At 69.7% G+C, this 110,870-nt stretch carries 106 protein-coding genes and 2 tRNA genes (2 of these 108 only partly in view); 50 read left to right on the forward strand and 58 right to left on the reverse strand.

Going from position 1 to position 110,870, the window contains the following annotated elements:
* The 7 genes in view from purF to RAMLITH_RS14845 are tightly spaced (at most 28 nt apart) and all read right to left on the reverse strand, a layout consistent with a single transcriptional unit that may run on beyond the window.
* Positions 1-422 carry the 5' portion of an amidophosphoribosyltransferase gene (purF, locus tag RAMLITH_RS14815; RefSeq protein ID WP_168108211.1) on the reverse strand. Its footprint begins 1,087 nt before the window's first position, so the window shows 422 of its 1,509 coding nt (coding positions 1-422); its start codon is at positions 420-422; its stop codon lies beyond the left edge, outside the window.
* Between the two features lie 28 nt (positions 423-450).
* A complete protein-coding gene (locus tag RAMLITH_RS14820) occupies positions 451-957 on the reverse strand; it encodes a CvpA family protein (protein ID WP_168108212.1) in 507 nt (168 codons plus the stop codon).
* A gap of 8 nt (positions 958-965) precedes the next feature.
* Positions 966-1,709 (reverse strand): SPOR domain-containing protein, encoded by a 744-nt coding sequence (locus RAMLITH_RS14825; RefSeq protein ID WP_168108213.1) that lies wholly within the window; start codon positions 1,707-1,709, stop codon positions 966-968.
* Between the two features lie 22 nt (positions 1,710-1,731).
* A complete protein-coding gene (folC, locus tag RAMLITH_RS14830) occupies positions 1,732-3,021 on the reverse strand; it encodes a bifunctional tetrahydrofolate synthase/dihydrofolate synthase (RefSeq protein WP_168108214.1) in 1,290 nt (429 codons plus the stop codon).
* A gap of 28 nt (positions 3,022-3,049) precedes the next feature.
* The gene (locus RAMLITH_RS14835) at positions 3,050-3,601 is read right to left on the reverse strand and encodes a hypothetical protein (RefSeq protein ID WP_168108215.1); all 552 of its coding nucleotides are present in this window, start codon (positions 3,599-3,601) and stop codon (positions 3,050-3,052) included.
* Between the two features lie 4 nt (positions 3,602-3,605).
* Positions 3,606-4,580: a flotillin-like protein FloA gene (gene floA, locus RAMLITH_RS14840; protein ID WP_168108216.1), complete on the reverse strand. Its 975-nt coding sequence runs from the start codon at positions 4,578-4,580 to the stop codon at positions 3,606-3,608.
* Positions 4,577-5,947: an NfeD family protein gene (locus RAMLITH_RS14845; protein WP_168108217.1), complete on the reverse strand. Its 1,371-nt coding sequence runs from the start codon at positions 5,945-5,947 to the stop codon at positions 4,577-4,579. The genes floA and RAMLITH_RS14845 overlap by 4 nt, the downstream gene beginning before the upstream one ends.
* Before the next feature lie 49 nt (positions 5,948-5,996).
* Between RAMLITH_RS14845 and RAMLITH_RS14850 the strand changes: the two genes are divergently transcribed.
* Both RAMLITH_RS14850 and RAMLITH_RS14855 read left to right on the forward strand, forming a co-directional pair.
* Positions 5,997-6,353, forward strand: a complete 357-nt coding sequence (locus RAMLITH_RS14850; protein ID WP_238344211.1) for an arsenate reductase — start codon at positions 5,997-5,999, stop codon at positions 6,351-6,353.
* 95 nt (positions 6,354-6,448) lie between these two features.
* Positions 6,449-7,174 (forward strand): glycine zipper 2TM domain-containing protein, encoded by a 726-nt coding sequence (locus tag RAMLITH_RS14855; RefSeq protein ID WP_168108219.1) that lies wholly within the window; start codon positions 6,449-6,451, stop codon positions 7,172-7,174.
* A gap of 18 nt (positions 7,175-7,192) precedes the next feature.
* Here RAMLITH_RS14855 and RAMLITH_RS14860 read toward each other — a convergent pair whose 3' ends face one another.
* Both RAMLITH_RS14860 and RAMLITH_RS14865 read right to left on the reverse strand, forming a co-directional pair.
* Positions 7,193-7,675, reverse strand: coding sequence for a hypothetical protein (locus RAMLITH_RS14860; RefSeq protein ID WP_168108220.1), 483 nt, complete (start codon positions 7,673-7,675; stop codon positions 7,193-7,195).
* On the reverse strand, positions 7,675-8,259 hold the full coding sequence (locus RAMLITH_RS14865) for a hypothetical protein (protein ID WP_168108221.1): 585 nt from the start codon (positions 8,257-8,259) through the stop codon (positions 7,675-7,677). The genes RAMLITH_RS14860 and RAMLITH_RS14865 overlap by 1 nt, the downstream gene beginning before the upstream one ends.
* A gap of 233 nt (positions 8,260-8,492) precedes the next feature.
* Here RAMLITH_RS14865 and ppnP point away from each other — a divergent pair, with 233 nt between their 5' ends.
* The 3 genes from ppnP to RAMLITH_RS14880 all read left to right on the forward strand — a co-directional run bounded on the left by ppnP (position 8,493) and on the right by RAMLITH_RS14880 (position 10,647).
* On the forward strand, positions 8,493-8,810 hold the full coding sequence (gene ppnP, locus RAMLITH_RS14870; protein ID WP_168108222.1) for a pyrimidine/purine nucleoside phosphorylase: 318 nt from the start codon (positions 8,493-8,495) through the stop codon (positions 8,808-8,810).
* 31 nt (positions 8,811-8,841) lie between these two features.
* Entirely contained in the window at positions 8,842-10,179 is a 1,338-nt protein-coding gene (argG, locus tag RAMLITH_RS14875; protein ID WP_168108223.1) for an argininosuccinate synthase, read from the forward strand.
* Positions 10,180-10,284: 105 nt separating this feature from the next.
* Positions 10,285-10,647: an SPW repeat protein gene (locus RAMLITH_RS14880; protein ID WP_168108224.1), complete on the forward strand. Its 363-nt coding sequence runs from the start codon at positions 10,285-10,287 to the stop codon at positions 10,645-10,647.
* Positions 10,648-10,677: 30 nt separating this feature from the next.
* Here the strand turns inward: RAMLITH_RS14880 and RAMLITH_RS14885 are convergent, their stop codons facing one another.
* The 3 genes from RAMLITH_RS14885 to murB form a co-directional block, all read right to left on the reverse strand.
* The gene (locus tag RAMLITH_RS14885; RefSeq protein WP_238344212.1) at positions 10,678-14,439 is read right to left on the reverse strand and encodes a translocation/assembly module TamB domain-containing protein; all 3,762 of its coding nucleotides are present in this window, start codon (positions 14,437-14,439) and stop codon (positions 10,678-10,680) included.
* Complete coding sequence (locus RAMLITH_RS14890; RefSeq protein WP_337786160.1) at positions 14,436-16,238, reverse strand: autotransporter assembly complex protein TamA; 1,803 nt, start codon at positions 16,236-16,238, stop codon at positions 14,436-14,438. Before RAMLITH_RS14890 ends, RAMLITH_RS14885 begins: the two co-directional genes overlap by 4 nt.
* A 180-nt stretch (positions 16,239-16,418) precedes the next feature.
* Positions 16,419-17,459 (reverse strand): UDP-N-acetylmuramate dehydrogenase, encoded by a 1,041-nt coding sequence (gene murB, locus RAMLITH_RS14895; RefSeq protein WP_168108226.1) that lies wholly within the window; start codon positions 17,457-17,459, stop codon positions 16,419-16,421.
* A gap of 46 nt (positions 17,460-17,505) precedes the next feature.
* Here murB and RAMLITH_RS14900 point away from each other — a divergent pair, with 46 nt between their 5' ends.
* The 7 genes from RAMLITH_RS14900 to RAMLITH_RS14930 all read left to right on the forward strand — a co-directional run bounded on the left by RAMLITH_RS14900 (position 17,506) and on the right by RAMLITH_RS14930 (position 23,820).
* The gene (locus RAMLITH_RS14900; RefSeq protein ID WP_168108227.1) at positions 17,506-17,991 is read left to right on the forward strand and encodes a YajQ family cyclic di-GMP-binding protein; all 486 of its coding nucleotides are present in this window, start codon (positions 17,506-17,508) and stop codon (positions 17,989-17,991) included.
* A 6-nt stretch (positions 17,992-17,997) separates the two neighbouring features.
* Positions 17,998-18,648 (forward strand): retropepsin-like aspartic protease family protein, encoded by a 651-nt coding sequence (locus RAMLITH_RS14905; protein ID WP_238344213.1) that lies wholly within the window; start codon positions 17,998-18,000, stop codon positions 18,646-18,648.
* Complete coding sequence (locus RAMLITH_RS14910) at positions 18,648-20,249, forward strand: MFS transporter (protein WP_168108228.1); 1,602 nt, start codon at positions 18,648-18,650, stop codon at positions 20,247-20,249. Before RAMLITH_RS14905 ends, RAMLITH_RS14910 begins: the two co-directional genes overlap by 1 nt.
* Before the next feature lie 117 nt (positions 20,250-20,366).
* Entirely contained in the window at positions 20,367-21,131 is a 765-nt protein-coding gene (locus RAMLITH_RS14915) for a metallophosphoesterase (protein WP_168108229.1), read from the forward strand.
* 83 nt (positions 21,132-21,214) lie between these two features.
* Positions 21,215-21,943, forward strand: coding sequence for an RNA polymerase sigma factor (locus tag RAMLITH_RS14920; protein WP_168108230.1), 729 nt, complete (start codon positions 21,215-21,217; stop codon positions 21,941-21,943).
* 33 nt (positions 21,944-21,976) lie between these two features.
* Positions 21,977-22,561, forward strand: coding sequence for a ferritin-like domain-containing protein (locus RAMLITH_RS14925; protein ID WP_168108231.1), 585 nt, complete (start codon positions 21,977-21,979; stop codon positions 22,559-22,561).
* Positions 22,562-22,581: 20 nt separating this feature from the next.
* Positions 22,582-23,820 carry a c-type cytochrome gene (locus RAMLITH_RS14930; protein WP_168108232.1) on the forward strand — a complete coding sequence of 413 codons (1,239 nt, stop codon included), beginning with the start codon at positions 22,582-22,584 and terminating at the stop codon, positions 23,818-23,820.
* A gap of 91 nt (positions 23,821-23,911) precedes the next feature.
* Here the strand turns inward: RAMLITH_RS14930 and plsY are convergent, their stop codons facing one another.
* From plsY to RAMLITH_RS14945, 3 genes are read right to left on the reverse strand one after another with little or no spacing between them, the layout of a single operon-like run.
* Positions 23,912-24,586, reverse strand: coding sequence for a glycerol-3-phosphate 1-O-acyltransferase PlsY (gene plsY / locus RAMLITH_RS14935; RefSeq protein WP_238344214.1), 675 nt, complete (start codon positions 24,584-24,586; stop codon positions 23,912-23,914).
* A 55-nt stretch (positions 24,587-24,641) separates the two neighbouring features.
* Entirely contained in the window at positions 24,642-25,133 is a 492-nt protein-coding gene (locus RAMLITH_RS14940; protein WP_168108234.1) for an aminoacyl-tRNA deacylase, read from the reverse strand.
* A 49-nt stretch (positions 25,134-25,182) separates the two neighbouring features.
* Positions 25,183-26,241, reverse strand: coding sequence for an aldo/keto reductase (locus RAMLITH_RS14945; RefSeq protein WP_168108235.1), 1,059 nt, complete (start codon positions 26,239-26,241; stop codon positions 25,183-25,185).
* A gap of 70 nt (positions 26,242-26,311) precedes the next feature.
* On the opposite strand from RAMLITH_RS14945, the gene RAMLITH_RS14950 reads away from it, so the two are divergent.
* Complete coding sequence (locus RAMLITH_RS14950; RefSeq protein WP_168108236.1) at positions 26,312-27,046, forward strand: DNA-formamidopyrimidine glycosylase family protein; 735 nt, start codon at positions 26,312-26,314, stop codon at positions 27,044-27,046.
* Here the strand turns inward: RAMLITH_RS14950 and RAMLITH_RS25795 are convergent.
* A complete protein-coding gene (locus RAMLITH_RS25795) occupies positions 27,040-29,022 on the reverse strand; it encodes an acetate--CoA ligase (RefSeq protein WP_238344215.1) in 1,983 nt (660 codons plus the stop codon). The genes RAMLITH_RS14950 and RAMLITH_RS25795 overlap by 7 nt on opposite strands.
* A 25-nt stretch (positions 29,023-29,047) precedes the next feature.
* Here RAMLITH_RS25795 and RAMLITH_RS14965 point away from each other — a divergent pair, with 25 nt between their 5' ends.
* The 5 genes from RAMLITH_RS14965 (at position 29,048) to RAMLITH_RS14985 (ending at position 36,020) form a co-directional block, all read left to right on the forward strand.
* Complete coding sequence (locus RAMLITH_RS14965) at positions 29,048-29,953, forward strand: alpha/beta fold hydrolase (RefSeq protein WP_168108237.1); 906 nt, start codon at positions 29,048-29,050, stop codon at positions 29,951-29,953.
* 122 nt (positions 29,954-30,075) lie between these two features.
* On the forward strand, positions 30,076-30,993 hold the full coding sequence (locus RAMLITH_RS14970) for a DUF2927 domain-containing protein (protein ID WP_168108238.1): 918 nt from the start codon (positions 30,076-30,078) through the stop codon (positions 30,991-30,993).
* A 60-nt stretch (positions 30,994-31,053) separates the two neighbouring features.
* A protein-coding gene (prfB, locus tag RAMLITH_RS14975; RefSeq protein ID WP_168108239.1) for a peptide chain release factor 2 occupies positions 31,054-32,158 on the forward strand; the annotation gives its coding sequence in 2 pieces (ribosomal slippage) (positions 31,054-31,134 and positions 31,136-32,158; 1,104 coding nt in all).
* Positions 32,159-32,292: 134 nt separating this feature from the next.
* Positions 32,293-34,950 (forward strand): aminopeptidase N, encoded by a 2,658-nt coding sequence (pepN, locus tag RAMLITH_RS14980; protein ID WP_181017785.1) that lies wholly within the window; start codon positions 32,293-32,295, stop codon positions 34,948-34,950.
* Between the two features lie 62 nt (positions 34,951-35,012).
* On the forward strand, positions 35,013-36,020 hold the full coding sequence (locus RAMLITH_RS14985; protein ID WP_168108240.1) for a class 1 fructose-bisphosphatase: 1,008 nt from the start codon (positions 35,013-35,015) through the stop codon (positions 36,018-36,020).
* Between the two features lie 30 nt (positions 36,021-36,050).
* Here RAMLITH_RS14985 and RAMLITH_RS14990 read toward each other — a convergent pair whose 3' ends face one another.
* From RAMLITH_RS14990 to RAMLITH_RS15010, 5 genes are read right to left on the reverse strand one after another with little or no spacing between them, the layout of a single operon-like run.
* Complete coding sequence (locus RAMLITH_RS14990; protein WP_168108241.1) at positions 36,051-37,823, reverse strand: DUF885 domain-containing protein; 1,773 nt, start codon at positions 37,821-37,823, stop codon at positions 36,051-36,053.
* Positions 37,820-39,643, reverse strand: coding sequence for a S8 family serine peptidase (locus RAMLITH_RS14995; RefSeq protein ID WP_168108242.1), 1,824 nt, complete (start codon positions 39,641-39,643; stop codon positions 37,820-37,822). Before RAMLITH_RS14995 ends, RAMLITH_RS14990 begins: the two co-directional genes overlap by 4 nt.
* Entirely contained in the window at positions 39,640-41,334 is a 1,695-nt protein-coding gene (locus RAMLITH_RS15000) for an ABC transporter ATP-binding protein (RefSeq protein WP_168108243.1), read from the reverse strand. Before RAMLITH_RS15000 ends, RAMLITH_RS14995 begins: the two co-directional genes overlap by 4 nt.
* Positions 41,335-41,345: 11 nt before the next feature.
* Entirely contained in the window at positions 41,346-42,413 is a 1,068-nt protein-coding gene (locus RAMLITH_RS15005) for an ABC transporter permease (RefSeq protein ID WP_168108444.1), read from the reverse strand.
* Positions 42,414-42,451: 38 nt separating this feature from the next.
* Positions 42,452-43,390 (reverse strand): ABC transporter permease, encoded by a 939-nt coding sequence (locus RAMLITH_RS15010; protein WP_168108244.1) that lies wholly within the window; start codon positions 43,388-43,390, stop codon positions 42,452-42,454.
* Positions 43,391-43,511: 121 nt separating this feature from the next.
* Between RAMLITH_RS15010 and RAMLITH_RS15015 the strand changes: the two genes are divergently transcribed.
* The 6 genes from RAMLITH_RS15015 (at position 43,512) to RAMLITH_RS15040 (ending at position 50,850) form a co-directional block, all read left to right on the forward strand.
* The gene (locus RAMLITH_RS15015; RefSeq protein ID WP_168108245.1) at positions 43,512-45,326 is read left to right on the forward strand and encodes an ABC transporter substrate-binding protein; all 1,815 of its coding nucleotides are present in this window, start codon (positions 43,512-43,514) and stop codon (positions 45,324-45,326) included.
* A gap of 23 nt (positions 45,327-45,349) precedes the next feature.
* Entirely contained in the window at positions 45,350-46,963 is a 1,614-nt protein-coding gene (locus RAMLITH_RS15020; RefSeq protein WP_168108246.1) for a peptide ABC transporter substrate-binding protein, read from the forward strand.
* A 71-nt stretch (positions 46,964-47,034) separates the two neighbouring features.
* Entirely contained in the window at positions 47,035-47,958 is a 924-nt protein-coding gene (gene oppB, locus RAMLITH_RS15025) for an oligopeptide ABC transporter permease OppB (protein ID WP_168108247.1), read from the forward strand.
* Positions 47,958-48,872, forward strand: coding sequence for an ABC transporter permease (locus tag RAMLITH_RS15030; protein WP_202883277.1), 915 nt, complete (start codon positions 47,958-47,960; stop codon positions 48,870-48,872). Before oppB ends, RAMLITH_RS15030 begins: the two co-directional genes overlap by 1 nt.
* Complete coding sequence (locus tag RAMLITH_RS15035; RefSeq protein ID WP_168108249.1) at positions 48,869-49,876, forward strand: ABC transporter ATP-binding protein; 1,008 nt, start codon at positions 48,869-48,871, stop codon at positions 49,874-49,876. Before RAMLITH_RS15030 ends, RAMLITH_RS15035 begins: the two co-directional genes overlap by 4 nt.
* Complete coding sequence (locus tag RAMLITH_RS15040) at positions 49,873-50,850, forward strand: ABC transporter ATP-binding protein (RefSeq protein ID WP_168108250.1); 978 nt, start codon at positions 49,873-49,875, stop codon at positions 50,848-50,850. Before RAMLITH_RS15035 ends, RAMLITH_RS15040 begins: the two co-directional genes overlap by 4 nt.
* Positions 50,851-50,900: 50 nt before the next feature.
* Here RAMLITH_RS15040 and RAMLITH_RS15045 read toward each other — a convergent pair whose 3' ends face one another.
* Complete coding sequence (locus RAMLITH_RS15045; RefSeq protein ID WP_168108251.1) at positions 50,901-52,016, reverse strand: sensor histidine kinase; 1,116 nt, start codon at positions 52,014-52,016, stop codon at positions 50,901-50,903.
* Positions 52,017-52,071: 55 nt separating this feature from the next.
* On the opposite strand from RAMLITH_RS15045, the gene RAMLITH_RS15050 reads away from it, so the two are divergent.
* Complete coding sequence (locus tag RAMLITH_RS15050) at positions 52,072-52,440, forward strand: response regulator (RefSeq protein ID WP_168108252.1); 369 nt, start codon at positions 52,072-52,074, stop codon at positions 52,438-52,440.
* 88 nt (positions 52,441-52,528) lie between these two features.
* Here RAMLITH_RS15050 and RAMLITH_RS15055 read toward each other — a convergent pair whose 3' ends face one another.
* The 5 genes from RAMLITH_RS15055 to RAMLITH_RS15075 all read right to left on the reverse strand — a co-directional run bounded on the left by RAMLITH_RS15055 (position 52,529) and on the right by RAMLITH_RS15075 (position 58,126).
* Positions 52,529-55,408 carry a TonB-dependent receptor plug domain-containing protein gene (locus tag RAMLITH_RS15055; protein WP_168108253.1) on the reverse strand — a complete coding sequence of 960 codons (2,880 nt, stop codon included), beginning with the start codon at positions 55,406-55,408 and terminating at the stop codon, positions 52,529-52,531.
* A 272-nt stretch (positions 55,409-55,680) separates the two neighbouring features.
* Entirely contained in the window at positions 55,681-56,352 is a 672-nt protein-coding gene (locus tag RAMLITH_RS15060) for an energy transducer TonB (RefSeq protein ID WP_168108254.1), read from the reverse strand.
* On the reverse strand, positions 56,349-56,774 hold the full coding sequence (locus tag RAMLITH_RS15065; RefSeq protein WP_168108255.1) for an ExbD/TolR family protein: 426 nt from the start codon (positions 56,772-56,774) through the stop codon (positions 56,349-56,351). Before RAMLITH_RS15065 ends, RAMLITH_RS15060 begins: the two co-directional genes overlap by 4 nt.
* Positions 56,775-56,813: 39 nt before the next feature.
* The gene (locus tag RAMLITH_RS15070; RefSeq protein ID WP_168108256.1) at positions 56,814-57,245 is read right to left on the reverse strand and encodes an ExbD/TolR family protein; all 432 of its coding nucleotides are present in this window, start codon (positions 57,243-57,245) and stop codon (positions 56,814-56,816) included.
* A 20-nt stretch (positions 57,246-57,265) separates the two neighbouring features.
* Complete coding sequence (locus RAMLITH_RS15075) at positions 57,266-58,126, reverse strand: MotA/TolQ/ExbB proton channel family protein (protein ID WP_238344216.1); 861 nt, start codon at positions 58,124-58,126, stop codon at positions 57,266-57,268.
* 288 nt (positions 58,127-58,414) lie between these two features.
* Here RAMLITH_RS15075 and RAMLITH_RS15080 point away from each other — a divergent pair.
* A tRNA-Thr gene (locus RAMLITH_RS15080) sits at positions 58,415-58,490 on the forward strand.
* 125 nt (positions 58,491-58,615) lie between these two features.
* On the opposite strand, the gene RAMLITH_RS15085 is transcribed toward RAMLITH_RS15080, so the two are convergent.
* The 3 genes from RAMLITH_RS15085 to RAMLITH_RS15095 form a co-directional block, all read right to left on the reverse strand.
* Entirely contained in the window at positions 58,616-59,563 is a 948-nt protein-coding gene (locus RAMLITH_RS15085) for a S1 family peptidase (protein WP_168108257.1), read from the reverse strand.
* 14 nt (positions 59,564-59,577) lie between these two features.
* Complete coding sequence (locus RAMLITH_RS15090; RefSeq protein ID WP_168108258.1) at positions 59,578-59,901, reverse strand: tyrosine-type recombinase/integrase; 324 nt, start codon at positions 59,899-59,901, stop codon at positions 59,578-59,580.
* A gap of 192 nt (positions 59,902-60,093) precedes the next feature.
* Positions 60,094-60,534 carry a MarR family transcriptional regulator gene (locus tag RAMLITH_RS15095; RefSeq protein WP_168108259.1) on the reverse strand — a complete coding sequence of 147 codons (441 nt, stop codon included), beginning with the start codon at positions 60,532-60,534 and terminating at the stop codon, positions 60,094-60,096.
* A gap of 142 nt (positions 60,535-60,676) precedes the next feature.
* Here RAMLITH_RS15095 and RAMLITH_RS15100 point away from each other — a divergent pair, with 142 nt between their 5' ends.
* The 4 genes from RAMLITH_RS15100 (at position 60,677) to RAMLITH_RS15115 (ending at position 63,871) form a co-directional block, all read left to right on the forward strand.
* Positions 60,677-61,219 (forward strand): VOC family protein, encoded by a 543-nt coding sequence (locus RAMLITH_RS15100; RefSeq protein ID WP_168108260.1) that lies wholly within the window; start codon positions 60,677-60,679, stop codon positions 61,217-61,219.
* A 7-nt stretch (positions 61,220-61,226) separates the two neighbouring features.
* Positions 61,227-62,846, forward strand: coding sequence for an FAD-dependent oxidoreductase (locus RAMLITH_RS15105; protein WP_181017786.1), 1,620 nt, complete (start codon positions 61,227-61,229; stop codon positions 62,844-62,846).
* Positions 62,843-63,049, forward strand: coding sequence for a DUF2783 domain-containing protein (locus tag RAMLITH_RS15110; protein WP_168108261.1), 207 nt, complete (start codon positions 62,843-62,845; stop codon positions 63,047-63,049). Before RAMLITH_RS15105 ends, RAMLITH_RS15110 begins: the two co-directional genes overlap by 4 nt.
* Positions 63,050-63,307: 258 nt before the next feature.
* Positions 63,308-63,871, forward strand: coding sequence for a P-loop NTPase family protein (locus RAMLITH_RS15115; RefSeq protein ID WP_181017787.1), 564 nt, complete (start codon positions 63,308-63,310; stop codon positions 63,869-63,871).
* A 1-nt stretch (position 63,872) separates the two neighbouring features.
* Here RAMLITH_RS15115 and fahA read toward each other — a convergent pair whose 3' ends face one another.
* From fahA to RAMLITH_RS15130, 3 genes are read right to left on the reverse strand one after another with little or no spacing between them, the layout of a single operon-like run.
* Complete coding sequence (fahA, locus tag RAMLITH_RS15120) at positions 63,873-65,210, reverse strand: fumarylacetoacetase (RefSeq protein ID WP_168108262.1); 1,338 nt, start codon at positions 65,208-65,210, stop codon at positions 63,873-63,875.
* Between the two features lie 16 nt (positions 65,211-65,226).
* The gene (locus tag RAMLITH_RS15125) at positions 65,227-66,204 is read right to left on the reverse strand and encodes a Bug family tripartite tricarboxylate transporter substrate binding protein (protein ID WP_168108263.1); all 978 of its coding nucleotides are present in this window, start codon (positions 66,202-66,204) and stop codon (positions 65,227-65,229) included.
* A 57-nt stretch (positions 66,205-66,261) separates the two neighbouring features.
* On the reverse strand, positions 66,262-67,218 hold the full coding sequence (locus RAMLITH_RS15130) for an MBL fold metallo-hydrolase (protein ID WP_168108264.1): 957 nt from the start codon (positions 67,216-67,218) through the stop codon (positions 66,262-66,264).
* A 150-nt stretch (positions 67,219-67,368) separates the two neighbouring features.
* Here RAMLITH_RS15130 and RAMLITH_RS15135 point away from each other — a divergent pair, with 150 nt between their 5' ends.
* Positions 67,369-68,187, forward strand: a complete 819-nt coding sequence (locus RAMLITH_RS15135; protein WP_168108265.1) for an IclR family transcriptional regulator — start codon at positions 67,369-67,371, stop codon at positions 68,185-68,187.
* A gap of 23 nt (positions 68,188-68,210) precedes the next feature.
* On the opposite strand, the gene RAMLITH_RS15140 is transcribed toward RAMLITH_RS15135, so the two are convergent.
* Complete coding sequence (locus RAMLITH_RS15140; RefSeq protein WP_168108266.1) at positions 68,211-69,089, reverse strand: metallophosphoesterase family protein; 879 nt, start codon at positions 69,087-69,089, stop codon at positions 68,211-68,213.
* A 196-nt stretch (positions 69,090-69,285) separates the two neighbouring features.
* On the opposite strand from RAMLITH_RS15140, the gene RAMLITH_RS15145 reads away from it, so the two are divergent.
* Entirely contained in the window at positions 69,286-70,149 is an 864-nt protein-coding gene (locus RAMLITH_RS15145; protein ID WP_168108267.1) for a nucleotidyltransferase, read from the forward strand.
* Here RAMLITH_RS15145 and RAMLITH_RS15150 read toward each other — a convergent pair.
* Positions 70,146-70,649, reverse strand: coding sequence for a P-loop nucleotide/nucleoside kinase family protein (locus RAMLITH_RS15150; protein ID WP_168108268.1), 504 nt, complete (start codon positions 70,647-70,649; stop codon positions 70,146-70,148). The genes RAMLITH_RS15145 and RAMLITH_RS15150 overlap by 4 nt on opposite strands.
* Positions 70,650-70,748: 99 nt before the next feature.
* Between RAMLITH_RS15150 and RAMLITH_RS15155 the strand changes: the two genes are divergently transcribed.
* Positions 70,749-71,636, forward strand: a complete 888-nt coding sequence (locus tag RAMLITH_RS15155; protein WP_168108269.1) for a peptidylprolyl isomerase — start codon at positions 70,749-70,751, stop codon at positions 71,634-71,636.
* A gap of 15 nt (positions 71,637-71,651) precedes the next feature.
* On the opposite strand, the gene RAMLITH_RS15160 is transcribed toward RAMLITH_RS15155, so the two are convergent.
* From RAMLITH_RS15160 to RAMLITH_RS15170, 3 genes are all read right to left on the reverse strand, one after another.
* On the reverse strand, positions 71,652-72,062 hold the full coding sequence (locus RAMLITH_RS15160; protein WP_168108270.1) for a rhodanese-like domain-containing protein: 411 nt from the start codon (positions 72,060-72,062) through the stop codon (positions 71,652-71,654).
* 98 nt (positions 72,063-72,160) lie between these two features.
* Positions 72,161-72,721 (reverse strand): hypothetical protein, encoded by a 561-nt coding sequence (locus RAMLITH_RS15165; RefSeq protein WP_168108271.1) that lies wholly within the window; start codon positions 72,719-72,721, stop codon positions 72,161-72,163.
* 21 nt (positions 72,722-72,742) lie between these two features.
* Positions 72,743-73,138, reverse strand: a complete 396-nt coding sequence (locus tag RAMLITH_RS15170) for a response regulator transcription factor (RefSeq protein WP_168108272.1) — start codon at positions 73,136-73,138, stop codon at positions 72,743-72,745.
* A gap of 225 nt (positions 73,139-73,363) precedes the next feature.
* Here RAMLITH_RS15170 and RAMLITH_RS15175 point away from each other — a divergent pair, with 225 nt between their 5' ends.
* Complete coding sequence (locus RAMLITH_RS15175; RefSeq protein WP_168108273.1) at positions 73,364-73,717, forward strand: hypothetical protein; 354 nt, start codon at positions 73,364-73,366, stop codon at positions 73,715-73,717.
* On the opposite strand, the gene RAMLITH_RS15180 is transcribed toward RAMLITH_RS15175, so the two are convergent.
* The gene (locus tag RAMLITH_RS15180) at positions 73,708-75,024 is read right to left on the reverse strand and encodes a hemolysin family protein (protein ID WP_168108274.1); all 1,317 of its coding nucleotides are present in this window, start codon (positions 75,022-75,024) and stop codon (positions 73,708-73,710) included. The two genes, RAMLITH_RS15175 and RAMLITH_RS15180, sit on opposite strands and share 10 nt — an antisense overlap.
* 24 nt (positions 75,025-75,048) lie before the next feature.
* On the opposite strand from RAMLITH_RS15180, the gene RAMLITH_RS15185 reads away from it, so the two are divergent.
* Complete coding sequence (locus RAMLITH_RS15185; protein WP_168108275.1) at positions 75,049-75,882, forward strand: symmetrical bis(5'-nucleosyl)-tetraphosphatase; 834 nt, start codon at positions 75,049-75,051, stop codon at positions 75,880-75,882.
* Between the two features lie 48 nt (positions 75,883-75,930).
* On the opposite strand, the gene RAMLITH_RS15190 is transcribed toward RAMLITH_RS15185, so the two are convergent.
* Together RAMLITH_RS15190 and ypfJ are read right to left on the reverse strand one after the other, a co-directional pair.
* Positions 75,931-77,358 (reverse strand): DEAD/DEAH box helicase, encoded by a 1,428-nt coding sequence (locus tag RAMLITH_RS15190; RefSeq protein ID WP_168108276.1) that lies wholly within the window; start codon positions 77,356-77,358, stop codon positions 75,931-75,933.
* A gap of 102 nt (positions 77,359-77,460) precedes the next feature.
* Entirely contained in the window at positions 77,461-78,336 is an 876-nt protein-coding gene (gene ypfJ / locus RAMLITH_RS15195) for a KPN_02809 family neutral zinc metallopeptidase (protein ID WP_168108277.1), read from the reverse strand.
* Between the two features lie 183 nt (positions 78,337-78,519).
* Here ypfJ and RAMLITH_RS15200 point away from each other — a divergent pair, with 183 nt between their 5' ends.
* From RAMLITH_RS15200 to RAMLITH_RS15225, 6 genes are all read left to right on the forward strand, one after another.
* Positions 78,520-79,371, forward strand: coding sequence for a 3',5'-nucleoside bisphosphate phosphatase (locus RAMLITH_RS15200; protein WP_168108278.1), 852 nt, complete (start codon positions 78,520-78,522; stop codon positions 79,369-79,371).
* On the forward strand, positions 79,368-80,261 hold the full coding sequence (locus RAMLITH_RS15205) for a DMT family transporter (RefSeq protein WP_337786161.1): 894 nt from the start codon (positions 79,368-79,370) through the stop codon (positions 80,259-80,261). The genes RAMLITH_RS15200 and RAMLITH_RS15205 overlap by 4 nt, the downstream gene beginning before the upstream one ends.
* A 58-nt stretch (positions 80,262-80,319) precedes the next feature.
* Positions 80,320-80,955 carry an L-threonylcarbamoyladenylate synthase gene (locus RAMLITH_RS15210; RefSeq protein ID WP_168108280.1) on the forward strand — a complete coding sequence of 212 codons (636 nt, stop codon included), beginning with the start codon at positions 80,320-80,322 and terminating at the stop codon, positions 80,953-80,955.
* 58 nt (positions 80,956-81,013) lie between these two features.
* Entirely contained in the window at positions 81,014-81,682 is a 669-nt protein-coding gene (locus tag RAMLITH_RS15215; RefSeq protein ID WP_168108281.1) for a zinc metalloprotease, read from the forward strand.
* The gene (locus RAMLITH_RS15220) at positions 81,682-82,968 is read left to right on the forward strand and encodes a tryptophan--tRNA ligase (protein WP_168108282.1); all 1,287 of its coding nucleotides are present in this window, start codon (positions 81,682-81,684) and stop codon (positions 82,966-82,968) included. Before RAMLITH_RS15215 ends, RAMLITH_RS15220 begins: the two co-directional genes overlap by 1 nt.
* Before the next feature lie 85 nt (positions 82,969-83,053).
* The gene (locus RAMLITH_RS15225; RefSeq protein WP_168108283.1) at positions 83,054-83,647 is read left to right on the forward strand and encodes a response regulator transcription factor; all 594 of its coding nucleotides are present in this window, start codon (positions 83,054-83,056) and stop codon (positions 83,645-83,647) included.
* Here RAMLITH_RS15225 and RAMLITH_RS15230 read toward each other — a convergent pair.
* From RAMLITH_RS15230 to rpoN, 3 genes are read right to left on the reverse strand one after another with little or no spacing between them, the layout of a single operon-like run.
* Positions 83,626-85,041: a sensor histidine kinase gene (locus tag RAMLITH_RS15230; protein WP_168108284.1), complete on the reverse strand. Its 1,416-nt coding sequence runs from the start codon at positions 85,039-85,041 to the stop codon at positions 83,626-83,628. The genes RAMLITH_RS15225 and RAMLITH_RS15230 overlap by 22 nt on opposite strands.
* Positions 85,042-85,087: 46 nt before the next feature.
* On the reverse strand, positions 85,088-85,369 hold the full coding sequence (locus RAMLITH_RS15235; RefSeq protein ID WP_168108285.1) for a hypothetical protein: 282 nt from the start codon (positions 85,367-85,369) through the stop codon (positions 85,088-85,090).
* Complete coding sequence (gene rpoN / locus RAMLITH_RS15240; protein ID WP_168108286.1) at positions 85,359-86,780, reverse strand: RNA polymerase factor sigma-54; 1,422 nt, start codon at positions 86,778-86,780, stop codon at positions 85,359-85,361. The genes RAMLITH_RS15235 and rpoN overlap by 11 nt, the downstream gene beginning before the upstream one ends.
* A 332-nt stretch (positions 86,781-87,112) precedes the next feature.
* On the opposite strand from rpoN, the gene RAMLITH_RS15245 reads away from it, so the two are divergent.
* The 7 genes from RAMLITH_RS15245 (at position 87,113) to RAMLITH_RS15275 (ending at position 95,600) form a co-directional block, all read left to right on the forward strand.
* Positions 87,113-90,055 carry a hybrid sensor histidine kinase/response regulator gene (locus RAMLITH_RS15245; RefSeq protein ID WP_168108287.1) on the forward strand — a complete coding sequence of 981 codons (2,943 nt, stop codon included), beginning with the start codon at positions 87,113-87,115 and terminating at the stop codon, positions 90,053-90,055.
* A 103-nt stretch (positions 90,056-90,158) separates the two neighbouring features.
* Complete coding sequence (locus RAMLITH_RS15250) at positions 90,159-91,505, forward strand: sigma-54-dependent transcriptional regulator (protein WP_168108288.1); 1,347 nt, start codon at positions 90,159-90,161, stop codon at positions 91,503-91,505.
* A 211-nt stretch (positions 91,506-91,716) separates the two neighbouring features.
* Positions 91,717-91,944, forward strand: a complete 228-nt coding sequence (locus RAMLITH_RS15255; RefSeq protein ID WP_168108289.1) for a KGG domain-containing protein — start codon at positions 91,717-91,719, stop codon at positions 91,942-91,944.
* Positions 91,945-92,065: 121 nt separating this feature from the next.
* The gene (locus tag RAMLITH_RS15260) at positions 92,066-92,407 is read left to right on the forward strand and encodes a hypothetical protein (RefSeq protein ID WP_168108290.1); all 342 of its coding nucleotides are present in this window, start codon (positions 92,066-92,068) and stop codon (positions 92,405-92,407) included.
* Positions 92,408-92,505: 98 nt separating this feature from the next.
* On the forward strand, positions 92,506-93,036 hold the full coding sequence (lysM, locus tag RAMLITH_RS15265) for a peptidoglycan-binding protein LysM (RefSeq protein ID WP_168108291.1): 531 nt from the start codon (positions 92,506-92,508) through the stop codon (positions 93,034-93,036).
* A 9-nt stretch (positions 93,037-93,045) separates the two neighbouring features.
* Positions 93,046-93,537, forward strand: coding sequence for a hypothetical protein (locus RAMLITH_RS15270; protein WP_168108292.1), 492 nt, complete (start codon positions 93,046-93,048; stop codon positions 93,535-93,537).
* A gap of 170 nt (positions 93,538-93,707) precedes the next feature.
* Entirely contained in the window at positions 93,708-95,600 is a 1,893-nt protein-coding gene (locus RAMLITH_RS15275; protein WP_168108293.1) for a PAS domain-containing hybrid sensor histidine kinase/response regulator, read from the forward strand.
* Between the two features lie 398 nt (positions 95,601-95,998).
* On the opposite strand, the gene RAMLITH_RS15280 is transcribed toward RAMLITH_RS15275, so the two are convergent.
* The 5 genes from RAMLITH_RS15280 to RAMLITH_RS15300 form a co-directional block, all read right to left on the reverse strand.
* Positions 95,999-96,088 (reverse strand) — tRNA-Ser (locus RAMLITH_RS15280).
* A 36-nt stretch (positions 96,089-96,124) separates the two neighbouring features.
* On the reverse strand, positions 96,125-97,432 hold the full coding sequence (gene serS / locus RAMLITH_RS15285) for a serine--tRNA ligase (RefSeq protein WP_168108294.1): 1,308 nt from the start codon (positions 97,430-97,432) through the stop codon (positions 96,125-96,127).
* 35 nt (positions 97,433-97,467) lie between these two features.
* Entirely contained in the window at positions 97,468-98,406 is a 939-nt protein-coding gene (locus RAMLITH_RS15290; protein ID WP_168108295.1) for a serine/threonine dehydratase, read from the reverse strand.
* Positions 98,403-99,347 (reverse strand): 4-hydroxy-3-methylbut-2-enyl diphosphate reductase, encoded by a 945-nt coding sequence (ispH, locus tag RAMLITH_RS15295; RefSeq protein ID WP_168108296.1) that lies wholly within the window; start codon positions 99,345-99,347, stop codon positions 98,403-98,405. Before ispH ends, RAMLITH_RS15290 begins: the two co-directional genes overlap by 4 nt.
* Complete coding sequence (locus RAMLITH_RS15300; RefSeq protein ID WP_168108297.1) at positions 99,344-99,805, reverse strand: FKBP-type peptidyl-prolyl cis-trans isomerase; 462 nt, start codon at positions 99,803-99,805, stop codon at positions 99,344-99,346. The genes ispH and RAMLITH_RS15300 overlap by 4 nt, the downstream gene beginning before the upstream one ends.
* A 103-nt stretch (positions 99,806-99,908) precedes the next feature.
* Between RAMLITH_RS15300 and radC the strand changes: the two genes are divergently transcribed.
* Entirely contained in the window at positions 99,909-100,622 is a 714-nt protein-coding gene (gene radC / locus RAMLITH_RS15305; protein ID WP_168108298.1) for a RadC family protein, read from the forward strand.
* Between the two features lie 8 nt (positions 100,623-100,630).
* On the forward strand, positions 100,631-101,287 hold the full coding sequence (locus RAMLITH_RS15310) for a Smr/MutS family protein (protein WP_168108299.1): 657 nt from the start codon (positions 100,631-100,633) through the stop codon (positions 101,285-101,287).
* A 157-nt stretch (positions 101,288-101,444) separates the two neighbouring features.
* On the opposite strand, the gene frdD is transcribed toward RAMLITH_RS15310, so the two are convergent.
* From frdD to RAMLITH_RS15355, 9 genes are all read right to left on the reverse strand, one after another.
* The gene (gene frdD, locus RAMLITH_RS15315; protein ID WP_168108300.1) at positions 101,445-101,813 is read right to left on the reverse strand and encodes a fumarate reductase subunit FrdD; all 369 of its coding nucleotides are present in this window, start codon (positions 101,811-101,813) and stop codon (positions 101,445-101,447) included.
* Positions 101,810-102,220 (reverse strand): fumarate reductase subunit C, encoded by a 411-nt coding sequence (locus RAMLITH_RS15320; RefSeq protein ID WP_168108301.1) that lies wholly within the window; start codon positions 102,218-102,220, stop codon positions 101,810-101,812. Before RAMLITH_RS15320 ends, frdD begins: the two co-directional genes overlap by 4 nt.
* Entirely contained in the window at positions 102,217-102,969 is a 753-nt protein-coding gene (locus RAMLITH_RS15325) for a succinate dehydrogenase/fumarate reductase iron-sulfur subunit (protein ID WP_168108302.1), read from the reverse strand. The genes RAMLITH_RS15320 and RAMLITH_RS15325 overlap by 4 nt, the downstream gene beginning before the upstream one ends.
* A complete protein-coding gene (gene frdA / locus RAMLITH_RS15330; RefSeq protein WP_168108303.1) occupies positions 102,962-104,761 on the reverse strand; it encodes a fumarate reductase (quinol) flavoprotein subunit in 1,800 nt (599 codons plus the stop codon). The genes RAMLITH_RS15325 and frdA overlap by 8 nt, the downstream gene beginning before the upstream one ends.
* Before the next feature lie 8 nt (positions 104,762-104,769).
* Positions 104,770-105,438 (reverse strand): rhodoquinone biosynthesis methyltransferase RquA, encoded by a 669-nt coding sequence (rquA, locus tag RAMLITH_RS15335; RefSeq protein ID WP_238344217.1) that lies wholly within the window; start codon positions 105,436-105,438, stop codon positions 104,770-104,772.
* A 94-nt stretch (positions 105,439-105,532) separates the two neighbouring features.
* A complete protein-coding gene (locus RAMLITH_RS15340; protein ID WP_168108305.1) occupies positions 105,533-105,859 on the reverse strand; it encodes a c-type cytochrome in 327 nt (108 codons plus the stop codon).
* 246 nt (positions 105,860-106,105) lie between these two features.
* Positions 106,106-108,322 carry an MtrB/PioB family decaheme-associated outer membrane protein gene (locus RAMLITH_RS15345; protein ID WP_168108306.1) on the reverse strand — a complete coding sequence of 739 codons (2,217 nt, stop codon included), beginning with the start codon at positions 108,320-108,322 and terminating at the stop codon, positions 106,106-106,108.
* An 8-nt stretch (positions 108,323-108,330) separates the two neighbouring features.
* Positions 108,331-109,305, reverse strand: a complete 975-nt coding sequence (locus RAMLITH_RS15350; protein WP_168108307.1) for a DmsE family decaheme c-type cytochrome — start codon at positions 109,303-109,305, stop codon at positions 108,331-108,333.
* 79 nt (positions 109,306-109,384) lie between these two features.
* On the reverse strand, positions 109,385-110,870 hold the 3' portion of the coding sequence (locus RAMLITH_RS15355) for an OmcA/MtrC family decaheme c-type cytochrome (protein WP_168108308.1). Its footprint extends 1,118 nt past the window's final position; 1,486 of the gene's 2,604 nt are visible here — the last part of the coding sequence; the start codon falls outside the window, past its right edge; the stop codon is at positions 109,385-109,387.

The following is a 110,870-nucleotide window of genomic DNA, read 5'->3' on the forward strand; positions in this document are numbered from 1 at the left end:
TCGAGTTCATGCGCGAAGACGTTCAGCAGCACCTCGGAGTCGCTCTCGGTGTTGATGTGCCGGTGGTCGGTCGAGAACAGCTCCGCGCGCAGCGCCTGCGCGTTGGTCAGGTTGCCGTTGTGCACCAGCACGATGCCGAACGGCGCGTTGACGTAGAACGGCTGGGCCTCCTCCTCGCTGTAGGCGTTGCCGGCGGTCGGATAGCGCACCTGGCCCAGGCCGACGTTGCCTGGCAGCGCGCGCATGTTGCGCGTGCGGAACACGTCCCGCACCATGCCCTTGTCCTTGTGCATGAAGAACTTGCGGCCACGCTGCGTGACGATGCCGGCCGCATCCTGGCCGCGATGCTGCAGCAGCAGCAAGGCGTCGTAGATCAGCTGGTTGACGGGGGCGCTGCTGACAACGCCGACGATTCCACACATTTGATGCTCTCGTTGGCAGCGGCGGCCTTCAGCCGTCCCGCTCGCCCGGAAGGTAACGCCCGAACTGCTCGGGCAACATGGGTTTCAAGCCCTTCAGCACCGCCAGCGACCACTGGGCGCCGGTCGCCTCGGTCCACCAGCCGGCCCTGCGCGCCGGCGACATGTTGATCACGATCGCCACCACCAGCAGCAGCACGGCGCCGCGCAGCAGCCCGAACAGCGCGCCCAGCCCGCGATCGATCGGCCGCAGGCCCACCGAGTCGACCAGCTTCTTGGTGAGCCACGCCAGCAGCCCGCCGGCGAACACCACCACGATGAACACCGCCACAAAGCCTACCGCATACCGGCCCGCCTCGGGTGCGCGCTCGACGGGCAGCAGGGCTGCCGCATCCGGTGCCAGCCACTGCGCCACGACGAACGCCGCGATCCAGCTCAGCACCGACAGCACCTCGTAGACCAGCCCCCGCCACGCCCCCACCAGGAAGGAGACGGCGAGCACGGCGACGAACACCCAGTCGAGCGGCGCGAGGTCCAAGGCGCGCCTTACAGCGTGAGGATGGCGGCCGGCATGTCCAGGCCCTTGATCTTGCTGGCCGCCTTGTCCGCGTCGGCCCGGCTCGGAAACGGCCCGACCCGCACGCGGATGCGCTTGCCGGCCTTGGTCTCGGCCACGTTGGTGTAGGTCTTGAGGCCGGCGCGCTCCAGGCGCGCCCTCGCCTCGCGGGCCTTGTCGGGGTCGGCGAAGGCGCCTACCTGCACCACGAAGCGGCCATCCGCCGCGGCTTCCGCGGCCGCCTTGCCTTCCAGCAACGCCTTGGCGCGGGTCGCATCGGCCGGCGGCTCGGCCTTCGCCGCGGCCGGCCTGGGCTCGGGCTTGGGCTCCGGCTTGGGCGTCGCCACCGCTTCCGGCTTCGGAGCGGCAGGGGCGGGCGCTTCCGCCTTCGGCGCGGGCGCTGGCGCAACGGGCACCGGCGCCACGCCCGCCGTGCCGGCGACGCCGGCCGCCGGGCTGACCTTGCCGCTGGCAACGGGGGCCGACGGCGCGGGCCGTGCCGGGACCGGCAGCGGCGCCGCCTTGTTGCGATCCGGGATCTCGATCGGGATGTCCACCGGGATCGGGCGCGGCTGCGTGTCGAACAGCAACGGAAAGCCGACCACGCCGGCCAGCACCAGCACCGTGGCGCCGATCAGGCGATGGCGCGCGCGCCGCCGCATCGCTTCGATGCTTTCCGGCTGGCGCGCCGCCGACGTGGCTTCCCCTGCGGTGCGGAACTTGAAGAAAGCCATGAAACCCTTGGCCTGGCGGCGCTTAGCTCGCAAGATGTTTGGCTTGAAGGCGGGGCACGCCGTCCCGCAGGACGCCGCCCACCGTGTGGAACGATCCGAAGACGATGATTCTATCAGTGGGGTTCGCGGCGGCCACCGCGGCGGCGAACGCCTCCATGGGGCTCGCGTGGATGCTCACCGGCACCTTGGAAGCGGGCTGCTGCGCCTGCCAGCGGGCGGCCAGTCCCTGCGCCGTTTCGGCCCGCGCGATCGGCAGGTCGGTGAAATACCAGCGGTCCACCAGCAGGCCGATCTTGCGGAACATCGCCTCCAGGTCCTTGTCCGCCATCGCGCCGAACACCGCATGCGTGGCCGGATAGAAGCCTTGTGCGTCCAGGTTGGCCGTGAGCGCCGCCACCGAGTGCGGGTTGTGCGCGACGTCCAGCACCAGGACCGGCTGCCCCGGCACCACCTGGAAGCGCCCGGGCAGTTCCACCATCGCCAGGCCGTTGCGGACCGCCTGCGCCGTCACGGGAATGCGCGAGCGCAGCGACTCCAGCGCCGCCAGCGCGCCCGACGCGTTGATCAACTGGTTGGCGCCGCGCAGCGCCGGGTACGCCAGGCCGGCATACCGGCGGCCGCGCCCGGCCCAGGCCCACTGCTGCTGGTCGCCGGAGAAGTTGAAGTCGTGCCCCAGCCGCCAGAGGTCCGCGTCGATCTCCTTGGCCCGGTCGATCACGCTTTGCGGCGGGACCGGGTCGCTGACGATGGCGGGCCGGCCGGTGCGCAGGATGCCCGCCTTCTCGGCACCGATCGTCTCGCGGTCCGGCCCCAGGTGGTCCATGTGGTCGAGGTCCACGCTGGTGATGACGGCGCAGTCGGGATCGATGACGTTCACGGCGTCCAGCCGCCCGCCGAGCCCCACTTCCAGGATCGCCAGGTCCAGCGGCGCGGCGGCCATCAGGCTCAGGATCGCCAGCGTCGTGAACTCGAAGTAGGTCAGCGCGACGTCCTGGCGCGCCGCTTCCACCCGCTCGAAGTGCGGCACGAGGGCGGCGGCCTCGACGATCTCGCCGTGGATGCGGCAACGTTCCTCGAAGTGCACCAGGTGCGGCGACGTGTACACCCCCGTGCGGTACCCCGCCTGCAGCGCGATCGCTTCCAGCATGGCGCAGGTGGAGCCCTTGCCGTTGGTGCCGGCCACCGTGATCACCGGGCAGGTGAAGGCGAGCTGCAGGCGCTGCGCGACGGCGCGGACGCGGTCCAGGCCCAGTTCGATGGTCTTCGGGTGCAGGCGCTCGCAGTGCGCGAGCCAGTCGGCGAGGGTGTCCATCCCCCGATTGTCTCCCGGGCAGCGCCCGCTATCGCCCTTCGCCGCGCGCCCCGGGTGGCCGGTTCGCGCCGCCCGGCTGCTGCTGCGGCCACTGCGCGCCATAGGGCTCCAGGGCCCGGCACGGCCCCAGCACGGTGAGTGCGATCACGGCCTGCCGCATACCGGCGGCGGAGCGGAACCGGTCGGCCTTGCGGGCGGTAGTGGCGGCGGCCGTCCGGATGTTGGAGGCTGCCGTCGGCGCGCCCGCCACCGTCGGGCGCGGGGCCCGGGTCGCCACCGGCGGCGTCCACGGCGGCAACGCAGCCGCTTCCGGACGCGCGGGCGCCTCGCGCCAGTCCGGCGGAATTTCCGGCGGCGGCACCGCCACGGCCGGCCCGCGGCCCCATGAAGTGTCAGGCACCGGGCCGGCTTGCACCGGCACCGGGGTGGCGAGCGGCTCGACCTCCACCGGCACGGACATCGCCTTCATGCGTTCTTCACGGCGGCGCCGGTCGCGCTGCTGCCGCCAGGCCGTGAACGCGAACATCGCGCCGAAGACCAGCAGGAACCACAGGAACTCCGACAGCCCGGTGAAGTTCACGGCGTCAACCCCGGGGCGGCTTGGCCGGGCCGCCGTCGGTGGCGGCGATGCCGGTGCGCATGTCGGTGTCGGCCTGCAGGTTCTTCATGCGGTAGTAGTCCATGATGCCGAGGTTGCCCTCGCGGAACGCCTCGGCCATCGCGCGCGGCACCTCAGCCTCGGCCTCCACGACACGCGCCCGCATCTCCTGTTCGAGCGCGACCGCCATGGCGCGCCGTTCCTCGGCCTTCGCCTGGGCGATCTGCTTGTCGGCGTCGGCCTGGTCGATCTGCAGCTTGGCGCCGATGTTGGCGCCGACGTCGACGTCGGCGATGTCGATGGACAGGATCTCGTACGCCGTACCCGCGTCCAGCCCGCGGCTGAGGATGTTCTTCGAGATGTGGTCCGGATTCTCCAGCACGCTCTTGTGGTTGGCCGCCGAGCCGATGGTGCTGACCATGCCTTCGCCCACGCGGGCGATGATGGTTTCCTCGCCGGCACCGCCGACCAGGCGGTCGATGTTGGTACGCACCGTGATGCGCGAGACCACGATCAGCTGGATGCCGTCCTTGGCGACGGCCGCGATGCGCGGCGTCTCGATCACCTTGGGCAGCACCGACATCTGCACCGCCTCCAGCACGTCGCGGCCGGCCAGGTCGATCGCCGCGGCCCGCTTGAACGGCAGCGGGATGCTGGCCTTGTCGGCCGAAATCATCGCGTTGACCACCCGCACCACGTTGCCGCCGGCCAGGAAGTGTGCCTCCAGGTCGTTGAGCGGTATGTCGATGCCCGCCTTCACGGCACTGATGCGGGCAGTGACGATGGTGTGCGGCGGCACCCGGCGCAGCCGCATCGCGATCAGCGTGAACAGCCCCACGTAGGCGCCCGAGGCCCAGGCGGCGATCCACAGCGGCACCGGCACCAGATACAGCAGCAGCGCCAGGAAGGCAATCACCACCACCAGCAGCCCGAAGCCGCCGACCAGACCGGTCTCGATCATGTTCCACTCCTGCCAGGCGCTTGCGCGCGTTTCACGACGATGCGATTGCCGTCCACCCGCGTCACCAGGACCGGTGTTCCCGCCTCGATGAGTTCCCCGTCCGACACCACGTCGACCCGCCGGCCCTCGATCTCGGCGATGCCGGCCGGGTGCAACATGGACCAGGCGGTGCCCGACTTGCCGAGCCAGTGCGCGTCGTCCTGCGGCGGCGAGGCGTAGCCCTGGCCCGCGGCCAGTTCCGTCTCCAGCACCAGCTTGCGCCCGAGGGGCGACTTCGCCATGAATCGCAGCAGGAACAGGCTGGCGAGCAGCGCGACGAGCAGCGAGAACACGACCCGCCCGGCCACCACCATCAGCATCTGGGCGCTGTTGCCCGAGCCAAGCATGCTCAAGGCGATACCGGTCACCAGCGCCGCGATGCCCAGCGCCCCGGCGATGCCGAACCCGGGGATCACGAAGAGCTCCAGCACCAGCAGCACCAGCCCCGCGACGACCAGCAGCATTTCCTCCCAGCCGGCCAGCTGCACGATCCAGTGGCCCCACAGGAACAGCGCGAGGCTGGCGAGGCCCAGCACGCCGGCGGCGCCGAAGCCGGGTGTACGCAGTTCGAGCACGATGCCCAGCATGGCCACGGTGACGAGCAGCGAGCTGACGAGCGGGTGCGTCAGCAGCCGCACGACGCCTTCGGCCCAGTTGGGCGCCGTGCGCCGCACCTGCGCGCCCGCCAGCCCGGCTTGCCGCAGCACCTCCTCGAGCGTTTCCGCGCGGCCGTCCGCCAGCTTGTGCGCGATCGCCTCGTCGGTCGTCAGCGTCAGCAGCTTGCCCTTGTCGACCAGGCCCGGGATGACGACGTCGGCGTCGACCATCGCCTCGGCCAGCAGCGGCGGCCGCCGCCGGCTCTCCGCCGTCGCGCGGAACTCCTTGCGCACGTAGGAGACGGTCTTCTCCTCCACCGGCAGCATCCCGCCGCCGCCTTGCCCGATCTGCACCGGCGTGGCCGCGCCTATCGTGCCGCCGCCGCTCATGACAATGCGCTCGGCCGCCAGCGCGATGAGGGCGCCAGCGGAGATCGCCCGCTTGTTGACGAAGGCAATGGTCGGCACGGAAGTCGTGAGCAGCGCATCGCGGATCTGCACGGCGGCGTCCACCCGGCCGCCGAAGGTGTTGATCTCCAGCACCACGGCCGCAGCCCTGGCCGCCGCCGCTTCGCGCAGCACCCGCTGCACGTACGGCGCCAGCCCGAGGTCGATCACCCCTTCGATCTGCGCCACGTACACCACGCGCCGCGGCTCCTGCGCCTGCAGCGCCGCGAGCAACGCCAGCAGCAGCAGCGAAAGCAGCAACCTGGAGCGCCGGAGGAGGCTCATGCGGCGGAGTGTAGGGCCTGGCCGGGGGCGGCGCTCTATGATTCCGCGCATGACGACGACCCTGTACGGAATCTCCAACTGCGACACGGTGAAGAAGGCGCGGGCCTGGCTGGCCAGCCACGGCGTCGAGCACCAGTTCCACGATTTCCGCAAGGAAGGCGTGCCGCAGCCGCAGCTCGACGAATGGCTGCGGGACTTCGGCTGGGAGAAAGTGGTGAATCGCCAGGGCACCACCTGGCGCAAGCTCGACGCCGCGCAGCAGGCGGGCGTCAGGGACGACGCCAGCGCGCGCCGCTTCGTGCTGGCGCATCCCAGCGCCATCAAGCGGCCGGTGGTCGAGTGGGCCGGTGGGCACCGCACCATCGGCTTCGATCCGGCGGCGTGGGCGTTGGCCGCCGGGCAATGAACCCGGCACTTTTACCGCCGCTTTACCCGAAAGCGACGGGGCGGGCCCCCCGCCTGCCTAGAATTTCCAGGAACGGGATCAACGAAGGAGCGGCGATGAAAAAATCTGTTCTGTTTTCCGCCGCCGGCATGGTGCTTGCCGGCGCAACGGCCGCGCAGGCGCAGGAAGTCGGCCGGGTCATCTCCTCGACGCCGGTGATCCAGCAGGTCGCGGTGCCGCGCCAGGTCTGCGCACCGCAGCCGGTCGTGGTCCAGCAGCAGCCGGCCACCGGCGGTGGCGGCGCCGTGATCGGCGCCGTCGTGGGAGGCCTCGCCGGCAACCAGATCGGCGGCGGCAGCGGCCGGGCCGCGGCCACGGCGCTGGGCGTGATCGGCGGCGCGCTGCTGGGCAACAGCATCGAGGGCAGCCAGGCGCAGGCGGCACAGGTGCAGAACGTGCAGCAGTGCACGACCCAGACGGTCTACGAGAACCGCACTACCGGCTACCACGTGCGCTACGAGTTCAACGGCAAGGAATACAACGTGCAGCTGCCGTACGACCCGGGCCCGACGATCCGGCTGCAGGTCACGCCCATGAGCTCGGTCGAACCGGCGTTCGATTCGGCCACGGCCGCGGAAGGCACCGCTGTCGGAACCATCGTCGGTGCCGGCGCGCCGGTGGTGACGACGAGCGCCCCGGTCGTCGTTGCGCCGGCGCCCGTATACCCGATCTACCCCGCCTACGCGTACCGGCCGTACTACGCCTATCCGCCGGTGGCGTTCTCCTTCAGCCTCGGCTACGTCGGCGGCCACGGGCACCGCCACCACAGACGCTGGCGCTGAGCGGCCGCCAGGGGCCGCTCACAGGGAAAGCAGCCGCTGGAAGAACGAACGGTAGCGCCGCAGCGCGACCCGCATCAGCTCGGTGTCGCCCTGGTCCATCTGGCTTTCCACGTTCGCGCGCTCGTCGGCAAAGGTCTCGGCCAGGTTCTTCATGACCTGGGCCACCAGTTCGTCCGCCCGGCGCACGGCCTGCGTCGGATCGTCGACGAATCCGATCTGCACCTCGTCCCACTGGTCCTTGAACTTCTGCGCGATCTGCGGCAGGAAGAGCGGAGCCAGCCGCTCGTCCTGATGCTGCAGGTGTGCGTCGGGCTGCGGCCCGGCAAACTCGTCGGTGCGCCCGCGCGTTTCCACCTGCGTCGGCGGACCGCCGTCGGCCTGCGGCGGAAGCATCTGGTCGCCCCTGGCAAGACGATCCTGCTCGGGCGCGCGCTCGCGCTGGTCGGCGGCCGCGGCAAAGTCCGCGGTGCTGAGCTTCTGGTCGTGGGTCGTCGTGTTCATCAGTGATGCACCTCCATGGTTTGCGCTGCGCGCTGGTCGTCGCGACGCGGTGGCTCGCCCACTTCCAGCAGTTCGCCGAAGAGGGCGCGGTAGTGGACGACTGCCTGGCGCAGGTCCTCGGTATCGGCTTCGCCGCGGTGGTCGCGCCGGGCGATCGCGTGGGCAGCGCGGTAGTGCTCGACCACCGCCGGGTGGTGGACCGAGATGTCGGCCGCGCGGTGCTCGAAATCACCCATCGGGTAGCCGCGGCGCAGCATCAGCTCGCGCACCAGCTGGTCGGCATCGGCCAGCGTGCCTTTCGGGTTGTCGATGAAGCGCGCCTGCAGCCCGCGCCAGGCCTGGCTGAAGTGGGCGGCGTCGGCGGGGGAAAGCGGCACGATGTGCAGCTTCTCGACCCGCTTTTCCCGCGACCGCAGCTCGGCCTCGGCCTTGGCCACGTCGCCATGCCGGTGCAAGGCGCGCTCGTATTCGGGCCCGAAGCGTTGTTCGAGCCGTTTGCTCTGCTGCTTGCGGCTCCACAACCAGGCGCCGACGGCGACCAGTGCCAGCAGCACGACCACCGCGACCATCAAGGTGTTGTCCATTTGACTCTCTCCTTCAAAATGCGATGCGGGAATTGGGGCACACGCGCGAACCCTGCGGTGTCGGACCTCAGGCCGGCCGGGCCCCGGCGCCGCTGATCAGCGGGTAGGACTCGTCGGGCCAGCGGTGGCCCCTTGGTGCGCCGGCGCACGCAAGGTCCGCGGCGAGCGCAGCGGTAAAATCGCCTGCTTTGCCGGCGCGCGCCTCGCCACCGGCGCCACAACGCCGAACCCGCATGACCACCACCACGCTCGACGCTGCCCGCGTCACGACCCAGGCCAACGTGTACTTCGACGGCAAGTGCGTCAGCCATGCCGTCACCCTTGCCGACGGCACGAAGAAGTCGGTGGGCGTGGTCCTGCCGTCGCAGCTCACCTTCAACACCGGCGCGCCGGAGATCATGGAATGCGTCGCCGGCTCCTGCGAGTACAAGCTGGCGGGCACCAGCGAATGGAAGCAGTCCCGGCCCGGCGACCGGTTCTCCATTCCGGCCAACAGCAGTTTCGACATCCGCGTCACCGAGCCGTACCACTACATCTGCCACTTCGGCTGATCCCTCACGCATCAGTCCCCGGGCCCTCCGCATGACCACCATCCTCGAACACCTGCCCGCCGGCCAGAAAGTCGGCATCGCTTTTTCCGGCGGCCTGGACACCAGCGCCGCGCTGCACTGGATGCGCAAGAAGGGCGCGATCCCTTACGCCTACACCGCGAACCTGGGCCAGCCCGACGAGCCCGATTACGACGACATTCCGCGCAAGGCGATGCAGTACGGCGCCGAACAGGCGCGACTCGTCGACTGCCGGGTGCAGCTCGCCCACGAAGGCATCGCGGCCCTGCAGGCCGGCGCGTTCCACATCTCCACCGCGGGCGTGACCTACTTCAACACCACGCCGCTGGGACGGGCGGTCACCGGCACCATGCTGGTGGCGGCCATGAAGGAGGACGACGTCCACATCTGGGGCGACGGCAGCACCTTCAAGGGCAACGACATCGAGCGCTTCTACCGCTACGGCCTGCTCACCAACCCGAGCCTGCGCATCTACAAGCCGTGGCTGGACCAGGCGTTCATCGACGAGCTGGGCGGCCGCGCCGAGATGTCGGCGTTCATGACGGCGGCCGGCTTCGGCTACAAGATGTCGGCGGAGAAAGCGTACTCGACCGACTCCAACATGCTGGGCGCGACGCACGAGGCCAAGGACCTCGAGCACCTGAACAGCGGCATCCGCATCGTGAACCCGATCATGGGCGTCGCGTTCTGGCGCGACGACGTCGCCGTGAAGGCCGAGGAAGTGACGGTGCGCTTCGAGGACGGGCAGCCGGTGGCGCTGAACGGCCGCACCTTCGACGACCCGGTCGGGCTGATCCTGGAAGCCAACCGCATCGGCGGCCGCCACGGACTGGGCATGAGCGACCAGATCGAGAACCGCATCATCGAAGCCAAGAGCCGCGGCATCTACGAGGCCCCCGGCCTCGCGCTGCTGTTCATCGCCTACGAGCGGCTGGTCACGGGCATCCACAACGAAGACACGATCGAGCAGTACCGCGACAACGGCCGCAAGCTGGGCCGGCTGCTCTACCAGGGCCGCTGGTTCGACCCGCAGGCGATCATGCTGCGCGAGGCGGCGCAGCGCTGGGTGGCGCGGGCGGTCACCGGCGAGGTCACGCTGGAGCTGCGCCGCGGCAACGACTACTCGATCCTGAACACCGAGTCGCCCAACCTCACCTACGCGCCGGAGCGGCTGTCGATGGAAAAGGTCGAGAACGCACCGTTCTCGCCCAAGGACCGCATCGGCCAGCTGACCATGCGCAACCTCGACATCGTCGATACCCGCGAGAAGCTGAGCATCTACAGCAAGACCGGGCTGCTCTCGGCCGAAGGGACGGGGCTGCCGAGCCTGGGCCACCGCAAGGACGATTGAAACGCATCCCCGCGCGGCCTATCCTGCGGTAGAGGCGAACCGAATCCTCCGGTGACGCCTCTAACGATCTGCCGCCGCACCTGCGTGACGGCAAGGAGGCAAACCATGAAGCAGTTGAAGCACTGGCAGGATCCGGTGAACGCGGTCCTGGGCGCATGGTTGATTCTCTCGCCCTGGGCGCTGGGTTTTTCCGGCGAGACGATGGCGATGTGGAACTTCGTCGCCGTGGGCGTATTGTTGCTGGCCGCCGCCATGGGCGCCATCTTCCTGCCGCGCGCCTGGGAAGAATGGACCGAAAGCGCGCTGGGCCTGTGGCTGGTCGTGTCGCCCTGGATCCTGGGCTTCGCGGCCGTCGAAGCCGCCAAGGTGGATGCGGTGCTCTCGGGCCTGGTCGTCGTCACGCTGTCGCTGTGGGCGCTGCAGGACGAAGGCGGCTGGCTGACGTCCGACAAGGCGGCGCCGCGGTAAGGCGCCACCGCACCGCCAGGAGCGCACTGCCTACTTCGCCGTGAAGGTGAAGATCAGGTCGACGGCGGTGCGCTCGCCGGCCTCGGCGCGGATGGTGATGCGCCGCGTGAGGTCGTAGAAGATGAACAGCGTGCCCAGCGCGCCGGAGAGGCTGCGTTCGTACGCCGCGTAGAAGTTGCGGCCCAGGCGCTTGCCGAGCGTCACCGCCGGTCCCTCCGCGCCGTCGCGCCGGAACGAGAGCTGGTCCAGCCCCAGCGAGCCCGCGATCCCCTTGCCCCCCTGGCCCGAGCGGCTCGCCAGCAGCGCCAGTGCCGCCTGCTGCACCAGGGCCGCTTCGGCGCCGCCGGTGGCGCTCGCGCGCCCGAGGATCAGCCACGACAGCTTTTCGGCGTCGGGCAGCGCCGGCTCGGAGTACAGCCGCACGTAGGGATTGAGCACGTTGCCGGTGATCTGCACGCCGACACGCTGGAGCATGTTGGGCCGGATCGCCAGGATGTCGAGCGACGGGTTGTCGACGGGCCCCGTGAAGCGCAGCACCCCGCGCTCGATGTCCAGCCACTGGCCGTAGGCGCGGTATTCGCCGCCCACGGTGCGGATCGTTCCGGCGAGGCGCGGCGCCGTCAGCGACTGGCCCGAGACCGCCAGCACCCCTTGCAGGCGCGTGTCGATGCCGTGTCCCTGCACCCGGAAGTTGTCCCCGAGGTCGAGCGCGACGTCCAGCCGCAACCGGCGCCCGCCCGAGCGCTGCGGCTCGGCGGCGCGCGCCTGCGTGCGGGTGGGACGCGTCGCCGCGCCGCGCACCACCACGTCGTCGCCCAGTTGCGGCGTCCCTTCCTCGGGCAGCAGGATGCGGGCCGCGTCGACCTTCAGGCGCCCGGTCAGTTCCGTGGCGGCCGCATCGACGCTGGCGGCCAGCTCGCCCGACACCGTCAGCTGCCGGTCGGAGCGGATGCTGCCGCGCAGGCGGTCCAGCCGCACCGCCAGCCTGGCCTGCGGTCCGTCGCGGGTCCAGGTGCCTTCGCCGGTGGCCATCAGCGTACCGCCGCCGCCGGCGGACTCCGAACCGCGCAGCAGGAACTCGTCGATGACCAGCCGCCGGCCATCGAGCCGGGCCCGCAGGCGGCCGCCTTGCAGTTCCACCCCGTCGACCACCGACCGCAGGGCGAGGTCGTCGGCCACCAGGGTGCCGCTCAACTGCGGGTCGGCACGCGTGCCGGCCACCTTGACGTTGGCGCCGAGCGAGCCGCGCAGGCGCCAGCCCGGCGGCGCGAGCAGCGACCACACCCCGATGCGGGGCAGCTGGGCGCGCAAGGTGCCGTCCAGTGGCGCGCTCTCCGGCCAGTGCCAGCCGGCGGCCCCGCCCGGCGCGAGCCGGCTCGCGAGTTCGCCTTGCGCCACGCCGCCACGCTCGCTGTCCCAGCGCAGCGACAGCCGGATCGCCTCGCCGTCGCTCTCCAGCGCGACCCGCGCATCGCGCACGCCGGCGGGCACCCGCGTGGAACCGCCGTCCGCGCCTTCGGCCAGCACGGTGACGTCGCCGCGGCTGCGCACCAGCGAAGCCCGCACGCGCGGCGTCGCACCGAGCGCCGCATCCCACTGGGCGTCGAAGACCATGTCCCCCGACAGCGCCGAGCCGGCCAGCTGCGGTCCGCCGAGCAGTTCGATCCACGCCATCGGCAAGCCGGTGAGCCGACCGGCCGTGCGCAGCTCGCCGCCGCCCCAGTGCACCGGGTCCCACGCCAGCGTCGCCGGCGTGGGCGCCGCCGGGCGCTGCGGGCCCGCAGGCGGCAGCAGGATCGCCTGGCCCGCGCCGGCGTCGAGGCTGCCGGCGGCCCAGCGCAGCGACACCGGTTGCTGCAGCGTCAAGTTCCACGGGCCGGAACCGATCGCCGGATCCGTGGCGGAGAGGTGCAGTTCGCGCAACTGTCCTTGCCACACGGCGGGCCGGTCGCCGCGCCGGCCGCCCTGCCCCGCCAGTTCCATCGCCACTCGGCGCTGGCCGAACTCGGCGCGGGCGCGGGCCCGCAGCTTCGCATCACTCAGGCGGCCGTCGACGTTCACCACCGCATCGCGCACGCTCCAGGCCGGCCCCGGGCTGGCGCCCGACCCGGCCGCTGGCGCCGGTGCTTCCAGCAGCGGCACGTCGATGCGGGCCTGCACGGCCGGATCGCTCCAGCCGCCTTGCCAGGCAGCGCGCACCTCGCCGCGGCCGGTGGCGGCCAGGCCGCCGAGCGCTTCTCCCGCCCTGGGCAGCTGCCGCGCCCAGCGCAGCGCCCGGCCGGCGTCCGCCACGCGCAACTGCAGCGTGCCGCCGCCGCTGGACTCGGCCAGCCGTCCGTCGGCCGTCGCCTGCAGTCCGGGCGCATCCAGCGTCACCTTGCCGTCGCCCGCCAGCCCCTTGGGTCGCACCTGCAGCGAGCCACGCAGCCGCGCGTCGGCGGTGCGCACGTCGAACGCCGGCAGCGCCAGCAAGGCGCCGTCCCAGCGGCCGCGGGCCGTGGCCTCGCGCAGTTCCAGGGCCTGCACCGTGCCGGCGAGGCCGGACTGGCGCCGGCCGCGCCCCGCCCGGGCCGCGTCCAGGTCGACCTCGAAGGAGATTGCCTTCCCCTCGCCTTCCAGGTCGGCGCGGCCGCTGACCGGCACCGGCGCCATCGCGCTGTACACGCGCGCCGGATCGACCCCGTCCAGCCGGCCCTGCACCTCCCAGCCGCCGGTGCGCCGCCACTGGCCTTTGGCCTGTACCTCGCCCCCACCCACCTGCGCCTGCAGGTGGCGCACCAGCGCCTCGCCACCGTCGCGCCATTCGCCTTGCGCATTGACCTTGCCCAGCGGCAGGCGGCCCTGGTCCCAGGGACCGGGGTTCTCGTTGGCCAGATCCGCCGTGAGCGACCACGTGGCGGTGCCAGCGGGCTGGACTCGCACCTGGCCCGAGAGGCTGGTCCGCGGCGCCTGTGCCCACAACGCATGCAGGTCGAGCTGCTGGAACTCCCCTTGCGCCTGCGGCACCGGTTGCGCGGCCCACGGCGTCAGGCGTGCCGTCGCGTTGGCCCGGGTGCCCGCCGCCGGCGAGCCGGTTCCCACCTGCAGCCGGCCTGTGGCCTGCATGTCGGCCAGCGGCCCGAGCAGGGACACGGAGAAATCGAGCGGCAGCGCGTCCGCGCTGCCCGGGACGGCAGCCGGAAAACGCCCTTCCAGCAGGGCGTTGACGTGCAGCGCGCCATGGGCGCCGACACTGGCGCGGCCCCGGTAGGTGCCCGACTGCCAGCGCACCTTGTCGACCTGGAACTGGTGCTGCACGCCGTTGAAGCTGTAGTGCGCCACCAGGTCGTTGGCGACCACCGAGCTGGCGGGCGTCACCCACTCGATCGTGCCGACCTGGAGGTCGTCGATCGCCGGCTGGACCGGCAGCGCCAGCGAAGTCGGCGCTGCCGCCGGCTTGGGCGGCCGGCGGTCCTCGACCCGCACGCTGCGCGCCCGCAGTTCGTCGAGCTGCAGCCCGCCGGTGAACAGCGCGAGCGGCTTCCACTCCAGCCGCACCTCGCGCGCGTCCACCTGCAGCCCCTCCTGCTGCCAGCGCAGGCGGTCCACGTACAGTCCCGAGCGCAGCGAGCCGCGCACGCCCTCGGCCTGCACCGGCTGCCAGCGCCCGAGCTGCCGCAGCGTCCACGCCAGGGAGCCTTCGGTGCCCGACCACCACCACGACGCGGCGATCGCCGCCGCGGCGAGCACGATCAGCGCCAGCGCCAGCAGCGCGATCCATTTCAGGCCGCGGGCGAGCCAGTTCGCGCTCAAAACGTGACCCCAACGTTGAAGTGCAGCCGCACCCGCCGCGCCTTCACGCCGTAGGCGAGGTCGACCTGCAGCGGCCCCAGGGGGCTCTTCCAGCGCACGCCCGCGCCCACGCCGAACGAAGGCCGCAGGCCGCCCAGCCGGTCGCTGACGGCGCCGGCATCGACGAACAACGCGCTTTCGAACTCGGTCGGCAGTCCATTGCGGCGGATCGGCCGCTGCCATTCGGCGCTGCCCACGGCCATGAAGCGCCCCGGCCCCACCTTGCCGCCGGGCAGGGCGACGCCGATGTCGCGGTAGCCGTAGCCACGCACCGTGGTGTCGCCGCCGGTGCGAAACAGCTGCGTCGCCGGCACCCGCGCCTTGCCGCGCGCCAGGACAGCGCCGCCCTCGGCGCGCAGCTGCAACCGGCCTTCGGTGAGCGGGCGGATGCCCAGCCAGCGCACGACGGTGCGCTGGAACGGACTGCGGCTGCCGGTGAGCGTCAGCCCCCCGCCCAGTTCGAAGCCGACGCCGAAGCCGCTGGTGGGGAATGGCCGGCGGTCGAAATAGCGCCCGGTCCACACGTAGTTGGCGCTCACGGCCGTGCCGTCGCCCTGGTCCTCGGGCGGCGTCGTGATCCCGGGCAGCGCCTGCACGCTGGCCCGGTCGTACTGGACGTAGACGCTGCGGTCGATGTGGTCCTCGGCCCGGGTGCGGCCCACGCGCAGGCGCTGGCCGTGGGTGACGAACTCCCCGTCGTCCACCCGCTCGCCGCGCGCCAGGACGCCCCAGCGCCAGAGGTCGGGACCGGGGACCGCGGTCCATTCGGTCTCGATGAAGGGCGACTTGCGCTCCACCTGGATCTTGGTCTGGGCCCGCCAGCCGATCCCGGGCACCCGGTTGTTGAGGTACTCCAGCGAGGTGCGCGGACCACTGTCGGTGGAGATCCCGACGCCCAGCACCCACTTGTGCAACGGCGCCTCGCGCACGTTGACCTGCACCGGCGCCGCCTTGGGGTCGGACCCGGGGTCGACGAAGATGAAGGCGGAGTCGAAGTAGCCGCTGCCGGCCAGGCGCAGCTGGGCCTCCTCGATGCGGTTCTGGTCGTAGACGGTACCAGCCGGCAGCCGCGCGATGCGCGGCACCAGTTGCGGGTCGTAGCGCTCGATGCCGGTCACCTCCATCGGCCCGAGCCGGAACAGCGGACCCGAGTCGAGGCGCACGTCCAGCTTCGCCCAGCCAGCCGGGGCGTCGATGTCGGCCAGGCTGTAGCTCACCTTGCCGGCCGGATGGCGGCGGGTCACCAGTTGCCGCAGCGCCGTCGTCTTGGCGTCGTCCCACGCCTCCTGCGTGAACCGATGCCCCGGCGGCAGGCGCCAGCCGCCGCGGATCTCCTCGCGCTGCTCGCGGGCGGCGGGGTCGGCGTCTTCGGTGATCTCGCCTTCGAACGACAGCACCGCCGCCGAGACCATCGTCGGCTGGCCGGGCTCCACCTCGACGACGATCAGCGGCCGCGGCCGCTCGCCCGGCTCACGCCGGATCGTGATCCTGGGATCGAAGAAGCCGAGGGTGGCGACCAGCTCCCGGACGTCCCGCTCGGCGAGCGCCATCAGCCGGGCCAGCTCCGCGTCGTCGAGATCGGTGACCTCCCGGTAGCGGCGCAGTTCGAGATGGCGGTCCAGCAGCGGCCGCACGGAGTCGGGCGCACGCAGGTCGACGTCGAACGACGGGACGCCCGCGGGCTGCTGCTGCTGCGCCGGCAGCTGGGCGAGGACCGGCGGGGCGCCGACCACGGCGCCGAGCACCAGTGCGGCCGCCACCCGGAGGCGGAGAAATCGCCCGCGGCAGCGGGCGATGCAGGAAAAGGGCATTGCCGATGAGCACTTGGATGGCGTGCCTGAACTATGCAGGCTGCGGCTGACGCGGCGCGTAGGCGAACGCCGACAGTGGCGCCATGGCAAACCCGGTGTGGCCCGGCCGGCGCCGGGCCGCCGCCGGCCTTACACCACCACCGGCTCGGGTTCCAGCCGGATGCCGAACCGCTCGTAGACGCTGGTCTGGATCGCACGCGCCAGGGTCACGACCTCGCCGCCGGTCGCGCCGCCGCGGTTCACCAGGACCAGGGCCTGCTTTTCGTAGACGCCGGCGTTGCCCACCGATTTGCCTTTCCAGCCGCAGGCGTCGATCAGCCAGCCGGCGGCGAGCTTCACCGAGCCGTCGGGCATCGGGTAGTGCACGATCCCCGGCTCGCGCGCGATGATGTCCTGGCACTGCTCGGGAGTCACGGTGGGGTTCTTGAAGAAGCTGCCGGCGTTGCCGATGACGCGCGGGTCCGGCAGCTTGGCCGAGCGGATGGCGCAGACCCAGTCCCGCACCTGCCGCGCCGACGGCTCGCGGATGCCCGACTCCTGCAGCTTTCGCTCCAGGTCCACATACCCCAGCACCGGCTTCCACGGCTTGGGCAGCCGGAAACGCACCCGCAGGATCAACGCCCGGCCGGCCAGGCCGAAGTCGCCCTCCTGGGCCGCCACGTGCTTGAAGACGGAGTCGCGGTACCCGAAGGCGCATTGCGCCGCGTCGAGCGTGAAAGGCTTGCCCGTGGCCAGGTCGATCGCGTCCAGCGATTCGAAGCGGTCCTGCAGTTCCACGCCATAGGCGCCGATGTTCTGGACCGGCGAGGCGCCCACCGTCCCGGGGATCAGCGCGAGGTTCTCCAGCCCGCCAAAGCCCTGGTCCAGGGTCCAGTCGACGAAATCGTGCCAGTTCTCGCCGGCGCCGGCCTCCAGGATGGTGGCGCGCGGCCCGTCGTCCAGCACCCGGCGGCCCGGCACTTCGACCTTGAGCACCAGCGGCCTGACGTCGCCGGTCAGCACGATGTTGCTGCCGCCGCCCAGCACGAACTTCGGGATCGGGCCCCATTCGGGATCGGCCAGCAGCTGCTGCACGTCCGCGGCGCCCCGCACGCGCACCAGCGCCCGCGCCTTGGCGACGATGCCGAAGCTGTTGTGCGGCTGCAGCGGGACGTTGCGCTCCACGATCATGGGAGAATTGTCGCATCAGCACATCGCCCCGGACGGAGGGACTCGAATGCCTTCTTTTGACACAGTCTGCGAACCGAACATGGTGGAAGTGAAGAACGCCGTGGACAACAGCGCCAAGGAAATCGGCACCCGTTTCGATTTCAAGGGAACGTCGGCCGCCATCGAACTGAAGGAAAAGGAGATCACCGTCTACGGCGACGCCGCCTTCCAGCTGAGCCAGGTGGAGGACATCCTCACCGGCAAGCTGGCCAAGCGCAACGTGGACGTGCGCTTCCTCGACAAGGGCGAGGTGCAGAAGATCGGCGGCGACAAGGTCAAGCAGGTGATCAAGGTTCGCAGCGGCATCGAGGCGGAGCAGGCCAAGAAGATCAGCCGCCTCATCAAGGACAGCAAGCTGAAGGTGCAGGCGCAGATCCAGGGCGACGCGGTGCGCGTCACGGGCGCCAAGCGCGACGACCTGCAGGCGGCGATGGCCCTGATCCGCAAGGACCTGCCCGACCTGCCGCTGTCGTTCAACAACTTCCGCGACTAAAGGACGATGGGCCTGCGGCTGGCGCTCGCCCTTGCCGTTGCGGCGCAGCTCGGGAGCGCCGCAGCCGGCGCGCAGACGGTGACGCTGCAAGGCATGCTGGGGAACCGGGCGCTGCTGATCGTCGACGGCAAGCCGCCCAAGGGCGTCGCGCCGGGCGACACGCACGCCGGGGTCAGGGTGATCTCCACCAGCGCGGACGCGGCCGTGGTCGAGATCGCGGGCCAGCGGCAGGTGCTGCGCCTGGGCGAGGCACCGGCCAGCGTCGGCGCGGCCGGCGTGCCGCCGCGCGGCAGCCGCATCGTGCTCACCGCCGGCAGCGGCGGCCACTTCATGGCCAGCGGCGCCATCAACGGCCGGGCGGCGCAGTTCGTAGTCGACACCGGCGCCACCTTCGTCTCGATGGGCGCGGCCGACGCCCAGCGCTTCGGCGTCGACTGGAAAGCCGGCCAGATCGGCTCCGCGCAGACCGCCAATGGCGTCATGCCGGCCTGGCGCGTCAAGCTCGCCTCGCTGCGCATCGGCGACGTCGAGTTGTTCGACGTCGATGCGCTCGTGTCGCAGCAGCCGATCCCCGCGATCCTGCTGGGCAACAGCTTCCTCAATCGCTTCCACATGAAGCGGGACCACGAACAGATGGTGCTGGAGCGCCGGTACTGATGCCGGAGCAAGCAAGCGCGGTGGCGCCGGCCGCCGACGATCTTTCGCCGCTCGCGCCACTGCGGCGCCCCGTCTTCCGCATGCTGTGGTTCACATGGCTGGCGGCCAACATCACGATGTGGATGAACGACGTGGCGTCGGCCTGGCTGATGACCTCGCTGGCGCCGTCGCCGCTGTGGGTGGCGCTGGTGCAGTCGGCCTCCACCTTGCCGGTGTTCCTGCTCGGGCTGCCCAGCGGCGCGCTGGCCGACATCCTGGACCGGCGGCGCTTCCTGATGGTCACGCAGTTCTGGGTGGCCGGCATCGCCACCGTCGTCTGCCTCGCGGTGGCGCTGGAGATGATGAGCGCGCCGCTGCTGCTGGCGCTCACCTTCGCCAACGGCGTGGGCCTGGCGATGCGCTGGCCGGTGTTCGCCGCGATCGTGCCGGAGCTGGTCCCGCGCCAGCAATTGCCGCTGGCGCTGGCGCTCAACGGCGTGTCGATGAACATCTCGCGCATCGTCGGGCCGCTGCTGGCCGGCGCCATCATCGCCGCCGCCGGCAGCGCCTGGGTGTTCGCCTTGAACGCCGTGCTGTCGGTGGTCGCCGGCTTCACCATCATGCGCTGGCGGCGAGTGCACCAGGAAAGCCCGCTCGGGCGCGAGCGGTTCACCAGCGCGATGCGGGTGGGCGTGCAATACGTGCGGCAGTCGCGGCGCCTGCGCGGCGTCTTCGCGCGCATCGCGGTCTTCTTCTTCCATTCCACGGCGCTGCTGGCGCTGCTGCCGCTGGTGGCGCGCGGCCTGCCGGGCGGCTCCGCCGGCACGTTCACGGTGCTGCTGGCGTCCATGGGCGGCGGCGCCATCGTCGCCGCGCTGTCGATCGCCCGCATCCGCCGCCTGATGCCGGTGCAACGCCTGCTGCTGGCGGGCGCGGCGCTGCAGTCGGTGGCCGTGCTGGCCGTGGCGCTGGCACCCAACGTCTACGTTGCGGTGCCCGCGATGTTCTGTGCCGGCGTGGCCTGGATCACGGTCGCCAACACGCTGACCGTGGCGGCGCAGATGGCACTGCCGGACTGGGTGCGGGCCCGCGGCATGTCGATCTACCAGATGTCGATCATGGGCTCGACCGCCGCCGGGGCCGCGCTGTGGGGCCAGGTCGCCACCTGGACCAGCATCGACCGCAGCCTGCTCGTCTCGGCGCTGACCGGCACGGTGCTGATGGCGCTCGCCCAGCGCCTGTTCGCCGACCGCGGCATCGAGGAAGACCTCACCCCGGCCCGCGTGTTCAAGGTACCGCATGCGGAGGCGCCGCCGCGGACCGGCCGGATCCAGGTGCAGATCGAGTACCGGATCGACCCGGCCCGCATGGACGAATTCATGGAGCTCATGCAGGAAAGCCGGCGCAGCCGCATGAGCCAGGGGGCGCTGGACTGGCAGGTGATGCGCGACGTGCACGAGCCGGGCCGGGTCGTCGAGACCGTGACCGACGAGTCGTGGACCGAGCACCTGCGCCGCTTCGATCGCGTCACGGCGGACGACGTCCGGCTGCGCGACCGCAAGCTCGCGTTCCACATCGGCGTCGCGCCCCCGGTCGTCAGCCGGTTCCTGATCGAGCGCTGATGAGGGCCTGTTCACACTGTTTTTGGCAGTGTGAACAGGCCAAGACCCTGCCGGCGCTGCGGGGGCGCCGGCGCCACGCGGCCCCAGGGACGAAATGCCGGTACGCTCCGCGCGAGCATGAAGCTGAACATCCTGTCCGACCTGCACCTTGGGCAAGGCGGCCTGCCGCCGCCGGACACCGATGCCGACCTGGTGATCCTGGCCGGCGACATCGCGCGGCCGCAGCCGGCCGTCGAATGGGCGGCGCAACTGGGCAAGCCGGTGCTGTACGTCGCCGGCAACCACGAGTTCTACGGCAACAGCCTGGGCGGCACCAGGCGCGCCCTCAAGGCGCACACCCACGGCACCCCGGTGCGCGTCCTCGACGACGACGAGGCGGTGATCGGCGGCGTGCGCTTCCTCGGCACCACGCTGTGGACCGACTTCCGGCTGTTCGGCGACGGTCCCGGTCGCGACGAAGCGCAGGCGCAGGCGCTGCGCTTCATGCGCGACTTCAGCCGCATCTTCATCGACGACGCGCTGCGGCAGCCGCTGGCGCCGGACGACACGGTGCGGGAATTCGAACGCCACGCGGCATGGCTCGCCGCACGCCTGGCGCAGCCGTTCGACGGTCCGACGGTGGTGATCACGCATCACGCGCCTTCGCGCGGCAGCATCCACCCGCGCTTTGCCGGCTCGCCGGTCAACGCCTGCTTCGTTTCCGACGCGCAGCACCTGCTCGGCGCCGACCGGGTGCAGCTGTGGGTGCACGGCCATACCCACGACAGCTTCGACTACCGGGTGGACGGCACCCGCGTGGTGTGCAACCCGCGGGGCTACTCGCGGGACGGCGTCAACGAGAACGCCGGCTTCGATCCGCATTTCACGGTCGAGCTCGGCTGAGCCGCTGGCGCTCTTTTTCGGGCGGCCCTGTCACCTTTGGCGGCCGGCCTGCGTCTAACGACCAGGAAAGCGAGAAACCTGAGATGCCTGCGCTCCAACTCGACCCGGTTCCGGCCACCGCCGCGGCGGCCGCCGCCAGCGACGTGCAACTGGCGCTCAGTGCTGCCGCCGGCAACGCGAGCGCCTTCGAAACCATCGTGCGCCGGCACAACCGGCTGCTGTTCCGCACGGCGCGCGGCGTGGTCGCCGACGACGCCGAGGCCCAGGACGTGGTGCAGGAAACCTACCTGCGCGCTTTCACCAACCTGCACGCCTTTCGCGGCGACTCGGCGCTGGGGACCTGGCTCGCCCGCATCGCGATCAACGTCGCGCTGACCGTCCAGCGCAGGAAAGGCCACCTCGTGCAATTGCAGGCGGGCGGCGACGACGAGGGCGATGCACCCGAACTGGAGGACGCCATGGCGGCGCAGACCACCGACAGCGAAGCGCCCGACGCGGCGGCCCAGCGCCATGAGGTCCGCGAGCTGCTGCAGGCCGCGATCGGCGAGCTGCCGCCGATCTACCGCAGCGCATTCATGTTGCGCGCCGTCGAGGAGCTGAGCGTGCAGGAGACGGCGTTCTGCCTCGGCGTGAGCGAGGACGTCGTGAAGACCCGCTTCCTGCGCGCCCGCGCCATGTTGCGCGACCGGCTGGCGCTGCGCGTGGAAGCCAGCGCCGCGGAAACCTTTGCCTTCGCCGGCCAGCGCTGCGACGCGGTGCTGGCGCACGTGATGGCCGAACTCGTACGCCGGGGGCTGGTGCGCCTGCACTGATCCCGGGCATTTTCCGGACCCAAGGAGACCACCATGACATCGAGAATCTTCGTTCCCTCGCAGCGGCTGGCGCTGCCTTCGCGCCGCAACGTCGTCGCCGGCGGCGTGCTGTCCGCCGCCGCGGTGGCCCTGCTCGGCGGCCGTGACGCGCTCGCGGCGAAGAACACGGCGGCCAAGGGCGACGGCCAGGGCGACATTGCCATCCTCAACGCCGCGCTGGCCGCCGAATACCAGGCGATCGCCGCCTACCAGGTCGGGGCCGAAAGCGGCTTGCTCACCGCCAGCGTGAAGCCGCTGGCCTTGCAGTTCCAGGGCCACCACAAGGCCCACGCCGACGTGCTGGCCGGCACCGTGCAAAAGCTCGGCGGCAAGCCGGTCGCGGCCAAGGCGAAGTACGACTTCCCGCTCGAGAAGCTCAAGACCCAGGCCGACGTGCTGCAGTTCGCGGCGGGCCTGGAAAAAGGTGCCGTCTCAGCCTATCTCGGCGCGGTGCCCAAGTTCGACGATCGCGCGCTGTCGCATGCCGCCGCCAGCATCCTGGGCGACGAGGCGATGCACTGGGCCGTGCTGCGGCAGGCCCTGGGTGAGCAGCCCGTTCCCGCGGCGTTCGTCGGGTAAGCGCCACCAGGAAGCCCATCATGCGATCCATCCACGAGGCCCCGGCCGAAGCCGGGGCGGGACGCACTCGTCCAGCTTTCAGGTGGTGGCTGGCCGCCCTGCCGCTCGCCGTGCTCGCCGCCTGCGGCGGCGGCTCCTCCACCGGCCCGAGCGAGCAGGATCTCGCTGCCCAGGGCCGGCAGATCTTCCGCTTCGACACCTTCGGCGACGAGGCGAAATGGACCGGCCAGTTGCGCATGCACGAAGTGATCAGCCAGGCGGTCGATCCTGCGACGGCACTGGCTGTGGGCCTCAAGGTCGATGCCGAGGCACTGCCGCCGGCCGTGGCGCAAGGCATCCGCGACGGCACGATCGACCTCACCGATCCGAGGACAACCGTGGCCCTGCTGAAGCTCGACGCCGTCGTCGGCTTGAAAGGCACGGTGGAGACCGTCGACGGTCAGGACCGGCTCACCAAGGTGGGCACGACCTGCGCGCTGTGCCACTCCACGGTCGACGACTCGTTCGCACCCGGCATCGGCAAGCGGCTCGACGGCTGGGCCAACCGCGACCTGAATCCGGGCGCGATCATCGCGTTGTCGCCGGCACTGCCGGCCGCCACCAGGGCGGTGTTCAACAGCTGGGGCCCGGGCAAGTACGACCCGCGCTTCAACCTCGACGGCCAGAGCAAGCCGCTGGTGATTCCGCCGGCGTACGGCCTGCAGGACATCCACCGCATCACCTTCACCGGCGACGGCGAGGACATCGCGTACTGGAACCGCTACGTCGGCGTGACGCAGATGGGCGGCCTGGGCACCTTCACCGAACCGCGCCTGAACCTGTCGGTCACCAACGGCACGGTGGACCTGGTGACGAGCAAGCTGCCTGCACTGCAGGCCTACCAGCTCTCGCTGCTGCCGCCGCCCGCGCCCGCCGGCAGCTTCGACGTCGCGGCGGCGGCAAGGGGCAAGGCCGTCTTCGAGGGGCCGGGCCGCTGCGCCACCTGCCACACGGGAGCGAAGTTCACCGATGCCAACGAGCGTTTGCATCCGGCGGCCGACTCGATGGCGGAGCCGGAGATTCCGAGCTACGCGTCGCGCACCGCGACGAAGCAGTACCGCACCAGCCCGCTGCGCGGCGTCTGGCAGCACGCCCCGTATTTCCACGACGGGTCGGCGGCGACGCTCCAGGACGTGGGTCAGCGCTACAACAGCCGGCTGGCGCTGGGGCTCAGCGCGCAGCAGGTCGCCGACCTGGCGCAGTACCTCAAGTCGCTGTAGGGGAAGCTCTCCAGGCTTGCCCTGGGTCTGGCACCTGGCATCTCATCCCGGAAAAGCACCGTCGCGCACGGCGGGATTGGTCAGAGCTTCCCTACTGATGGTGGCCGTGGCGGCCGTGGTGGCGCGGCGGGGGCTCGGGGGCCTTCTTCGCGCCGATCCGCGACTCGGTGCCTTTCAGCAGGCGCGTGATGTTCTCGCGGTGGCGATACAGCAGCAGGCCGGCCATCGCGGCGAGCACGATCGCCACCGTGGCGTCCACGTACCAGGCGATGCGGTTCCCCAGCAGGTAATACACCGGCGCGAACACGGCCGACACCAGCGAGGCCAGCGAGGAATAGCGGAAGAAGAAGGCGATGATCAGCCAGGTGAGCGCGGTCGCGAGGCCCAGCACTGCGTCGATGCCGAACACCACGCCGATGAAGGTGGCCACGCCCTTGCCGCCCTTGAAGCGGAAGAAGACCGGATACAGGTGGCCAAGGAAAGCGGCGAGGCCGACCAGCGCCATGGTGCCTTCCTCCAGGCCGTAGGGCTTGCCCAGCAGCCTGACCAGCAGCACCGGCAGCCAGCCCTTGACGCCGTCGAGCAACAGCGTGACGGCTGCTGCCGCCTTGCTGCCGGAACGCAGCACGTTGGTCGCGCCCGGGTTCCTGCTGCCGAAGGTGCGCGGGTCCTGCAGGCCCATGAGCCGGCTGACGATGACCGCGAAGGAGAGCGAGCCGGCGAGGTAGCCGAGGACGATGGCGATGACAGAGTAGAGAGGTTGCAAGGCAGGCTCCGGCGGCGATGAGGCTCGACCGTATTCTGCCAGCGGCGGGTGTCCGTCATTCCTCCAGGGCGCAACGCACCGGCTTCGCATCCAGCAGCCGCACGCATACCTCGGGAGCTATCCCGACCAGGTAGCCGCGGCGGCCGCCGTTCAGGACGATGCGCGGCAACTGCAGGATCGTCTCCTCGACGTACACCGGCATCGCCCGGCGCGTGCCGAACGGCGACGTGCCGCCCACCAGGTAACCGCTGTGGCGGCTGGCGACCTCGGGCTGGCACGGCTCGACCGACTTCGCGCCGATCTGGCGTGCCAGGTTCTTGGTCGACACCTTGCGGTTGCCGTGCATCAGCACGATGAGCGGCCTGGCTTTCTCGTCCTGCATCACCAGCGTCTTGACGACGGTGAACGGATCGAACCCAAGCACCTTCGCGCTGTGCTGCGCGCCGCCGTGTTCGAGGTACTCGTACGGGTGCTCGGTGAAGTCGACGCCGTTGGCCCTGAGGAAGGCCGTGGCCGGCGTCTCGCTGACATGCTCTTTCCTGGCCATGAACGGATTGTGGCGCGCCCGGAATGAAATCGGTCCCGCCTCCCGCCTCTCAATGAGCCGGGTCCCGAATCTCCCACCGGATCCGGTCGATCTCGGCCAGCACCTGCGGCGACAGTCTGGTGCCCCACGCGTCGAGGTCCTCGTCCAGTTGCGCGACCGAGGTGACGCCGATGATCGTGCTGGCCACCTGCCACCTGGTGTAGCACCAGGCCAGCGCCATCCGGGCGGGCGTCATGCCGTGGTCGCGCGCCAGCTGGTTGTAACGGCGCGCCGCGGCCAGCGCCTCGGGCCGGCCCCAGCGCTGCTTGCGCACCGACTCGTAGCGCCCGATGCGGCCGTCGCGCGCTGCCGCGCCCTCGAACCCGCCCGCGTCGTACTTCCCGGTCAGCAGGCCGAAGCCGAGCGGCGAGTACGCCAGCAACGACACGTCGAGCCGGTGCATGGTTTCGTCCAGGCCGTTTTCGAGCCCCCGGCTGACGAGGCAGAACACGTTCTGCACCGTAGCGATCCGCGGCAGGCCATGCTGCTCGGCGAGCCGCACGAATTCGTGCACGCCGTACGGCGTTTCATTGGACAGGCCGATATGGCGCACCTTGCCTTCGTGCACCAGCCGCCCCAGCGTTTCCAGCTGCTCGTGGATCGAGGTCTGCGAACGTTCCTGCGCCGGGTCGTAGTACTGCTGGCCGAACGCCGGGACGTGACGCTCGGGCCAGTGGATCTGGTACAGGTCGATCACGTCGACCTTCAACCGCCGCAGCGAGCCTTCGCACGAGTCGACGATGTCCTGCGCCGTCATGCCGTTGCCGGGCCGGATCCACGGCATGCCGCGCGCCGGGCCGGCGACCTTGGTCGCCAGCGTGATCCTGTGCCGCAGGTCCGGCCGCTTGCCGAGCCAGTTGCCGATGATGGTTTCGGTGGCCCCGCAGGTCTCGGCCCGGGCCGGCACCGCGTACATCTCCGCGGTGTCGATGAAATCGACACCGCGCTCCACGGCGCGGTCGAGGATGGCATGGGCGGTCGGCTCGTCGACCTGTTCGCCGAAAGTCATGGTGCCCAGGCAGACGGGCGTGACATCCAGGTCGCTGCGGCCGAGACGGATTCTTTGCATGTGGTGACAGACACACGTGTTGCTGAAGGGCCAGCATCTTACCGAGCAGCGACGCTGTCCGCAGGGGCATATGCCGGAAGGCCCTTCGATCGTGATCCTCAAGGAGCAGGCCGGTCCCTTCGAGGGACGGAAGGTCCTGCGGGTGGACGGCAACACCAGCATCGCCAAGGAGCGGCTGAAGGGGCGGCGGATCGAATCGCTGCGCAGCTGGGGCAAGCACTTCCTGCTGGACCTCGGCGAGTTCTCGCTGCGCGTGCATTTCCTGATGTTCGGCAGCTACCGCATCAACGAGCGCAGGGAGGATCGCCCGCCGCGGCTGTCGCTGGGATTCGCGCGCGGCGCCGAACTCAATTTCTACAGCTGCTCGGTGCGCTTCATCGAGGAGCCGCTCGACGCCGTCTACGACTGGCGCGCCGACGTGATGTCCGACCGGTGGGACGCGGCGCTGGCGCGCAAGCGGCTGCGGGCGGCGCCCGACACCCTCGCCTGCGACGCGCTGCTGAACCAGGACTGGTTCGCCGGCGTCGGCAACATCATCAAGAACGAAGTGCTGTTCCGCATCCGCGTGCACCCGCTGTCGACCGTTGGCGCGCTGCCGCCGAGGCAGTTGCAGGCGCTGGTGCGCGAGGCGCGGCAGTACAGCTTCGACTTCCTGGAATGGAAGAAGGCCTACGTGCTCAGGAAACACTGGCTCGCGCACACGAAGCGCACCTGCCCGCGCTGCGAGATCCCGTTCGTCAAGGCGCACCTCGGGACGACCAACCGCCGCAGCTTCTTCTGCGAACGCTGCCAGGTGCGCTACTGAGCGCCGGCGCGGGCGCGCTCCTCTTCCCGCAGCCGCAGCACCCGCCGCTGCACCTTGCCGGTGGTGGTCATGGGCAGAGCCTCGATGAACTCGATTTCCTTCGGATACTCGTACGGCGCGAGCTTGCCCTTCACGTGGGCCTGCAGCTGCGCGATGAGATGAGAGTCGAAACCGGCCTGCGCCAGCCGCGCCGCGTAGTCGGGCGCGAGCACGACGAACGCCTTCACCACGGCTCCGCGCTCGCGGTCCGGCTTGGGCACGACGGCGGCGTTGATCACGGCCGGATGCTTGACCAGGCAGTTCTCGATCTCGCTCGGCCCGATGCGGTAGCCCGCGGCCTTGAACACGTCGTCGGCCCGGCCCTGGTACCAGAGGTAGCCGTCCTCGTCGCGCGTGGCGAGGTCGCCGGTGCGGCACCAGTCGCCCGTGTACTTGGCCCGGGTGGCGCCTTCGTTCTTCCAGTAGCCGAGGAAGAAGATGGGGTCCGGGTCGCCATGCACGTCGTAGCGGTTCACCGCGACGTCGCCCGCGACGCCAGGCGGGCACTCGTTGCCGTCGTCGTCGATCACGGCGACGCGATGGCCGGGATACGGACGCCCCATGCTCCCGGGGCGCGCCGGCCAGCCGACCTGCGGGTGGTGCGGCACGGGCGGCGCGCCGGGCGTGTCGCTCCATTCCATGCCGCAGTTGCCGACGACGTAATTGATCTCGGTCTGGCCGAACATCTCGTTGACGGTGACACCCAGCTGGTCGCGGCAATAGCCGAACACCGCATCGCCCACCGCTTCGCCGGCGCTCATGATCGCCTGCAGCCGCAGCCGGAACTGCTTTCGAGGCTCGGGGAACGCCTTCATCATCGCCTTGAGCGCGGTGGGGAACAGGAAGGTGTGCGTCACGCCGTGTTGCTGCATCAGCTCGAAGGCAAGCTCGGGGCTGAAGCGGCCGTTGCAGCCGACGATGGTGCGGCCGAAGTAGAGGGTGGGGAGCAGCGCGTCCATCAATCCACCCGTCCAAGCCCAGTCGGCTGGTGACCAGAACACTGACGTGTTCTGGTCAGCGCCGCTGGGCGCGCTCTCGGCTTCGCCGGAGCGGACCGCCCGCAATGTGCTCCCCCCCTCCCCCGCCCTCCCCCTCGAGGGGGAGGGAGTGAACTCCCCCGGCGAAGCCGGGGCTTCCCCGAATGTGCCCGCCCCCACCCCAACCCTCCCCCTCGAGGGGGAGGGCGTGAATGCCCTGGCCGTGGCAGCAGTCGCGAGATCTGCGATCTCGCTCCCTCCGGGGTGAAATCCGAACCAGTTCTGGCTGCACACGAAACCGGGCAGGTTGCCGATCAGGGCGCGATGGGGAATCAGTGCGCCTTTCGGTGGGCCGGTCGTGCCGCTGGTGTAGATCAGGACGGCGCCGTCGTCGGCCTTCGTGCGCACCGGCGGGAAGCGTCCGCGATGCCGATCGAGCTCGGCCACCCAGTCGAGGTCGGCGCGCAGCGCGGCGGCGCCCACGCCGATCAGGGTCCGCAGCGCCGGGCAGGCCGCACGGATCGCGAGCATGTTGCCGATCGAGCTCTCGTCGCAGATCGCGACGGCCGCCTCGCTGTCTTGCAGCCGGTACTCCAGCGCGTCCGGGCCGAACAGCATCGACAGCGGCATCGCCACGGCGCCCATCTGGAAGACGGCGATGTAGGCGATCGCCGTCTCGAACCGCTGCGGCATCACGATCGCCACGCGGTCGCCGCGCCGCACGCCCAGCGCCGCCAGCGCGTGGCTCAGGCGGTCGGCCGAACGCTGCAGCGCGCCGTAGGTCAGCGTGTCCGATCCCGGTGGCGCACCGTGGGCGCGGATGGCGACGCGTTCGCCGGCGTCGGTGCCCGCCGCCCAGCGCGCACTGCATGCCTGCGCGATGTTGAAATCGGCCGGCACCCGCCAACCGAAGTCCGCGTGCATGCGGGCGTGGTTGTCCCTGCGTTGACTGACGACCATCGGCGGCCTCCTTATGATGGGCTGAATGTACCAAGCGAAGAGAGCCGCGCGCAGCGAGTTTGTCCCGATCCGCCACATCGACTACCACGTCTGGATCTGGGGCGAGCCTGCACCGGGGCGCGTGCCGCTGGTGATGGTGCACGGCTGGATGGACGTCGCCGCCTCGTACCAGTTCATGGTGGACGCGTTCGCGAACGACCACTACGTGATCGCGCCGGACTGGCGCGGCTATGGCCTCACGCGGTCCGCGCCGACCGACGCCTACTGGTTTCCGGACTACCTCGGCGACCTCGACCAGCTGATCGACCACTACTCGCCCGACGCTCCGGTGCACCTCGTCGGCCACAGCATGGGCGGCAACGTCGCGATGATGTACGCCGGCGTGCGGCCGCACCGCATCCGCCGCCTGGTAAACCTCGAAGGCTTCGGCATGCCGGCGACCCGCCCCACGCAGGCACCCAGGCGGATCGCCCGCTGGCTCGACGAGCTCAAGGCGCACCGTCGCGGCGAAATGGACCTCAAGACCTACGAATCCGCCGCCGGGGTCGCCGAGCGCCTGATGAAGACCAATCGGCGGCTCGGCGCCGACAAGGCGCACTGGCTGGCGCAGCACTGGGCCCGCCAGGACGAGCAGGGACGCTGGCGCGTGCTGGGCGACCCCGCCCACAAGGTCATCAATCCCCAGCTCGCCCGCGTCGACGAGGTGCTGGAAATCTACCGTTCGATCACGGCGCCGACGCTGGCCGTCGAGACGCGGGAAGACAGCCTCACCCAGTGGTGGCGCGGCAAGTACACCTTGGCGGAGTACCACGAACGTCTGAAGGCGCTGTCCGACGTGCGGGTGGAGGTCGTGGATGACGCCGGCCACATGGTCCATCACGACCAACCTGAACTGCTGGCGCGCCTCATCGAGACCTTCCTCGACGCGTAAACGCAGTACTGGTGCGACAAATTACCGTTGTGTTCGCGATCGCCAGCTCAAGAAGTAACAGCGCTTGAGGTAGGAGGCGTCCTACGGCAGACTGCTGTCACCAAGTGTGCTCGAGGTGACGGATGCGGAGAATCTGTTGGGGACTGTGTCTGGCGTTCCTGCTGCCGGCGGCAGCGGTTGCCCAGGAGCTCGACCAGGGTTTCGCGACCCTGTGGGAAGTGCTGTGGCACCAGAGCGGCACCCCGACTCGCATTGTCCGCTGGGAGAACGACATCCGGGTGCGGATCGGCGGCGTCAATGCGGCGGCGCACCGCGAACACCTGCTCAAGGCCCTGGGCGACGTCACCCGTGAAGCCGGCGTCAAGCTGGTCGACGTCAGCGGCCAGGTCGACGCCGAGCAGACCGCCAACCTCACGATCGAGATCACGCCCGACAACCAGCTCGAAGACATCCAGCCCTGCGTCACCTATCTCGACTTCCGGACCGAGACCCGCATCGACAGCGCCACCGTGCAGATGCGCGACAAGGACGCCTGGCGCTGCGCATACCACGAGTCCATGCACGTCATGGGCGTGCGCGGCCACCCGGCCGGGCAGACCGTGCTCAGCTATTTCCCCTGGAAGATCGACGGCCTGCTCCCGCTGGACCGGGTGATGCTGCGTGCCTGGTACTCCAACCGGATGGCCGCCGGCATGACGCCGTTCGAGGCGCTGCCCGTGCTGGCCGACGAGCTGGTGGCCACGGCGGCCGACAAGCAGGCGGCCATGCGCTCGCGCGACCAGTTCTTCGGCGGGATCATCCAGAAGATGCACGCCTACGCCAACGGGCAGGGCGACGTGCCGGCGGTCATCAAGCGCTCGGGCAAGTCGACGCCGGATGGGATCCGCTTCGGCCGCAGCGAGATGAGCTACTTCCTGGGCATCGCCTACCTCGAGGGCGTGACCGTGCAGCGCGACGCGACCCAGGCCGTGAAATGGCTGGAGCGCGCGGCCAACCTCGGCAACCGCAACGCGCAGACCAAGCTCGGCGGTTTCAGGTAGGCACCGGCCGCAGCGCGGCCGGTCCATGAGAAAATGGCGGGTTCACCAGAAAGAATCGCCATGGAAGCAGAACGCATCAACCAGATCGGCACCCAGCTGGCCGACCTCGCCGCCCGTACCGCAGCCCTCCGGGGGTATCTTTGACTTCGATGCCAAATCGGAGCGCCTGAGGACCGTCAACGCGTCGCTCGAAGACCCGCAGGTCTGGAACGATCCCAGGAAGGCCCAGGAACTGGGCAAGGAAAAGAAGCAGCTCGACGGCGTGGTCCTCATGCTGTCCAACCTCACGCGCGAGCTCGGCGACAACCTCGAGTTGTTCGAGATGAGCAAGGAGGAAGGCGACGAGGCCGGCCTCGCCACGATCGAGCAGGAGGCTGCGAAGCTCGCGCAGGACGTCGAGGCGCTGGAATTCCGCCGGATGTTCAACAACCCGGCGGACCCGCTGAACTGCTTCCTGGACATCCAGGCCGGCGCCGGCGGGACCGAAGCCTGCGACTGGGCCAGCATGCTGCTGCGCCAGTACCTGAAGTACGCCGAGCGCAAGGGCTTCAAGTCGACGGTGGAGGACGAGACGCCGGGCGACACGGCCGGCATCAAGGGCGCCACCATCAAGATCGAGGGTGAGTACGCCTACGGGCTGCTGCGCACCGAAACCGGCGTGCACCGGCTGGTGCGCAAGTCGCCGTTCGACTCGTCCGGCGGCCGCCACACCAGCTTCGCCAGCGTCTTCGTCTATCCGGAGATCGACGACTCGATCGAGATCGAGATCAACCCGGCGGACGTTCGGGTGGACACCTACCGCGCCAGCGGCGCCGGCGGCCAGCACATCAACAAGACGGATTCGGCCGTGCGCCTCACGCACATGCCGACCGGCATTGTCGTGCAGTGCCAGGACAGCCGCAGCCAGCACAGCAACCGCGACGTCGCCTGGAAGCGGCTGCGCTCGCGCCTGTACGACCACGAGATGCGCAAGCGCATGGAAGAACAGCAGAAGCTGGAAGACACCAAGACCGACGTCGGCTGGGGCCACCAGATCCGCAGCTACGTGCTGGACAACAGCCGCATCAAGGACCTGCGCACCGGCGTGGAGATCTCGGCGACCCAGAAGGTGCTGGACGGCGACCTGGACGCGTTCATCGAAGCATCCCTGAAGCAAGGCGTATGACGGCCGCCGTGCTCCGGCCGGCGGCGCCCGCCGCCTGCACGACCCATTCCGCCGGCGAACCGGCGGGCCCCACGTGGCGGCGCAAGTGCGCGACCACGACGAACTGAAAACCAAGAATTTCCTGGAGACCCTCCATGCTGCGTGAAGGCCAGAACAACGTGATCTACCGCGCCGACTACCAGGCGCCGGGCTACTGGATCGACTCGGTGGAGCTCAGCTTCGACCTCGACCCCGCGAAGACGCGCGTGCTGAACCGCATGAAGCTGCGGCGCAACCTCGACGCCGCGCCCCAGCCGCTGCGGCTGGACGGCGAGGAGCTGAACCTCGCCCGCGTGCTTGTCAACGGACAAGGCACGTCGTTCAAGCTGGAAGACAACCAGCTGGTGCTCGAGAACCTGCCGGAAGGCGGCGACAGCTTCGACCTGGAGATCCTCACCACCTGCCAGCCGGCGAAGAACACCAAGCTGATGGGCCTGTACGTCAGCAACGACTCGTTCTTCACGCAGTGCGAGGCCGAGGGCTTCCGCCGCATCACCTACTTCCTGGACCGGCCCGACGTGATGGCCAGCTTCACGGTGCTGCTGCGCGCGGACAAGGCGAAATACCCGGTGCTGCTGTCCAACGGCAACCTGGTCGACCAGGGCGACCTGGCGGACGGCCGCCACTTCGCGAAGTGGGTCGACCCGTTCCGCAAGCCGAGCTACCTGTTCGCGCTGGTCGCCGGCAACCTGGTCGCGCGGGAGCAGCGCATCCGCGCGCGGGGCGGCAAGGAACACCTGCTGCAGGTGTTCGTGCGCGCCGGCGACCTCGACAAGACCGAGCACGCGATGAACTCGCTGATGGCCTCCATCGCCTGGGACGAGGCCCGCTTCGGCCTGCCGCTGGACCTCGAACGCTTCATGATCGTCGCCACCAGCGACTTCAACATGGGCGCGATGGAGAACAAGGGCCTGAACATCTTCAACACGAAGTACGTGCTGGCCAGCCAGGCCACGGCGACCGACACCGATTTCGCGAACATCGAGTCGGTGGTCGGTCACGAGTACTTCCACAACTGGACCGGCAACCGCGTCACCTGCCGCGACTGGTTCCAGCTCTCGCTGAAGGAAGGCCTGACGGTCTTTCGCGACCAGGAGTTCAGCCAGGACCTGGCCGGCGAGGCATCGGCGCGCGCCGTCAAGCGCATCGAGGACGTTCGCGTGCTGCGCACCGCGCAGTTCCCCGAGGACGCCGGCCCGATGGCGCACCCGGTGCGTCCCGACCAGTACCTCGAGATCAACAATTTCTACACCGTCACCGTCTACGAGAAGGGCGCCGAGGTCGTGCGCATGATGCAGACCCTGGTGGGCCGCGAAGGGTTCGCGCGCGGCCTCAAGCTCTACTTCGAACGGCATGACGGCCATGCGGTGACCTGCGACGATTTCGCCCAGGCGATCGCCGACGCCAACCCGGATTCGACGCTGGCCCGCCTGCTCGATCAGTTCAAGCGCTGGTACAGCCAGGCCGGCACGCCGCGCGTGCGCGCCAGCGGCCTCTACGACGCCGATGCGCGGACCTACCGCCTGACGCTGGCGCAAAGCTGCGCCCCCACGCCGGGGCAGGACGTCAAGGAACCGTTCGTCATCCCGGTGGGCCTGGGCCTCGTCGGCGCCGACGGGGCCGAACTGGCGAGCGGCATGCACGTGCTCACGCAGGAGAGCGAGACGCTCACCTTCGAGAACATCGGCAGCGAGCCGGTGCCCTCGATCCTGCGCGGCTTCAGCGCGCCGGTGATCCTCGAGTTCGACTACAGCGACGCCCAGCTGATCGCGCTGCTGGCGCACGACACCGACCCGTTCAACCGCTGGGAGGCGGGCCAGCGCCTGGCCGTGAACCGGGCCCTCGGTTTCATCCGCGACGCCGGCGTGGCAGCCCGCGACATTCGGCTCGACCCTCCATTCATGAACGCGATGCGCGCGGTCCTCCGCCATCCCACGCTGGACGCGGCGTTCAAGGAACTGGTGCTGACACTGCCGGCCGAAACCTACATCGCCGAGCAGCTCGACGTGGTCGATCCGCAGCGCATCCACGCGGTGCGCGAGGCGATGCGCGAACAGCTCGCGCGCGAACTCGCCCCCGACTGGGAACAGGCCTTCGAGCAGCACCGCGAGAGCGGCGCCTACCGGCCCGATCCGGTGTCCTCGGGCCGCCGCGCCCTGACCGGCATGGCGCTGTCCAACCTGTGCCTGGCGGCCCGGGCGAGCGGCGACCAGGTCTGGCCCGGCAAGGCGTACCAGCGGTTCAAGGATGCGGGCAACATGACCGATCGCTTCAACGCCCTGGCGGCGCTGGTCACGTCGGGCAGCGAACTCGCGGCGCCCGCCCTGCAGCGCTTCCACGCGATCTTCAAGGACGAAGCGCTGGTGCTCGACAAGTGGTTCGCCCTGCAGGCCGGGGCGCCGGACCGCGGCGGCAACGTGCTGCCGGCCGTGAAGCAGTTGATGAACCACCCGGACTTCAACATCCGCAATCCCAACCGCGCGCGCAGCGTGATCTTCAGCTATTGCAGCGCCAATCCCGGCGGCTTCCACCGCCCGGACGCGGCCGGCTACGTCTTCTGGTCCGAGCGCGTGCTGGAGCTCGACGCGATCAATCCGCAGGTGGCGGCCCGCCTCGCGCGGGCCCTCGACCGCTGGAAGAAACTGGTGGAGCCGCTGCGCAGCGCCGCCCGCGAGGCGATCGCCCGCGTCGCGGCCCGCCCCGACCTGAGCAACGACGTGCGCGAGGTGGTCACCCGCGCGCTGGCCGACTGACGCGGCGCCCCACTGCGGCCCGGCTCCGGGCCACAATGGAGCATCGAACAGCAGGAGACCCCATGGCATCGCGAACGATTTCCCTCACCCGCTACCTCGTCGAGCAGCAGCGCATCGACGGACTGATCCCGGGGCAGTTGCGGCTGCTGCTGGAAGTGGTGGCGCGCGCGTGCAAGCGCATCAGCCAGGCCGTCAACAAGGGCGCCGTGGGCGACATCCTGGGCGCGGCCGGCAGCGAGAACGTGCAAGGCGAGATGCAGAAGAAGCTCGACATCATCGCCAACGAGGTGCTGATCGAGGCCAACGAATGGGGCGGCCACCTGGCGGCCATGGCGTCCGAGGAAATGGAAGGCATCTACGTGGTGCCCAACCGCTATCCCCAGGGCGAGTACCTGCTGCTGTTCGATCCCCTGGACGGCTCCAGCAACATCGACGTCAACGTCAGCATCGGCACCATCTTCAGCGTGCTGAAGAAGCCCGAAGGCCACCCCGGCGTGACCGAGGAGGACTTCCTGCAGCCTGGCAGCCGGCAGGTGGCGGCGGGCTACTGCGTGTACGGCCCGCAGACCACCCTGGTCCTCACCGTCGGCGACGGCGTCGCCGAGTTCACGCTGGACCGCGAGCAGGGATCGTTCATCCTGGTGCAGGAGAACATGCGCATTCCCGAGGACACGCGCGAATTCGCGATCAACATGAGCAACATGCGGCACTGGGCGCCGCCGGTGAAGCGCTACATCGACGAGTGCCTGGCCGGCAAGGACGGCCCGCGCGGCAAGGACTTCAACATGCGCTGGATCGCGTCGATGGTGGCGGACGTGCACCGCATCATCACGCGCGGCGGCATCTTCATGTACCCGTGGGACAAGCGCGAGCCGGAAAAGCCGGGCAAGCTGCGGCTGATGTACGAGGCCAACCCGATGGGCTGGCTGATCGAACAGGCCGGCGGTGCGGCGACGAACGGGATGCAGCGCATCCTCGACATCCAGCCGACGAAATTGCACGAGCGGGTGTCGGTGATCCTCGGGAGCAAGAACGAGGTGGAGCGGGTCACGTCCTACCACCGTCAGTAAGACGGAAGCGGGAACGAGATCCGTACCCATTCACCCGCGCGCCAGCTCCTCGGCGATCCAGTCGTCGATCACCCGCTCCAGCACGTCCAGCGGCAGCGCGCCCTGGTCGATCACGGCATTGTGGAACCGCCGCACGTCGAAGCGTGACCCCAGCCGCTGCGCCGCGCGCTCGCGCAGTTCCGCGATCTTGAGCTTGCCGATCATGTAGCCCAGCGCCTGGCCCGGGATCGACGTGTAGCGGTCGACCTCCGACGTGACGAAGCCGCGCTCCATGCCGGTGCGCTCCACCATGAAATCGATGGCCTGCTGGCGCGACCAGCCCTGGCTGTGGATGCCGGTGTCGACCACCAGCCGCGCCGCCCGGAACGCCTGCCACTGCAGGTGCCCGAACAGGCTGTACGGATCGTCGTACACGCCGATCTCGCGCCCCAGCGTCTCGGCGTAGACTGCCCAGCCTTCGACGAACGCCGTATAGCCGCCCGCGCGGCGGAACTGCGGCAGCGCGCCCAGCTCGACCGAGCGCGCGATCTGCAGGTGGTGCCCGGGCACCGCCTCGTGGGCCGTCAGCGTCGCCATCTTCCAGGTCGGGCGGGTGCGCCAGCCCAGGGTGTTGGCATTGAAGAACCCGGCGCGGGTGCCATCCAGCGCCGGGCCTTCGTAGTATTCGGCGGCGTCCGGTCCCTGGAACGAGGGCATGGCACGCACGCCGTAGGGAGCGCGCGGCAGCTGGGCGAACAGCCGCGGCAGCTCGGCATCGATCCGCTTGGCGATGGCACGGTACCCGGCCAGCAGCTCGTCGGGCGAGCGGTGGAAGTAGCGCGGATCGGTGTTCAGGTGCTCCACGAAGGCCGCGAAGCCCCGGTCGAACCCGACCTGCATCACGATCGCGTCCATCTCGGCACGGATGGCGGCCAGTTCGCGCTGGCCGATCGCATGGATCTCCGCGGGTGCAAGGCTGGTGGTGGTCGAGCGGCGCGCCAGGTACTCGTAGACGCGGGCGCCGTCGGGATAGCCGCTGAGCGCGCCGTTCGCCGGCGCGCGGCCCAGGTACTCCCCGGCGATGAAGGCCCGCAGCCTGCGCAGCGCCGGCAGCACCTGGTCGGCGATGGCCCGGTGGGCCCGGGCCCGCAGCGCCGCCTGGTCGGCGGGCGCAATGTCGCTGCCCAGCCGCCGGAACGGCTCGGAAAAGGGCCCCGACTCCACGGGGGCGGCGAGCTGGTCGTCGATCTGGGCCAGCGAGCGCTCCAGGACCGACCGTGCCGGCACCCAGCCGAGCGCCATGCCCCGGCGCATCAAGTCGACCTGCTGGTCCACCAGCCGCGGATAAGCCGCCATGCGCTGCAGCGCCTGCTCCGCCTGCAGCGCCGTGCGCACGGGCACGAGACGCATCAAGCCGGCGAACTCGTTCTGGGCGCCGCCGAGCGCCCCGATCATGAAGGTGCGGTACCCGGCGAACGCCTGCTGCTCCGCGCGCAGCGCGAGCTGCCGGGTGAACAGGTCCAGCGACAGCCGGTCGGCCGGGTCCAGACGCTCGCGCCGGATGGCGCGGGCCTCCTCCAGCCACTGCCGCACCAGCGCGTCGTGGGCGGCGATGGCCTCGGGCGACAGGTCCGTCAAGCGGTCGTTGAAGCGCAGGTCGCCGCGGTACGTGGCGTCCTCGGGGAAGCGGCTCGCGTTGGCTTCCCACTGCCGCTCGAACAGCGCATGCAGGGCCGCCGCCTCCTGCGGGTCCGCAGTGGCAGGCGCCGGCGCCGCGAAGGCGGTGGCCACCGCCAGTGCCGCGGCCGCCAGCAGCCGTCTCATGGCCGGTATCCGACGGCCGCCAGCGCCCGCGCGGGGTGCACCAGGACGCGCCGTCCGTCCTCGCTGCGATCGGCGGTGTTGCGCATGACCGCAATCACCTCGGCAGGCTTGAGCGAGGGCTTCACCGCCAGCATCTTGGCGGCCAGGTTGGTCACCTGTGGCGAGGACATCGAGGTGCCCGACAGCGCGATGTGGCGGCCGCCCGGCACGAGGCTCTCGACCTGGTAGCCATTGGCGTGCAGCAGCACCGTCGGACCGTAGCTGGTGAACGCGGCTTCATCGCCCGCCTTGTCCACGGCGCCGACCGCCACGACGTTGGGCAGCACGATCCCCGCGGGATAGGCGTCGTTGAACGTCGGGTCGTTCGCCGAATTGCCGGCCGACACCACGAACAGGACGTCGGGGGCGGAGGCGAGCGCCGCGGTGAGCGCTTTCAGGTGCAGGTCGAAGTACTGGCGCGCCAGCGCCTTGCGCTCGGCGAGGTCCTTGCCGATGCCGCAGGATTCCAGCGCCACTTCGTAGCTGCGCAGGTTGCCGCCCCAGCTCATGTTCACGACGCGCGCGCCGGTCTGCCGCGCGAACGCCACGTAGCGGGCGAAATTGGCCGCGCCGCGCTCCTCGAGCTCCCGGGTCGGGCAGGGATCGGGCAGGAGCGTGTGGCCGAACTCGATCCGCGCGTTGGCGAGCCGGGCGTAGGGGTTGCCGGCCATCGCGATGCCGGCAACGTGCGTACCGTGCTGGTACACGCCGACCAGCTGCAGCTCCTCCGTCACGGTCTTGTACTGCGCGGGCGGCAGCGTCGACAGGAGCGTCTTGACCGCATTCGCCTCGGGGCTGTCGATGTCCGCGCCCAGGTCCGACAGGCCCTTGCTGCGATCGAGCAGCGCCGGCAGGCGCGAACGCAATTCCGTTGGGATTGGCTTGAGCGGTTCGGCCGAGGGCAGCGCGAAACGGTCGAAGGCGATCAGCGCCGGCGCTGCGCCCTGCTCCACCAGCCGGGCCGGGAACAGCGCGGTGTCCACGCCGCTGTCCCAGACCACGACGGGCACCGGCGCATAGGGCCGGCCGGCCGGCAGCGTGACGTCGCGCGCGGCCCAGATGTCGGGTTTGTCGACCTTGTTCGCGAGCAGGTAGCGGCCGTAGGCTTCGACCAGCGCCGCCTTCAGCGGCAGGTTGAATTCCAGCGAATAGCGTGCCGAAACCAGCGCCGGCACCATGTCCGAGCTGAGGTGGCCGGTGCGTGAGGCGACCGGCTGCAGCACGTTGCGCACCCGCCCCAGCGCCACGGTTTCGCCGAGGGTCTCCATGCCGGCCTTCGCACGCTGGATGTCGTTGCGGATCACCGGGTAGGGCAGGCGCGCGAGTTCTTCCGCGACGTGGCGCGCCACCTCGGCCTGGTACGCCGGCGTGTTGCGCTCCCCGGTCTTCTTCACCGCGGCCACGATGGCCCGCACCACCATGCCGGACAGCAGCTTGTCCGCCGGCTTCTCCTGCAGCACCCGGATCTGCTCGGAGCGGCGCAGCGCCTCGTCCCAGCGGCCCTCGATCAGGTCGAGCATCATCACCAGCCCGAGCAACTGGCGCCGCGTGGCGTGTTCCGCGATGTCGTACCCGGCCAGGGTGGCCTCGGTGTCGCGCCGCACGTCACGCGCGAGCGCCGCGAAGCGCTCCGGATCGCGCACCAGCGGTTCGAGCTCGGCCGGCACCGGGTACGTGAAGCGCGGCAGGTCGGCCGCCTTCTCGACGCGCTTGGGCGGCGCCGAGCAGGCGGTCGCCAGCGCCAGCGACGCGAGCAGCGCCAGCCGCCAGCGCGCGCTCATGCCGGCACCACCGCGGCCGCGGCGCCGTGCACGTCCCCGCGCGGGATCGCGGCCAGCAGCTGCTGGGTGTATGGGTGCTTCGGGCTGCGGTAGATCTCGTCCGAGGCACCGCGCTCGACGATCTCGCCGTTGCTCATGACCAGGATGTCGTCGGCCATGTACTTCACGACGGCCAGGTCGTGGCTGATGAAGAGGTAGGTCAGGCCGAATTCCTCCTGCAGGTCCAGCAGCAGGTTCAGCACCGTCGCCTGCACGCTGACGTCCAGCGCGCTGACGCTCTCGTCGCACACGATGATCTCCGGCTGCATGGTGAGGCAGCGCGCGATCGCGATGCGCTGGCGCTGCCCGCCTGAGAACTCGTGCGGGTACTTGCCGAAGGCGGTGGCCGGCAGGCCCACCTTCTCCAGCCAGCCCAACGCGAGGCGGGCGCGCTCGTCCTCGCCCGCGCCGATGCCGTGCAGCCGCATCGGCTCCATCAGGATCTGGCCGACGGTGAAGCGCGGATTCAGGCTCGCGTACGGGTTCTGGAAGATGATCTGGATGCGACGGCGGTACGGCTGAAGCTCGCGCGCGGCCAGCGTCGCCAGGTCGCGGCCTTCGAACATGATGCGCCCGGTGCTCGCCGGCGTGAGGCGCGTGAGCATCATGCCGATGGTGGTCTTGCCGGATCCCGACTCGCCCACCACCCCCAGCGTGCGGCCCTTGTGCAGCACGAAATCGGCGGACTTCACGGCATCGATCTGCTTGTGCCGGAAAAGTCCTTCCTTCAGGCGGTACGCCTTGGACAGCCCGGCCACCTCGATCAGCGGCGCGCCGGCGACCGGCACGGGGCTGCGCTCCTGCGTCTGCAGCGGCCGGTTGTTGACGATGTCATCGATCACCGGCAGCCGGCGCGGCCGCGCGTCCAGGCGCGGCCGGCAGGCCAGCAGCGCGCGCGTGTAGGAGTCCCGCGGGGCGCGGAATACCTCGCCGATGTCGCCGGCCTCGCGCACTTCGCCATGGCGCATCACCACGATGTTGCGCGCGACCTCCCCCACCAGCGCCAGGTCGTGGCTGATGAAGAGGATGCTCATCTTCTTGCGTTCCTGCAGGCCGGCCAGCAGGTCGACGATCTGGCGCTGCACCGTCACGTCCAATGCCGTCGTGGGCTCGTCGGCGATCAGCAATTTGGGCTCGCAGGCGATCGCGATCGCGATCATCACCCGCTGCTGCTGCCCGCCGGAGAGCTCGTGCGGATACGAGTCGAGCCGCGCCCGCGGCTCGGGGATGCCGACCTCGGCCAGCAGTTCCAGCGCGCGCTCGCGCGCCTGCCGCCCCGACAGCCCGGCGTGGATGCGCAGCACCTCGGCGATCTGCTCGCCCACCGGGAACACGGGGTTCAGCGAGCTCATGGGCTCCTGGAACACGACCGAGATGTCCTTGCCGCGCAGCGAGCGCATCTCCTCCTGGCTGGCGTGCAGCAGGTCGCGGCCCTGGTACAGCACGCGGCTGGCCGGGTCGACGATGGCGTTGTCGGGCAGCAGCCGCACGATGCTCATCGCGCTGACGCTCTTGCCCGAGCCGCTCTCGCCGACCAGCGCCACGCTGGTGCTGGCGGGGATGTCGAAACTGACGCCGCGCACGGCCTCGTGCGTCTCCTGGCCCAGGCGGAACGCGACGCGCAGGTCGCGCACTTGGATGAGTGATTCCATCGGAGGCCTCGTCAACGCAGTTTCGGGTCCATGGCGTCGCGCAGCGCGTCGGTCAGCAACGCGAACGCCGTGACGAAGGTCGCCATGAACGCGGTGGCGGTGGCCAGCTGCCACCACTTGCCCAGCACCAGCTCGGTCTGGGCTTCGGCCAGCATGGTGCCCCAGCTGACCATGTCGATCGGAACGCCCATGCCCAGGAAGGAAAGGATCACTTCGGCCTTGATGAAGCCGACGACGTGCAGGCTCATCTGCACCAGCACCACGTGGCTCACGTTGGGCAGGATGTGCCCGAACATGCGCGCGCCGTGCCCGGCGCCGATCGCCTCCGCCGCGCGCACGTACTCGCGCGAACGGTGCTTCATGTACTCGGCGCGCACCAGCCGGTAGATGCCGGTCCAGCCGACCACGCCCAGGATGATCACCACCGGCATGATGCCGCTGGAGAAGGTCTTGGCGAGCGGGCCGGACTTGAACACCGCCGCCAGCGCGAAGATCAGCAGGATGTAGGGCACCGAGGTGAAGACGTTGTAGACCCACTCGAGGAAGTCGCCGGTCTTCCCGCCAAAGTAGCCGCCCAGCGCTCCCAGCACCGTGCCGATCAGCGTCGCCAGCAGCGCCGCGGCGATGCCCACGAGGATGGAGACCTGCGCCCCCTTGATCGCCTTGTCCAGCACGTCGCGGCCCAGCCGGTCGCCGCCGAACGCCAGCGTCGGCGCGCGCTCCACGACGACGGTCTTCACTTCGGATGCCCGCCTGGCCCATTCGGCATAGCGCGGCGCCAGCGGGTCCACGTCGGACAGGTCGACGTTGGGCGGCTGCTTCTGCGCGACGGCGACTTCCTGCCGCGCGTCGGCGCCCACCACGTGCGGCGGCGCGAACGGCTCGCCCACCTCGCGCTGCCAGCCGTCGGCCAGCACCCCGAACTGCGCCAGCAGCACCAGCGCGAGGAACAGGGCCACCACCACCAGCGACACCATGCCGACACGGTCGCGGCGCAGGCGGATCCAGGCCTGCATCCAGACGCCGGGCGACTTCGGCAGCGCGGCCAGCGTAGGGGCGGAGCCAGTGGCCGGGGGCATGATCTCGGGCGCGGCGCCCGGCACCGGAGGAACGGCGCTCACTTGAGCACCACCCGCGGGTCGACGAACTTGTAGAGGACGTCGGTCACGAGGTTGATCACCATCGTCAGGGCCGCCAGGTAGATCGTCACGGCCTGGATCACCGGGTAGTCGCTGCGTCCTACGGCCTGGTACACCTCGCGCCCGAGGCCGGGCACCGAGAAGAACACCTCGATCAGGAAGGAGCCGATGAAGACGCCGGGCAACTGGGTGGCGACGTTGGTGAGGATCGGGATCATCGCGTTGCGCAGGACGTGCTTGAACAGGATCGTCCGCTCGGGAACGCCCTTGGCGCGGGCCGTGCGCACGTAGTCGTGGCCGATCTCGTCCAGGAAGAAGCTGCGGTACAGGCGGGTCTGCGGCGCCAGGCTGACCAGCACGGCCAGCAGCACGGGCAGCGGCGCATAGACCAGGAGGTTGGTCCAGACGCTGTGGCTCCAGCCCTGGACAGGGAACCAGCCGAGCCGGAACGCGAACACGTACTGGCCGATGATCACGTACACCAGGAAGCTGATCGACAGGGCCACCGTGGAGATGATCATCACCGCGCGGTCGGTGAGGCTGCCACGCACGTAAGCCACGGCCATGCCGGCGGCGATCGCGAGCACCACTTCCAGCACCAGGATCGGGATCATGATCGTGAGCGTGGCGGGCAGGCGCGTGACGAAGATGTTGGAGACCGCCTCGTTGGTCGCCCAGCTGCGGCCCCAGTCGAAAGTGGCGACCTTGGTCACAAACAGCCAGAGCTGCTCGACGACCGGCTTGTTCAGCCCCAGCTGGGTGCGGATGGACTCGATCTGTTCCGCCGAAGCCTGCAGGCCCCCGAGAATCTCGGCCGGGTCGCCGCCGAAATACTTGAAGAGGAAGAACACCAGCAGGATCACGCCGGCCAGGGTGGGGATCATCTGCAGGATCCGCCGCAAGAGGTAAGAGAACATCCAGGACTTTCTTGGGTCCCTCGGCGCCCGGTCCGGCACCTTAGGGGAAACCGCTCGTGGCAGGCTTCAGGGCGGGCATTATGCTTGCGGCTTCAAGTTTCCCGTATTGGTGTTTCCAAGAATGATCAAGAGCCACTGGGCACTGGCCACCAGCCTGTGCCTGGCCTGGGGTGCTATCGCGCCCGCCCTGGCCCAGACTGCCGCCCCCCCGCCCGAGAAGGTGCTGCGCTACGCGTTTCCCGTCGCCGAGACCGGATTCGATCCGCCGCAGCTGTCGGACCTGTATTCCCGCATCATCACGGCCAACATCTTCGACGCGCTGTACGGATACGACTACCTGTCGCGGCCGGCGCGGATCAAGCCGAACCTGGCGCAAGGCATGCCGGCGGTCTCGGCGGACTTCCGCACCTACACCGTCACGCTGCGTCGCGGCATCCACTTCGCCGACGACCCGGCGTTCGGCGGCAGGAAGCGCGAGGTGACGGCACAGGACGTCGTCTACACCTACAAGCGCATCTTCGACCCGAAGACCAAGAGCCCGAGCCTGAGCGGCCTGCAGGAGGAGAAGATCCTGGGCATGGACGACCTGCGCAGGAAGGCGCAGGCGAACGGCAGCTTCGACTACGACACCGAGATCGAGGGCCTGCGGGCTCTGGACCGCTACACGGTGCAGTTCCGGCTGGAGCAGCCGCGCCCCCGGTTCATCCACACGCTCTCCGACCCGGGGATCCTGGGGATCATGGCGCGGGAGGTGGTGGAGAAGTATGGCGACCAGATCATGGAGCACCCGGTGGGCACCGGCGCCTTCATGCTGGCCGAGTGGCAGCGCTCCTCCAGGATCACGCTGGTGCGCAACCCGAACTACCGCGAGGAGTTCTACGACGAGCAACCGGACCCGAAGGACCCGGAGTCGGTGGCGATCGCCGCCCGGATGAAGGGCAAGCGGCTGCCGCTGCTGGACAAGGTGGTCGTGTCGATCATCGACGAGCCGCAGCCGCGCTGGCTGTCGTTCCTGAACGGCGAACACGACCTGATGGAGCGGCTGCCGCAGAACTTCGCGACGCACGCCATCCCGAACAACAAGCTGGCGCCCAACCTCGCCAGGCGCGGAATCCAGATGGAGCGGGTCCCGCTGTCGGACATCACGATGTTCTTCTTCCGGATGGACCACCCGCTGGTGGGCGGCTACACGCCGGAGAAGGTGGCGCTGCGGCGGGCGATCAACCTCGCCTACAACAGCGAAGAGGAAGTGCGGCTGCCGCGGCGCGGCCAGGCGATCGTGGCCCAGGGCTTCGTGATGCCCAACACCGGCAGCTTCGATCCGCAGTTCCGCTCCGAGATGGGCACGCACGACCGGGCCCGGGCCGTCGCGCTGCTGGACATGTTCGGCTACGTGGACAGGGACGGGGACGGCTGGCGCGACCAGCCGGACGGCCAGCCGCTGGTGCTGGAGTACGAGACGCTGGGCACCGCCGACTACCGCGAACTCGATGAAGTCCTCAAGAAGAACCTGGACGCCGTCGGAATCCGGATCGTGTTCCGCATCGGCAAGTGGCCCGAGCAGCTGAAGGCCGCCCGCGCCGGCAAGCTGATGATGTGGGGCGTGGGCCTCTCGGCCAGCAGCCCCGACAGCGGCCCGGTGCTGGAGCGCGGCTACAGCAAGGCCTGGGGCCAGGGCAACCTCGCGCGCTTTTCCAACAAGCAGTTCGACGAGCTGTACCAGAAGCAGAGCCAGATGCCCGACGGGCCCGAGCGCGACAAGGTGATCCAGGACGCGGTCCGCATCCTGGTGGCGTACATGCCTTACAAGGTGCGCACCCACCGCATCGGCACCGACCTGATGCAGCCCTGGCTGGTGGGGTACAAACGGCATCCCAACGCCCGCGAGTTCTGGCGCTACGTCGACGTCGACACCGCCAGGCTGCCCAAACAATGAGAATCGGCACCGAGGAATCGACCATGCACCACGCTCCCCTGTCCCACCTTGCCGCCATCGCGCTCGGCATCGCCCTCGCCTGGCCCGCCGGCGCCGCCGTGGTCCCGCCGGGTGTCCAGCTCCACCCGACCCAGACGCTGGTGCGCAACAACGGCTCGGAACCCGAAACGCTGGACCCGGCGCTGGCCGAATCGGTCGGCGCCAACAACCTCACGCGCGACCTGTTCGAGGGCCTCACCGCCAACGACAGCAACGGCAAGATCGTTCCGGGCGTGGCCGAGAGCTGGAAGCAGACCGACCCCCTCACCTGGGTCTTCAAGCTGCGCCAGAACGCGAAATGGTCCAACGGCGACCCGGTGACGGCGCAGGACTTCGTCTACGGCATCCGCCGCTTCGTCGATCCGAAGACCGCGTCCACCTATGCCGCGACCTTCGGCGTCTTCCTCGCCAACGGCCAGGACGTCGCCCTGGGCAAGAAGCCGCCGGCGCAGATCGGCGTGAAGGCCGTCGACAAGCACACGCTGGAAGTGAAGACGGCCTTCCCCGTTTCCTTCCTGCCCAGCCTGATGTCCAACAACAACCTGGGACCGGTGCACCAGGCGTCGCTGGAGAAGCACGGCAAGGACTGGACCAAGCCCGGCAACCTGGTGAGCAACGGCGCGTACGTGCTCAAGGAATGGCTGGTCAACAGCAAGGTGGTGATCGAGAAGAACCCGCAGTACTGGGATGCGAAGAACGTGCAGCTCACGCGCGTCACCTACCTGCCGGTCGAGGACGGCAACGCCGACGTCAAGCTCTACGAGTCGGGCCAGAACGAGTGGGTCTACCAGCTGCCGCCCGGCACCTACGAGAAGTACAAGCAGCAGTACCCCAAGGAGATCCGCAACGCGCCGATGATCGGCCTGCGCTATTACTCGCTGCAGAACCAGAACCCGGCGTTCAAGGACGTGCGGGTGCGCAAGGCGCTGTCGATGGTGATCGATCGCGACATCCTGGCCCAGCGCATCACGGCCGACGGCCAGACGCCCTCCTACAGCCTCATGGTCAAGGGCGTCGAAGGCGCGGACGTGACCGACTACGAATGGGCCACCTGGCCCATGGCGAAGAAGGTGCAGGAAGCCAAGGCGCTGCTGCAGCAGGCCGGGGTGCAGCCGGGGACGAAGTACACGTTCTCGTACAACACCAGCGAGTACCACAAGAAGATGGCGATCTTCGCGGCCTCCGAGTGGAAGACCAAGCTGGGCATCCAGGTGGAACTGGAGGCGATGGAGTTCAAGGTGCTGCTCAAGAAGCGCCACGACGGGCAGTTCCAGATCGCCCGCAACGGCTGGCTGGCGGATTACAACGACGCGACGACCTTCCTGGCGCTGGTGCGCTGCGACTCGGACCAGAACAACAACTTCAACTGCAACCGCAAGGCCGAGGACCTGATCGTGCAGGGCACGCAGCAGACCGACCAGGCCAAGCGCAAGGCGTTGCTGACGCAGGCCTCGAAGATGATCATGGAAGACTACCCGATGATCCCGCTGCTGCAGTACTCGCTGCCGCGGCTGGTCAAGTCGTACGTCGGCGGGTATTCGCTGGAAAACGCCCAGGACCGGTTCCGCAGCAAGGACCTGTACATCATCAAGCATTGATGCACCCCCACCGGCCGCGCCGGCCCGCAAGGGCCTGACCCCAGCCCGGCGCGGGCGCAGGAGAGCTCGCCATGTGGTCCTACACCTTGCGTCGCCTGCTGGCGACGATTCCCACGCTGCTGGCGGTCATCACCGTCAGCTACCTGCTGGTGCACGCCGCGCCCGGCGGCCCGTTCGACAGCGAGCGGGTCGTCTCCGCCGCGGTACTGGCCAACCTGCAGGCCAAGTACCACCTCGACCAGCCGCTGTGGCAGCAGTACCTGCACTACCTGGGCAACCTGCTGCAGGGCGACCTGGGCGCCTCGTTCCGCTACGCCGACTGGTCGGTGAACGAACTGGTCGCCAACGCCTTGCCGGTGTCGCTGGCGATTGGCGGCACCGCGCTCGCGCTGTCCTTCGTCATCGGCGTCGGCCTGGGCACCGCCGCCGCGCTGCGCCAGAACAGCGCGGCCGACTACGGCGTGATGCTGGTCGGCAACCTGGGCAGCGTCGTCCCGTCGTTCGTGATCGGCCCGGTGATGATCCTGGTCTTCGCCCTCTGGCTGCACTGGCTGCCGGCCGGCGGCTGGGACGCCTTCGCCCCCAGGTTCATGATCATGCCGGTGGCCCTGCTCACCCTGATCAACGTGGCGACGATCGCGCGCGTCATGCGCGGCAGCCTGATCGAGGTGCTGCACAGCAACTTCATCCGCACGGCCCGCGCCAAGGGCCTGCCGACCCGCGTAGTCGTCTTGCGCCACGCGCTGAAGCCGGCGCTGCTGCCGGTGGTCTCGGTCCTCAGCCCGCTGGCCATCTCCTCGATCACGGCTGCGCTGGTGACCGAGACCGTGTTCTCGCTGCCCGGCCTGGGCAAATTGATCGTCAACGGCGCCGGCAACCGCGACTACACCCTGGTCCTGGGGCTGGTCGTGCTGATCACGCTGCTGGCCGTGCTGCTCAACCTGCTGGTCGACCTCGCGTATGCGGCGCTCGACCCCAAGATCCGCTACTCATGATGACCTCCACCCGGCGCCAGGCCCTGGCGGACCAGCTCGAACGGGCGGCGGTCCCCACGCCGGGCCGCAGCCCGTGGCGCGACGCGCGCACCCGCTTCATGCGCAACAAGGCAGCCGTCGCCAGCCTGGCGATCCTGGCCTTCATCGCCCTCGCCTGCATCGTCGGGCCCTTCCTGCTGCCGCACGAATTCGATTCGGCCGACTGGGACGCGATGTCGCTGCCGCCGACCTGGAAGAACATGCACTGGTGGGGCACCGACGAATCGGGACGCGACCTGCTGGTGCGCTGCCTGATCGGCGGCCGGATCTCCCTGATGGTGGGCGTGCTCGCGACGCTGGCCTCGGTCGCGCTGGGGATCGCCTGGGGCGCGACCGCCGGCTTCGTCGGCGGCAAGGTCGACAGCTTCATGATGCGCATCGTCGACATGATGTATGCGATCCCCTACCTGCTGATCGCGATCCTGCTGGTGACCATCCTCGGGCGCGAGTTCTACCTGGTCGTGCTGGCGATCACCGCCTTTTCCTGGATGGACATGGCGCGCGTCGTCCGCGGCCAGACGCTGTCGCTGCGCAACATGGAGTTCGTGGAGGCGGCGCGATCGATCGGCGTGCCGACCCGGCGCATCATCTTCGCCCACATCGTGCCCAACCTGCTGGGCGTGGTCGTCATCTACACCACCGTCACCGTGCCGGGGGTGATCCTTACCGAGTCCGTGCTGTCGTTCCTGGGCCTGGGCATCCAGGAGCCCATGACCAGCTGGGGCGTGCTGATCGAGGACGGCACGAGCGTGATGGAAGTGGCGCCCTGGATGCTGCTGTTCCCGGCGGCGATGCTGTCCACGGCGCTGTATTGCTTCAACTTCATCGGTGACGGCTTGCGCGACGCGCTGGATCCCAAGGAGCGCCTCGCATGACGGCGGACAGCCTGCTGGCCGTCGACGACCTGGCCGTTCGCTTCAAGACCGAGGACGGCGAAATCACGGCCGTCAACGGTCTCAGCTTCCATCTCGAGCGCGGCCAGACGCTGGGCATCGTCGGCGAGAGCGGCTCCGGCAAGAGCCAGAGCATGCTGGCCCTGATGGGCCTGCTCGCCGCCAACGGCCGCGCGAGCGGACGCGCCCTGTTCCGCGGCGAGGACCTGCTGGCGATGCCCACCGCGGCGCTCAATCGGATCCGCGGCGACCGCATGGCGATGATCTTCCAGGACCCGATGACGTCGCTCAATCCATACCTGACGGTGGAGCGGCAGATGACGGAGGTGCTGGAACTGCACCAGGGCCTGTCTCGGTCGGCGGCCCGCACCCGCGCCATCGCGGCGCTGGAGGCGGTGCGGATTCCGGACGCTGCCCGCCGCATCCGCCGCTATCCGCACGAGTTCTCGGGCGGCATGCGCCAGCGCATCATGATCGCCATGGCGCTGATGTGCGAGCCCGACGTGCTGATCGCCGACGAGCCGACCACGGCGCTGGACGTCACGGTGCAGGCGCAGATCATCGCGCTGCTGCGCGACCTGCAGCGCGACTTCGGCACCGCCATCATCCTGATCACGCACGACCTGGGCGTCGTCGCCGGCCTCTGCGACGACGTGATGGTGCTGTACGGCGGCCGCATCATGGAACGCGGCAGCGCCGAGAGCATCTTCTACCAGCCCACGCACCCATACACGCTGGGGCTGCTGGGCGCCGTGCCCAAGCTCGACCACGAGGGCGAGCGCCTGGTCGCCATCCCGGGCGTTCCGCCCAACATGGCCCGCCTGCCGGCCGGCTGCCCGTTCAGCGAGCGCTGCACCTTCGCGCAGGAGCGCTGCTTGACGGACCGCCCGCCCCTCGTCGACGCCGGCAGCGCGGCGCCGGTGCTGCGCGCCTGCCATGCCGAGGCCGGGTTCGTCGCCGCCCAGGCCGCGAGGGTGCAGCCATGAGCGCCGCGCTGCTCTCGGTGCGTGACCTGCGGGTTCACTTCAAGGTGCGCGGCGAAGGCGGCCTGTTCCCGCAGCATCGCACCCTCAAGGCCGTCGATGGAGTCACCTTCGACCTGCAGCCGGGCGAGACGCTGGGCATCGTCGGCGAATCTGGCTGCGGCAAGTCCACCCTCGCCCGCGCCCTGCTGAACCTGATCCCCGCCACGTCCGGCGACATCGCCTGGATGGGCCGCGACATGAAAGGCGCCAGCCGCGACGACTGGCAGCAGGTGCGGCGCAGCGTGCAGATGGTGTTCCAGGACCCGCTGGCCTCGCTGAATCCGCGCATGAACGTGGCGCAGATCATCGGCGAGCCGCTGCGCACGCACCAGCCGCAGCTGCCGGGGGACGAGGTGCTGCGCCAGGTGAAGGAGATGCTGGGCAGGGTCGGCCTGTCCGAGACGCATCTCTATCGCTATCCGCACGAGTTTTCCGGCGGCCAGTGCCAGCGCATCGGCATCGCCCGCGCCCTGATCCTCAAGCCGCGCCTGATCGTCTGCGACGAGCCGGTCTCGGCGCTGGACGTCTCGATCCAGGCGCAGATCATCAACCTGCTGCAGGACCTGCAGCGCGAGCTGGGCCTGGCGCTGATCTTCATTGCGCACGACCTGGCGGTGGTGAAGCACGTGAGCCAGCGCATCCTGGTGATGTACCTGGGCCGCACGATGGAAATCGCACCCAAGCAGGCGCTGTACGCCGACCCGAAGCACCCGTACACCCGGGCGCTGCTGTCGGCCGTGCCGCTGGCGGACCCGCGCCGCGAACGGGCGAAGGCGATCCAGGTGTTGCCGAGCGAATTGCCGTCGCCGCTCGATCCGCCTTCGGGCTGCGTGTTCCGCACCCGGTGCCCCCAGGCGTTCGAGCGCTGCCCGCGCGAGGTCCCGCCGCTGCTGGAGGCCGGCGCGTCGCGGGCGGCCTGCTGGCTGTACGGCTGACGGCGCCGCGGTCCTGCGCCGATCGACTCCCGCGCCGCGCCGGCGCGGCCTCACCCTGCCGGCGCCGCCTTGGGCAGGACGATGGTGAAGCGGACCCGCCGTCCCGTCATCGCCACGCTCGCGTCGCCGCCGTGGGCCCGGGCGATCTCGCGCACGATGAACAGGCCGAGTCCGAGATTGCGGCGCGAGCCGCCCGCGCCGGCCGAGCGGCGCCGCAGCGGTTCGAACAGGCCTTGCAGCACGTCGGGCGGTATCGGGTCGCTCTCGTTCTCGGTCGAGACTTCGACGGCGTCGCCTCGGTCGCGCAGCGTGATCGTGATCGGCGTGCCCGCCGGCGTGCTGTGCTGCGCGGCATTGAACACCAGGTTGGCCAGCGCTTCGCGTACCCGCGAGCCGTCGAAATCGCCGTTCGTGTCGCCCTTCGCATCGAACACGATCGCCACGTCGGGCAGCGCGTCGTGAAGCAGCCGCACCTCCTGCCGGCAGAGGTGCGCCACGTCCACCCGGCTGCGGTCGATCGCCATCCCGACGCCGAGCCTGGACTTGTTGTATTCGAGCAGGGAATCGAGCAGCGCCTCGAGCCGCCGGCCGTTGCGCAGCAGTGCCTGCGCGTGCATGGCCGCGGCGCCGGTGACCTCCTGCCGCAGCACTTCGGCGGTGAGCAGCATCGCGTTGAGCGGTCCGCGCAGGTCGTGCCCCAGCACGCCCAGGAAGATGGCACGCCAGCGCTCCAGCTCCGCCGCGTGGAAGGCCACCGACTCCGCGACGGCCTGGTCGATCGCCTCGTTGAAGCGCATGGTGTCGGCCAGGACGTGCTCGTCGGGCTCGGCCGCGTCAGCCCACAGCCGCAGCACGCTGGACCGCAGCACGCGGTATTCGGCCACCAGCTGTTCGATGGTGAGGCCGCTGCGTGCGCGCAGCGCGCCGTGGGTCTGGGCCGCGCTTTCCGCGCCGGTCGCCGGGCCGAGCCCTTGCGACTTGGCGATCGACTGGGCCCGGCTTTGCGGTTGCTCGAGGTCGCGCGCGATGGCATCGAGCACCAGCGGCAGGTGGTCTCGCAGCGCCTCCAGCGATTCACCGCCTAGCACTGGCAAGGTGGCCGCGTACGCGACGGATTCGGCAAGAATCCGCTCTCGGGCCTGGTCGAGGAAATCGTGAAGCCTCATGCTGGATGGCGCCATTGTCCACCGCGCTGCAGGCTGCCGGGGGTAGTATTCACCCGTGAAATGCGGGCGACTGCTGATCATCGACGACCACCGCGACTCCGCCCGGATGCTGGCCGCGGTGCTGGAGCTCAGGCAAGCCGACCTGACCGTTGAAGTGGCCTTCGACGGCCGTTCCGGACTGGCCCTGGCGCTGGCGCAGCAGCACGACGCCGTGCTGCTCGATCTGGGGCTGCCCGACATGGACGGGGCCGAAGTGGCCACGGAGATACGGCGCCTGGCCGACCGGGCCTGCCCGGTGCTGATCGCCTTGTCCGGCGGCGTCGCCGAGGTGGCGCTCCACCAGTCCAGCGGCGTCTTCGACCACGCCTTCACCAAGCCCGTGAACGTGGACCGGCTGGCGGCGCTCCTGTTCGCCCCCTGCTGAAGACGGCAAGCGCCCCACCGCGCCGCGGCCCGCGCACCCGAAAAAAAACCACCGCCGAAGCGGTGGTTTTTCGTTCAGGCGGCGCCGATCAGAACTGGTGGCGCACCCCGACGCTGTAGAAGCGGCCAACCGCGCCACGGTAGTCGAGCGGGTTGTAGCTCACGGCGCCGTAGGTGATCGGGTCCAGCGGCGGGATGCGGTCGAACACGTTCGCCACGCCGCCGAAGATCTCCGTCTTGTCGCGCAGCTTGTAGCGCACCGACAGGTCCACGGTCGTGAAGGAAGCGATCCGGCAGCCGCCGGGCGCGTCGTTGCCGTTCGCGTAGTGCGAAGCACAATCGGCATCGTCCTTGGCGAACTTGTTGATCAGCGAGCCGCGGTAGTTGGCCACCGCGCCCAGCTTCCAGCGGCCCACGTCCCAGCCGACGCTCAGGTTGATCCGGTCCTTGGGCGTGCCGGTGGCGTTGGTGACGTCGTGGTTGCCGATCGTGCCCGCCCACTCGTACGTCGTGCCGTCCTTCTCCGTGCGCTGCCACTTGAACAGGTGCGTCCACAGGGCGCCGAAGTTCAGGCGACCGCCCTGGCCGGCCAGGTCGATGCGATGGCGCAGGTCGAAGTCGACGCCGCGCACGGTGCTCTCGTTCGAGTTCACGTAGTTGATCAGCACCGCCGTGATGGCGCCCGGATCGCCCGGGAAGGCCGGCAGGGCCGTCGACGGGTCACGCGACACGCGGCCGGCGGCCACGGCCGACTGGGTCGACTCCTGGTTGATCTCGTTCTTGCGGCGGATCTCCCACAGGTCGACGGCCAGGCTGGTCTTGGACGTCAGGTCCCACACCGCGCCCAGGGTCAGGCTGCGCGCCTTTTCCGGCTCGAGGGCCGGGTTGGGCGAGGTGATGCCGGCGACGCTGCCCGCGTTGCAGGCGATCTGGATGCCCATCGCGCAGCGGGTCGGGTCGCTCGCCGAGCTGAAGAACGCCAGGCCGCCACGGCCGTTTTCGGCCGCGCTCGGCGCACGGAACGCATGCGCGTAGGTGCCGCGCAGCGCCAGGTTGTCCATCGCGCGGAACTTGGCGCCGAACTTCGGCGTCACCGAGTTGCCGGCGTCGCTGTAGTGGTCGGCACGCAGGGCGGCGTTCAGTTCCAGGCGCTTGGTCACCGGGAACAGCGCTTCGCCGTAGGCCGCCGTCACCGTGCGGGCGCCTTCATAGGCCGAGTACCCCAGGCCGATGATGTTGCCGCGCTCGGTGCCCGTCGTGGGCGTCAGTTCCATGCTCTCGCGGCGGATTTCCGCGCCGAACGCCACGCCGATCGGGCCGCCTTCCAGCTTGCCCAGTTCGCGGTTGACCTTGAAGTCGATCTGGGTCGTGCGGCTGGTGGCGTCGTTGGAGATATCGGGCGACAGCGCCGCGTACAGGGCGGACGAGTTCAGCCCGGCGTTCTCCGCGATGCGCCACACGCTGCCGGCCGGCAGCGCCGCATAGGCGGGGCTGCGTGCCGTAGCGGCGGCGACGTTGGCGGCCGTCGGATTCAGCAGGGCGAAGGTGACGTCGCGCTGCAGGAAGCCGTTGCGGACGTTGTTGACCTTGTTCTGCGAGAACAGGAACGCCGTGTCGTAGTCCCAGGCGCCCATGGTGCCCTTGGCACCGGCGACCAGGCGGGTGAACTCCGATTCGACGTTGTTCACGCGCGCCCCGACGTCCGTGGCCAGGTAGCGCAGGCGCGCCGCCGTGCCGAAGTACGGGTTGTCGGGGTGCGAAGCGCCCAGCGCCACGGCGGCGTTGCTGACCGGGCCGCCCGGGTACCCGGTGGAGCTGTGCACGCCCGACGGCGTGGTCTGCGAGCGGGAGTCGCTCTTGTAGTAGTTGAATTCGCCGTAGACCTCGTTGTTCGCGTTCAGCATCTTCGAGGCGCGCGCGAAGAAGTTGACGGTCTTGTTGTCCGGCTGGATCTGCGTGTAGTCGTTCGCGGCGTCCGTCAGGCAGCCGCCGCCCGGGTCGCCCTGGGGATAGCCGCGGCTCATCACGTCGCAGTTGGCGCCCGGGAACGTGCGGGTGAAGCCCGTGCCGGCGCCGGTGTTGCTGCGGCTGAAGTACTCGAGGTTTGTCGGGTTGCGCACGTTGCCGACCACCGAGCTCACGGCCGCGCCGCGCTCGCCGATGATCGCGCCGGTGCCGCCATTGGCACCGCCGGACGTCTCGGCATCGAAGCCTTCCGGACGCAGGTCGGAGCGGCCCACGGTGCCACGGCCCTTGCGGTCGCGGTTGTAGATGGCATCACGGTCGGCCATCTCGAGGTTCAGGATGACGTTGAAGCCCTGGGTATCCGGGTCGCCGAAGCCGTGGGTGAGCGCCACCCGGCGGTCGGTGCCGTCGCCGTAGCGCGACTGGCCGAACGTCGCCTTGGCCACCGTGCCGCGGTAGTTCTTGCGCAGGATGACGTTGACCACGCCCGCCATCGCGTCGGAGCCGTAGATCGACGAGCCGCCGTCCTTCAGGATCTCGACCCGGTCCACCGCTTCCAGCGGGATCACGTTCAGGTCGCCGAACACCTTCTGCCCGTCGTCGGCCAGGCCGTACGGAGCGATGCGGCGGCCGTTGATCAGCACCAGGGTGGAGGCGGCGCCCAGGCCACGCAGCGAGATGCCCGAGGCGCCGGAAGCGAAGCCGCTGCCGAAGGTGGTGGGCACCGAACCCTGGTTGTCGACGGACAGCGTCTGCAGGTATTCGGCGACGGTGGCCTTGCCGGACTTCTCCAGGTCTTCCCGGGTCACGGTCTGCACCGGCGAAGCCGTTTCCGCCTCGGCGCGGCGGATGTTCGAGCCCGTGATTTCGACCCGCTGCAGCGATTGGCCGCTCTGCTGCGCCATCGCCTGGTGGGCGATCATCATCGAGGCCGAGCCGCAGGTGGCGGCGATCAGGGCACGGACGATCACCGTCTGCCTGAACTGTTGTCTGCCTGTTTTCAAGTTTCTTCTCCAGTGCTGTTGCTGTTGTTCAGGCCCCGCGTACTGCATGACCCGCGAAATGCGATGGAGGCGGCCAGCAAACAGAAAACTCCGCCCCCACTCAGAGACAGCGTTTCTACACAAGTGGTGACAAGACGTCACCTCGTTGAAACCCCCCTGTTGTCCAAATACGTCAAGCGTCGACACCGTGGAAGGGAGCTACCGACGGGCCCACGTGCGAGCGCCGTGCGTTCCCGAGGGAAGGCACGGCGCTGCGGGACCGCGGGGGCCGCTCAGTCGATCTTGAAGACGAACTCCTGGGTGGCGATGACTTCGCCACCGCTGACGCACTTGTACTGCAGCATCGCCGTCCGGACCGGCGCGTGGTAGACGCGCGGACCGGAGAGGATGGTGACCTCCTTGACCACCCCGTCGCGGATCACGGCCTGCGCCTTCACGATCCCCTGGGTGCCGTCCCGCAGGGCCTGGCGCGGCATCTCCGGGCGGACCTGGTCGGGGCAGGCCACGGTCATGTCCTGCCGGGCCGGGGCGGCCGGCGCGGGAGCAGGCGGTGCCGGCGGGGGCGGCGGAGCAATCACGTGCGGCGCGGGCGGGGGCAGCGGCACGGACTGCACGGCCACCGCGGACTGCGAAACCGGCGGCGCCACTTCCGGCGGCGGCACGTACGGCGGCGGCGGGGCCACCACCTTGGGCATCTCGGGCTTGGGCGGCTCGATCTTCTTGGGCGGCGGCGGCGGCGGTGGTGGCGGCGGCGGGATGATCACTTCCTGGATCACCGCTGCTTCCATCGGCTTCTTGATGAGTTCCAGGCCCTTGCGGGCGGTGCCGCTCACCAGGGCCCAGCCGATGAAGGCGTGGACGGCGACCACGACTCCCCAGCCCACGGCCTTGCGCCTGGGGTCGCTGCCGCGGTAGCGGCGTCGGTGGAGGGTGGCTGCGTTCATTGGACGAACTGCTCGCTGCCGATCACGGCGACCTTGGTGAGCCCCTTGCGCTTGGTGGTGGACAGCACGTTCGCGAACACGGCGTACTGGGCATCCTTGTTGGGGCGCAGGTGGATCTCGGGCGGCACCGGCTGTTGCGCCACCAGGGTCATCTTCTGGTCGAGTTCCTCGGCACTGACCGGCAGGCCCTGCCAGTAGACGAGGCTCTTGTCGTCGATGTCGATCTGCACCTTCTCGGGCTTGATCGCGTTGTCCGGCGGCACGCCGACCGGCATCTCGAGGTTGACGGCGTGCAGCTGGATCGGAATGGTGATGATCAGCATGACCAGCAGCACCAGCATCACGTCGATCAGCGGCGTGGTGTTGATGTCCATCATGACTTCGGGATCGCCCGCGCCAAAACGCCTGGATTTGAGGCCCATGTGCGTTGTCCTTGTTCTGTCAAACAGCCCGTGGGGGCTTCAACCGCCCAGGGGCGGCGGTTCGGTGATGAAGGCGACCTTGGTGATGCCGGCGCGCTGGCAGGCGTACATGATGCGCCCCACGCCGTCGTAGCGGGCCGTGAGGTCGCCCCGGATCTGCACCTCGGGCTGGGGTTTCATCTGCGACACCGCCTTCAGCTTGACCACGAGGGCCTCGACGTTGGGCAGCTTCGCGTCGTACCAGTAGATGCCGCCGGCCTTGTCCACCGAGATGATGATGTTCTCGGGCTTGGTCTCGCGGACCTCGACCCGCTCCTTGGGCAGCTGCACCGGGATCGACGTGGTGACGACCGGAATGGTGATCAGGAAGATGATCAGCAGCACCAGCATCACGTCCACGAGGGGCGTGGTGTTGATGGCGGAAATGACTTCGTCCTCGTCCCCGCTGGACGGGCCGACGGCCATGGCCATGGCGAGCTCCTCGCGGCCGCTTACGCGGCCTTCCCGGCCGAGCCGAGGATCACGGCGTTGAGTTCATCGCTGAACTCGCGCACCTCGTCCATCACCGCCTTGTTGCGGCGGGCCAGCCAGTTGTAGCCCAGCACCGCGGGAATCGCGACGGCCAGGCCGATGGCGGTCATGATCAGCGCCTCGCCGACCGGGCCGGCCACCTTGTCGATGGACGCCTGCCCGGAAATGCCGATCGCGGTGAGCGCGTGGTAGATGCCCCAGACGGTGCCGAACAGGCCGACGAACGGCGAGGTGGAACCGACGGTGGCCAGGAAGGCGAGGCCGCCCTGCGTCGTCGCGTGCACCCGGTCCACCGCACTGGTGATGCTCATGGGAATCCACTCGTTCATCGGGATGTGGCTCTTGAGCCCGCCGTGGTCGGTGGTGGCCTGCACGCCGCTCTCGGCGATGAACCGGTAGGCGCTGTTCTTCTCCAGCGCCCCGGCGCCGGCGCTCACCGACTGCGCGCCCCAGAACTTCTCGTCCATCGTGCGCGCGTGGCGGTGCATCTTGGACTGCTCGAGCAGCTTGGTGATCATGATGTACCAGCTGCCGACGCTCATGATCGCCAGCAGCACCAGCACGCCGCGCGCGATGTTGTCGGAGCCGCGCCAGAGCGCTTCCAGGCCGTACGGGTTCTCGACGTCGCCGTTCTTCTTGGCGCCGTTGGCCGGGGCGGTGGCCGGGGCCGCCGCTGCGGCGGGCGCGTCCACGGCGGCCGCGCTGGCGGCCGGCGTTGCCGGGGCCTGCGCGCTGGCAGGCAGGGTCGCGACCAGCATCGCGACGGGCAGCAGGGCCAGCGCCACGGCGCGGCCCAGTGAGGCGAGGAAGGGGATCTGCAAGGTGAAATCCTTTGCGTCCGGCGGACGCCCAAAAAGAGAGTTGAATGTATTTGGTAGTGCGCCCCAGACGGCGCTACGCAACCGACGAGTATAGATTCCCCGCCTGGCGCGCGGACGGGGATTAGTACCGAGGCGCCGGGTTGGCACATCGGTTAAATGATTGAAGTGTCAAGCAAGTGGGGCCGGCGCGACAGCGCCGGCCGCCGCCGGCCGAGCAGCGGCCCTGGCGCCTTTTTTGCGGGGACGCCGGCGAGCCCTTCCGCTGGCACGCTATAATCGCGGACTTCAGCCGGTGTAGCTCAGTCGGTAGAGCAGCTCATTCGTAATGAGAAGGTCGGGTGTTCGAATCATCTCTCCGGCACCACTCACAAAGCCCCCTGGCTGTCACGGTCAGGGGGCTTTTCTGCGTAGTTGGCGCGTAACTCGGCATTTATTTTCGTCCACTGGACCAGGGCAGGCAACTTTCGGCGCTACGGCCCATCGGGCCGCCTATGTCCAGACCTTGTAGGCGGTACGCGTGCCAGAGCCCGAAGGATGCGGCTCAAGACTCAGCGCCTCCCGCTTGTCGATGCTGCACAAGCGGGGATCCATATCCAGCAGGCTCACGGAACCGTCAAAGAAGTTAGCTGGCCAGACCGCTTCAAACTTCCTCGGCAATACCGGCCACAGCAGAGAAACGTAGGACACACCACTGCCGTCCTCCGTATCCATCGAGGAGCACAGCAAACCGACCAGCCGTCCTCGAGCATCAAATACGGGACCTCCGCTCATGCCGCCGACGGTCGGACAGGTCACCTCTACGACTGGCCAAGGAAGCATTGCACGGTCGCGCCCAAGAGGATACGTTTCGGAGATCAGCCCCCTACTCAAACGTACCTCCCCCTCTATCTGGATAGTGGCCCACGCCGCGGGCGTTGGGAACGCCTCCTCGGCTGCTCTAAACCCGCAGATGACGAACTCCTCACCCACGGAGGGCATCCTTGTCGTGATCGCCGCCTGAAGAAACTCGTGCCCGGGCGGCAATGCGGAAGCCAAGACCAAACCCAGGATTGCAACATCAGAGTCTGGTGCAGTCGTCACCTTCCTGATCTGCCAAATCTGGAGACCGTGGGGCGTGAACCCTTGACACATGACCACGCTTTCCGAAGAGAGGAGCGCCTCTAAGTAGGGCTCGATGACATGAGTTGCGCAAAGTGCGATCCCAGGAGCGACAAGGACCGCAGACCCTTCCACGCGATGGTTTTCCTTGTCCGCAAAAGTCATACACAGAAGAACCCCCTGAAAGAAGTCCCAATTGCGCAGACTGCATGACACTTCGGTAAACACCGGCTGAATCGGCAACGACCGAAAGGCCATCGTCATGCCTCTTGGCGCACCCGCAGTGGGGTCGTCACCGAAGAAGCCGGAGAGCACCGACCATTCTTGCTTTTCTTGCATCTATCCTCCGCAGATCATTGCCCGGATGTAGATACACAGACGAAGGAGCTCAATCTGTCAGCCGCAGCTGACAGCCCTTCGGGGGCGACATGGGCATATCTCTCGACCATCGATTGCGTCTTCCAGCCTCCAAGTCGCTGCAATTCGCGAGTCGGTGTTCCTGCTTCACTGTGGCAAGTGGCAAATGTATGCCGTAGATCGTGCCAGCGGAAGTCCTCGATCCCGGCCCGCTTAAGCGCGTTCCGCCAAGCCTTCGTGTTTACCTGCGTGATCGGGTTGCCCTCGTACGTGAAGACGTGGGTCGGGTGATCGCCCTGCCGCCTGACGAGCGCCTCCATCGCCAGCTCGATTTGTCCCGGGCGTGCGTATGCTTGTTGGCGGTTTCCTCCAGGAACTTGGCGGCCGCCTCGTCCCAGGTCCGCCGCGGCTTGACTCCGAGGCGATCCTGTTCCCACCGCTCGCTTTGCAGCTTGTCGTGGTACTGCTGCGCCTGGAGCTTGCTGGCCCGTGCCGGTGCTTTGGGTGAAGCGCTACCCCTGCCGGATCAACTGCCGCGCCCGTTCGCCGATCTTCTCGAACGCGGCGTCCAGCGCCTGGCGCTCGGCCCCGCTCAGGTCGGCCAACAGATACTCCTCGCGCGCCTGCACCATAGGCACGATCCTGCGGTACAGCGCGAGGCCGGCCGGCCGCAGGCGGACGAGCCAGGCGCGGCCGTCTCCCGGGTCGGGTGAGCGCTCCACAAGCCCGTCGCGCTCCAGCCGCGCCAGCGCCCGGCTGACCTGCATCTTCTCCATCGTCGTGCGCCCCAGCACGTCGCCGGTCTTCATCTCGTCGCCCTGCGCCAGCGCCGCCATCACCCGCCATTCGTCGCGGCCGAGCGAGAAGCGCGTCCGGTAGACCTGGGCCGTCGCCAGGCTGACCTGCTCGGCCAGGCGCGCGAGCTGGTAGGGAAAGAATTTCTCGAGATCCACGCGGCGATGGTATCGCGGGTTACTTTCCTTGAATTCGCAATCAGCGAATTCGTTTGTCAAGAGGGCAAGCACCCGCTTGCCCCCCAGATCGAGGGTCGGCACGATAGTAACCCTCGTTACCAAATCCTGAAGGGAGCCTCCCATGAAGATAGCCCGCATCCACCACGTCGCCTACCGCTGCCGCGATTCCAAGGAGACCGTCGAGTGGTACCGCAAGCACCTGGACATGGAGTTCGTGCTGGCCATCGCCGAGGACCGGGTGCCCTCGACCAAGGCGCCGGACCCGTACATGCACCTGTTCATGGACGCCGGCAACGGCAACATCCTGGCGTTCTTCGAGATCCCGAACTCGCCGCCCATGGGGCGCGATCCGAACACGCCCAACTGGGTGCAGCACATCGCCTTCAAGGTGGACAGCGAAGCCGTCCTGACCGAGATGAAGGCCAGGCTGGAAGCGCAAGGCATCGAGGTGGTGGGCATTACCGACCACACGATCTTCAAGTCGATCTATTTCTACGACCCCAACGGGCACCGGCTCGAGCTGGTGGCCGACACGGCGACGCCGGCCCAGATGAAGCAGCTGGACGACGTGAAGTGGGAGATGCTGGAAGAGTGGTCACGCACCAGGCGCGCGCCCAAGCACGCCGCGTGGATGCACGAGCGCGAGCTCGCCAACGCGGCCTGAGCCGGCGATGCTGAAGACGTACCGCTACCCCGAGTTCGCGTACCGCCAGTCCGACGAACAGCGCCGCGGCGTCGCGAAGCGCCACCCGGTGGTGATCGTCGGCGCCGGGCCGATCGGACTCACGGCCGCGCTGGAGTGCGCGCACCGCGGCATCCCCGCCGTGCTGCTGGACGACAACAACACCGTCAGCATCGGCTCGCGGGCGGTGTGCTATGCCAAGCGCCCGCTCGAGATCTGGGACCGGCTCGGCGTCGCCGAGCCCATGGTGCGCAAGGGGGTCAACTGGAAAGTGGGCAAGGTCTTCTTCCACGAGGACCTGGTCTACCGCTTCGACCTGCTGCCCGAGGCCGGCCACAAGATGCCGGCGATGATCAACCTGCAGCAGTACTACCTGGAGGAATACCTGGTCGCCGCCTGCGAGGCCAGCCCCCTCGTCGACCTGCGCTGGAAGCACAAGCTGATCAGCCTGTCCCAGGAGGCGGACCACGCCAGGCTGACGCTGGAAACGCCGGACGGCGTGTTCCACGTCGAGGCTGACTGGGTGATCGCTTGCGACGGCGCCAACAGCGACACGCGCAAGATGGTGGGCGCCGGGTTCACCGGCCAGTTCTTCCAGGACCGCTTCCTGATCGCCGACGTGGTGATGAAGGCCGACTTCCCGACCGAGCGCTGGTTCTGGTTCGACCCGCCTTTCCACCGCGGCCAGAGCGTGCTGCTGCACAAGGAGTGCGACCAGGTCTGGCGCATCGACTTCCAGCTGGGCTGGGACGCCGACCCGGAGCACGAGAAGAAGCCGGAGAACGTCATCCCGCGCATCCAGGCCATGCTGGGCAAGGACGTCGAATTCGAGCTGGAGTGGGTGTCGGTCTACCAGTTCGCCTGCCGCCGCATCGACCGTTTCCGCCACAACCGCGTGCTGTTCGCCGGCGACGCGGCGCACCAGGTCTCGCCGTTCGGTGCGCGGGGCGCCAACACCGGCGTGCAGGACGTGGACAACCTGGTGTGGAAGCTCAAGCTGGTGCTCGACGGCACCGCACCCGAGTCGCTGGTCGACACCTATCACGAGGAGCGGGCCCGCGCCGCCGACGACAACCTGCTGAACTCCACCCGCTCGACCGACTTCATCACGCCCAAGAGCCGCGGCAGCCGCATCCTGCGCGACGCCGTGCTGCAGCTGGCCGAGCACCAGCCGTTCGCCCGGTCGCTGGTCAACAGCGGGCGGCTGTCCACACCGACGCCGTACCTGGCGTCGGCGCTGAACACGCCCGACGAGGACGAGTTCGCCGGCGCCATGCGGCCCGGCACCAACTGCGCCGATGCGCCGGTGGTGCGTCGCGGGGAGCCGGGCTGGTTCCTGAACCAGCTGCCGCCGGGATTCGCGGTGCTGGTGTTCGCCCCCGACGCGCCGGTGGCCGCCGTGACCGCCGGCGACGTGACGGCCACCGTGGTCTGCGTGGGACGCGACTTCAGCGACGCGCAGGGCCTGCTGGCGCAGCGCTACGACGCCCGTCCCGGCACCGTCTACCTGCTGCGGCCGGACCAGCACGTCGCCGCGCGCTGGCGCAGCTTCGATCCCGCCCGCATCCGCGCCGCCATCGCGCGCGCCTGCACCATGGAGCCGTCATGACCCTCAAGCTCGAACCCAACATCCCTGACCCGGACGGCTTCTACCAGGAGCTGGTTGGCATGCAGCGCGACCTGGACGACGAACAGGCGGCGCAGTTCAATGCGCGCCTGCTGCTGGTGCTGGCCAACCACGTGGGTGACCGGGCGGTGCTGAGCGCAGCGATGCAGGTGGCGCGCGACGCCGGCACGAAAACCGTCAGTTAAGACCACGCACTGCCCGCCGCGGCGGGCAGCAGCGAGGCGGCAGCCAGCGCGAAGCTGCTGCCGCCTCGCGACCAAGAACTTCCCGGTGTCCTGGTTCAGATTTTTGGCGAGCACGGGTCGACAAGACGGCAAGGGCACCCTCGGGGCCCCAATCTCGCGGCCGAACAGAGGCTCCTCCCAGTCGGCAGCCCCGCCCCCGGAGTAGATTAGAAGGCGTCCGCGTCACTCTACGTACGCGGACTGATCTCAAGGACTCAAGTGCCCGATTCGTACAAGCAGGCGTTCGAACAGCATAGGTTCGTGGTGCTCGGGATGAGCGGCGCGGGCAAGAGCTCGCTGGCCCGGGCGCTTGCGATGAAGCTCCGCGCGCCCCACGTTGAGCTGGATGAACTCTTCTGGGGGCCGGAATGGACCCCCAAGCCAGCGGCGACCTTTCGCGAGCTCACACGCGCGGCAGTGTCTGCGCCGACGTGGGTAGTCGACGGGAACTATTCTTCCGTGCGGGACATCGTCTGGCCCCGCGCTGACGTCGCCGTATGGCTCAATTTCCCGCTCTGGCTCGTGCTATGGCGGGTCTTCTGGCGTACCGCGCACCGACTTCGAACGCGCGAGGCTTTGTGGCACGGGAACCGCGAATCCTTTCGCCGCACGTTCTCGTCGCGGGAGTCGATTCTCTGGTGGGTCGTCACAGCCCATGCCAAACGACGACGCGAGTTCTCTCTGCTGCGAAACAGCCGGCAATTCCCGAATCTGAAGTGGGTCGAAATCCGGTGGCCGAGGCAGGCCGAGGCTTTCATTCGAGCCCTCGATGCGCACGATTAGGTCAGGACTCATCCCTTGACTCGCCACGACGCGCGGGAACGATGGTGCCCGCGCACGGCCCGAAGCCGATGCGCCGGGCGCCGGGACGTTCGCACCAGCCGCGCAGGCCGAGCGTGTCGCCGTCTTCCAGAAACGTGCGTGACTCGCCATTGGGCAGGCGGATCGGCTGCTTGCCGCCCTGCGTGAGTTCCAGCAGCGAGCCGGCCTGGTCCGGCGCCGGACCGGACAGCGTGCCCGAGCCGAACAGATCGCCCGGCTGCAGGTTGCAGCCGCCGCTGGTGTGGTGGGCCACCAGTTGCGCGGCCGTCCAGTACGCGGCCTGCGCCGCCGATGCGCCGGAGATGCGCACCGCCGGCAGGCCGGCCTCGCGCATCGCGGCGGTCTGCAGCGAGATCTCCATCCGGATGTCGAGCGCGCCGCTCGCGCGGGTCTCGACCGAATCGAGGTACGGCAGCGGCTCGGGCGATCCGGCCGGCCGCTGCAGCGGCGCGCGGAACGGCGCCAGCGCCTCCATCGTCACCACCCATGGCGAGATCGTGCTGCCGAAGTTCTTCGACAGGAATGGGCCCAGCGGCTGGTACTCCCAGGGCTGGATGTCGCGGGCCGACCAGTCGTTGAACAGCGTCACGCCGAACAGGTGCTCCTCCGCCTCGCCCACCGGCACCGGTTCGCCCAGGGCATTGCCCTGTCCGATCAGGAAACCGAGTTCCAGTTCGCAGTCGAGCCGCCGGCTGGGGCCGAACGTCGGCTGCGCGGCGTCGGCCGCCTTGGTCTGGCCGAGCGGGCGCCGGATCGGATGGCCGCTGGCGACGATGGACGACGAGCGGCCGTGGTAGCCGATCGGTACCCACTGGTAGTTCGGCAGCAGCGGGTTGTCGGGACGGAACAGCCTGCCGACCGAGGTCGCGTGATGGATGCCGGTGTAGAAATCGGTGTAGTCGCCGATGGCGCACGGCACCGTGAGTTCGACGCCGCTTTGCGGCAGCAGGCACGGCGCCAGCGCGTCGCGCTGCGCGCTGCCTTCGGCGAGCGCGTGCGACAGCGCGGCCCGCAAGGCGCGGCGCGGCCGCGGGCCGAGTGCCATCAATGGCCGCAGGTCGCCACCAGCCACTGAATCCAGTGCGGCGGCTGCCTCCGCGTCCCAGCGGCCATGGCCGCGGGCGGCTTCCAGGTCGAGCACCCGGTCACCGATCGCGACGCCGATGCGCCACGCCGATGCCGCGCCGGCCGGTCGGAAGCGGCCGAACGGCAGGTTCTGGATCGGGAAGTCGGTGCCTTGCGCGTTGGCCGAGGCCACCCAGCTGCGCAGGGCAGGATCGTGCGTCTGGTCGACGGGCATCGAGTCGTTCGCCGTTTCAGTCCAGCTTGATGCCGGCGTGCTGCACCAGCCGGCCCCAGCGCTCGCGCTCGAGGCGGGTGTACGCCGCCATCTGCTGCGGCGTGCCGGGCAGCGCCTCCAGCGCCAGCGCCTGGAATCGGGCCTTGACCGGCGCCGACTCGAGCGCGGCCTGCAGCGCCTTGTTGAACTTCGCCACGGTTTCCGGCGGCGTGCCCGCCGGCACGACGAGCCCTTGCCAGGCATAGGCGGTAAAGTCCTTCAGCCCCTGCTCCGCCAGCGTCGGCACGTCCGGCAGCGTCGTGAGGCGCTCCGGGCTGGCGACCCCGATCGCGCGCAGCTTGCCGGCGGCGACGTACTGCTGCACGCTGGCCGTGTCGATCAGCCCGAACGGCACCTGGCCGCCCAGCAGGTCCTGCACCGCCGGCGCGGCGCCGCGGTAGGCGATGTGCTGCATCTTGACGCCGGTGCGTTCGCGCAGCAGCTCGCCGGCCAGGTGGTGCGGGCTGCCGACGCCGGCCGACGCATAGCTCACGCCCTTCGCCTCGCCCTTGGCCCACGCCAGGAACTCCTGGAAATTCTTCGCCGGGACGTTCGGCGCCACCACCAGCAGCAGCGGGAAGCGCGCCAGCATGCTGACCGGCACGAAATCCTTCTCAGGGTGGTACGGGAGCTTCGCGAACAGCCAGGGATTGGCCGCGAGCGTCGCGAAGTCCGCGGTGAACAGCACGTGGCCGGTGTCCTTGGCGTTGGCCACGTAGGCGGCGGCGATGTTGGTCGCGGCGCCGGGCTTGTTGCTCACCACGATCGGCTGGCCGAGCGTCTTGCTCATGACCTCGGCGACGGTGCGGGCGACGGCGTCGGACCCGCCGCCGGCCGGGTAGCCGACGACCCACTCGATGGGCCGAGCGTCCTGGGCCCAGGCCGGCGTGGACAAGGCGGCGGCGCCGAGCGCGGCGGCGAGCAGCCGGCGGCGGGAAATGGCGTTGAACTTCATGGCGTGTCTCCGGGTTGGAATGGTTGTCGGTGCGAAAGCGGTTCCGCGGGCGCGATTTCAGCCCTCGAGGGTCTTCCACATCTCGACGTCGCGCTCGGCGGTCCAGATGCGGGGATCGGCATGGCCGGTCATCTCGTCGTAGCAGCGCGTCACGTCGAACGGCATGCAGTGGTCGAAGATCACCCAGTGCGCGTACTTCGGCTTGAGCGCGGCACAGGCTTCCTTGTAGATCGCGTTCAGGTTCCTGCCGGCGCGCACCCCGGCCTGCACGCATTCGCGCACGTCGACGAGGAACTGGCGGGTGCCGGCCAGGCCCTGTCGCACCTGTTCGGGGGTCGTGAGCGCGGCGCCGCGCCCCGGCACCAGCGCCAGCGGCTGCAGCGCGGCGATGTTGTCCAGGGTCTGCGGCCAGTCGGTGAAGTACGCGTCGCCGGCGTACGGCGTGGCGTCGAATTCCACCAGGTCGCCCGAGAACAGGATGCGCTGCTGCGGCAGCCAGGCGACGGTGTCGCCCTTGGTGTGGCCGCGGCCCAGCTGGATCAGCTGCACTTCGAGCTGCCCGAGCCAGATCGACATCCTGCCCTCGAAGGTGATCGTCGGCCAGGTGAGCCCCGGCGGCACCGACTCCACCGCGCGGAACAGCCGCGGGAAGCGGCCGATCTCGCTCGCCTTGTCCTGCTCGCCGCGCTCGACGATCAGGTCGTAGGTGTCGCGGCTGGCGATCACGTGCTGCGGCTCGTAGCCGGCGGCGCCCAGCACGCGCACCGCGTGGTAATGGCTCAGCACGACGTACCTGATCGGCTTGTCGGTGACCTCGCGGATGCGGCGGATGACGTCCTGCGCCATGACCGGGGTCGCCTGCGTGTCGATCACCATCACGGCGTTGTCGCCGACGATGACGCCGGTGTTCGGGTCACCCTCGGCGGTGTACGCGTAGGCGTTGGCCGAGAGCCGGACGAAGCTCACTTTCTTCTCTTCGAGGTCGGCTTGCGAGGCAAAGGCTTTGACGGTCATGGGTCGGTGGGCGGCGGTGTGTGACAGCGGAAATTCGGGTGGATTTGTCTTATGCAAATGCGTTCGGCGATGGTAGCGAAGCTGTTCCCGCGTTGTCAAATGGGTTTGCCTATGACAAACTCGGTGTTTTCCATGAGGGGCGAGGCGGACATGCAACAGAAGGCCGGCGAGGACCAGGAGGGCGGACAGCGCGCAGTGCAGTCCGTCGAGGTGGGCGGGCGGCTGCTGCTCGCCCTCGCCGACAGCGGCGCGCCGCTGCCGCTCAAGGACCTGGCCGCGCGCGCGGACCTCAGCCCGTCCCGGGCCCACCCTTATCTCGTGAGCTTCCAGCGCCTGGGCCTTGTCGAGCAGGACGCCGCCTCCGGGCGTTACGCGCTCGGACCGGCCGCCATGCAGATCGGCCTGGCCTGCCTGCACCAGTTCGATCCGCTCACGGCGGCCACGCCGGTCGCGGAAGAGCTCGCCCGCAGCTCCGGCCACGCCGTCGCGCTGGCCGTGTGGGGCAACTTCGGGCCGACCATCGTGCGGCTGTTCGAGTCACGCCAGCCACTGCACGTGTTGCTGCGCGTCGGCACTGTGATGTCGGTGCTGGGCACCGCGACCGGACGCGCCTTCGCCGGGGCCCTGCCTGCCGAGCGGCTGGAGCGCGCCGTCGCGATCTCGCACGGCGTCGAGACCGGCGCCCCGGCGGCGGCACCCAGGGGCTGGCGCAAGGAACTGGAGGCGGTGGTCGACGAAGTGCGCCGGCACGGCCTGGCGCGCGCCATCGGCCGGCCGATCCCGGGCGTCAATGCGTTCAGCGGCGCCGCCCTCGACCACGAAGGTGAACCCGCCGTCGTGATCACGGTGCTCGATCACGAGGATCGCCTCAAGGGCGACTGGAGCGGCGAAGGCGCACGCGCCGTGCGCGAGGCGACGCACGCAATCACGCGCCGGCTCGGCGGCAAGGCGCCGGTGGCGCGGCGCTGAGGCCGGACACCGCCCTGCCCCGGTCAGGTATTGGTCTGGTCCTGCTGGGCCTGGCCGGCGGCCTCGTCCGGCGCCGCCAGCCGCGGCAACTCGAACAGCCGGAACGGCGGCTGCTGCGGCCGGGTGCGCAGCAACAGCGGCCTCGCCACGTTGAACACCGGCACGCCGTTGATGGTCTTGCTCTCCAGCGTGCCGCGGTGCGCGTGGCCATGGAAGACGGCGTCCACCGGATAGCGCAGCAGCGGCTCCTCGAGCCGGCTGCTGCCGAGGAACGGGAAGATCTCGACCGGCTCGCCTTCGACGGTGCCGGTGATCGGCGAATAGTGCAGCAGCGCGATGCGCTGGCGCGTACGCAGCTTGGCCAGCGCCGACTCCAGCTTCATCGCCTCGTTCAGCGCCTCCTGCACGAACAGCTTGATTGCCGGCTCGCCCCAGGCGCCCAGCGACCCGCGGCCGAATCCCCCGGCGAACCCCTTGGCGCCCGCGATGCCGACCCCTTCGATCTCGCAGGCCTCGCCGTCGAGCACGCGCACGCCGGCGTGGGTCAGCGCGTCGGCCACCACCTCGGGCGTGCCCGATTCGTAGTCGTGGTTGCCCAGCACGGCGACGACCGGCACCGACACCGCGGCCAGTTCGTCGGCCAGCACCTGCGCTTCCTCGGCGGTGCCGTAGTCGGTCAGGTCACCGCACAGGAGCAGGACGTCCGCGGCCTCCGAAGCCTGGGCGAAGAAGCCGCGCAGCGTGCCGGCCGAATCCCTGGTGACGTGCAGGTCGCCGACGGCGGCGAAGCGCACGCTGGTCGCCGACTTGGGCGCGACCCGGGCTTCCTCGCGGTGAGTGACAGCGTGCGGGCGCGCGCGCAGGGATGCGGCCGGAGCGGCCGTGCTCGGGGCATTGGGCATGGAGCGGGTCTTCGTGGTGGATCTTCGTGACGAGACAGCGCCATGTTGCCGCCAGCCGCGCAGGCTGGCCGCCGCCATCCGCCGCCGCAGCCTGTAGGCCGGCGCTGACGCTGGTTGAGGTGACTCGTCCTCGGTCCGGGCGGCGCCGCCGAGATTAGGCTCCTCCCAGCACATTCTTCAGGATGCAGAGGACCACATGATCGCCGCCCCGCTCGCCCCTTCCCTCGAGGACGAGGTTCCGCCCCACACGGCGGCGTTCTACCGGCGCGCGCTGCAGGCGCTGGTGGATGCCGGCGTGCCGTTCCTGGTCGGCGGCGCCTTTTCCCACGCCTGCTTCACCGGCATCCGCCGCTCGACCAAGGACCTCGACCTGTTCATCCGGCGCGGCGACTACGAGCGCGTGGCCGCCCTGATGGAGGCGCAGGGCTGGCGCACCGAGATGACCTATCCGCACTGGCTGGCCAAGGTGTACGCCGGCGAGGACTTCATCGACCTCATCTTCAATTCGGGCAACGGCGTCACGCCGGTGGACGACCGCTGGTTCCGCGACAACGCCGAAGCCGACGTGCTGGGCGTGCCGGTCAGCGTGGCCAACCTGGAGGACAGCCTGCTGTCCAAGGCGTTCATCATGGAACGCGAGCGCTACGACGGCGCGGACATCGCCCACCTGCTGCAGGCCAACGCCGAACAGGTGGACTGGGACGGACTGCTGCAGCGCTTCGGCCCGCACTGGCGAGTGCTGCTGGCGCACCTGACGCTGTTCGGGTTCATCTACCCGGGGGAGCGGCATCGCGTGCCGCGATGGGTGATGGACAAGCTGATCGGCCGGCTGGCGGCCGAGACCCGCGATCCGCCCGGCGACGACCGGCGCGTCTGCGCCGGCACCTTGCTGTCGCGCGAGCAGTACCTGCACGACGTGGAGCGGCTGGGATACGTCGATGGCCGCCTCACCCCGGCCAGCACCATGACGGCCGAAGACGTCGCGGTGTGGACCGAGGCGATCCCGGCGCGACAGGCCGAGGCCGGTGCCACGGACGGAAAGGTCTCGCCGCTGGTCTAGGGCCGGCCGGCCACAGCCTGCAGGACCACGTCCGCGGCGCGCCCCGGATCGAGGGTCGCCGTATCAAGCAGCAGCGCCTCGCCCGCAACCGGTTCGAACCGCATGCCCCGCACGGCCTCCCACGACGGCAGCACCTGGCCCGCGATGTCGCTCGTGCGGGTCGCGAGCCGCCGCCGGTGCTCGGCGGCGTCCGAGCACACGACGTGGACCATGAGGCAGCCGCGGCCCGCCTCGGCCGCCACCCGCGCCCACTGCCGCCGGCTCGCCGCGACCGGGTTGACGCAGTCGGCGACGACGGAAAGGCCGCGGCCCAGGTTATCGGCGGCGACGCCATACGCCACCTCATAGCCTGCGGCGCCCACGTCGGACATGCTGCCGCTGGCGACGAGCGCCCGTTCGATGGTGTCGATGCGCAGATGCACCGCGCCAAGACGCTCCGCCAGCAGGCGCGCGATCGTGGTCTTGCCGGTACCGGGCAGGCCGGTGAGCGCGATGAGCATGCACCATTGTGAGCTGTGCCCGCCACTGCGGCGCCCACGGGGATTTCCCGTGGGCACGGCGCGGCCGGCTCAAGCACAATCCGGGGCTTTCGCATCGCCATGACCTTGCTGCTTCGCCGCGCCCTCCTCGCCTCGGCCCTTGCCGCCCTCGCCTTCGCCGGGACCGCCCGCGCGCAGAACCCCATGGTGCGCGTGCACACGACGGCCGGCCCCATCGACATGAGCCTGCTGGCCGCCGAGGCCCCGCGCACGGTGGCGAACTTCCTCGCCTATGTGCGCGGCGGCGACTACACCGACGTGTTCTTCCACCGCAATGCATGGCTGGCGACGATGCCGCCGGTGCCGTTCGTCATCCAGTCCGGCGGCTACCGCTGGCCGGAGGGGACCTGCTGTCCGACGGTGGCCTCGCGCGGCGCCATCGCCAACGAGTTCAGCGCGGCGCGCTCCAACGTGGTCGGCACGGTGGCCATGGCCAAGATCGGCGGCGATCCCGACAGCGCCACCAGCCAGTGCTTCATCAACATGCGCGACAACGCGGCCAACCTGGACACGCAGAACGGCGGCTTCACGGTGTTCGCGCGCGTCACCGCGCCGACCCTGGCGACCGCCAGCCGCATCGCCGCCCTGCAGCCGGTCAACGCACCCCCGTTCACCGAGCTGCCGGTGACCGGCTGGCAAAGCGGCACGCCGATCCAGCGCCACAACGTCGTGCGGATCACCGCCGTGACGGAATTCCCCGCGCAGCAGAGCGCGAGCGACCGCATCTTCAACTACCTGGAAGCGATGTACCCGCAATACACCGTGCCTTCGCAAGGCGTGTCGGGGGAAGCGCTGGGCTATCTGTTCCGCCACTACGGCGGCAGCGACGTCTACGTGGGCACGAAGGACGGCAAGGTCTGGTACCTGACGCCGGCGCAGGCAGGCAGTCCTGGCGAACTCGGCACCGTCGCCGACTGGCTCGCGGCGGCGCAGGCGGCAGGGTACTGAGTCGAGCGACGGCGCTCAGCGCGCCGGCTTGACGAGCGGCCAGCCGCGGCGGGCCCATTCCGACATGCCGCCCGCGACGTAGCGCACGTGGCCGTAGCCGCGCTCGCGCAGCGCCCGCAAGGTGGCACTCGACCGGTTCTGCGTGTTGCAGATCAGCAGCACCGGCTTCTTCGGATCCAGCGGAATCTCCGCCAGGCGGGCGCCCAGCTGGCGCATCGGCAGCAACCGCGCGCCCGGCGCGACGCCGGTCGCGTGTTCCTGGGGCTCGCGGATGTCGATCAGGATCGCGCGGCCGGCCTCGTGCTCGGCCCGCGCGGCCTCCAGGCTCACCTGGTCGGGATCGCCCGCCGCGACCGCGGCGCCGCACGCGACCAGGGCGACCAGCAGGGCGAGGGCGCCACGGCGGGCGGCGAATGATCGGATCATGGGCAAGGACTCCAGCGGGGGGGCGCGCCGGCAGGCGCACACTGTGGGGAGTATACGCAGCGGCGTCGCTTGCCCGTCGCCTGGCCCCACGCCAACCTTCACCGGCGCAACTGCTCCCAGTCGCCGGCCTTCATGCCCACGTCCACCAGGTAGCGCACGTGCACCTCGTTGGCAGCCGTCCACAGGAAGAGCCGCTCCTCGATGAAGAACATGTGGCGCGAAAAGCTCATGTCCCGCACGACGTCGCCGGCCCTCAGGTCCGCGCTGGCGGCGAGGGCCGCCATCAGCAGCCGGCACTCCGAGGGCTGCTCGCGTCCCACGTACTCGGCGAACAGCGCGGCGCGGGCATCCTCCGTCACTTGCACGCGCTCGGCCTCGAGGTCAGGCCCCAGGCGCGCGGCCGGCGCCTCGTCCAGCAGCAGCGAAATCGTGGCGTTGGCGTGCGGGTCGACCAGCAGCAGGCGCTGCTCGACGCGCCAGACGCGATCGGTGAGCCTGAGGTCCGCGACCAGGTCCCCGGCGCAAGGCAGCTTGCCGGTGGCCTGCAGCGGCTCCAGGGTGAACATGGTGCGGGGCCGGTCCCAGCCCGGGCCGAGCTGCGCCCGCAAGGCGGCGGCGGCGGCGGCCGTGAACGCGACGGCCACGCGGAGGTAGGGCATCGTTGGTCCCCGTCGACGGGATCACCCCCGGCCGCCGCCGGGGCGGCCGAGCAGCTGGTCGAGCGCCCCCACCAGCGCATCGAGGTCGACCGGCGCCGTCATGTACGCGTCGGCCCCGGCCTCGCGTGCGGTCAACTTGTCCTGCTCCGTCACGTAGATCGCGGAAACCTGCACGATCGGCAGCGACGCGGTGCCGATGTTGGCGCGCAGCAGCCGGCACACTTCGAATCCCAGCAGGTCGGGCAGGTGGACGTCGAGCACGACGGCAGATGCGTACTCCGCCAGCTCCAGCGCCTCCGCGCCGGCGGCGGCCTCGATCGTGCGGAAGCCGGCGGCCCGCAACGCACGCGCGGTCGCGTAGCGGCTCGGCTCATGGTCGTCCACCACCAGGACGCAGTACTCCGCACGTTCAATCATCGAGGCCTCGACGATACCGTGTGCTCGACCGGGCGTCACATGCCGACCGACGCGTAGGGACTTTGCGGCCCCCCGGGCTGCGAGGTGAGACGTTTGTCACGGTAGCGTGGGCCCGCGGCCAGCGCATGCCGCGGCCCATTAGGGAAAAGGCGTAGCCGCGAGGCGCCATTTCCGCACGGCGGCCGGGTCGGCGGCCACCACACTGCAGACAACCAGTTCCCCCCGATGTCTGCCGTCACCGCCACGCTCGCCACCTGGGCCCGCCGCACCCGGTCTTCTTTCGCCCCGCTCGCGTGGCTCCCCTCGCGGCCGGCGCCCCTGCGGGACGCCGTCGCCGAGGCCGTGGCGGAAAACGGTCTCGTCTACCGGCTCAAGCGCTGGCCCGACCTGCCGAGCGCGGCGCGCACTGCCGACGTCCTGCGCCTGCTGTCCGTGATGAGCCATCGCCCCGTGAACCGGCGCTGGATGCTGTCGTACAGCCGCCTCGACGCCGAGCATGTGGACGCGCTGCTGCGGCGCCTGGTAGACCGCGGCGACGTCGACGTGATCGACGCGTCCGGCTTCCCGGTTCAGGCGTGAGATTCGCCGGCCGGCAGTGACGGCACGGGGGCCCGGGGGCGGGCGACGACCTTGTCGATCCGCCGGCCGTCGAGCGCCGTGACCTCGAACAGCCAGTCGCCGCACTCGATCTGCTCGCCCGCCGCCGGCAGGCTGCCAGAGACCGACATCAGCAGCCCGGCGACGGTGTTGTAGCGGCCCCTGTCCTCCTCCGGCAGTTCGCGGATGTCGAGCCGGGCCTTCAACTCGGAGATCGGCATGGTGCCATCGAGCTCCCAGGCGCCGTCCTCGCGCTGCGTCGCCCAGGCATCGGCGGCGACGTCGGACTGCAGCTCGCCGGTGATCGCTTCCAGCAGGTCGTGCGGCGTCATCAGCCCCTGCACCACGCCGTATTCGTCGACGACGAACACGATGCGGCCGGATTTCTCGCGGAACTGTTCCAGCAGGTCGGTCCCCGACAGCGTCTCGGGCACGAACACGGCGGGCGTGGCGATCGCTTCGACCCGGGTGGAGTCGTCCGGCCCCAGCGCCAGCAGGCGCGAAACGCTGACGACGCCGACGACGTCGTCGAGCGAGCCACGGCAGACCGGATACCAGGAGTGGGCGCCTTCGCGCCCCACTTCGCGCAGGCACTCGCCGATGGTCTGCTGGCCCTCCAGCCACTCGATGTCGGAGCGCGGCACCATCATCGACGTGAGCGGCCGGTCGTCGAGGCGGAACAGGTTGCGCACCATCTGGTGCTCGTGCTCCTCGATGACGCCGGCGTCGACGCCTTCCTCCAGGCTGTGGGTGATCTCCTCCTCCGTCATGCCGCGGCCCTGCGTGGTGTCGATCCCGAGGACCTTGAGCACCGCCTGGGTGGAAGTCGTGAGCAGCGCGACGAAGGGACCCGCGGCGCGCGAGAGCCAGCTCATGGGACGCGAGATCCAGCGCGAGACGGCCTCCGGATGGACCTGCGCGATCCGCTTGGGCACCAGTTCGCCGAAGATGATGGTGACGTAGGTGATCACGGCGACCACGATGCCGGTGGCGAGATAGCCCGATGCGACCACGCCCACGCCATACCCCTGCATCCAGCGGGCCAGCGAAGCGCTGAACGCGGCCTCGCCGACGATGCCGTTCAGGATGCCGATCGAGGTGATGCCGACCTGCACGGTGGACAGGAAGCGGGTCGGATGGTCCATCAGGCGCAGCGCCGCGGCGGCGCCCTCGTCGCCCGCCTCGGCCAGGGCGGCCAGGCGCGCCTTGCGGCTGGAGGCCAGCGCCATCTCCGACATCGCGAAGATCCCGTTCAGCACCGTGAGCAGCGCGATCAGCAGGATTTCCATCGTTCAGGGAGAGAATCGGCCACCATGGGACTTTACTTGATCGGTGACGTGCAGGGCTGCGATGCCGCGCTGCACCAGTTGCTGGAGAAGATCGGTTTCTCGCCGAGCCGCGACCACCTCTTCCTGCTCGGTGACCTCGTCAACCGCGGGCCCGATTCCGCCGCCGTCCTGCGCCGCGCCATGCGGTACGGCGATGCCGCCACGACGCTCCTGGGCAACCACGACCTGAGCCTGCTGGCCATCGCCCATGGGCAGCGCCCGCCACACCGCAACGACACCCTCGACGAGGTGCTCCTCGCCCCCGACCGCGAGGCCATGCTGGAGTGGCTGCGCTGCCAGCGCATGGCGGTGCACGCGCACGGACTGCTGATGGTGCATGGCGGCGTGCTGCCCCAGTGGGACGTGGCGCGGACGCTGGCGCTCGCCCGCGAGGTGGAGACCGTGCTGCGCGGCCGGGAGCTGGTGGACTTCCTTGCGCAGATGTACGGCAATCACCCGGATCGATGGGACGACGGCCTGGCGGGCGCAGACCGGCTGCGCGTGATCGTGAACGCGCTGACGCGCCTGCGCTTCTGCACGCCCGCCGGCGTGATGGACCTGCGCGCGTCCGGCCGTCCCGAGCAACCGCCGCCCGGGATGCTGCCATGGTTCGACGTACCTGGCCGGCGCACGGCCGATGCGACGATCGCCTTCGGCCACTGGTCGACGCTCGGTCACGTGCGCCGGCCCGACATCATCGCGATGGACACCGGCTGCGTGTGGGGCGGCTGCCTGAGTGCGCTGCGGCTGGACCCGCAGGGCGGCGCCCACGAGTTGATCCAGGTGCAGTGCGAGCAGTCGCAGGTGCCCGGGAAGTGAGGACTCGCGTGCCCGAGGCGCTCCGGGATGCGCCGCCGGAGGAACGAATCACCCGGCCTTGAACAGCGCGGGCAGTTTCCGCCTGGTCTTGATGTTGGCCGAGACCCGGCTGGTGCTCGCCTGCTTCGCGCCCGCTTCCCACGCCGGGGCCTCTTGCGTCGACGGCGGCTGGTACGGCTGGTCGAAGAACGGATCCTTCGGCTGGGCCGGCGGGCGCGGGTCGCGTCGCGGCCGGTCGCGTGACGGGCCGTCGAGCACGTCGCGCGGATCGCCGACCTCGCCGGCTTCGCGCCAGGCGCGGCGGCCGTCGTTGATCCGCCCGCGCGGCCGCTCGTCCTCGAACTCCATCGGCTCCAGCTCGATCTTGCGTTTGAGCAGCTTCTCGATGTCGCCGACCAGGCGCGTGTCGCTGCCCGAGACGAAGGTCACGGCCAGGCCGCTGGCACCGGCGCGGCCAGTGCGGCCGATGCGGTGCACGTAGTCCTCGGCGTTGAACGGCACGTCGAAGTTGAACACGGCGGGCACGTCCTTGATGTCCAGGCCGCGCGCGGCGACGTCGGTCGCCACCAGCAGGTCCACCTTGCCCTGCTTGAACGCATCGAGCGCCTTCAGTCGCTCGTCCTGGCTCTTGTCGCCGTGCAGCGCCGTGGTGTTCAGGCCTTCCCGCTCGAGGGAGCGGGCCAGCCGGGCGCAGCCCAGCTTGCTGTTGACGAACACGAACGCCTGGGACAGGCCGCGCTGGCGCACGATCTGCTTGAGCGCGCGGCGCTTGTCGTCGTCGGTCACGCTGTAGAAGTGCTGTTCGACGGTGGACGCTTCCTGGTTCGGGCGCGCCACCTCGATGGTCACCGGATCCTGCAGGTAGCTGTTGGCCAGCCGCTTGATCTCCGGCGAGAAGGTGGCCGAGAACAGCAGCGTGGTGCGCTGCTTCGGCAGGAACGAGAGGATGCGCTGCAGGTCCGGCAGGAAGCCGATGTCGAGCATCCGGTCCGCTTCGTCGAGCACCACGTATTCGACCTGGTTCAGGACGGCGTTCTTGGCTTCGATGTGATCGAGCAGGCGACCCGGCGTCGCCACCAGCACCTCCACCCCGCGCTTGAGTTCGGCGGTCTGCGGCTTCATGTCGATGCCGCCGAACACGACCGCGCTGCGCAGGTTCGTGTACTTGGCGTAGAGCTTGACCTGCTGGGCCACCTGGTCGGCCAGCTCGCGCGTGGGCAGCAGCACCAGCGCGCGCACCGGGTGCCGGGCCGGCGACGTCGACGTGTTCTCGTGCTTCATCAGGCGCTGCAGCAGCGGCAGGGCGAACGCCGCCGTCTTGCCGGTGCCGGTCTGGGCCGCGCCCATGACGTCCTTGCCGGTGAGGACGACCGGAATCGCCTGGGCCTGGATCGGGGTCATGGACTCGTAGCCCATTTCGGCCACGGCGCGGGCCAGCGGCTCAGCCAGCGCGAGTTTCGAGAAGGATGCTGTCATGTCAACCCCGTATTGTCGCACCCGCGGGCGGGGGCGGCCGCAAAGGGCTTTTCGCCCTTGCCGGGGCGCCGGCCGCCGCCGTCCTGGCGCGGCCGGACGGCGCTAAAGCTGCCGGCTGGCGAAGGTATCGCAGGCCTTGACGCTGCCGGTCTTCAGGCCCGTGGCAAACCAGCGCTGGCGCTGCTCGCTGGTGCCGTGCGTGAAGCTGTCGGGCACGACGGCGCGTCCCGCCGACTGCTGCAGGGCGTCGTCGCCGATGCGCGCCGCCGCGTTCATCGCTTCCTCGACGTCGCCCTGCTCGAGGATCTGCCGGGCGTTCTGGGCATGGTGGCCCCACACGCCGGCAAAGCAGTCAGCCTGCAGTTCCATCCGGACGCTGAGCGCGTTGGCGTCGGCCCGGCTCACCCGGGAGCGCATGCCCTCGACCTTGCGCGTGATGCCCAGCTGCTCCTGGACGTGGTGGCCGACTTCGTGGGCGATGACGTAGGCCTGCGCGAAGTCGCCCGGCGCGCCCATGCGGTTCTTCAGCGTCTCGTAGAACGAAAGATCGATGTAGACCTTCTGGTCGGCCGGGCAGTAGAACGGCCCCATGGCGCTCTGGCCCGAGCCGCAGGCGGTCGCCACCGCGCCCCGGAACAGGACGAGCTTGGGCTCGGTGTAGGTCGCACCGCCCTGGCTGAACAGCTGCTTCCAGACGTCCTCGGTATCGGCCAGCACGACGGAGACGAACCTGGCCATCTGGTCGTCCGCGGGCGGGCGCTGCGCCGGCGCCTGCTGCACCTGGGGCGCCGGGCCGCCGCCGCTCAGGATGCTGAGGATGGTGAGCGGATTGATGCCGAAGATCGCTCCGCCGACCAGCGCGATCACGATCGTACCGATGCCGATGCTGCGGCCGCCCAGGCCGAAGCCTCCGCCGCCGCCGCCGCTGCGACGCACATCCTCGACGTTGCCCGATTCGCGGTTGCCTTCCCAGCGCATGGTCGTTCTCCTTGTCAGCGCCAGGCGCTGCGATGCGGATGAGGCTGATCCTAGCCCGCGCGCCGCTGCCGCGTAGGTGGAAAACGCCGCATCTTGGCCAGCGTCCTGTCCTACGGCGTGCGCAGCCGAAGGGCTTTGCGCGACGACGCGGCTGCGTGCGCCCGGCGCGCCTAGAATCCGCAAGTGCCTACTCTCAATGCCGACCTGCATTGTCATTCCGTCGTCTCCGACGGCACCCTGACCCCCGAGCAACTGGCCGAACGCGCCGCCGCCAACGGCGTGGCGCTGTGGTCCCTCACCGACCACGACGAGGTCGGCGGCCAGCAGCGCGCGGCCGCGGCGGCCCGGGCCAGCGGCATGCGCTACGTCACCGGAACCGAGGTGTCGGTCACCTTCGCGGGCGAGACCGTGCACATCGTCGGCCTGGGCTTCGATGCCGACGACGAGGCGCTGCGGGCCGGCCTGCGCGCGACCCGCGGCGGGCGCGGCGCACGCGCCAGGGAGATGTCGGAGCAGCTCGCCGCGGCCGGGATCGAAGGCGCCTACGAAGGCGCCCTCAAGTACGTCGGCAATCCGGAACTGATCTCGCGCACCCACTTCGCGCGCTTCCTGGTGGAGGCCGGCGTGTGCCGCGACACGGGCGAGGTGTTTCGCCGCTTCCTCACCGAAGGCCATCCGGGCTTCGTGCCGCACCGCTGGGCCGGCCTGCGCGACGCCGTGCGCTGGATCACCGGCGCCGGCGGCATCGCCGTGATCGCCCATCCGGCTCGCTACCGGTTCACCGCCAACGAGGAATATGCGCTCTTCAGCGAATTCAAGGCCCATGGCGGGCAAGGTGTCGAGGTCGTGACGGGCAGCCACACCGTCGCGGAGTACGCGCGCTATGCCGACACCGCCCGCGAGTTCGGCCTGGCCGCCTCGCGCGGGAGCGACTTCCACAGCCCCGGCGAGAGCCACACCGACCTCGGCCAGTTGCCACCCCTGCCCGGCGCCGTCACGCCGGTGTGGGACCTGCTGGCCGACCGCATCCGGTGAGGCGGTCGCAACGCGCGCTGGCCGGCATCGCCCTGGCCGTGGGGGCCTGCGCCTGCTTCGCGGCGCTGGACACCACCACCAAGTACGTGAGCCTCTCCGTGCCGCTGCTGATGGCGCTGTGGTTCCGATATGCGTTCCAGGCCGTCGCGACCACGCTGGTGGTGCTGCCCTTGCGCGGCTCCGCCGTGCTGCGGACCGAGCATCCCCGGTTCCAGCTGCTGCGCGGGGTGCTGCTGCTCACCAGCAGCCTGCTGGCGTTCGCCAGCCTCATGTACATGCCCGTGGGCGAGTTCACCGCCATCGTCATGATGGCGCCGCTGGCGATCACCCTGCTGGCGGCCACCGTGCTCAAGGAACATGTCTCGCCGCTGCGCTGGACGCTGGTGGCCGGCGGCTTTGCCGGGACGCTGGTGATCATCCGCCCCGGCGGCGAGGCGTTCCACTGGGCCAGCCTGCTGCCGGTGGGACTGGTGGTCACGAACTCCTGGTTCCAGGTGCTCACCAGCCGCATGGCACGGACCGAAGACCCGATGACCATGCACCTGTACACCGGCTGGGTCGGGACGTTGCTGGCGTCGATCGCGCTGCCGTTCGTCTGGACGTCGCTGCCATCGTGGTGGCTGTGGGCCGGCCTGTGCTTCATGGGCGCGCTGGGCGCCATCGGCCACTTCCTGCTGATCCTGGCCTACCAGCGGGCCGCGGCGGCCACGCTCACGCCGTATCTCTATACCCAGATCGCGTTCGCCATGCTGGGCGGCTGGCTGGTCTTCTCGCACGTGCCCGACGGCTGGTCGCTGCTGGGGATGGCCGCCATCGCGGTATGCGGCGCCGGCGGCGCCTGGCTGACGGTGCGGGAAAGCCGGGTCGTGATGGAGCCGATCGAAGCGTGATGGCCGGCTTCCGCGCCCGTGGTAGTTTCGGGGGCCGCCGGCACCGGCGCTGATCCCCATGGCCCAGTACTTCGAAGTGCACCCCGAGAACCCGCAGCCGCGGTTGCTGCGGCAGGCCGTCGCCCTGCTCGAACGCGGCGGCATCGTCGCCGTTCCCACCGACTCGAGCTACGCCCTGGCCTGCCACCTGGACGACAAGAGTGCGGTCGACCGGCTGCGCCAGATCCGCGGCGTCGACGAGCGCCACCACCTCACGCTGCTGTGCCGCGACCTGAGCGAGCTGGCCACCTACGCCCGGGTGGACAACCGTCAGTACCGGCTGCTCAAGAGCGGCACGCCGGGGCCGTTCACCTTCATCCTGGAAGCCACCCGGGAGGTGCCGCGCCGGGTGAGCCACCCCCAGCGCAAGACGATCGGCCTGCGGGTGCCGGACCACCGGGTGCTGCAGGAACTCCTCGCCCTGCACGGCGGGCCGTTGCTGGCGACCACGCTCATTCCGCCGCAGGCGAGCGAGCCGCTCAAGGACGGCCGGGAGATCCGCGACCGCTACGAGAAACTGATCGCCGCCGTGGTGGACGCCGGCGCCTGCTCGTCGGAACCTACCACGGTGATCGACCTCACGCCGATGGGGACCGGCGGCGAAGCCGTCGTCACCCGCCGTGGCCGCGGCGACCCGGCCGCGCTGGGGCTGTAACCACGAGTCGCGGCCGGCGGCCGACGTGCCGCCTGACCCGTCTGAGACAATCCGAACCGTGGATATCAACAACCTCGTCCAAACCGTCCTGATCTATGCGCTGCCGGTGCTGTTCGCCATCACGATCCACGAGGCGGCGCATGGCTACGTGGCGCGGGCCCTGGGCGACAACACGGCGTATGCGATGGGCCGGGTGACGCTCAACCCGATCAAGCACGTCGACCCGATGGGCACCATCCTGATGCCCCTGCTGCTGTATTTCGCGACCAAGGGGGCTTTCCTCTTCGGCTACGCCAAGCCGGTGCCGGTGAACTTCGGCCACCTGCGGCATCCCAAGCGCGACATGATCTGGGTGGCGCTGGCCGGGCCGGCCTCCAACTTCCTGCAGGCGATCCTCTGGGCCGTGGCGTACACGGTCCTGGTCGGCAGCGGCGTCACCGAGCGCTTCTTCCTGGAGATGTGCAAGGCCGGCGTGCTGGTCAACCTGGTCATGTGGGCCTTCAACCTGTTCCCGCTGCCGCCGCTGGACGGCGGACGGATCCTGGTCGGGCTGCTGCCGCGGCGGCTGGCGTGGTCGTTCAGCCGGATCGAGCCGTGGGGCTTCTTCATCGTGCTGGGCCTGGTGCTGGTCGGCATCGTCGGCACGTACTGGCTGCGGCCGCTGATCGGGCTCGGCTACGTCATCCTCGATTTCCTGCTCACCCCCCTCACCGCGTTGTTCACCTGATGGCTGCTCCCGTGCGTTTCCTCACCGGCATCACCACCACCGGCACCCCTCACCTGGGCAACTACGTCGGCGCCTTCCGCCCCGCGGTGGAAGCCAGCCGCCGCCCGGGCACCGAGAACTTCTATTTCCTGGCCGACTACCACGCGCTGATCAAGTGCGACGAGCCGGCGCGGGTGCAGCGCTCGACGCTGGAGATCGCGGCGTGCTGGCTCGCCGTCGGGCTGGACCCGGAGCGCGTGCTGTTCTACCGCCAGTCCGACATTCCCGAGATCCCCGAGCTCACCTGGCTGCTGACCTGCGTCACCGGCAAGGGCCTGCTCAACCGGGCGCACGCGTACAAGGCCGCGGTCGACAAGAACAACGCCGGCGGCCTCGACCCCGATGTCGACGTGACGGCCGGCCTCTTCATGTACCCGGTGCTGATGGCGGCTGACATCCTGATGTTCAAGGCGCACAGGATCCCCGTGGGCCGCGACCAGGTGCAGCACGTCGAGATGGCGCGCGACATCGCCAATAGCTTCAACCACCTGTACGGCGACCTGCTGGTCCCGCCCGAAGCGCAGATCGACGAGACCGTCGCCTTGCTGCCGGGGCTGGACGGCCGCAAGATGAGCAAGAGCTACGACAACCACATCCCGCTGTTCGCGCCGCGCGAGCAGTTGCGCAAGCTGATCGCCGGCATCGTCACGGATTCGCGCGCGCCTGGCGAGCCCAAGGAGGTGGAGGGCTCGGCGCTGTTCCAGATCTACGAGGCGTTCGCCTCGGTGGAGGAAACGCAGCGGCTGCGCCAGGCTTACGCGGACGGCATCGCCTGGAGCGAGGCCAAGCAGACGTTGTTCGACCGCATCGACGCCGAGATCGCGCCGATGCGCGAGCGCTACGAAGCGCTGGTCGCCGAGCCGGCGCGCATCGAGCGCATCCTCAAGGCGGGCGCCGCGAAGGCGCGTGCCATCGCCACCCCGTTCATGGCCGAACTGCGCCACGCGGTGGGGCTGCGCAACCTGGGCGCCGCTGCGTCGGCGCCGAAGGCGAAAGCGGCCAAGGCGGCGACGCCAGCCTTCAAGCAATACCGCGAGGCCGACGGCAAGCACTACTTCAAGCTGGTCGATGCGGCCGGCCGGCTGCTCGCGCAAAGCACCGGCTTCGAATCCCCGCAGGACGCGGGCCGCGCCGTGGCCCGCCTCAAGCGCGAAGGGCTCGCGCCGGGCGAGCCGCAACTCCAGCTTGCCGAGGGCGTGGCCGCCGACCAGGTGGCCGCCGCGCTGCGCCAGTTCGCGGCCGATTGACGCGCGGCCGCGGGGCACCCGGCGCGCCCATGTTCAGAGTTATGCTTTCTTTCTTATGACCGCTGAAAACAAAACCCCGAAGCCCATGGTCCTGTACGTCATCGACGACCATCCGCTGATGCGCGAGGCCGTCGTGATGCTGTTGCGGCGGCTGCGTCCGGGCTCGACGGTGATCGAACTCGAACGGCTGGGCGGCATCGAATCGGCCGTGCGGCAGAACGGCCAGCCGGACCTGATCTGCCTGGACCTGAAGCTGCCGGACACCACCGGCACCTCCGGCATCCACGAGCTGAAGAAGCGCTTTCCCGAGGCGCCGCTCGCCGTGCTCTCGGCCTCGCCGGCCGCCGACGCGGAAGAGGGCTGCATCGAGGCCGGGGCCGACATCTACATCGAGAAGTCAGCCGGGGCGCAGGAGATCGCCAGCGCGCTGCGGGCGCTGCTCAGCGCCGACGGCGGGTTCGAGGAACTCGCGCCGAACGACAACAAGCTGTCCAAGCGGCAGAAGCAGCTGATCGTGATGCTCGACCGCGGCCTGTCCAATCGCGAGATCGCCGACGAACTCGGCATCAGCGAGCACACGGTGAAGGTCCACCTGTGGCGGCTGTTCCGGCGCCTGGGCGTCAAGAGCCGCACCCAGACGATCCACTACGCCCGCACTCACGGCATGCTGACCAGCTGAGCCACGCTGGCGGCCGCGCGGTCGGCGGCCTGCCGCGCGTCGGTCGGCGCGAGCCGCAGCCGGAACACGGTGCCGCGGCCGGGACGCGACGCCAGGTCGATGGGGTGGCCGAGGATCGCCGACAGCCGCGCCACGATGTACAGGCCCAGCCCGAACCCGTCCTCGGTCCCGCCGTGCGCGGGCACCTTGTAGAACTCGCGGAAGATCTCGCGCTGGTGCACCGGTGCGATGCCGACGCCGGTATCCCACACCTCGATGCGGCAGCCGCCGCTGCCGGCCCGCGAAGCGAGCAGCAGCCCGCCGCGCTCGGTGTACTTGATGGCGTTGGACAGCAGGTTGCCGACGATGCGCCGCAGCAGGATCGGATCGGAAAGCACTCTTCCCGGCGTGGCGTGGACCCGGAACTGCAGACCCCGCGCCTGCGCCAGCGGCCGGTACTGCAGCTCGAGGTCGTGCACCAGTTGCGCCAGGTCGACCGGCTCGATGTTCAGCTTGATCTTGCCCGAGTCGAGCCGCACCAGGTCGAACAGCGAATCGAACAGCGCGTTCACCGCCTTGGTCGACTCGACGATCTTCGGCGCCAGTTCGTGCACCAGCTCGGGCTCGCTGCCGAGCCAGTCGGCGTACAGGCTCAGCGCATGCACCGGCTGGCGGATGTCGTGGGCGGCGCTGGCGAGGAAACGGTTCTTGATCTCGACGGCATCGAGCGCCGCCTGCGTCTGCCGCGTGAGCGACTCGATCAGCTGGTTGTTGCGGAACTGCAGCTCGAAATTGCGCCGGTGCGTCATGTGCAGCCGCAATCCCGCCTCGCGCAGCACCTCCCAGAAGATCAGCAGCAGCGCGATGATCCAGTAGTGGTAATAGGGACCGCGGAACTGCAGCTCGGCGCCGACCCGCCAGAGCATGACGGCAAGCGCCGTGAGGGCCAGCGTGTCGAGATACGCGCGCAGCGTCGCGAGGTGCGTCGACAGCGCGTTGATCGAGAACATGGCCAGGCCCGCGAGCAGGAGCCAGCAGATGAACTGGTCGGCCAGCGACGAGCGGTCGAAGTACAGCAGCGTCGAGGAGCCCCAGACCATCGCGCTCACCGGCCACAGGAAGCGGTACCGGGCGAAGAACGCCAGGTGTTCGGCCGCGCCGAGCGGTGCCACGTCGCGCACGTACCGCCGCATCACCGCGAAGCGCACGCCCGCCAGCGCCAGGGCGCAGGCGGACCACAGGGCCAGGGCCGACCAGGCGACGTCGCTCCACAACACGCCCACGATGATCGGCACCAGGAAAAGCCCCAGCAGCTGCGTCGTCCGCGCCGTGCGCAGCAGGCTGCGCACCAGTTCCGCTTCGACCCACTGGGCTTCCGCGGGGGTCGCGACGGCGGCAGGCAGATCGGGTTTCATGCCCGCAGTCTACCGAGCCGGCGGAGCCGGGCCGCGCGCTTTCGGGTCAGCCCGAACCGCCCTCGCCGCCGGCATCCGGTTCGCCGCGGGCTCGCCTTGCGCGCGCCGGCTGCGCGGCGGCGCCTCCCACGGGTCCGCGGCCACCGCGGGACGGCGGCACCTTGCCGTGCTCGTCGGGCGCGTTGCCGCCGGCGACGGGTTCGCGCTGGCGCTCCGGGTCCACCGACGCGAAGCCGCGGTTGACGGAGCCGGGCCGCGTCGCGACCGGGCGCGGCCTCCCCGCCGCGGCGGACCCGCCCCGCGAACCGCCCTGCCTCTCAGACACCATGTGCATCTCCTTTCCCGGCGCCGGCGGCCCGGCCGCGCCGCCGTTCGGCCGGCTCGATCCTGAGCAACTGGCGGTACTTCGTGACCGTGCGCCTGGCCACCTGCAGCCCCTGGCGGGAAAGCTCGGCCGCGATCTCCACGTCCGACAGCGGCCGCCCTGGCGTCTCCGCGGCGATCATTTCCTGGATCAGCCCGCGGATCGCCGTCGGCGAACATGCGCCGCCGCCCGCGGTGGCCAGCCCGCGCGAGAAGAAGTACTTCAGCTCGAACACGCCGCAGGGCGTGGCCATGAACTTGTTGTTGGTGACCCGAGAGACCGTCGACTCGTGCACGCCGACTTCCCTGGCGATCTCGCGCAGCGCCAGCGGCTTCATCGCCATCGCGCCGTATGCCAGGAAGTGCTGCTGGCGCCCGAGGATGGCCCGCGCCACGCTCAAGATCGTCGAGAACCGCTGTTCGACATTGCGCACGGTCCAGCGCGCCTCCTGCAGATGCGCGCCGAGCTCGGCGTGGCGCGGCTCGCGGTGCCGCTGGAACAGTTCGACGTAGCTGCGATTGAGCTTCACGCGCGGCACCACGGCCTCGTTGAGGGTGGCCACCCACTCGCCGCGGATCTTGCGCACGATGATGTCGGGCGTCACGTACTGCACCGCCGGCTCCGAGAAACGCCAGCCCGGGTGCGGATCGAGGCGGCGGATCGCGGCGCAAGCGTTTTCCACGGCCGCGGGCGGCTGGCCGAGGCGCCGGGCCAGCGCGCGCAGGTCGCCGGCGGCGAGCGCCTGCAGGTGCTGCGCGAGGATTCTTTCGGCCAGGCTGCGCGTGGCCCCGGGAGGTGCCGTGCGCAGCTGCAGTTGCAGGCATTCGGCCAGGTCGCGCGCGCCGACCCCCGCGGGATCGAGCGCCTGCACGAGGCGCAGCGCGATCGTCAGTTCCTCCGGCTGCGGCGGCGGCGCCAGCCGCAGCGGATCGGCCGTCTCCGCGAGCGGCATGCGCAGGTAGCCGTCGTCGTCCAGCGACTCGACGACGGCGCTCGCCAGCGCCAGGTCGCGCGGCGACAGCGGCAGCACGTGCAACTGCCCCAGCAGGTGGCCTGCCAGCGACGTGCGCGCCTCCAGCGTGTCGAACAGCGCGCCATCGGCATCCGCATGCCGCAGGCGACCCGGGCTGCCGACACCCCAGAGCTCGGCATGAGACGGCGGCGGCAGCGCCGGCTCGTCGGTCGCGGCATCGTCATCGACGCCCGGCGGCACGTCCTCCTGCTCCAGGAACGGGTTGGTGTCGAGGGCGTCGCGCACCACCTGGGCGAAATCCTGCGACGACAGCTGCAACAGCCGCACCGCGCGCTGCAGCCGCGGCGACAGGGCGGGTTGCAGGCTGGCGATCGTCGATGCGTGCAAGCTCAGGGAATGCATGTGCGGGTTCCGGTTTCGCGTGATTGTTTCCGCGCCGGCGCCGCACCGGTGCCTGCGAATGCAACGCCATGTCGGCTGCGCAACGGCCCGGTGCTGGTCACGCCTGAAGGCTTTCGTGACACCGGCGCCGTGTGTGGTGCGAAAAATGTGGCACCCGCCGCCCGCAGCGCAGCGCCGGCGCGGCCAAACCGGGGCATCGGTCTCGCGTGGCGGAACGATTTGCCGCAAGAGCTGGCTGCGGGGGCCACGCATCGGCCAGCCGGTCCTTACAAAAGGTTGCCTCCATGGCCCGCCCGACCTCCTGGCCGGTTACGCTCCGCTTCTTGCGCCCCATGAGCCTGCTGCCACGTCTGAAATCCCGGCTGGAGCGGGTCTGGCCGACCGCGTCGCTGCGCACGTATCTCTTTGCGGTGATGCTGCTGGCGACCCTGCCGATGGCCGTGTTGATGAGCGTGCAGCGCGTCGCCGAAATCCGGGGGCAGCAAGCCCGCATCGAGGAGGAGCTGGCGGGATCGGCCGCTGCCCTGGCCGCCTCGGTGGATCGGCAGCTGCGGTCCTCCCTGGAGGGCCTGGAGGTGCTCGCGCAGTCGGAGTTGTTCCAGCAGGGCCGCATCGCGGCGCTGGGACGGCTGCTCCATGGGCGGCCCCGCGGCGACTGGGACAGCGTCTTCCTGCTGGACCGCCAGGGGACGGTGGTGCTCGACACCGGGCAGCCACGCGAGAAGGCGGCTTCCGAGGTACTGCGCCGCCTGCACGGTCAGGTCCTGCGCGGCGAGGCAGGTGTTTCCGGGCTGTCGGAGCAGGCGCCGGCCGGTCGCTGGACCGCGGTCGCCGTGCCGATCGTCCAGAACGGACAGGTGCGCTACGTCCTCGGCGCGCGCATGGATGAAAGCGTCTGGCAGTGGTTGAGCACCACCGCCCGTCGGCCGGGGGCGGCAAAGGCGGCGGTGTTCGACGCGCAAGGGCGGCTGCTCGGCGCGTCGACCGCTTCCGTGCCGCGCGGGGCGGCCCTGCCCCGGGACGCGGCCGCGGAAATGGCCCGCGCTCCCGCGGGCGTGCACCGCTCCAGCGACGTCGATGGCAGCGCGGTGTATGCCGCCTGGCGCACGGGCGCCCTGTCGGGCTGGCGCGTCCGCGTCTCGGTGCCCGCGGCCCCGATCGACGCCGCCGACCGGCGCGCGATCGGCACCGCCCTGGCCACCAGCGGCGGCAGTCTCCTGCTCGGGCTGCTGCTGGCCGCGCTGGTCGCGCGGCGGGTGGCGCAACCGTTGCGGCAGCTTGCCGCGGCCGGCGGCGCGGGGCTGCCGGACCATGTGGCCGTGCGCGAAATTGCCTCGCTGCGCGAAGCGCTCAGGGCCGCGCGCGAGCAGGATGCCGCCGGCCACGCCGCGCTGCAGGCCAAGGCGCAGGAATTCGAGACGCTCTTTGCCAGCAGTCCGGTGGCCATGGCCTTCGCGCAGGATCCCGCCTGCCGCGCCATCGCCCGCAACGCGGCAATGGACGCGTTGCTCGGGCCGCCCGGCGCCGCAGCAGCCGACGGTGTCCGCATGTTGCATCAGGGACGCGAGCTGCCGCCGGCCGAGCAGCCGCTGCAGCTGGCCGCCGCGCTGGGCGAGACGATCGCCGGCCTGGAACTGGAGCTGCCGGCGCCGGGACAGCCCTCGACCTTTGTCATCGCGCACGCCGTGCCCCTGCGCGACGCGCGCGGGCGGCCGCGGGGCGCGCTCAGTGCGTTCGTCGACATCAGCGAGCGCAAGCAGGCCGAGGAGCGCCTGCGGGCCACCGACCGCCAGATGGCCCTGGCGCAGGAGGCGGGGCACGTCGGCTTCTTCCACTACCTGTTCGACGCCGACCGGCTGTCCTGGACGCCGGGGCAGTGCAAGCTGTTCGGCATCGAAGCGCTGCCGGTGGGCCGCCTGGCCGACTGGCTGGGCCGCGTGGCCGAGGAGGATCGCGAGCGCGTCGAGCGCGAGTTCTGGACCGCCTGCGCCCTGCGGCGGGAAAAGGAAACGCTGAACTACGGCGTGCGCCGGCCGGACGGCAGCCTGCGCTGGCTGTCGAGCCGGGTGATGCTGCAATACGATGCCTCCGGGCGGGCGGCGCGGCTCGTCGGCGTCACCCTCGACGTCACGGACCAGGTGACCACCGAGCGCGAGCGCGCGCAGCTCATCGAGCGCGCCGTGGCGGCGCAGCAGGAGGCCGAAGCAGCCAGCCGGGCCAAGGACGAGTTCCTCACCATGCTCAGCCATGAGCTGCGCAATCCGCTCAGTGCGATCTCGGCCGCGGTCGACGTGCTCGAAACGGCCCCGTCCGACAGCCAGGTGCTGGCCGAAGCGCGGCAGATCATCGCCCGCCAGACCCGCAACCTGGCCCACATGCTCAACGACCTGCTGGACGTGGGGCGCGTGATCGCCGGCAAGATCCTGCTGGCACGGCAGCCGGTGGACCTGGCGGCACTGGTGCAGCGCGTCGACGAAACGCTGGCACTGACGGGGGAGGCGGCCGGGCACCCCCTGCACCTGCGGCTGCAGCCGGTCTGGGTGGACGGCGACCCGGTGCGCATCGAGCAGGTGGTGACCAACCTGGTCACCAATGCGATCAAGTACACCCCCGCGGGCCGGCCGATCCGCGTCGGCGTCGGCCGCGAGGGCGAAACGGCCGTGCTCGAGGTGCAGGACGCCGGGATGGGCATTCCGCCCGCGCTGCTGCCGCGGGTGTTCGACCTCTTCGTGCAGGGCGAGCGCGGCCTCGACCGGCGCGCAGGCGGGCTCGGCATCGGGCTCACGCTCGTGCGCCGGCTGACCGAACTCCACGGTGGCACGGTGGAGGTGCAGAGCTCGGACGAAGGCAGCCGGTTCACCGTCCGGCTGCCCGCGATCGCCGTTCCCGAGTCGCGCAAGGACGGCACCGAGCCCCGCGCCCGCCGGCGCAACGTGCTGGTGGTGGAGGACAACGGCGACGTGCTGGCCGCGCTGCGCGCCAAGCTCGAGCTGGACGGCCACAGCGTCAGCACGGCGGCCGACGGCGTCGAGGGCCTGCAGTGCCTGCTGCGGCTCAAGCCGGAGGTGTCCATCGTCGACATCGGACTGCCCGGCCTGACCGGGTTCCAGCTGGCCCGCCACGCCCGCGCCGCCGGGTATGCGGGCAGAATGATCGCGATGTCGGGTTACGGCGCGGAGCGCGATGCCCGCGAGGCGCTGGTGGCCGGCTTCGATGCCTTTCTGGTCAAGCCGGTCGATGGCGCCCAGTTGCGAGCCAGTCTCGGTGCCGAATGAAGGGTTGCTGACGCCGGGTTACAGCGGCGCACCGGCCGGGCACCAATAATGGCCATGGCCCGGCTGAAACCGGACCGTGGGAGCAGACGCAGGGATGCACGACATGGGACACGCACTGATCGTCGAGGACGATGCCGACTCCGCGCGGATGGTGGCGGCGCTGGTCGGCAACGAAGGCTTTTCAGCGGCGACGGCCCGGTCGCTGCGTGACGCGCGCCGCCAGATCGCCCTGCAGCAGCCCGACCTGTTGCTCCTCGACCTGCGGCTGCCCGACGGCAACGGGATGTCCCTGCTGGACGAACACGAACTGGTCGGCAAGTCCGAGGTCGTCCTGATGACGGGGCACGCGAGCCTCGAAACGTCGATCCAGGCGCTGCGCTACGGCGCGGCCGATTACCTCATCAAGCCGGTCAGCGCCAAGCAGTTGCAGGGCATCCTGTCGCGCGTGACGCGGCCATCGGTGCTGCGCACCGAGGCCGACGAACTGCAGCAGGACCTGCAGCGCACCGGGCGCTTCGGCCACCTGGTGGGCCGGACCGAGCCGATGCAGCGCATCTACGAGCAGATTGCCCGCGTGGCGCGCACGTCGGTGACGGTCTTCGTCACGGGCGAGAGCGGCAGCGGCAAGGAACTGGTGGCTCGCACCGTGCACGACCTGAGCCGCCGCCGCAACAAGCCGTTCCTGGCCGTCAACTGCGGCGCGATCTCGCCGAACCTGATCGAAAGCGAGATCTTCGGCCACGAGCGGGGCAGCTTCACCGGGGCCGAGCGGCAGCACCACGGCTTCTTCGAGCGAGCCCATGGCGGCACGCTGTTCCTGGACGAGATCACCGAGATGCCGCCGGCGCTTCAGGTGAAGCTGCTGCGCGTGCTGGAGACCGGGACAGTCATGCGCGTGGGCTCCACCACGCCACAGGAGACCGACGTGCGGGTGGTCGCGGCAAGCAACCGCGACCCGGCGCAGGCGGTGGCCGCCGGGGCGCTGCGCGAAGACCTGTTCTATCGGCTCAACGTGTTCCCGATCGAGACGCCGCCGCTGCGCGACCGGCGCGGCGACCTGCCGCTGCTGGTGGACCACTTCCTCAAGGAGATCGGCGCGCGCGAAGGAGGATTCAAGCGCGCGTCCGCCGCGGCCCTGGACCGGCTGGCGCAGTACCGGTGGCCCGGGAACGTGCGCGAGCTGCGCAACGTGCTGCAGCGCGCGTACGTGATGACCGCGGGCGCCGAGATCGGCGACCAGTGGCTGCCGCGCGACGTGCTGGTCGATCCGGTGTCGGGCGGCGATGGCAGCACCTTGCAGGTGCCGGTGGGTACGCCGCTCGCGGCGGTGGAGCGCCAGTTGATCCTGGCCACCCTGGAGCACTACGGCAACCAGAAGGAGCGCACGGCCGCGGCGCTGGGCGTGAGCCTCAAGACTCTTTACAACCGCCTCAAGGAATACGGGTCCTGAAGGGCCGGCGCGCGGCGCGGTGGGCACCGGCCAAAGGCACCGACGTTCCCAGCCGTTACCGCAACTTTTACCTGTCGAGCGCACCGCGCGCTCCTGCGGGCCGCGAGTTCCCGAGGCGGCGCTTCGCGATCGCCGCCGCGCCGAAACAGGCACGGACCTTGCCAGTATCCGGACTCTCTTCGTCCTTCATTCACTCATTGAAAGGCTTCCGATGACCCTGCAAGACCAGAACACAGCGCGCAACGAGAAGGACAGCAGCGCGCCGCGGCGCAGCCTGCGCGGTTTTGCCGCCATGGATCCCAAGCGCCAGCGCGAGATCGCCAGCCTCGGCGGCCGGGCCGCGCACCAGAGCGGCCATGCCCACGAGTTCACGAGCGAGGAAGCGCGCGCCGCGGGCCGCAAGCGGCACGCGCGCAGCGGCCCGACCGAACAGCGGTGACGGCCGTGGGCGGGCGCCTGCGGTCGTAGGAAACGTCGCGCCGGCGCTGGCCCATGCCACTGACAGGCGGGCTGCCGGCAGGACTTTAGGATGCATGAAGTCCCCTGCCAGGAGCCCCCCGATGCACCACGAGACCGCCGCGCACGCGGCCACCAGCGAGTCGCGCGCGCGCGACAAGCTTGCCCTCACCCAGGCCTGCAGCGCACTGTGGGTCGCCACGCTGTCGCTCATGACCGCGTTCATGCAGACCGCCGCGCCCGTCCATCGCCATCTCATCGCCCGCAAGATCGCCAGGAACCTCGCGCTGCTGCGCGCGGAAGAAGCGGTGTTCAGCGCCGAGTGCCGGATGATCTTCGACAACCTTGCGCAACGCTGGTCGGCCAAGGCGGACCAGCTCGCCCCCGAGCAGGAGCGGCCGCGCGAGCAGGCGGGACTGCGGGCCGCCATCGCGAAGCTGCACTGACCCGTCGTTGTGGGGGCCGGCCTACACGCCGCCCTGACGCCGTCCGACGCAGAGCCGGCTGCCGCGTTTGCACACTCTGGACGGCATCAGGAGTCCACATGTCCCTCTTCAGCTTCATCCGCGACGCGGGCGAAAAACTGTTCAAGAAACCCGACGCGACGGCGACGGCCCAGGCGCCCGCTCCGGCTGCGGCCGCACCGTCCGCGCCCGCGGCGTCACAGCGCGAGAGCGTCGACGTGCTCAACGCCCGCGCCGGCGACGCCATCGAGGCCTATGTCGCGCAGCAGAACCTCGGCATCCAGGCGCTCGACGTCAAGTACGACGGCGCGACCGAGACCGCCACCATCAGCGGCAACGCGCCGTCGCAGGAGGCCGCCGAGAAGGCCGTGCTGTGCTGCGGCAACGTGGCGCACGTGTCCAAGGTCGACAACCGCCTCACGGTGCCGCAGGCGGCCGAGACCGCGCAGTTCCACGACGTGGCCAAGGGCGACACCTTGTCGGCGATCGCGAAGAAATACTACGGCGACGCCAACAAGTACAACGCCATCTTCGAGGCGAATCGCCCGATGCTGTCGCATCCGGACAAGATCTATCCCGGCCAGAAGCTGCGGATCCCGAAGCTCACCTGACGGGCAGGTGTGTCCAGCCTCGCGTCGTACTACCTCGCCTCGCTGGGCGCCGCTCTGCTCGTGATCGCGGTCGCGAGCGGCCTGATCGCACGGCGCGTGCGGCGCGGGCAACGCCGGTTGCAGGCCATGGCCTTGCTGGCCGCGCTCGGACGCTCCACCGACTGGGTCGCGGCGCAGGGCCGTGCGGTCTGCTTCCAGGCCGCCACCGACCTGGACGACCAGAGCCTGGACGAAATCCGCTCGCTGCAGCGGCAATGGTTTCCCGAACTCGATGCGCCGGCCGCCGAGCTCTTCAGCGTGCACGGCAAGCTGGCCGCACTGCTGCGAATCCACGAGCGGCTGCGCGCCCAGGATCCCGAAGCGTGGCTGGACGGTGCTTACGACGCAGCGTTCATGGCGTTGTGGCGCGAGCACGGCGCGATCGTGCAAACGATGGAGCGGCAGCTCGTTCCCGCCGCGAGGACGGCGGCGGCGCTGCGGCAACACACCTTCCCGGCCTGAGCTCGCCAGTGAGCTGGACGCCGCAGGCGACGGGTACACGACCTTGACGCCCTACGGCTGTAGGACGGCGCCGCATCCTGCGCTCCAGGGCTCGGCGGCAAGCCGCCCCGTTCGGCGCTGCCAGCATAATCGGCTTCCTTCAAACGGACCACCAGCCTGTGCTCAGCCCCATGCGAGCGGTCGACCCCGCCGACGGCCGCTTCCAGTTGCTCGTCGAAGCCGTCGTCGACTACGGCATCTTCATGCTCGACCCCGAGGGACACGTCCTGTCGTGGAACTCGGGCGCGGAAAAGCTCAAGGGCTACCAGCGCGATGAGATCCTGGGCCGGCATTTCTCGGTGTTCTACCCGCCCGAGGTGGTCGCCGCCGGCTGGCCGCAAGAGGAGCTTCGCCGTGCCACGGAATGCGGCCGGTTCGAGGACGAGGGCTGGCGGTTGCGCAAGGACGGGTCCCGCTTCTGGGCCAACGTCGTCATCACGGCGCTGCTCGACGGCAACGGCCGGCTGACGGGTTTCGCCAAGATCACTCGCGACCTGACGGAACGGCGCGAGCACGAGAACGCGCTGCGGCAGAGCGAGGCGCGGTTCCGGCTGCTGGTCGACAGCGTCCGCGACTACGCCATCTTCATGCTCGACGTGGACGGCAACGTCCGCAGCTGGAACGCTGGCGCGCAGGCCCTCAAGGGCTACGCTGGCGACGAGATCATCGGTCGGCATTTCGGCAGCTTCTACACGCCCGAAGACCAGGCGGCGGGCAAGCCGGCCGCCGTGCTGGTCGCGGCCCGCCAGCACGGGCGCACCGAGCAGGAAGGCTGGCGGCTGCGCAAGGACGGTTCGCTGTTCTGGGCCAACGTGGTCGTCACGGCGATGCGCGACGAGCGCGGCGAGCTGATCGGCTTCGCCAAGGTGACGCGCGACATGACGGACCGGCGACGGCTCGAGGAACTGGAACGTTCCAGCCGCATGATGAGCCAGTTCCTGGCGATGCTCGCGCATGAGCTGCGCAACCCGCTGGCGCCGATGCGCAACGCCGTCACGCTCATGCAGCTGGAGCCGACGGCCAGCCCCGCCCTGCGCAATGCGCGCGACATCCTCGACCGCCAGCTCACGCACGTCACGCGGCTGGTGGACGACCTGCTCGACATCGGGCGGCTCACCACCGGCAAGATCCGGCTGCAGCGCGAGGACGTCAGCGTGGCCGACCTCGTGGCCCGTGCCGTCGAAACGGCGCGCCCGCTGATCGAGGCGCGCCGCCATACCCTGTCGATCGAGCTGCCGTCCCAGCCGGTGCACGTCGAGGCCGACCCCACGCGGCTGTCGCAGATCATGCAGAACCTGCTGGTGAACGCGGCCAAGTACACGCCCGACGGGGGCCGGGTGTCGGTGAAGGCGCATGCGGCGGACGGCTTCGTCACGATCACGGTCACCGACAACGGCCGCGGCATCGCCCACGGCGACCTGCAGCGCATCTTCGAGCTGTTCGCACAGGGCGACAACGGCACGCCCAACGACAGCGGCCTCGGCGTCGGGCTCACCCTTGCCCGTTCGCTGGCCGAGATGCACGGCGGCCGGCTCGACGCGGAAAGCCCGGGCCCCGGCCAGGGCAGCACCTTCCTGCTGCGGCTACCGCTCGGGCAGCATCAGGAGCGGCCTGCCGGCGAGGCGTCGTCGACGTTCAGGGTGCTGGTGGTCGACGACAACCGCGACTCCGCGGACAGTGCCTGCGCGATCATCCGGATGCTGGGGTACGACGCGGAATGCGCCTACGACGGCACGGGCGCCCTGGCCGCCGCCGCGCGCTGGCGGCCGGACATTGTGCTGCTCGACCTGGCGATGCCGGGGCTGGACGGCTACAAGACGCTCGGCCGGCTGCGGGCGCTGCCCGCGATGGAACAGGCGCACGTCGTGGCGATGACGGGGTACGGCAGCCAGGAAGACCGGCGGCGCACCACCAGCGCGGGATTCGACGGGCACCTCACCAAGCCGGTCGAGCTCGCCGCGCTCACCAGCCTCATCGACTCCGTGCGCAGGAGCACCGAGCAGGCGAAGCCATTGGCGCCGTGACGCGGCGCCGTCCCGCAAAGGCCCGCAGTTGCGGGCCTTCTGTGCCTGAAGGAGGGTCGGATTGCGCGGCGCGGGCTCACCCGCTCGGCGGCCCGCCGGGCCCGCTGCGCGTCCGTCACGGCCGTCCCGCGGCCGTGCCGAACGAACCGACTCGGCGCCGTCGGTTCTTCATCCGACCCGTCCGCAAAACGCGAAGGCCCGCGGTTGCGGGCCTTCTGTGCCGGGAGGAGGGTCGGATTGCGCCGCGCGGGCTCACCCGCTCGGCGGCCCGCCGGGCCCGCTGCGCGTCCGCTGCGGCCGTCCCGCGGCCGCATCGAACGAACCGACTCGGCGCCGTCGGTTCTCATCCGACCCGTTCCGCAAACGCGAAGGCCCGCAAGTGCGGGCCTTCTATGTTTTGGCGGAGAGGGTCGGATTCGAACCGACGGTACGTTTGCACGTACACCGGATTTCGAGTCCGGCGCATTCGACCACTCTGCCACCTCTCCAGGTGTTCGGATTCGCGTGGTGCGAAGCCCGCTATTCTAGCCGACCCCGGGCGCCAGTTTCTCCAGGCCACCCAGATAGGGCCGCAGGACCTCGGGAATCGTGACCGAGCCGTCCGCGTTCTGGCCGTTCTCGAGCACCGCCACCAGCGTGCGGCCCACGGCCAGGCCGGAACCGTTGAGCGTGTGAACCCATTCGGTCTTGCCCTGCGCCGTGCGCAGGCGCGCCTGCAGGCGCCGCGCCTGGAACGCCTCGCAGTTGGAGACCGAACTGATCTCGCGATAGGTATCCTGCGCCGGCAGCCAGACCTCCAGGTCGTGGGTCCTCGCCGCGCCAAATCCCATGTCGCCGGTGGACAACAGCATGACGCGGTAAGGCAGCCCCAGTTGCTGCAGGATCGCCTCGGCGTGGCCGGTCATCTCCTCCAGCGCCTCGTAGCTGCGCTCGGGATGGACGATCTGCACCATCTCCACCTTGTCGAACTGGTGCTGGCGGATCATGCCGCGCGTGTCGCGGCCAGCGCTGCCCGCTTCCGAACGGAAGCACGGCGTGTGCGCCGTCAGCTTGATCGGCAGCTGCTCGGGTGCGAGGATCTCGCCGCGCACGAAGTTGGTGAGCGGCACTTCGCTGGTGGGGATCAGGTACAGCGGTGCCTCGTCGCCCTCCTGGCCCCCCTTCTTCGCGGCAAACAGGTCGGCCTCGAACTTTGGCAGCTGGCCGGTGCCCTGCATCGACTCGGCGTTGACGATGTAGGGCGTGTAGCACTCGGTGTAACCGTGCTGCTGCGTCTGCACGTCCAGCATGAACTGGGCGAGCGCGCGGTGCAGGCGGGCGATCTGCCCCTTCATCACCGTGAAGCGTGAGCCGCTGAGCTTCACGCCCAGCTCGAAGTCCAGGCCCAGCGGCGTGCCGAGGTCGACGTGGTCGCGCGGCGTGAAGTCAAACCGGCGCGGCGTGCCCCAGCGCCGCAGTTCCCGGTTGGCGTGTTCGTCGGCGCCGACCGGCACGCTCTCGTGCGGCAGGTTGGGCACCGCCAGCAGCAGCGCCTGCAGCTCGGGCTGGATCTGGTCCAGCCGGGCGGCCGAGCGGTCGAGCTCGTCCTTCAGCGCGGCGACCTGCGCCATGACCTCGTCGACCGGCTCGCCCCTGGATTTGCGCTGTCCGATCTGCTTCGACAGCTGGTTGCGCTGCGCCTGAAGCTCCTCGGTGCGCGTCTGGATGGCCTTGCGCTCCGCCTCCAGCGCCTTGAAGGCGTCCACCTGGAGAAACGGTTGCGGGTTCTTGCGCGACTCGAGGCGGCCGACGACCGACGCCAGGTCCTTGCGCAACAGGGTGATATCGAGCATCCGGGGATTCTAAGTGGCGGCCCGGGCCGCGAAACTCACGACAGGCTGGCGGGATCCAGGTTGGCGCCGCACACGACCAGGCAGACGCGCTCGTCCGCCGCCGGCCGGTAGGCACCCGACTGCAGCGCCGCCAGTCCGAGCGCCGCCGCCGGCTCGACGGACAGCTTGAAGTCCTTCCAGAGCGTCAGCTGCGCCTCGCGGATCGCCGCGTCGGGCAGCAGCAGCGAGTCGGCGACGTGGGCCTGCGTCACCTCCCACGCGATGGCGCCGATGCGCCTGGCGCCCAGCGAGTCCGCGGCGACGCCGCTGACGGCGACGTCCACCGGCGCGCCGGCCCGGCGCGCGGCGTGCAGCGTCGGTGCCAGCTCCGGCTCCAGGGCGACCACGCGCGCCTCACGTTCGAACCATGACGCAATGCCGGCGATCAGGCCGCCGCCGCCGACGCTGACCAGCACGCTGTCGGGGCGTCCGCCGTCCTGGTCGATCTCGCGTGCCAACGTGCCGGCGCCGGCCACCACCTCCGGCTGGTCGTAGGCATGCGTCACCAGCGCGCCGGTGCGGCGCTGCCGCTCCATCGACGCGTCCAGCGCCTGGGCGTAGGCGTCGCCGCCAACCACCACGTGCGCGCCGAGTTCACGCAGCTTCGCCTGCTTGGCCGGACTGCAGACCGTCGGGACGAACACTTCGCAGCGAACGCCCAGGCGGCGCGCGGCGGCCGCGGTGGCAATCCCCGCATTGCCGCCCGATGCAACGACGACCCCGCTCGCGGGAATCGGGTTGGCCAGCAGGCGATTGAGCATGCCGCGCGCCTTGAAGCTGCCGCTGGCCTGCAGGTGCTCCAGCTTCAGCCAGACCTCGGCGCACGCGACGCCGAGCGCCGCTCCGGGCAGCTTCCACAGCGGCGTGCGGCGCAGGAACGCGCCTTCGTGCGGCGCGAAGCGCGCCGCCGCCGCCTCGATGGCTTGCCGGCTCACAGCTTCAGGCCCTTGGGCAGCGGGAACTTGATGGTTTCCTCCACGCCTTCCATCCGCCGCACGGTGATCGCGCCGAAGTCGCGGATGCGGGCGATCACCTCCTGCACCAGCACTTCCGGGGCCGAGGCGCCGGCGGTGATGCCGACCCGGGCGCGCCCTTCGAGCCATTCAGGCCTCAGCTCTCCGGCGTTGTCCACCATGTAACTGGGGACGCCCAGCTTGCCGGCGAGCTCGGCCAGGCGATTGCTGTTGGAACTGGTGGGACTGCCCACCACCAGCACCACGTCGACCTGCGGCGACATCATCTTCACCGCGTCCTGCCGGTTCTGCGTGGCATAGCAGATGTCCTGCTGCTTGGGCTGGCGCACGTTCGGGAAACGCCGGCGCACCGCCGCCGTGATCTCCGCCGCGTCATCGACCGACAGCGTGGTCTGCGTCACCACGGCGAGCTTGTCGGCCTGCGCGGGCTGGATGCGCGCGACGTCGGCCACGTCCTCCACCAGGTGGATGCCGCCGTCGAGCTGGCCCATCGTGCCTTCCACCTCGGGATGGCCCTTGTGGCCGATCATGATGAACTCGTAGCCCTCGCGCGCCAGCTTGGCCACTTCCACGTGGACCTTGGTGACCAGCGGGCAGGTGGCGTCGAAGATCGAGAAGCCGCGCGCCTGGGCCTCGGCCTGCACGGCGCGGCTCACGCCATGGGCGGAGAAGATCAGCGTGGCACCCGGCGGCACCTCGGAGAGCTCGTCGATGAAGATCGCGCCCTTGGCCTTGAGGTCGCTCACGACGAAGGTGTTGTGCACGATCTCGTGGCGCACGTAGATCGGCGGCCCGAACTTCTTCAGCGCCCGCTCCACGATCTCGATCGCCCGGTCCACGCCGGCGCAGAATCCGCGCGGCTCGGCGAGCAGGACGTCGAGCTGCCTGGGGTCCTGGCTCATAGCACGCCGATCACGTGGACTTCGAAGGTGACCGGCTGGCCGGCGAGCGGGTGGTTGAAGTCCAGCAGCACGGCGCCTTCCTCGCCCGCGCGGACCTCCACGACCGCGCCGGCGTAGCGGCCCTGGCCGTCGGGGGTCGCAAACTGCACCACCTCGCCCGCTTCATACTGCTCGGCGGGGTCGCCCTCGCCCTGCAGGAGCTTGCGCGACACCCACTGCACCAGGCCGGGATTGCGCTCGCCGAAGGCCTCGCCGGCCGGCAGTTCGAAAGTGGCGCGCGTGCCTTCCTCGAGGCCCAGCAGCCGCTGCTCCACGGCCGGGGCGAGTTCGCCGTTGCCCAGGGTGAGCGTCGCGGGCTGGCCGCCGAAGGTATCGATGATGTCGCCCCGCGGTCCGGCCAGCCGGTAGTGCAGGGTCAGGAAGGAGCCCGGCTGAACCCGGTGCGCGTTGGAGGCCATGTCAGTCCCGATAAACTGGGCCCTATTGTAGAAAGCTGCCCCGCCGCACCGGCCGCCGTGCCGCCATACCCATAGCCGCCGGCGGGCGCCGTGCGCCGCCACCATGCCGATGAAAGAGCTCCCTGCCGACGCCCGCCCGCGCGAGAAGCTGCTGGCGCGCGGCCCCGGCGCCTTGAGCGACACCGAGCTCCTGGCGCTGCTGCTGCGCACCGGCACGCCCGGCCGCGGGGTGCTGCAGATGGCGCAGGAGCTGCTGGCCGAGCCCGTCATCGGGAACGGCGGGGAACGCCGCGGCGGCTTCGGCGGAATCGCCGGCCTGTTGCACGCCGAGCTCGACGACCTCAAGCGCGTCAAGGGCCTGGGTGGCAGCGCCAAGCGCGCCGAGCTGGCCGCGGTGCTGGAACTGGCACGCCGGGCCGTGGCGCAGCAGTTGCAGCAGCGCGAGATCTTCAGCTCGCCGGGCGCCGTGAAGCAGTACCTGCAACTCACGCTGGCCGGGCGGCCGCACGAGGTGTTCGCCGTGCTGTTCCTCGATGCGCAGAACCGGCTGGTCGCTCTGGAGGAGCTGTTCCGCGGCACGCTCACGCAGACCAGCGTCTATCCGCGCGAAGTGGTGCAGCAGGCGCTCCACCACCGCGCCGCGGCCGTGGTGCTGGCCCACAACCACCCGAGCGGCACCGTCCAGCCTTCGCGCGCCGACGAAGCGCTCACCCAGACCCTGAAGGCGGCGCTGGCCCTGGTCGACGTGCGCGTGCTCGATCACGTGATCGTGGCCCCCGGCGGCGCCCTGTCGATGGCCGAACACGGCCTCATCTGAAAGCGGCGATGAAGTCGAAATCGCTCAAGGACCTGCAGCACATCCAGCAAAAGCTCGCGGAGCAGCAGAAAGTGGCGGCCGCGCAGGAAGCGGCGCGCCAGGAGGCGGAGCGCCGCGCGCACGCCGAGCGCACGCTGTTCATCCGCGCCGCCGGCCAGGTGCAGCCGATCCGGCGCCACGGGCGGGTGGACCTGGCGCCCGACCAGCCAGCGCCGCTGCCGGTGCAGCAGCAGCTGGACGATCAACGGGTGCTGCGGGAAGCGATCAGCGACGAATTCGACGCCGCCACGCTGCTGGACATCGACGACGCGCTCAGTTTCCGGCGCCCGGGGGTGGGGACGGACGTCACCCGCAAGCTGCGCAAGGGCGAATGGAGCATCCAGGGCGAAATCGATCTGCACGGGCTGCGGCGCGAGGATGCGCGCGAGGCGCTGGCCGGCTTCATCCGCGAGGCGCACCGCCGCGGCTGGCGCTGCGTGCGCGTCGTGCACGGCAAGGGACTGGGCTCGCCCGGCAAGACGCCGGTGCTCAAGAGCAAGGTGCAGGGCTGGCTGGTCCAGAAGAACGAGGTGATGGCGTTCGTGCAGGCGCGTGGCGACGAAGGCGGCACCGGCGCGCTGGTGGTGCTGCTCAAGCCGAGCCCGGTGGCGGCGGTGCGGGGGTGAAAGCGGACAGCCGCACGCGATACCAAACCCAACAGCCGAACGCAGAAGCCGCAAAGGAAACGCAGAAGCCGCAGAATGAATTCAAGAACTGCTCTTGAACCTTCTGCGGCTTCTGCGAAATTTCTGCGGCTCTTGCGTTCGGTCGTTGGAGTTCGGATCAGAACCCGATCGCCAGCAGCTTCCAGGCCGCGACCACAGTGATCGCGAAGGCCCCGCCGTAGCAGACGGTCTTGGCGGCCAGGCCCGTGGGGATGCCCAGGTCGTGCAGGCTGTGGTAGATGCGGTGCATCGCGTGGTACGAGAACAGCCAGATCAGCGCGAACAGCAGTCCCTTGCCGAACCAGTGCTGCGAGAACGCCAGCACGCGCTCGTACGACAACAGGTTGGGCCCGAACGGCCAGCCGAGCGGCGCGGCGATGCCGGTGACGAACACCAGCGCCGTTCCGAACAGCGCCGACAGCATGCCGCCGCCGCCGAACATCACCCAGAAGATCGGCGCCCTGGATCGCTTGAGGTTCGCGTTCATGCCCGCACCCCCCACACCAGTGCCAGCACCAGCACCGTCGCGACGATCGTCACGACGTAGCCGGTGCGGGTGATCGTCGAGCCCTCGACGCGATGGCCGCCCACGAACATCAGCGGCATGGTCTTGGGCATGATGTCGAACCAGCTCTTGGCGTGCACGATCATCGAGGCGAGCAGCACCAGGTGCAGCAGGATCGAGCCGGGCGTCTTCAGCGCCGCGAGCCAGCCGTTGAACGCCTCGGCGCCCTGCGACAGGCGCACGACGCCGACCATGAGGATGATCGCGTAGACCAGCACCGCCAGCGCCGTGACTTCGCGGATCATGTACTTGACGAAGAACGGATCGCGCCGCCACCAGCCCTGCATCGGGCGGACATAGCCCCTGCGCAACGTGGCCCTGTGGTTCATGTCGTAGCTCCCTTCGGAGACAGGAATCGGAGGAAGAAGTCCTTGGCGCTGTTCACCTTGTTCTGGTTCACGGCGTTGGCGGGGTCGACGTGCTTGGGACAGACCTCGGAGCAGTAGCCCACGGCGGTGCAGCCCCACACGCCCTCTTCCGCGTTGACGATCTTCATGCGCTCGGCGCGGCCGCCGTCGCGCGAGTCGGCGTTGTACCGATGCAGCAGCGCCAGCACGCCGGGCCCGGTGAAGTCCGGATTGAGCCCGAACTGCGGGCAGGCCGCGTAGCACAGCATGCAGTTGATGCAGGAGCTGAACTGCTCGAACTGCTCCAGCTGCTCGGGCGTCTGCAGGTACTCGCCCTGGGAGAGCTCGCGCTCCTCCTTCGGGATGATGTACGGCTTGATGCCTTCGAGCTTGCTCACGAACTCGCCGACCGAGACGACCAGGTCGCGCTCGATCGGGAAGTGCGCCAGCGCCTCGACCCGCACCGGCCCGGGCAGCAGGTCGCGCAGGAACGTGGAGCACGACAGCATCGGCTTGCCGTTGATCATCATGCCGCAGCTGCCGCAGATGGCCATCCGGCACGACCAGCGGAACGTCACCGACCCGTCGAGTTCGTCCTTGATGTACTGCAGGCCCTGGAGCACCGACATGTCGTTCGTGAACGGCACGTAGTAGCTCTGCCAGACCGGCTTGTCCTCTTCCTCCGGCCGATAGCGCAGGACCTGGATCTCGATTCTCTGGGCTTCAGGCATGGGCGGCCTCCTTGGCTTTCCGGTCGGCTTCCTCGCCCGCCGCGCCGTACGCGCGCGTGCCGGGCTGCGAGGTGGTGATCTTCACCGGGCCGTAGTCGATGCGCGGCGCCGCGTCCGCGCCCTGGTAGTACGCGAGCGAGTGCTTCAGGAAGTTGACGTCGTCGCGCTGCTCGTAGCCGTCGAGCCGCTGGTGCGACCCGCGCGACTCGCGCCGATTGAGCGCCGAGTGCGCCATCGCCTCGGCCACGTCGAGCAGGTAGCCCAGCTCGATCGCCAGCAGCCATTCGGTGTTCCAGCCCTTGGACTTGTCGTCCAGCCGGATGTTCTTGTAGCGCTGCTTCAGCTCGGCGAGCTTGTCGCAGGTGGCCTGCATGGTCTGGGCGGTGCGGTAGATGCCGCAGCCGTCTTCCATGCTCTTGGCCATCTCCTTGCGGATGGTGGCCAGCCGCTCGGTTCCTTCCATGCGGGTCACGATGCCGGCCGCACGCGCCTGCGCGTCGAGCGCGAGCTTCATGATCCGGTCGCCGTTGGCGTGCGGGGTGCTCTTGGCGAAGGCGGCTGCCTCGACGCCGGCCACCTTGCCGAACACCAGCAGTTCCGTGAGCGAGTTGGAGCCGAGGCGGTTGGCACCGTGGATCCCGACGCTGGAGCATTCGCCCGCGGAGTACAGGCCGGCGACGCCGGGCGCGGCCGTGGCGCCGTCGGCCGCGATGCCGCCCATGGTGTAGTGCACCGCCGGCAACACCGGAATGCACTGCCTGGCCGGATCGACGCCGAGGTACTCGACGGCCAGTTCGTAGATCTGCGGCAGCCGTTCGCGCAGCTTCTTCTCGCCCAGGTGGCGCAGGTCGAGGTGCACGTACGAGCCCCAGCGCGGGTCGGACAGCGTGCGGCCCTTCTGCTTCTCGTGCCAGATCGCCTGGCTCAGGCGGTCGCGCGGGCCGAGTTCCATGAACTTGTTGCGCGGCTTGTCCTCGGCCGGGCCGAGGCCGTAGTCCTGCAGGAAGCGGTAGCCGTCCTTGTTCAGCAGGAACCCGCCTTCCCCGCGGCAGGCCTCGGTGAACAGCAGGCCGGTGACGGGCATGCAGGTCGGGTGGTACTGCACGAACTCCATGTCGCGCAGCGGCACGCCGTGGCGGAAGGCCATGGCCATGCCGTCGCCGGTGACGATGCCGCCGTTGGTGTTCTCGCGGAACACGCGCCCGGCGCCGCCGGTGGCGATGATCACCGACTTGGCCTGGATCAGGCGAAACTCGCCGGTGGCGATCTCGATCGCGACCACCCCTTGCACGCGGCCCTGGTCGACCACCAGGTCAAGGCAGAAATGCTCGTCGAAACGCCGGATCGAGGGGTACTTGATCGACGTCTGGAACAGCGTGTGCAGCATGTGGAAGCCGGTCTTGTCGGCCGCGAACCACGTGCGTTCGATCTTCATGCCGCCGAAGGCGCGCACGTTGGCGTGGCCGTCGGCCTTGCGGCTCCACGGGCAGCCCCAGTGCTCCATCTGCACCATTTCCTCGTGGGCCTGACCCACGAAGTACTGCACGACGTCCTGCTCGCACAGCCAGTCGCCACCGGCGACGGTGTCGTGGAAGTGCGCCTCCAGGCTGTCGTGCGCCTGCGTCACGGCCGCCGCCCCGCCCTCCGCCGCCACGGTATGGCTGCGCATCGGGTAGACCTTGGAGATCAGCGCGATGCTGAGCGTGGGGTCGGCCTCGGCGACAGCGATCGCCGCTCGCAAGCCGGCGCCGCCGGCGCCGACGATCGCGACATCTGCCTTGAATGTTTCCATTATTGGCCTCAACGGACGAGGACCAGCTTCTGGTACAGCCCGCCGTAATAGGTTTGTTTGGTGATGGACGCCGGGGCCAGGTGCGCGGGCAGGAACGCCTGCACCTCGTTCTCCCACAGGTCCATCGCATAAGGTTCGAGCTTGCGGAACACACCCGTCATCAGCAGGCGCAGCGGATGCCAGCGCACCGGCAGGTGGTAGTCGACGATCACGATCCGGCCGCCCGGGCGCACCACGCGCATCGCTTCCGCGAGCGTGGCGCGGCGCACCGCTTCCGGCTGCTCGTGCAGCAGGAAGAACAGCAGCACCTGGTCGTAGGAGGCATCGGGACACGCCAGCGCGGAAGAATCGCCCTGCAGCAGCACGATCCGGTCGTCCGCCGGCAGCTTGGCCGCCAGGTTCTTCAACTGCACCGGCAGGATGTCCACCACGTCCAGGCTCGCGCCGGGCGCCAGCCGCCGCGCGAGGCGCGGCGTCAGGTTGCCGTAGACGCAGGCCAGTTGCAGCGTCTGGCCGGTCACGCTCTCACCCAGTTCGGCGAGGGCCGCGTCGCGCAGCCGCCCATAGTTGCCGAACAGGATGAGGTTGACCAGCCATTCCCGCTCGAACACATGGACGGCGTTGGGGTGGACGTACGCCCACCAGTAGACCTGTTCCAGGTACTTCGGGATGGGCAATGTCCGGGCCGGGGCCGAGGCCGGGCCTCGGAACCCGGCGTCGGCGACTGCGGGCGGCGGCATGGATCGTGGCGTCCGCTGTGGGGGCAGGCGCTTACTGCGCGAGGATGAACTTGATCAGGTTGGGCAGCGAGCCCTTGTCCTTCACGGCCTTGTGGTCCTCTTCGCTGCCGTCGTCCATCTTGACCTTCGGGCTCTTGGTCAGGAAGTCGGTCAGCTTGGCTTCGGCGTCGGCCTTGCCCTTGTACTTGGCGGCGACCTTCTGGTACGACGGACCCTTCTTGGACTTGTCGACGGCATGGCACTTCGTGCAGCCGTCGCCCTTCAGGACCTTGTTGGCGGCATCCGCGTCCTGCGCGACGGCGGGCAGCGAGAACGCCAGGGCGGCAACTGCGGTGGAAAGGAGGGGGAGGACTTTCACTTTTTGAGCTCCTGTAGTGAAGGTTGAGACTGTCCTGTGTGACGCGAGAATGGTGCGCCCGCCCCCCGGGAGCGGCGTTGACAAAGGTCAACCGCTCCGGGAACAGCCGGGTTCGCGCAGCAGCCAATTCGGTGTAGGTAGCGCATTGGTCCACACCGCCGAGGGCGCCCAGGAAAAAAGGCCAGTGGGCTCGCGCGCACTGGCCTTGCATCGGACCGCGGTTTCCACGGCGGTACGGCCGGGGAGCTACTGCCAGCGCCGCGTGTACGTGAGGCCCAGGAAGCTGACGTTCTGCAGCGTCTTGTAGTTCAGCGTCGTACCATCCGAATACACGAACGGAACGCCGTTGTAGTTCCAGGCCCAGTCGGTCCAGCGCGAGCGCTGGTGCCCGACGTCCAGCCGCACCGCCGACTGCTTGTCGATGGCGTACTTGGCGAACAGGCGCAGCTGCGTCTGGCGGAACACGATGTCGGGCAAGCCGCCGGTGGCGCCCAGCAGCGCCGCGCTGCCCAGGTCGGCACTCGCATCGAGCGTCTGGCCGTACTTGCTGCGATCCTGCAGCCAGCTGACATTGCCGCCCACCTCCAGCTTCTGGACGGTCCCGGTGACGCCCACCCCGAACATCGTCGCCGTGTTGTCCAGGGCCAGGAAGGCGCCGCCGGGGCGGACCTGGTCGAGCTCCTGCCGTCCGCGCGAGACGAACCCGTTCACGTTCCAGTTGTCGTTGATCGCGTAAGTGGCATCCACGTCGACCTGGTCCATGTCGGACCGGCGCACGCCATAGGCGCTCGGCATGTCGTAGCGGTCACGGCCGAATTCGGCGCCGGCCTGCAGCGACAGCGCCTCGGCCGGCTGCCAGTCGGCGCTCACGCGCACCTTCTCGCGCCGGCGGTCGGCGAGGTTCACCGGGAACACGCCGTTCTGGAAGAACAGCACGGAGGCCGGATCGGCTTCCTCGGTGACACCACGGCCGCCGACGTCGCGCAGCCAGTGCGAGCCATCGCGGCGGCTGCCTTCCAGCGCCACGGCGCCGCTCAGCGTCTCGGTCATGCGGCGGCGCAGTTCGGCCTTGAGCCCGGTCTCCTCGGTCTTCAGCCGCAGCGCGGTGATGCCGGAGGTGGCGCTGGTCTCGGTGAAGGTGCGGCGATCGACCTGGTTGAACGTGCCGCTCAGGGTGCCCTTGGTCTGCGGCGTGAACTGGTAGCCTGCGGCGAGGCGCCCGCGCAGCGTCGACAAGGGGTACTGGCGGTTCGTGAAGCCGTTGGCGAAGGAGCCGGTGCCGACCAGTCCGTACTGCGCCAGCGGCGTGCTGTCGTCGCGGTACTCGTAGCGCAGGCTGCCGTTCACCGACAGCTTGGGCAGCGGGCGCGAACTGAGGCCCACCTGCGCCAGCGTCGTGGACACCTTGCCGCCCAGGTCGCTCACGCCTGCCGGTGCGGCAAAGCCGGCGGCGGCGAAGTTCTGGTGCTGCGTGGCGCGCGAATAGGCCAGCTTGAAATTGGCTCGCGTGGTCTGCGAGAACGCGTAGGCGCCCGTGAGATCGACCTGGTGCGCCTGGTTGTCGGGCGGCAGCGCCACGGGCTGGTTCAGCACGCCTTGCAGGCCCGTCGTGACCGGCAGCAGCGCGCCGAGCGGGTTGTAGAGACTGCCGGAGACGCCAGGCACGAGGGCGCCGAGGCTGTTGCGGTAGAACGAGCCGTAGTAGCCAAGCGAGAGGCTGAACCTCTGGGCCGCGTACGTGAGACGCGCTTCCGCCTGGCTGTGGTTGGCGTCGATCGGCTCGGGCAGCATCAGCACGGCCGAGCCGACCTCGGCGCTCGTCGTGCCGCGGCAACCCGGTGCGACGAACGTCGGGCACGCCATGCCGATGCCGAACAGGCGCGAGCCCTCCTTGTTCTCGGTCGAGAGGCTGGCATCGAACTGCAGCCGGTCGGAGATCACCTTCTGGAAACCGAGGCCAAGGCTGGTGCGCTTGACCTTGAGGTCGACGTCGCCGCCGGTGCCGGGTCCGCCGGGCAACGGAACGACGCGCGGCGCGAAGGAGCCGGCGTCGACCAGTCCGGTATCGGGGACGAACGGGTCGTATCGCCGCAGTTCGCCATAGCGCGCGGAGAACGACCAGTCGCCCTGCCGCTTCCACAGGACGTCCAGCTCCCGATTGTTGGTCAGCAGATCGCTGCCGGAGAAGCGCGCGAGCGTCCCGGCCTTGTCGTCGCGTCGGTAGTAGTCGACACCGAACACGCCGAAGACAGTGCTGCCGGGGCGCAGGCCGCGATACTGGTCATACAGCGAACGGTCGTCGCGGCCTTCGTTGATGAAGCCGATGCCTGCGCTGACGGAGCCGTCGACGACCTGCGCCTGTTCCTTGTCCTGCGCAGCCGCGGAACCGAAGGCCGCCAGCAAGGCGAGGGTCAGGAGGGTGGGACGGGCCCGGAGGGTGGGGACGAGGGTTTTCGTGCTCATGCTCGGCCTCAGCGGAAAAAGAGCCGCGGCGTCGGGTTGGTCGCCGAGGGGTTGTTCGTGCCGTGCACCTGCGTGTGGCAGTTCATGCAACTGCGTCCCTGCCACATGTTGACCACGTTCTTGCCGCTGCTCGTCGCGCCGATCGCGGACGAAAGCTGGCCCGGAGCGGCCGGCGGGAACACGCCCGGCTGTCCGCCCACCGCACCGACGCCGCCCGCCACGTGCGGGGTGTGGCACTGCTGGCACAGGACCGGGGCGCGCGCCTTCAACATGCCTTGTACGGTGCTGCCGTGCGGGTTGTGGCAGATGGCGCAGTCCTCGTTGACAGGCTCGTGCCCGAACACGAACGGGCCGCGCTTTTCGGCGTGGCAGCTGTAGCAGGTCGCGTTGATGCTGTCGCGCTTGGCCAGCTTCGGGCCCGCGGAGCCGTGCACGTTGTGGCAGTCGGAACAGGTCATCTTGCCTTCCGGCACCGGATGGTGCGAGGGCTTCGCGATCTGCGTGCGCTGCTCCTTGTGGCAGGTGATGCACATCTCCGCCTCGCTCTTCCTGGCGAGGATCTTGTCGTGGTTGGCATGGATCTTGTGGCAGCTCGAGCAGGCCAGGTCGGCCGTCTCGTGCTGGCTGCCGCCCCACATGGCGCGCCGGAAGTCCTTCTGGTGGCAGGTCAGGCAGGCCGCGTTGCGTTCGCCGACCGGGGTCGGGGCGGCCTTGGTGAACATGATGTCCGGCGGCGGCCGCTTCGCGACGTTCGCCGGCTTCTTCACGTGCGTCGGGCTCGCCCCGTGGCAGGTGATGCAGGTCGGCGTGCGCGAGTCCGTGGCCACCGCGTGCGCGCTGCGGCTCATGTCCGGCATGTCGTCCGCATCATGGCACTCGATGCACGCCTCCGACGCCGCGGCGTCGCGCGGCGCGCCCATTGCGATCCCGGTCAGGCCGAACAGGCCCAGGGCGATGACCGCCATCGCTCGCTTGATTTGCATTCGATCTCCTCGGGCCAGCGGCCCTCTCAGGCGATTCGCCGGCGCCCGTCCCTCCCGGCCGGGCGCCGGACCGTGTTTCCTACTTCTGCCCGTGCACGATGTCCACGCCCATGAAGACCCCTGGGGCATGGCAGTCGCGGCACGTCTCCGGCGTCTGCAGCGACTGCGCCTGGGTGCGGTCGCCGAAGGAGGCGTTGCCGAAACTGGTGACGTGGCCGATCGCCTTGGGCGAGTCGTGGCAGGCGGTACAGGTGGCGGCCTGCGGCGAGACCACCAGCCAGCGCATCGGATCGGTGACGCCGGCCGGCTTGGCCACGACGGAGCCGACCTGGCCGCGGTCGATCATCCACGACTTGTTCACGTGGCACGAATCGCAGTTGAGGCCAACCTGCGGGTAGGCCACCTCGGCCGCGTAGTTCTCCGCGGCCGCCACGGCCGCCCCCGTGTAGCCACGGGCGCGAGCGGCGTTGGTGACCATCTCGGCGATGGTCTCGAACGTGCTGCCGGCGGCCACGGCCGTGCCGGCCGTGATCACGACCGTCGACGTTCCGCTGATCGTCACGCGCTGGTCGGCGAAGAACGTGCCAGCGGTGGTCAGGGCGCCGGCGTCGTTGAAGGCGCCCTGCACCGGGTTGCCGTGCGTGAACGGGAAGGTCCGCTTCGAGTTGCCGTGGATCCCGTGGATCATGCGCTTGAACTGGTAGGACTCGTTCAGAGCCAGGCCATTGGTCATGACCGTGGAGGACATGCGGTTCGGGTCATGGCACAGCGCGCAGGCTTCCACGGTGTTGCGGGCGCCGCCGTGGAACGCATTGATCAGCGTGTTGGATCCGGAGGTGGTGCCCAGCGCGCCGTGGCAGACGTTGCACTTCTCGTTGGAGACGACCTGGCGCCGCGGCGTGAGCGTGCCGGTCAGGGCCACGTCGGCGTAGGTGTTCTGCACGACGACGTTGATCAGCTCGCGCGGAGCGACTTCCGGCCGCGGGTCGGTCGCCGCCTTCACCTGCAGGCGCGGCTCCTTGATCTGGCCGATCGTCAGGACGCGGCCGGTGCCCTGCACGACATGCGTGGCCGTATCCGCCGGCAGCGGGATCGAGATCGTGTAGTGGTTGCTGCCATCGTTCGTCCCCTTGTAGGCGAACACGTTGGCGCCGCTGCCGCCGTTGTTGTACGACGTGAACTCGGTCACCCCGAGCGGCTGGCCGGCCATGCTCGGATACGCGACGTACAGGCGCAGGTTGCCGAACTTCGTGTTGCTGGAGCAGGCGGTGGTGGCGCCGCTGCCCGTGCAGTCGGAAGTCACCAGGTTGTAGGCCGTGCCGTTGGCCGGGTTGGACAGGAAGTACCTGACGGTGACCGCGCGCGCCGCCGCATCGTAGACGGCGCTCTCGATGTTCATCTTGTACAGCGCGCCGTTTTCCTCGTTCTGGTTCCAGTGCACGCGCTCGGGCGAGATCGCGTTGCCCGGCACGTGGCAGCCCTGGCAGGCGCTGCTGGGCATCTGGGTGGCCGCTGCGTTCGGGTCGCGGTTGCCGTTGAGCACGAAGTGGGTGTTGTACCAGTCG

Source organism: Ramlibacter lithotrophicus (assembly GCF_012184415.1).
Taxonomy (GTDB): Bacteria; Pseudomonadota; Gammaproteobacteria; order Burkholderiales; family Burkholderiaceae_C; genus Ramlibacter; species Ramlibacter lithotrophicus.

What these genes read in the sequence shown, in the direction of transcription:
- RAMLITH_RS14940 (WP_168108234.1), bottom strand. Translation starts at nt 25,133, where the DNA reads ATGGCCAGGAAAGAGCATGTCAGCGAGACGCCGGCCACGGCCTTCCTC.
- RAMLITH_RS15230 (WP_168108284.1), bottom strand. Translation starts at nt 85,041, where the DNA reads ATGAAACCCGATCTGCCTGCCGCCGTCGCGACCCCCGCGGAAGCCCAG.
- RAMLITH_RS14920 (WP_168108230.1), top strand. Translation starts at nt 21,215, where the DNA reads ATGCCTGCGCTCCAACTCGACCCGGTTCCGGCCACCGCCGCGGCGGCC.
- RAMLITH_RS14900 (WP_168108227.1), top strand. Translation starts at nt 17,506, where the DNA reads ATGCCTTCTTTTGACACAGTCTGCGAACCGAACATGGTGGAAGTGAAG.
- RAMLITH_RS14905 (WP_238344213.1), top strand. Translation starts at nt 17,998, where the DNA reads ATGGGCCTGCGGCTGGCGCTCGCCCTTGCCGTTGCGGCGCAGCTCGGG.
- RAMLITH_RS14985 (WP_168108240.1), top strand. Translation starts at nt 35,013, where the DNA reads ATGGCATCGCGAACGATTTCCCTCACCCGCTACCTCGTCGAGCAGCAG.
- RAMLITH_RS15040 (WP_168108250.1), top strand. Translation starts at nt 49,873, where the DNA reads ATGAGCGCCGCGCTGCTCTCGGTGCGTGACCTGCGGGTTCACTTCAAG.
- RAMLITH_RS15160 (WP_168108270.1), bottom strand. Translation starts at nt 72,062, where the DNA reads ATGATCCGATCATTCGCCGCCCGCCGTGGCGCCCTCGCCCTGCTGGTC.
- RAMLITH_RS15235 (WP_168108285.1), bottom strand. Translation starts at nt 85,369, where the DNA reads ATGGTGTCTGAGAGGCAGGGCGGTTCGCGGGGCGGGTCCGCCGCGGCG.
- RAMLITH_RS14860 (WP_168108220.1), bottom strand. Translation starts at nt 7,675, where the DNA reads ATGAACACGACGACCCACGACCAGAAGCTCAGCACCGCGGACTTTGCC.
- rpoN (WP_168108286.1), bottom strand. Translation starts at nt 86,780, where the DNA reads ATGCATTCCCTGAGCTTGCACGCATCGACGATCGCCAGCCTGCAACCC.
- RAMLITH_RS15070 (WP_168108256.1), bottom strand. Translation starts at nt 57,245, where the DNA reads ATGGCCATGGCCGTCGGCCCGTCCAGCGGGGACGAGGACGAAGTCATT.
- RAMLITH_RS15185 (WP_168108275.1), top strand. Translation starts at nt 75,049, where the DNA reads ATGGGACTTTACTTGATCGGTGACGTGCAGGGCTGCGATGCCGCGCTG.
- RAMLITH_RS15090 (WP_168108258.1), bottom strand. Translation starts at nt 59,901, where the DNA reads ATGGAGGCGCTCGTCAGGCGGCAGGGCGATCACCCGACCCACGTCTTC.
- RAMLITH_RS15125 (WP_168108263.1), bottom strand. Translation starts at nt 66,204, where the DNA reads ATGAAGTTCAACGCCATTTCCCGCCGCCGGCTGCTCGCCGCCGCGCTC.
- ispH (WP_168108296.1), bottom strand. Translation starts at nt 99,347, where the DNA reads ATGAGCCAGGACCCCAGGCAGCTCGACGTCCTGCTCGCCGAGCCGCGC.
- RAMLITH_RS15225 (WP_168108283.1), top strand. Translation starts at nt 83,054, where the DNA reads ATGGTCCTGTACGTCATCGACGACCATCCGCTGATGCGCGAGGCCGTC.
- floA (WP_168108216.1), bottom strand. Translation starts at nt 4,580, where the DNA reads ATGATCGAGACCGGTCTGGTCGGCGGCTTCGGGCTGCTGGTGGTGGTG.
- RAMLITH_RS14930 (WP_168108232.1), top strand. Translation starts at nt 22,582, where the DNA reads ATGCGATCCATCCACGAGGCCCCGGCCGAAGCCGGGGCGGGACGCACT.
- RAMLITH_RS14970 (WP_168108238.1), top strand. Translation starts at nt 30,076, where the DNA reads ATGCGGAGAATCTGTTGGGGACTGTGTCTGGCGTTCCTGCTGCCGGCG.
- RAMLITH_RS15110 (WP_168108261.1), top strand. Translation starts at nt 62,843, where the DNA reads ATGACCCTCAAGCTCGAACCCAACATCCCTGACCCGGACGGCTTCTAC.
- RAMLITH_RS14915 (WP_168108229.1), top strand. Translation starts at nt 20,367, where the DNA reads ATGAAGCTGAACATCCTGTCCGACCTGCACCTTGGGCAAGGCGGCCTG.
- RAMLITH_RS15035 (WP_168108249.1), top strand. Translation starts at nt 48,869, where the DNA reads ATGACGGCGGACAGCCTGCTGGCCGTCGACGACCTGGCCGTTCGCTTC.
- RAMLITH_RS15180 (WP_168108274.1), bottom strand. Translation starts at nt 75,024, where the DNA reads ATGGAAATCCTGCTGATCGCGCTGCTCACGGTGCTGAACGGGATCTTC.
- pepN (WP_181017785.1), top strand. Translation starts at nt 32,293, where the DNA reads ATGCTGCGTGAAGGCCAGAACAACGTGATCTACCGCGCCGACTACCAG.
- RAMLITH_RS14865 (WP_168108221.1), bottom strand. Translation starts at nt 8,259, where the DNA reads ATGGACAACACCTTGATGGTCGCGGTGGTCGTGCTGCTGGCACTGGTC.
- RAMLITH_RS15210 (WP_168108280.1), top strand. Translation starts at nt 80,320, where the DNA reads ATGGCCCAGTACTTCGAAGTGCACCCCGAGAACCCGCAGCCGCGGTTG.
- RAMLITH_RS15015 (WP_168108245.1), top strand. Translation starts at nt 43,512, where the DNA reads ATGATCAAGAGCCACTGGGCACTGGCCACCAGCCTGTGCCTGGCCTGG.
- RAMLITH_RS15190 (WP_168108276.1), bottom strand. Translation starts at nt 77,358, where the DNA reads ATGACAGCATCCTTCTCGAAACTCGCGCTGGCTGAGCCGCTGGCCCGC.
- frdD (WP_168108300.1), bottom strand. Translation starts at nt 101,813, where the DNA reads ATGAACGCGAACCTCAAGCGATCCAGGGCGCCGATCTTCTGGGTGATG.
- RAMLITH_RS15255 (WP_168108289.1), top strand. Translation starts at nt 91,717, where the DNA reads ATGACCCTGCAAGACCAGAACACAGCGCGCAACGAGAAGGACAGCAGC.
- folC (WP_168108214.1), bottom strand. Translation starts at nt 3,021, where the DNA reads ATGGACACCCTCGCCGACTGGCTCGCGCACTGCGAGCGCCTGCACCCG.
- RAMLITH_RS15325 (WP_168108302.1), bottom strand. Translation starts at nt 102,969, where the DNA reads ATGCCTGAAGCCCAGAGAATCGAGATCCAGGTCCTGCGCTATCGGCCG.
- serS (WP_168108294.1), bottom strand. Translation starts at nt 97,432, where the DNA reads ATGCTCGATATCACCCTGTTGCGCAAGGACCTGGCGTCGGTCGTCGGC.
- RAMLITH_RS14855 (WP_168108219.1), top strand. Translation starts at nt 6,449, where the DNA reads ATGAAAAAATCTGTTCTGTTTTCCGCCGCCGGCATGGTGCTTGCCGGC.
- argG (WP_168108223.1), top strand. Translation starts at nt 8,842, where the DNA reads ATGACCACCATCCTCGAACACCTGCCCGCCGGCCAGAAAGTCGGCATC.
- RAMLITH_RS15130 (WP_168108264.1), bottom strand. Translation starts at nt 67,218, where the DNA reads ATGACCGTCAAAGCCTTTGCCTCGCAAGCCGACCTCGAAGAGAAGAAA.
- oppB (WP_168108247.1), top strand. Translation starts at nt 47,035, where the DNA reads ATGTGGTCCTACACCTTGCGTCGCCTGCTGGCGACGATTCCCACGCTG.
- RAMLITH_RS15320 (WP_168108301.1), bottom strand. Translation starts at nt 102,220, where the DNA reads ATGAACCACAGGGCCACGTTGCGCAGGGGCTATGTCCGCCCGATGCAG.
- frdA (WP_168108303.1), bottom strand. Translation starts at nt 104,761, where the DNA reads ATGGAAACATTCAAGGCAGATGTCGCGATCGTCGGCGCCGGCGGCGCC.
- RAMLITH_RS15170 (WP_168108272.1), bottom strand. Translation starts at nt 73,138, where the DNA reads ATGATTGAACGTGCGGAGTACTGCGTCCTGGTGGTGGACGACCATGAG.
- RAMLITH_RS14995 (WP_168108242.1), bottom strand. Translation starts at nt 39,643, where the DNA reads ATGAGCGCGCGCTGGCGGCTGGCGCTGCTCGCGTCGCTGGCGCTGGCG.
- RAMLITH_RS15310 (WP_168108299.1), top strand. Translation starts at nt 100,631, where the DNA reads ATGAAGTCGAAATCGCTCAAGGACCTGCAGCACATCCAGCAAAAGCTC.
- RAMLITH_RS15245 (WP_168108287.1), top strand. Translation starts at nt 87,113, where the DNA reads ATGAGCCTGCTGCCACGTCTGAAATCCCGGCTGGAGCGGGTCTGGCCG.
- RAMLITH_RS14850 (WP_238344211.1), top strand. Translation starts at nt 5,997, where the DNA reads ATGACGACGACCCTGTACGGAATCTCCAACTGCGACACGGTGAAGAAG.
- ppnP (WP_168108222.1), top strand. Translation starts at nt 8,493, where the DNA reads ATGACCACCACCACGCTCGACGCTGCCCGCGTCACGACCCAGGCCAAC.
- RAMLITH_RS15350 (WP_168108307.1), bottom strand. Translation starts at nt 109,305, where the DNA reads ATGCAAATCAAGCGAGCGATGGCGGTCATCGCCCTGGGCCTGTTCGGC.
- RAMLITH_RS15010 (WP_168108244.1), bottom strand. Translation starts at nt 43,390, where the DNA reads ATGTTCTCTTACCTCTTGCGGCGGATCCTGCAGATGATCCCCACCCTG.
- RAMLITH_RS14880 (WP_168108224.1), top strand. Translation starts at nt 10,285, where the DNA reads ATGAAGCAGTTGAAGCACTGGCAGGATCCGGTGAACGCGGTCCTGGGC.
- ypfJ (WP_168108277.1), bottom strand. Translation starts at nt 78,336, where the DNA reads ATGCGCTGGGAAGGCAACCGCGAATCGGGCAACGTCGAGGATGTGCGT.
- lysM (WP_168108291.1), top strand. Translation starts at nt 92,506, where the DNA reads ATGTCCCTCTTCAGCTTCATCCGCGACGCGGGCGAAAAACTGTTCAAG.
- RAMLITH_RS14910 (WP_168108228.1), top strand. Translation starts at nt 18,648, where the DNA reads ATGCCGGAGCAAGCAAGCGCGGTGGCGCCGGCCGCCGACGATCTTTCG.
- RAMLITH_RS14965 (WP_168108237.1), top strand. Translation starts at nt 29,048, where the DNA reads ATGTACCAAGCGAAGAGAGCCGCGCGCAGCGAGTTTGTCCCGATCCGC.
- RAMLITH_RS14845 (WP_168108217.1), bottom strand. Translation starts at nt 5,947, where the DNA reads ATGAGCCTCCTCCGGCGCTCCAGGTTGCTGCTTTCGCTGCTGCTGCTG.
- RAMLITH_RS15260 (WP_168108290.1), top strand. Translation starts at nt 92,066, where the DNA reads ATGCACCACGAGACCGCCGCGCACGCGGCCACCAGCGAGTCGCGCGCG.
- RAMLITH_RS15060 (WP_168108254.1), bottom strand. Translation starts at nt 56,352, where the DNA reads ATGAACGCAGCCACCCTCCACCGACGCCGCTACCGCGGCAGCGACCCC.
- RAMLITH_RS15165 (WP_168108271.1), bottom strand. Translation starts at nt 72,721, where the DNA reads ATGCCCTACCTCCGCGTGGCCGTCGCGTTCACGGCCGCCGCCGCCGCC.
- RAMLITH_RS25795 (WP_238344215.1), bottom strand. Translation starts at nt 29,022, where the DNA reads ATGGTCGTCAGTCAACGCAGGGACAACCACGCCCGCATGCACGCGGAC.
- RAMLITH_RS15100 (WP_168108260.1), top strand. Translation starts at nt 60,677, where the DNA reads ATGAAGATAGCCCGCATCCACCACGTCGCCTACCGCTGCCGCGATTCC.
- RAMLITH_RS15000 (WP_168108243.1), bottom strand. Translation starts at nt 41,334, where the DNA reads ATGGAATCACTCATCCAAGTGCGCGACCTGCGCGTCGCGTTCCGCCTG.
- RAMLITH_RS14825 (WP_168108213.1), bottom strand. Translation starts at nt 1,709, where the DNA reads ATGGCTTTCTTCAAGTTCCGCACCGCAGGGGAAGCCACGTCGGCGGCG.
- radC (WP_168108298.1), top strand. Translation starts at nt 99,909, where the DNA reads ATGCCGATGAAAGAGCTCCCTGCCGACGCCCGCCCGCGCGAGAAGCTG.
- RAMLITH_RS15045 (WP_168108251.1), bottom strand. Translation starts at nt 52,016, where the DNA reads ATGAGGCTTCACGATTTCCTCGACCAGGCCCGAGAGCGGATTCTTGCC.
- RAMLITH_RS15275 (WP_168108293.1), top strand. Translation starts at nt 93,708, where the DNA reads ATGCGAGCGGTCGACCCCGCCGACGGCCGCTTCCAGTTGCTCGTCGAA.
- RAMLITH_RS15250 (WP_168108288.1), top strand. Translation starts at nt 90,159, where the DNA reads ATGGGACACGCACTGATCGTCGAGGACGATGCCGACTCCGCGCGGATG.
- RAMLITH_RS15135 (WP_168108265.1), top strand. Translation starts at nt 67,369, where the DNA reads ATGCAACAGAAGGCCGGCGAGGACCAGGAGGGCGGACAGCGCGCAGTG.
- RAMLITH_RS15300 (WP_168108297.1), bottom strand. Translation starts at nt 99,805, where the DNA reads ATGGCCTCCAACGCGCACCGGGTTCAGCCGGGCTCCTTCCTGACCCTG.
- RAMLITH_RS15140 (WP_168108266.1), bottom strand. Translation starts at nt 69,089, where the DNA reads ATGCCCAATGCCCCGAGCACGGCCGCTCCGGCCGCATCCCTGCGCGCG.
- RAMLITH_RS14945 (WP_168108235.1), bottom strand. Translation starts at nt 26,241, where the DNA reads ATGCAAAGAATCCGTCTCGGCCGCAGCGACCTGGATGTCACGCCCGTC.
- RAMLITH_RS15105 (WP_181017786.1), top strand. Translation starts at nt 61,227, where the DNA reads ATGCTGAAGACGTACCGCTACCCCGAGTTCGCGTACCGCCAGTCCGAC.
- RAMLITH_RS15145 (WP_168108267.1), top strand. Translation starts at nt 69,286, where the DNA reads ATGATCGCCGCCCCGCTCGCCCCTTCCCTCGAGGACGAGGTTCCGCCC.
- RAMLITH_RS15150 (WP_168108268.1), bottom strand. Translation starts at nt 70,649, where the DNA reads ATGCTCATCGCGCTCACCGGCCTGCCCGGTACCGGCAAGACCACGATC.
- RAMLITH_RS15175 (WP_168108273.1), top strand. Translation starts at nt 73,364, where the DNA reads ATGTCTGCCGTCACCGCCACGCTCGCCACCTGGGCCCGCCGCACCCGG.
- RAMLITH_RS14925 (WP_168108231.1), top strand. Translation starts at nt 21,977, where the DNA reads ATGACATCGAGAATCTTCGTTCCCTCGCAGCGGCTGGCGCTGCCTTCG.
- RAMLITH_RS15345 (WP_168108306.1), bottom strand. Translation starts at nt 108,322, where the DNA reads ATGAGCACGAAAACCCTCGTCCCCACCCTCCGGGCCCGTCCCACCCTC.
- RAMLITH_RS15020 (WP_168108246.1), top strand. Translation starts at nt 45,350, where the DNA reads ATGCACCACGCTCCCCTGTCCCACCTTGCCGCCATCGCGCTCGGCATC.
- RAMLITH_RS15155 (WP_168108269.1), top strand. Translation starts at nt 70,749, where the DNA reads ATGACCTTGCTGCTTCGCCGCGCCCTCCTCGCCTCGGCCCTTGCCGCC.
- RAMLITH_RS14950 (WP_168108236.1), top strand. Translation starts at nt 26,312, where the DNA reads ATGCCGGAAGGCCCTTCGATCGTGATCCTCAAGGAGCAGGCCGGTCCC.
- murB (WP_168108226.1), bottom strand. Translation starts at nt 17,459, where the DNA reads ATGATCGTGGAGCGCAACGTCCCGCTGCAGCCGCACAACAGCTTCGGC.
- RAMLITH_RS14990 (WP_168108241.1), bottom strand. Translation starts at nt 37,823, where the DNA reads ATGAGACGGCTGCTGGCGGCCGCGGCACTGGCGGTGGCCACCGCCTTC.
- RAMLITH_RS15220 (WP_168108282.1), top strand. Translation starts at nt 81,682, where the DNA reads ATGGCTGCTCCCGTGCGTTTCCTCACCGGCATCACCACCACCGGCACC.
- RAMLITH_RS15065 (WP_168108255.1), bottom strand. Translation starts at nt 56,774, where the DNA reads ATGGGCCTCAAATCCAGGCGTTTTGGCGCGGGCGATCCCGAAGTCATG.
- RAMLITH_RS15030 (WP_202883277.1), top strand. Translation starts at nt 47,958, where the DNA reads ATGACCTCCACCCGGCGCCAGGCCCTGGCGGACCAGCTCGAACGGGCG.
- RAMLITH_RS15085 (WP_168108257.1), bottom strand. Translation starts at nt 59,563, where the DNA reads ATGCAAGAAAAGCAAGAATGGTCGGTGCTCTCCGGCTTCTTCGGTGAC.
- fahA (WP_168108262.1), bottom strand. Translation starts at nt 65,210, where the DNA reads ATGCCCGTCGACCAGACGCACGATCCTGCCCTGCGCAGCTGGGTGGCC.
- RAMLITH_RS15005 (WP_168108444.1), bottom strand. Translation starts at nt 42,413, where the DNA reads ATGCCCCCGGCCACTGGCTCCGCCCCTACGCTGGCCGCGCTGCCGAAG.